This window comes from Cytobacillus citreus (assembly GCF_018343665.1).
GTDB lineage: Bacteria > Bacillota > Bacilli > Bacillales > Cytobacillaceae > Cytobacillus > Cytobacillus citreus.
On sequence record NZ_JAGYPM010000003.1, the window covers coordinates 565,854 to 681,196 of the forward strand.

The 115,343-nt window shown below is 36.7% G+C and carries 116 protein-coding genes, 1 other RNA gene and 3 other annotated features (2 of these 120 cut by a window edge); of the genes, 17 read left to right on the forward strand and 100 right to left on the reverse strand.

Annotated features, from left to right (window positions below; genetic code table 11):
* Together KHA94_RS14415 and KHA94_RS14420 are read right to left on the reverse strand one after the other, a co-directional pair.
* Nucleotides 1-8, reverse strand: the start of a protein-coding gene (locus KHA94_RS14415; protein ID WP_213102824.1) for a M3 family oligoendopeptidase. 1,792 nt of this gene lie to the left of the window's left edge; only the first 8 of its 1,800 coding nucleotides appear in the window; the start codon lies at nt 6-8; its stop codon lies off the left edge, out of view.
* 230 nt (nt 9-238) lie between these two features.
* Nucleotides 239-391 (reverse strand): hypothetical protein, encoded by a 153-nt coding sequence (locus tag KHA94_RS14420; protein WP_213102825.1) that lies wholly within the window; start codon nt 389-391, stop codon nt 239-241.
* 229 nt (nt 392-620) lie between these two features.
* Here KHA94_RS14420 and KHA94_RS14425 point away from each other — a divergent pair, with 229 nt between their 5' ends.
* Nucleotides 621-1,592, forward strand: a complete 972-nt coding sequence (locus KHA94_RS14425; protein ID WP_213102826.1) for a F510_1955 family glycosylhydrolase — start codon at nt 621-623, stop codon at nt 1,590-1,592.
* A 343-nt stretch (nt 1,593-1,935) separates the two neighbouring features.
* On the opposite strand, the gene sigK is transcribed toward KHA94_RS14425, so the two are convergent.
* Nucleotides 1,936-2,658 (reverse strand): RNA polymerase sporulation sigma factor SigK, encoded by a 723-nt coding sequence (gene sigK / locus KHA94_RS14430; RefSeq protein WP_057771648.1) that lies wholly within the window; start codon nt 2,656-2,658, stop codon nt 1,936-1,938.
* A gap of 278 nt (nt 2,659-2,936) precedes the next feature.
* Here sigK and KHA94_RS14435 point away from each other — a divergent pair, with 278 nt between their 5' ends.
* Entirely contained in the window at nt 2,937-3,095 is a 159-nt protein-coding gene (locus tag KHA94_RS14435; protein WP_213102827.1) for a hypothetical protein, read from the forward strand.
* Nucleotides 3,096-3,544: 449 nt separating this feature from the next.
* On the opposite strand, the gene KHA94_RS14440 is transcribed toward KHA94_RS14435, so the two are convergent.
* On the reverse strand, nt 3,545-3,685 hold the full coding sequence (locus tag KHA94_RS14440) for a YrzI family small protein (protein WP_213102828.1): 141 nt from the start codon (nt 3,683-3,685) through the stop codon (nt 3,545-3,547).
* A 414-nt stretch (nt 3,686-4,099) separates the two neighbouring features.
* On the reverse strand, nt 4,100-4,795 hold the full coding sequence (gene mtnN / locus KHA94_RS14445; RefSeq protein ID WP_213102829.1) for a 5'-methylthioadenosine/S-adenosylhomocysteine nucleosidase: 696 nt from the start codon (nt 4,793-4,795) through the stop codon (nt 4,100-4,102).
* A 170-nt stretch (nt 4,796-4,965) separates the two neighbouring features.
* Here mtnN and KHA94_RS14450 point away from each other — a divergent pair, with 170 nt between their 5' ends.
* A complete protein-coding gene (locus KHA94_RS14450) occupies nt 4,966-5,172 on the forward strand; it encodes a DUF2536 family protein (protein WP_213102830.1) in 207 nt (68 codons plus the stop codon).
* Between the two features lie 55 nt (nt 5,173-5,227).
* Here KHA94_RS14450 and KHA94_RS14455 read toward each other — a convergent pair whose 3' ends face one another.
* The 23 genes from KHA94_RS14455 to KHA94_RS14565 all read right to left on the reverse strand — a co-directional run bounded on the left by KHA94_RS14455 (nt 5,228) and on the right by KHA94_RS14565 (nt 27,416).
* Entirely contained in the window at nt 5,228-5,935 is a 708-nt protein-coding gene (locus tag KHA94_RS14455; RefSeq protein ID WP_249365503.1) for a YrrS family protein, read from the reverse strand.
* A gap of 228 nt (nt 5,936-6,163) precedes the next feature.
* Nucleotides 6,164-7,924 (reverse strand): peptidoglycan D,D-transpeptidase FtsI family protein, encoded by a 1,761-nt coding sequence (locus KHA94_RS14460; RefSeq protein WP_213102831.1) that lies wholly within the window; start codon nt 7,922-7,924, stop codon nt 6,164-6,166.
* 56 nt (nt 7,925-7,980) lie between these two features.
* Nucleotides 7,981-8,457 carry a transcription elongation factor GreA gene (greA, locus tag KHA94_RS14465; protein ID WP_213102832.1) on the reverse strand — a complete coding sequence of 159 codons (477 nt, stop codon included), beginning with the start codon at nt 8,455-8,457 and terminating at the stop codon, nt 7,981-7,983.
* Between the two features lie 261 nt (nt 8,458-8,718).
* A complete protein-coding gene (gene udk / locus KHA94_RS14470; protein ID WP_213102833.1) occupies nt 8,719-9,354 on the reverse strand; it encodes a uridine kinase in 636 nt (211 codons plus the stop codon).
* A gap of 5 nt (nt 9,355-9,359) precedes the next feature.
* A complete protein-coding gene (locus KHA94_RS14475; RefSeq protein WP_213102834.1) occupies nt 9,360-10,628 on the reverse strand; it encodes a peptidase U32 family protein in 1,269 nt (422 codons plus the stop codon).
* A 13-nt stretch (nt 10,629-10,641) separates the two neighbouring features.
* Entirely contained in the window at nt 10,642-11,571 is a 930-nt protein-coding gene (locus KHA94_RS14480; protein WP_213102835.1) for a peptidase U32 family protein, read from the reverse strand.
* 5 nt (nt 11,572-11,576) lie between these two features.
* A complete protein-coding gene (locus tag KHA94_RS14485; RefSeq protein WP_213102836.1) occupies nt 11,577-12,215 on the reverse strand; it encodes an O-methyltransferase in 639 nt (212 codons plus the stop codon).
* Nucleotides 12,216-12,447: 232 nt separating this feature from the next.
* Complete coding sequence (gene mltG / locus KHA94_RS14490) at nt 12,448-13,584, reverse strand: endolytic transglycosylase MltG (RefSeq protein WP_213102837.1); 1,137 nt, start codon at nt 13,582-13,584, stop codon at nt 12,448-12,450.
* Between the two features lie 233 nt (nt 13,585-13,817).
* On the reverse strand, nt 13,818-14,105 hold the full coding sequence (locus KHA94_RS14495; RefSeq protein WP_213102838.1) for a DUF1292 domain-containing protein: 288 nt from the start codon (nt 14,103-14,105) through the stop codon (nt 13,818-13,820).
* A 13-nt stretch (nt 14,106-14,118) separates the two neighbouring features.
* Nucleotides 14,119-14,535, reverse strand: coding sequence for a Holliday junction resolvase RuvX (gene ruvX / locus KHA94_RS14500; RefSeq protein ID WP_213102839.1), 417 nt, complete (start codon nt 14,533-14,535; stop codon nt 14,119-14,121).
* 3 nt (nt 14,536-14,538) lie between these two features.
* Nucleotides 14,539-14,805 carry an IreB family regulatory phosphoprotein gene (locus tag KHA94_RS14505; protein ID WP_057771661.1) on the reverse strand — a complete coding sequence of 89 codons (267 nt, stop codon included), beginning with the start codon at nt 14,803-14,805 and terminating at the stop codon, nt 14,539-14,541.
* A gap of 147 nt (nt 14,806-14,952) precedes the next feature.
* Nucleotides 14,953-17,586: an alanine--tRNA ligase gene (gene alaS / locus KHA94_RS14510; protein WP_213102840.1), complete on the reverse strand. Its 2,634-nt coding sequence runs from the start codon at nt 17,584-17,586 to the stop codon at nt 14,953-14,955.
* Nucleotides 17,587-18,177: 591 nt separating this feature from the next.
* Nucleotides 18,178-19,260 carry an AI-2E family transporter gene (locus tag KHA94_RS14515; protein ID WP_213102841.1) on the reverse strand — a complete coding sequence of 361 codons (1,083 nt, stop codon included), beginning with the start codon at nt 19,258-19,260 and terminating at the stop codon, nt 18,178-18,180.
* A 107-nt stretch (nt 19,261-19,367) separates the two neighbouring features.
* The gene (locus KHA94_RS14520) at nt 19,368-19,493 is read right to left on the reverse strand and encodes a YrzQ family protein (protein ID WP_249365541.1); all 126 of its coding nucleotides are present in this window, start codon (nt 19,491-19,493) and stop codon (nt 19,368-19,370) included.
* 82 nt (nt 19,494-19,575) lie between these two features.
* Complete coding sequence (locus KHA94_RS14525) at nt 19,576-19,767, reverse strand: hypothetical protein (RefSeq protein WP_213102843.1); 192 nt, start codon at nt 19,765-19,767, stop codon at nt 19,576-19,578.
* 12 nt (nt 19,768-19,779) lie between these two features.
* Nucleotides 19,780-20,253, reverse strand: coding sequence for a PRC-barrel domain-containing protein (locus KHA94_RS14530; protein ID WP_213102844.1), 474 nt, complete (start codon nt 20,251-20,253; stop codon nt 19,780-19,782).
* 101 nt (nt 20,254-20,354) lie between these two features.
* On the reverse strand, nt 20,355-20,519 hold the full coding sequence (locus tag KHA94_RS14535) for a hypothetical protein (protein ID WP_213103282.1): 165 nt from the start codon (nt 20,517-20,519) through the stop codon (nt 20,355-20,357).
* A 107-nt stretch (nt 20,520-20,626) separates the two neighbouring features.
* Nucleotides 20,627-23,056 (reverse strand): SF1B family DNA helicase RecD2, encoded by a 2,430-nt coding sequence (recD2, locus tag KHA94_RS14540; protein WP_213103259.1) that lies wholly within the window; start codon nt 23,054-23,056, stop codon nt 20,627-20,629.
* Nucleotides 23,057-23,093: 37 nt separating this feature from the next.
* Complete coding sequence (locus tag KHA94_RS14545) at nt 23,094-23,753, reverse strand: tetratricopeptide repeat protein (RefSeq protein WP_213102845.1); 660 nt, start codon at nt 23,751-23,753, stop codon at nt 23,094-23,096.
* Between the two features lie 118 nt (nt 23,754-23,871).
* On the reverse strand, nt 23,872-24,987 hold the full coding sequence (gene mnmA, locus KHA94_RS14550; protein ID WP_213102846.1) for a tRNA 2-thiouridine(34) synthase MnmA: 1,116 nt from the start codon (nt 24,985-24,987) through the stop codon (nt 23,872-23,874).
* A gap of 29 nt (nt 24,988-25,016) precedes the next feature.
* Nucleotides 25,017-26,159, reverse strand: coding sequence for a cysteine desulfurase family protein (locus KHA94_RS14555; RefSeq protein ID WP_213102847.1), 1,143 nt, complete (start codon nt 26,157-26,159; stop codon nt 25,017-25,019).
* A 157-nt stretch (nt 26,160-26,316) separates the two neighbouring features.
* A complete protein-coding gene (gene cymR / locus KHA94_RS14560) occupies nt 26,317-26,736 on the reverse strand; it encodes a cysteine metabolism transcriptional regulator CymR (RefSeq protein ID WP_213102848.1) in 420 nt (139 codons plus the stop codon).
* Nucleotides 26,736-27,416 (reverse strand): YczE/YyaS/YitT family protein, encoded by a 681-nt coding sequence (locus KHA94_RS14565; protein ID WP_213102849.1) that lies wholly within the window; start codon nt 27,414-27,416, stop codon nt 26,736-26,738. Before KHA94_RS14565 ends, cymR begins: the two co-directional genes overlap by 1 nt.
* Nucleotides 27,417-27,578: 162 nt before the next feature.
* Between KHA94_RS14565 and KHA94_RS14570 the strand changes: the two genes are divergently transcribed.
* Nucleotides 27,579-28,844 carry a replication-associated recombination protein A gene (locus KHA94_RS14570; protein ID WP_275950899.1) on the forward strand — a complete coding sequence of 422 codons (1,266 nt, stop codon included), beginning with the start codon at nt 27,579-27,581 and terminating at the stop codon, nt 28,842-28,844.
* A 133-nt stretch (nt 28,845-28,977) separates the two neighbouring features.
* Here KHA94_RS14570 and KHA94_RS14575 read toward each other — a convergent pair whose 3' ends face one another.
* The 10 genes from KHA94_RS14575 to KHA94_RS14620 form a co-directional block, all read right to left on the reverse strand.
* The gene (locus tag KHA94_RS14575) at nt 28,978-29,937 is read right to left on the reverse strand and encodes an ABC transporter permease (protein WP_213102850.1); all 960 of its coding nucleotides are present in this window, start codon (nt 29,935-29,937) and stop codon (nt 28,978-28,980) included.
* Nucleotides 29,930-30,856, reverse strand: coding sequence for an ABC transporter ATP-binding protein (locus tag KHA94_RS14580; protein WP_213102851.1), 927 nt, complete (start codon nt 30,854-30,856; stop codon nt 29,930-29,932). Before KHA94_RS14580 ends, KHA94_RS14575 begins: the two co-directional genes overlap by 8 nt.
* Nucleotides 30,857-30,868: 12 nt before the next feature.
* Nucleotides 30,869-31,561, reverse strand: coding sequence for an ABC transporter ATP-binding protein (locus tag KHA94_RS14585; protein ID WP_213102852.1), 693 nt, complete (start codon nt 31,559-31,561; stop codon nt 30,869-30,871).
* Nucleotides 31,554-31,937: a GntR family transcriptional regulator gene (locus KHA94_RS14590; protein WP_213102853.1), complete on the reverse strand. Its 384-nt coding sequence runs from the start codon at nt 31,935-31,937 to the stop codon at nt 31,554-31,556. The genes KHA94_RS14585 and KHA94_RS14590 overlap by 8 nt, the downstream gene beginning before the upstream one ends.
* Before the next feature lie 4 nt (nt 31,938-31,941).
* Nucleotides 31,942-32,730 (reverse strand): hypothetical protein, encoded by a 789-nt coding sequence (locus tag KHA94_RS14595; RefSeq protein ID WP_213102854.1) that lies wholly within the window; start codon nt 32,728-32,730, stop codon nt 31,942-31,944.
* Nucleotides 32,731-32,885: 155 nt separating this feature from the next.
* Nucleotides 32,886-33,647 carry a tRNA threonylcarbamoyladenosine dehydratase gene (locus KHA94_RS14600; RefSeq protein WP_213102855.1) on the reverse strand — a complete coding sequence of 254 codons (762 nt, stop codon included), beginning with the start codon at nt 33,645-33,647 and terminating at the stop codon, nt 32,886-32,888.
* Nucleotides 33,648-33,988: 341 nt separating this feature from the next.
* A non-coding RNA gene (gene ssrS / locus KHA94_RS14605) (6S RNA) lies at nt 33,989-34,177 on the reverse strand.
* Nucleotides 34,178-34,262: 85 nt separating this feature from the next.
* A complete protein-coding gene (gene aspS, locus KHA94_RS14610) occupies nt 34,263-36,047 on the reverse strand; it encodes an aspartate--tRNA ligase (protein WP_213103261.1) in 1,785 nt (594 codons plus the stop codon).
* A 136-nt stretch (nt 36,048-36,183) separates the two neighbouring features.
* Entirely contained in the window at nt 36,184-37,455 is a 1,272-nt protein-coding gene (hisS, locus tag KHA94_RS14615; RefSeq protein WP_213102856.1) for a histidine--tRNA ligase, read from the reverse strand.
* A 145-nt stretch (nt 37,456-37,600) separates the two neighbouring features.
* Nucleotides 37,601-37,846: a binding site (T-box leader), on the reverse strand.
* A gap of 134 nt (nt 37,847-37,980) precedes the next feature.
* Nucleotides 37,981-38,157: a hypothetical protein gene (locus KHA94_RS14620; RefSeq protein ID WP_057771681.1), complete on the reverse strand. Its 177-nt coding sequence runs from the start codon at nt 38,155-38,157 to the stop codon at nt 37,981-37,983.
* 179 nt (nt 38,158-38,336) lie between these two features.
* Between KHA94_RS14620 and KHA94_RS14625 the strand changes: the two genes are divergently transcribed.
* Nucleotides 38,337-40,115 carry an N-acetylmuramoyl-L-alanine amidase family protein gene (locus KHA94_RS14625; protein ID WP_213102857.1) on the forward strand — a complete coding sequence of 593 codons (1,779 nt, stop codon included), beginning with the start codon at nt 38,337-38,339 and terminating at the stop codon, nt 40,113-40,115.
* 182 nt (nt 40,116-40,297) lie between these two features.
* Here KHA94_RS14625 and dtd read toward each other — a convergent pair whose 3' ends face one another.
* From dtd to recJ, 4 genes are all read right to left on the reverse strand, one after another.
* On the reverse strand, nt 40,298-40,738 hold the full coding sequence (gene dtd / locus KHA94_RS14630) for a D-aminoacyl-tRNA deacylase (protein ID WP_213102858.1): 441 nt from the start codon (nt 40,736-40,738) through the stop codon (nt 40,298-40,300).
* A gap of 12 nt (nt 40,739-40,750) precedes the next feature.
* A complete protein-coding gene (locus KHA94_RS14635; protein WP_213102859.1) occupies nt 40,751-42,937 on the reverse strand; it encodes a RelA/SpoT family protein in 2,187 nt (728 codons plus the stop codon).
* 251 nt (nt 42,938-43,188) lie between these two features.
* Entirely contained in the window at nt 43,189-43,701 is a 513-nt protein-coding gene (locus KHA94_RS14640) for an adenine phosphoribosyltransferase (protein ID WP_213102860.1), read from the reverse strand.
* Complete coding sequence (gene recJ, locus KHA94_RS14645; protein WP_213102861.1) at nt 43,692-46,058, reverse strand: single-stranded-DNA-specific exonuclease RecJ; 2,367 nt, start codon at nt 46,056-46,058, stop codon at nt 43,692-43,694. The genes KHA94_RS14640 and recJ overlap by 10 nt, the downstream gene beginning before the upstream one ends.
* A 155-nt stretch (nt 46,059-46,213) precedes the next feature.
* Between recJ and KHA94_RS14650 the strand changes: the two genes are divergently transcribed.
* Nucleotides 46,214-47,116, forward strand: a complete 903-nt coding sequence (locus KHA94_RS14650) for a cation diffusion facilitator family transporter (protein ID WP_213102862.1) — start codon at nt 46,214-46,216, stop codon at nt 47,114-47,116.
* A gap of 213 nt (nt 47,117-47,329) precedes the next feature.
* Here the strand turns inward: KHA94_RS14650 and secDF are convergent, their stop codons facing one another.
* Together secDF and KHA94_RS14660 are read right to left on the reverse strand one after the other, a co-directional pair.
* Nucleotides 47,330-49,597: a protein translocase subunit SecDF gene (gene secDF, locus KHA94_RS14655; RefSeq protein ID WP_213102863.1), complete on the reverse strand. Its 2,268-nt coding sequence runs from the start codon at nt 49,595-49,597 to the stop codon at nt 47,330-47,332.
* Nucleotides 49,598-49,752: 155 nt separating this feature from the next.
* Nucleotides 49,753-50,049 carry a post-transcriptional regulator gene (locus KHA94_RS14660; protein WP_213102864.1) on the reverse strand — a complete coding sequence of 99 codons (297 nt, stop codon included), beginning with the start codon at nt 50,047-50,049 and terminating at the stop codon, nt 49,753-49,755.
* Between the two features lie 140 nt (nt 50,050-50,189).
* On the opposite strand from KHA94_RS14660, the gene spoVB reads away from it, so the two are divergent.
* Nucleotides 50,190-51,752, forward strand: coding sequence for a stage V sporulation protein B (gene spoVB, locus KHA94_RS14665; RefSeq protein ID WP_213102865.1), 1,563 nt, complete (start codon nt 50,190-50,192; stop codon nt 51,750-51,752).
* Between the two features lie 234 nt (nt 51,753-51,986).
* On the opposite strand, the gene KHA94_RS14670 is transcribed toward spoVB, so the two are convergent.
* Entirely contained in the window at nt 51,987-52,637 is a 651-nt protein-coding gene (locus tag KHA94_RS14670; protein WP_213102866.1) for a DUF421 domain-containing protein, read from the reverse strand.
* Nucleotides 52,638-52,881: 244 nt separating this feature from the next.
* Here KHA94_RS14670 and KHA94_RS14675 point away from each other — a divergent pair, with 244 nt between their 5' ends.
* Nucleotides 52,882-53,241 carry a TIGR04086 family membrane protein gene (locus tag KHA94_RS14675; RefSeq protein WP_338030798.1) on the forward strand — a complete coding sequence of 120 codons (360 nt, stop codon included), beginning with the start codon at nt 52,882-52,884 and terminating at the stop codon, nt 53,239-53,241.
* Between the two features lie 406 nt (nt 53,242-53,647).
* On the opposite strand, the gene yajC is transcribed toward KHA94_RS14675, so the two are convergent.
* From yajC to ruvA, 5 genes are all read right to left on the reverse strand, one after another.
* A complete protein-coding gene (yajC, locus tag KHA94_RS14680) occupies nt 53,648-53,938 on the reverse strand; it encodes a preprotein translocase subunit YajC (protein WP_213102867.1) in 291 nt (96 codons plus the stop codon).
* Nucleotides 53,939-54,013: 75 nt separating this feature from the next.
* A complete protein-coding gene (gene tgt, locus KHA94_RS14685; RefSeq protein WP_213102868.1) occupies nt 54,014-55,153 on the reverse strand; it encodes a tRNA guanosine(34) transglycosylase Tgt in 1,140 nt (379 codons plus the stop codon).
* 457 nt (nt 55,154-55,610) lie between these two features.
* Nucleotides 55,611-56,639, reverse strand: a complete 1,029-nt coding sequence (gene queA, locus KHA94_RS14690; protein WP_213102869.1) for a tRNA preQ1(34) S-adenosylmethionine ribosyltransferase-isomerase QueA — start codon at nt 56,637-56,639, stop codon at nt 55,611-55,613.
* 153 nt (nt 56,640-56,792) lie between these two features.
* Entirely contained in the window at nt 56,793-57,794 is a 1,002-nt protein-coding gene (ruvB, locus tag KHA94_RS14695; protein WP_213102870.1) for a Holliday junction branch migration DNA helicase RuvB, read from the reverse strand.
* A gap of 86 nt (nt 57,795-57,880) precedes the next feature.
* Nucleotides 57,881-58,492 (reverse strand): Holliday junction branch migration protein RuvA, encoded by a 612-nt coding sequence (gene ruvA / locus KHA94_RS14700; RefSeq protein ID WP_213102871.1) that lies wholly within the window; start codon nt 58,490-58,492, stop codon nt 57,881-57,883.
* 133 nt (nt 58,493-58,625) lie between these two features.
* On the opposite strand from ruvA, the gene KHA94_RS14705 reads away from it, so the two are divergent.
* Nucleotides 58,626-59,141, forward strand: coding sequence for an endonuclease (locus tag KHA94_RS14705; protein ID WP_213102872.1), 516 nt, complete (start codon nt 58,626-58,628; stop codon nt 59,139-59,141).
* Between the two features lie 471 nt (nt 59,142-59,612).
* On the opposite strand, the gene KHA94_RS14710 is transcribed toward KHA94_RS14705, so the two are convergent.
* Nucleotides 59,613-60,173, reverse strand: coding sequence for an intercompartmental signaling factor BofC (locus KHA94_RS14710; protein ID WP_249365505.1), 561 nt, complete (start codon nt 60,171-60,173; stop codon nt 59,613-59,615).
* A gap of 178 nt (nt 60,174-60,351) precedes the next feature.
* On the opposite strand from KHA94_RS14710, the gene KHA94_RS14715 reads away from it, so the two are divergent.
* Nucleotides 60,352-60,933, forward strand: coding sequence for a shikimate kinase (locus tag KHA94_RS14715; protein WP_213102873.1), 582 nt, complete (start codon nt 60,352-60,354; stop codon nt 60,931-60,933).
* A gap of 65 nt (nt 60,934-60,998) precedes the next feature.
* Nucleotides 60,999-61,763, forward strand: a complete 765-nt coding sequence (gene aroD / locus KHA94_RS14720) for a type I 3-dehydroquinate dehydratase (RefSeq protein ID WP_213102874.1) — start codon at nt 60,999-61,001, stop codon at nt 61,761-61,763.
* A gap of 39 nt (nt 61,764-61,802) precedes the next feature.
* Here aroD and KHA94_RS14725 read toward each other — a convergent pair whose 3' ends face one another.
* The 6 genes from KHA94_RS14725 to safA form a co-directional block, all read right to left on the reverse strand.
* Nucleotides 61,803-62,432 carry an ABC-2 transporter permease gene (locus tag KHA94_RS14725; protein ID WP_213102875.1) on the reverse strand — a complete coding sequence of 210 codons (630 nt, stop codon included), beginning with the start codon at nt 62,430-62,432 and terminating at the stop codon, nt 61,803-61,805.
* Nucleotides 62,420-63,292: an ABC transporter ATP-binding protein gene (locus KHA94_RS14730; protein WP_213102876.1), complete on the reverse strand. Its 873-nt coding sequence runs from the start codon at nt 63,290-63,292 to the stop codon at nt 62,420-62,422. The genes KHA94_RS14725 and KHA94_RS14730 overlap by 13 nt, the downstream gene beginning before the upstream one ends.
* Nucleotides 63,289-63,669, reverse strand: a complete 381-nt coding sequence (locus KHA94_RS14735) for a GntR family transcriptional regulator (RefSeq protein ID WP_213102877.1) — start codon at nt 63,667-63,669, stop codon at nt 63,289-63,291. The genes KHA94_RS14730 and KHA94_RS14735 overlap by 4 nt, the downstream gene beginning before the upstream one ends.
* A 121-nt stretch (nt 63,670-63,790) precedes the next feature.
* On the reverse strand, nt 63,791-64,450 hold the full coding sequence (locus KHA94_RS14740) for a YhcN/YlaJ family sporulation lipoprotein (RefSeq protein ID WP_213102878.1): 660 nt from the start codon (nt 64,448-64,450) through the stop codon (nt 63,791-63,793).
* Nucleotides 64,451-64,639: 189 nt separating this feature from the next.
* A complete protein-coding gene (locus tag KHA94_RS14745) occupies nt 64,640-65,629 on the reverse strand; it encodes a phosphotransferase (RefSeq protein ID WP_213102879.1) in 990 nt (329 codons plus the stop codon).
* Nucleotides 65,619-67,328, reverse strand: coding sequence for a SafA/ExsA family spore coat assembly protein (gene safA, locus KHA94_RS14750; protein WP_213102880.1), 1,710 nt, complete (start codon nt 67,326-67,328; stop codon nt 65,619-65,621). Before safA ends, KHA94_RS14745 begins: the two co-directional genes overlap by 11 nt.
* A 567-nt stretch (nt 67,329-67,895) precedes the next feature.
* Between safA and KHA94_RS14755 the strand changes: the two genes are divergently transcribed.
* Nucleotides 67,896-68,432 (forward strand): transcription repressor NadR, encoded by a 537-nt coding sequence (locus tag KHA94_RS14755; RefSeq protein ID WP_213102881.1) that lies wholly within the window; start codon nt 67,896-67,898, stop codon nt 68,430-68,432.
* Nucleotides 68,433-68,781: 349 nt separating this feature from the next.
* On the opposite strand, the gene pheA is transcribed toward KHA94_RS14755, so the two are convergent.
* From pheA to KHA94_RS14895, 28 genes are all read right to left on the reverse strand, one after another.
* Nucleotides 68,782-69,654 carry a prephenate dehydratase gene (gene pheA / locus KHA94_RS14760; RefSeq protein WP_213102882.1) on the reverse strand — a complete coding sequence of 291 codons (873 nt, stop codon included), beginning with the start codon at nt 69,652-69,654 and terminating at the stop codon, nt 68,782-68,784.
* Nucleotides 69,655-69,852: 198 nt separating this feature from the next.
* Nucleotides 69,853-70,308 carry an ACT domain-containing protein gene (locus tag KHA94_RS14765; protein WP_213102883.1) on the reverse strand — a complete coding sequence of 152 codons (456 nt, stop codon included), beginning with the start codon at nt 70,306-70,308 and terminating at the stop codon, nt 69,853-69,855.
* Between the two features lie 27 nt (nt 70,309-70,335).
* Nucleotides 70,336-71,622, reverse strand: coding sequence for a GTPase ObgE (gene obgE / locus KHA94_RS14770; RefSeq protein WP_213102884.1), 1,287 nt, complete (start codon nt 71,620-71,622; stop codon nt 70,336-70,338).
* A 75-nt stretch (nt 71,623-71,697) separates the two neighbouring features.
* Nucleotides 71,698-72,255 carry a sporulation initiation phosphotransferase B gene (locus KHA94_RS14775; protein ID WP_213102885.1) on the reverse strand — a complete coding sequence of 186 codons (558 nt, stop codon included), beginning with the start codon at nt 72,253-72,255 and terminating at the stop codon, nt 71,698-71,700.
* 155 nt (nt 72,256-72,410) lie between these two features.
* Entirely contained in the window at nt 72,411-72,704 is a 294-nt protein-coding gene (rpmA, locus tag KHA94_RS14780; protein WP_066292897.1) for a 50S ribosomal protein L27, read from the reverse strand.
* Nucleotides 72,705-73,049: a ribosomal-processing cysteine protease Prp gene (locus KHA94_RS14785; RefSeq protein WP_213102886.1), complete on the reverse strand. Its 345-nt coding sequence runs from the start codon at nt 73,047-73,049 to the stop codon at nt 72,705-72,707.
* Between the two features lie 10 nt (nt 73,050-73,059).
* The gene (gene rplU / locus KHA94_RS14790; RefSeq protein ID WP_213102887.1) at nt 73,060-73,368 is read right to left on the reverse strand and encodes a 50S ribosomal protein L21; all 309 of its coding nucleotides are present in this window, start codon (nt 73,366-73,368) and stop codon (nt 73,060-73,062) included.
* 13 nt (nt 73,369-73,381) lie between these two features.
* Nucleotides 73,382-73,529, reverse strand: a sequence feature (ribosomal protein L21 leader region).
* A gap of 49 nt (nt 73,530-73,578) precedes the next feature.
* Complete coding sequence (locus KHA94_RS14795) at nt 73,579-75,036, reverse strand: Rne/Rng family ribonuclease (RefSeq protein ID WP_213102888.1); 1,458 nt, start codon at nt 75,034-75,036, stop codon at nt 73,579-73,581.
* A gap of 21 nt (nt 75,037-75,057) precedes the next feature.
* Nucleotides 75,058-75,924 carry a M50 family metallopeptidase gene (locus KHA94_RS14800; protein ID WP_213102889.1) on the reverse strand — a complete coding sequence of 289 codons (867 nt, stop codon included), beginning with the start codon at nt 75,922-75,924 and terminating at the stop codon, nt 75,058-75,060.
* Entirely contained in the window at nt 75,917-76,693 is a 777-nt protein-coding gene (locus KHA94_RS14805; RefSeq protein ID WP_213102890.1) for a M23 family metallopeptidase, read from the reverse strand. Before KHA94_RS14805 ends, KHA94_RS14800 begins: the two co-directional genes overlap by 8 nt.
* 94 nt (nt 76,694-76,787) lie before the next feature.
* Entirely contained in the window at nt 76,788-77,591 is an 804-nt protein-coding gene (minD, locus tag KHA94_RS14810; protein WP_213102891.1) for a septum site-determining protein MinD, read from the reverse strand.
* Nucleotides 77,592-77,593: 2 nt separating this feature from the next.
* The gene (minC, locus tag KHA94_RS14815; RefSeq protein ID WP_213102892.1) at nt 77,594-78,271 is read right to left on the reverse strand and encodes a septum site-determining protein MinC; all 678 of its coding nucleotides are present in this window, start codon (nt 78,269-78,271) and stop codon (nt 77,594-77,596) included.
* A gap of 312 nt (nt 78,272-78,583) precedes the next feature.
* Entirely contained in the window at nt 78,584-79,099 is a 516-nt protein-coding gene (mreD, locus tag KHA94_RS14820; protein ID WP_213102893.1) for a rod shape-determining protein MreD, read from the reverse strand.
* The gene (gene mreC / locus KHA94_RS14825; RefSeq protein ID WP_213102894.1) at nt 79,096-79,980 is read right to left on the reverse strand and encodes a rod shape-determining protein MreC; all 885 of its coding nucleotides are present in this window, start codon (nt 79,978-79,980) and stop codon (nt 79,096-79,098) included. The genes mreD and mreC overlap by 4 nt, the downstream gene beginning before the upstream one ends.
* A gap of 199 nt (nt 79,981-80,179) precedes the next feature.
* Complete coding sequence (locus tag KHA94_RS14830) at nt 80,180-81,196, reverse strand: rod shape-determining protein (RefSeq protein WP_213102895.1); 1,017 nt, start codon at nt 81,194-81,196, stop codon at nt 80,180-80,182.
* A 193-nt stretch (nt 81,197-81,389) separates the two neighbouring features.
* On the reverse strand, nt 81,390-82,079 hold the full coding sequence (gene radC, locus KHA94_RS14835; RefSeq protein ID WP_213102896.1) for a RadC family protein: 690 nt from the start codon (nt 82,077-82,079) through the stop codon (nt 81,390-81,392).
* A 57-nt stretch (nt 82,080-82,136) separates the two neighbouring features.
* Nucleotides 82,137-82,715, reverse strand: a complete 579-nt coding sequence (locus tag KHA94_RS14840; protein ID WP_213102897.1) for a Maf family protein — start codon at nt 82,713-82,715, stop codon at nt 82,137-82,139.
* A gap of 254 nt (nt 82,716-82,969) precedes the next feature.
* On the reverse strand, nt 82,970-84,058 hold the full coding sequence (locus KHA94_RS14845) for a hypothetical protein (protein WP_213102898.1): 1,089 nt from the start codon (nt 84,056-84,058) through the stop codon (nt 82,970-82,972).
* An 83-nt stretch (nt 84,059-84,141) separates the two neighbouring features.
* Nucleotides 84,142-84,954 (reverse strand): pilus assembly protein PilO, encoded by an 813-nt coding sequence (locus KHA94_RS14850; RefSeq protein WP_213102899.1) that lies wholly within the window; start codon nt 84,952-84,954, stop codon nt 84,142-84,144.
* Nucleotides 84,951-85,577, reverse strand: coding sequence for a fimbrial protein (locus KHA94_RS14855; protein WP_213102900.1), 627 nt, complete (start codon nt 85,575-85,577; stop codon nt 84,951-84,953). Before KHA94_RS14855 ends, KHA94_RS14850 begins: the two co-directional genes overlap by 4 nt.
* 2 nt (nt 85,578-85,579) lie before the next feature.
* Nucleotides 85,580-86,572, reverse strand: coding sequence for a type IV pilus biogenesis protein PilM (gene pilM, locus KHA94_RS14860; RefSeq protein ID WP_213102901.1), 993 nt, complete (start codon nt 86,570-86,572; stop codon nt 85,580-85,582).
* 30 nt (nt 86,573-86,602) lie between these two features.
* Nucleotides 86,603-87,355, reverse strand: a complete 753-nt coding sequence (locus KHA94_RS14865; protein ID WP_213102902.1) for a prepilin peptidase — start codon at nt 87,353-87,355, stop codon at nt 86,603-86,605.
* A 14-nt stretch (nt 87,356-87,369) separates the two neighbouring features.
* Nucleotides 87,370-87,816, reverse strand: coding sequence for a prepilin-type N-terminal cleavage/methylation domain-containing protein (locus tag KHA94_RS14870; RefSeq protein ID WP_213102903.1), 447 nt, complete (start codon nt 87,814-87,816; stop codon nt 87,370-87,372).
* A gap of 97 nt (nt 87,817-87,913) precedes the next feature.
* Nucleotides 87,914-89,119, reverse strand: coding sequence for a type II secretion system F family protein (locus tag KHA94_RS14875; protein WP_213102904.1), 1,206 nt, complete (start codon nt 89,117-89,119; stop codon nt 87,914-87,916).
* A 1-nt stretch (nt 89,120) separates the two neighbouring features.
* Nucleotides 89,121-90,161, reverse strand: coding sequence for a type IV pilus twitching motility protein PilT (locus KHA94_RS14880; protein WP_213102905.1), 1,041 nt, complete (start codon nt 90,159-90,161; stop codon nt 89,121-89,123).
* Between the two features lie 11 nt (nt 90,162-90,172).
* Entirely contained in the window at nt 90,173-91,834 is a 1,662-nt protein-coding gene (locus KHA94_RS14885) for a GspE/PulE family protein (protein ID WP_213102906.1), read from the reverse strand.
* A 24-nt stretch (nt 91,835-91,858) separates the two neighbouring features.
* Nucleotides 91,859-93,211 (reverse strand): VanW family protein, encoded by a 1,353-nt coding sequence (locus KHA94_RS26535; protein WP_213102907.1) that lies wholly within the window; start codon nt 93,209-93,211, stop codon nt 91,859-91,861.
* Nucleotides 93,212-93,240: 29 nt separating this feature from the next.
* Nucleotides 93,241-94,068 carry a hypothetical protein gene (locus tag KHA94_RS14895; protein WP_213102908.1) on the reverse strand — a complete coding sequence of 276 codons (828 nt, stop codon included), beginning with the start codon at nt 94,066-94,068 and terminating at the stop codon, nt 93,241-93,243.
* A gap of 207 nt (nt 94,069-94,275) precedes the next feature.
* Here KHA94_RS14895 and KHA94_RS14900 point away from each other — a divergent pair, with 207 nt between their 5' ends.
* Genes KHA94_RS14900 through KHA94_RS14910 form a run of 3 tightly spaced genes read left to right on the forward strand, consistent with a single transcriptional unit; the run spans nt 94,276 to nt 96,416 of the window.
* Nucleotides 94,276-94,704, forward strand: a complete 429-nt coding sequence (locus KHA94_RS14900; RefSeq protein WP_213102909.1) for a prepilin-type N-terminal cleavage/methylation domain-containing protein — start codon at nt 94,276-94,278, stop codon at nt 94,702-94,704.
* Between the two features lie 13 nt (nt 94,705-94,717).
* A complete protein-coding gene (locus tag KHA94_RS14905) occupies nt 94,718-95,152 on the forward strand; it encodes a prepilin-type N-terminal cleavage/methylation domain-containing protein (RefSeq protein WP_213102910.1) in 435 nt (144 codons plus the stop codon).
* 1 nt (nt 95,153) lies between these two features.
* Nucleotides 95,154-96,416 carry a type II secretion system GspH family protein gene (locus tag KHA94_RS14910; RefSeq protein WP_213102911.1) on the forward strand — a complete coding sequence of 421 codons (1,263 nt, stop codon included), beginning with the start codon at nt 95,154-95,156 and terminating at the stop codon, nt 96,414-96,416.
* 771 nt (nt 96,417-97,187) lie between these two features.
* Here KHA94_RS14910 and KHA94_RS14915 read toward each other — a convergent pair.
* The 3 genes from KHA94_RS14915 to KHA94_RS14925 all read right to left on the reverse strand — a co-directional run bounded on the left by KHA94_RS14915 (nt 97,188) and on the right by KHA94_RS14925 (nt 101,680).
* The gene (locus KHA94_RS14915) at nt 97,188-97,409 is read right to left on the reverse strand and encodes a hypothetical protein (protein WP_213102912.1); all 222 of its coding nucleotides are present in this window, start codon (nt 97,407-97,409) and stop codon (nt 97,188-97,190) included.
* Between the two features lie 81 nt (nt 97,410-97,490).
* Complete coding sequence (locus KHA94_RS14920) at nt 97,491-98,798, reverse strand: bifunctional folylpolyglutamate synthase/dihydrofolate synthase (protein WP_213102913.1); 1,308 nt, start codon at nt 98,796-98,798, stop codon at nt 97,491-97,493.
* Between the two features lie 236 nt (nt 98,799-99,034).
* A complete protein-coding gene (locus KHA94_RS14925) occupies nt 99,035-101,680 on the reverse strand; it encodes a valine--tRNA ligase (protein WP_213103264.1) in 2,646 nt (881 codons plus the stop codon).
* Between the two features lie 41 nt (nt 101,681-101,721).
* Nucleotides 101,722-101,997, reverse strand: a binding site (T-box leader).
* 234 nt (nt 101,998-102,231) lie between these two features.
* Between KHA94_RS14925 and KHA94_RS14930 the strand changes: the two genes are divergently transcribed.
* Nucleotides 102,232-102,423 (forward strand): hypothetical protein, encoded by a 192-nt coding sequence (locus KHA94_RS14930; RefSeq protein WP_213102914.1) that lies wholly within the window; start codon nt 102,232-102,234, stop codon nt 102,421-102,423.
* Between the two features lie 15 nt (nt 102,424-102,438).
* Here the strand turns inward: KHA94_RS14930 and ysxE are convergent, their stop codons facing one another.
* The 8 genes from ysxE to hemA form a co-directional block, all read right to left on the reverse strand.
* Nucleotides 102,439-103,491: a spore coat protein YsxE gene (ysxE, locus tag KHA94_RS14935; protein WP_213102915.1), complete on the reverse strand. Its 1,053-nt coding sequence runs from the start codon at nt 103,489-103,491 to the stop codon at nt 102,439-102,441.
* Nucleotides 103,492-103,772: 281 nt separating this feature from the next.
* Nucleotides 103,773-105,044, reverse strand: coding sequence for a LysM peptidoglycan-binding domain-containing protein (locus KHA94_RS14940; RefSeq protein WP_213102916.1), 1,272 nt, complete (start codon nt 105,042-105,044; stop codon nt 103,773-103,775).
* Nucleotides 105,045-105,180: 136 nt separating this feature from the next.
* Complete coding sequence (gene hemL, locus KHA94_RS14945) at nt 105,181-106,470, reverse strand: glutamate-1-semialdehyde 2,1-aminomutase (RefSeq protein WP_213102917.1); 1,290 nt, start codon at nt 106,468-106,470, stop codon at nt 105,181-105,183.
* Nucleotides 106,471-106,494: 24 nt separating this feature from the next.
* Complete coding sequence (gene hemB / locus KHA94_RS14950) at nt 106,495-107,469, reverse strand: porphobilinogen synthase (protein ID WP_213102918.1); 975 nt, start codon at nt 107,467-107,469, stop codon at nt 106,495-106,497.
* A gap of 18 nt (nt 107,470-107,487) precedes the next feature.
* Complete coding sequence (locus tag KHA94_RS14955) at nt 107,488-108,273, reverse strand: uroporphyrinogen-III synthase (protein WP_213102919.1); 786 nt, start codon at nt 108,271-108,273, stop codon at nt 107,488-107,490.
* Entirely contained in the window at nt 108,270-109,205 is a 936-nt protein-coding gene (gene hemC, locus KHA94_RS14960; RefSeq protein ID WP_213102920.1) for a hydroxymethylbilane synthase, read from the reverse strand. The genes KHA94_RS14955 and hemC overlap by 4 nt, the downstream gene beginning before the upstream one ends.
* 140 nt (nt 109,206-109,345) lie before the next feature.
* Nucleotides 109,346-110,179, reverse strand: a complete 834-nt coding sequence (locus tag KHA94_RS14965) for a cytochrome c biogenesis protein (RefSeq protein WP_213102921.1) — start codon at nt 110,177-110,179, stop codon at nt 109,346-109,348.
* A 14-nt stretch (nt 110,180-110,193) separates the two neighbouring features.
* Entirely contained in the window at nt 110,194-111,540 is a 1,347-nt protein-coding gene (gene hemA / locus KHA94_RS14970) for a glutamyl-tRNA reductase (protein WP_213102922.1), read from the reverse strand.
* A 238-nt stretch (nt 111,541-111,778) separates the two neighbouring features.
* Between hemA and KHA94_RS14975 the strand changes: the two genes are divergently transcribed.
* Entirely contained in the window at nt 111,779-112,264 is a 486-nt protein-coding gene (locus KHA94_RS14975; protein ID WP_213102923.1) for a LiaI-LiaF-like domain-containing protein, read from the forward strand.
* A 38-nt stretch (nt 112,265-112,302) separates the two neighbouring features.
* On the opposite strand, the gene KHA94_RS14980 is transcribed toward KHA94_RS14975, so the two are convergent.
* From KHA94_RS14980 to yihA, 4 genes are all read right to left on the reverse strand, one after another.
* Nucleotides 112,303-113,040 carry an amino acid ABC transporter ATP-binding protein gene (locus KHA94_RS14980; RefSeq protein ID WP_275950900.1) on the reverse strand — a complete coding sequence of 246 codons (738 nt, stop codon included), beginning with the start codon at nt 113,038-113,040 and terminating at the stop codon, nt 112,303-112,305.
* A gap of 20 nt (nt 113,041-113,060) precedes the next feature.
* A complete protein-coding gene (locus tag KHA94_RS14985; RefSeq protein WP_213102924.1) occupies nt 113,061-113,708 on the reverse strand; it encodes an amino acid ABC transporter permease in 648 nt (215 codons plus the stop codon).
* A 73-nt stretch (nt 113,709-113,781) separates the two neighbouring features.
* Nucleotides 113,782-114,570, reverse strand: a complete 789-nt coding sequence (locus KHA94_RS14990; RefSeq protein WP_213102925.1) for a transporter substrate-binding domain-containing protein — start codon at nt 114,568-114,570, stop codon at nt 113,782-113,784.
* 353 nt (nt 114,571-114,923) lie between these two features.
* Nucleotides 114,924-115,343, reverse strand: partial view of a ribosome biogenesis GTP-binding protein YihA/YsxC gene (gene yihA / locus KHA94_RS14995; RefSeq protein WP_213102926.1) — the 3' portion only. Its footprint extends 162 nt past the window's final position; 420 of the gene's 582 nt are visible here — the last part of the coding sequence; its start codon lies off the right edge, out of view — the gene reads right to left on this strand; the stop codon is at nt 114,924-114,926.

Below are 115,343 nucleotides of genomic sequence, written 5' to 3' on the forward strand. Positions count from 1 at the left end.
GTTGTCATGCATCTTCCTCCTTATTGTCTAGCTCCGGCTCCAACTCCCATGTTAACGAAGGACGCCACTCCCTCCTAAAAGCCATCCTTTTGGTCATGTGTTGTACGGCTGACTAAGCGTTCCTTATCTATAACTACAAAAATATTATAGGTTAATAATTCAAAAAATTCCATTATTAAGGGCAGTCTCATAATTTTGCAAAAAAAACACTTATGAAAGCTAGCATAAGTGTTTGGGCTTAACATCCTGAACAAAAAAACAATCCACCAAATACGATTAACAATATCAATAGTACGATAGCTAACGCTAACCAAAATCCCCCTCCACAATAATATGGGGCTGGAGGTGGAGGATAAGCAAATGTGTATGGAAAACCATAACCATAAGGCATTGATTTCTACCTCCCTGTGTCCTTCTTTTTATAAATTATGATGACTAATGAAGAAGAGTGTAGGCAATTGTTCGTAACTTCAAAAATAAGGATATAACCAGTGTTACTTTTATAAAATAATTATTAAACCGATTTTTTAGGACTAATCCTTTGCTTCCTAATTAAATTTTCCGTTACTATAGGGAAGGGTTTAAACATTAATAAATAAACGCAGTTGGAGTGAGATACATTGAAAATATCTAAAAAATATTTTTTACCATTCATGTTTACTTTAATAGCAGCTGGATGTTCCTCAACAAATGATCAAGATGAAGGTAAACTGACTGATAAAAAGACTGCACCTATTCAGCAGGCTGTTCCTTACAACATCCAAAAAGCAGAGCCCCAGCGTTTAGAACAAATTTATGGATTGGGTTATCCTGGAAACGATGATGGACTTTATCTTTCTTCACAAGAGGGAATAAAAATCAGCACAAATGATGGGTGGCTCGAAGGTTCTTCACAAAAACATGAATATGTAGGATTTCAAGCAACGAAAGACGGTTTTATTTCAAGCGGTCATCCTGAAAAGGACTCCAACATGAAAAATCCATTTGGCATCGTAAAAAGTATTGATAAAGGAGCAACGATTAAGCCTCTCTCATTTTATGGGGAAGAGGATTTTCACTTTTTATCTGCAGGCTATGAAACAAATGTTATTTATATCATTAATGAAAAAGCCATACCTGAATTAGAACCAGGTGTCTTCATTTCGGAAAATGACGGGAAATCATGGGAGCCATTAAAGTTAAATGGATTAGAATCAGATACATTGGGAATGATCGCAGCTCATCCAACGAATAGCAGCATAATGGCAATGTCAACTCGGAGCGGTGTATTTATATCAGAGGATAAGGGGCAGCATCTGAAGCTAGTAACAGCCCCGATAATGGCTACAGCTCTAGCATTTTCCGAAAACGAGCTATACTATTCTTCAGTTGAAAATAATAAAGTACTTTTTCATAAGATAGATCTGCGTACGAATAAAGCAGTTGAAATTGAAATTCCTTATTTAAATTATGATAACCCTATTACCTTTATTTCTGTTAATATGAAGAATCAAAATACACTCTCATTTGCTACTTACTTAAATGATGTGTATGAGACTACAGATGGAGGTAAGAATTGGAATTTGGTATTAAAGAACGGTAAAATAGAATAAAGTGAAACTTCCATCAGTGGAGGTTTTTCGACGCACAGGACGTGCTAGTGCCGACGTTGCCACAGGACGTGGCGTTCTTAGTCGGCTTCTATCCCCCACTGATGGTTAGTTGCGGCCCACAGGAAGTGGGTCACGCAGACGTTGCCACACGATGTGGCGCTTTTAGTCTGTGTTCATTTTTCGGGCTTTTACGGGCAGTTGTCCCCCACCTATCTTCCTCGCTTCTCTCTCAATCTTGAGGTGGGGGTCTTACTGCCCGTTAATGCGGGATAAAAAGAGATGCACAAACACAAGAAATATACTTTTTTCCTTGGTTTGTGCATTTTTTCATGCATATATAATTTTAGTTATTCTTCCGCTTCTCTTTCTCTTTTTCCGCACGGTAAAATTCATGAAACATTTTCATTAAGGCACGCTTCTCAATCCTTGAAACATAGCTTCTTGATATTCCTAGTTCCTTAGCAATTTCCCTTTGTGTTTTTTCTTTTTGCAGATCTAAACCAAATCTGCCGACAATGACTTCCTTTTCTCTTTCATCCAAGACACAAATATATTCCTTCACTTTTTCAAGCTCCATATTCAATTGAATTGTATTAATGACATCTTCTGATTCAGATTTAAGAACATCAATGAGTGATATTTCATTTCCTTCTTTATCCTGACCAATCGGGTCATGAAGGGAAACATCTTTTTTCGTTTTTTTCAATGCCCGTAAATGCATGAGAATTTCGTTTTCAATACATCTTGCTGCATAGGTTGCAAGCTTCGTTCCTTTTCCTTCAGAATAGCTTTCAATTGCTTTTATTAACCCTATAGTTCCAATTGAGATAAGATCCTCTGAATCCTCACCTGTGTTTTCAAATTTCTTTACAATATGAGCTACAAGTCTCAAGTTGTGCTCGATTAACATATTGCGTGCATGTGCGTCACCAGAAGCCATCAACCGCAAATACTTTTTTTCATCAGCAACCGATAGCGGTTGAGGAAAAGCATTGTTTTTTACGTACGATACAAGAAACACAATCTCTTTTACTAAATAGCCAAGTGCTGTTAGAATTCCAGACAATTTTTCCACCCCCGCTTTTAAAAAAACACTTTAGCCTTAACTAATTCCTATGAGTAAAGAGAGTTGTTTTTGTCTGTCCAATTCATTTATTTTGTTCAGGAAATTTTTCCCTCTTAAATAAAGATATTGAAATTGATCCTGGATGACCAGAATCCAGTTAAGTAAAATGATTAGAGCGGGTTGAATAGGAATTTGGCTCTATATTAAGCTTTCATTAAATATGCTTGCACAAAAATATGGTAAAATAATAATACTACTTTATGAAAGTTGGATTTTTCATGACAGCCCAGCGTATTATTCTATTGCTTGTACTATTTATCGTACTAATAGCAACCGGTGCAGAAATAATTTTTGAAGGATTTTCCACAAAACCAATCATCTTATTAATTGCAACAGTAGCAGTCATTGTATTCTTATGGGTTCGTCCAGAGAAATAGCAAAAACGAAAGCATTAAAAAAGGATTAACCATGAAGGTTAATCCTTTTTTTATTCAACACCTACTACGTCGACACTTACTTCAGAAATAATAATGCTGCCAATCGCACAGCAAATAACTAGACCCATCACCATCATAAACATGCTTTTGCACCCCTTTAAACCACCTATTTAATATTAAATTACCATATTCATACCCTGATGATTTCATCTAAATATGAACATTCTGTTAATTAGGTGATTTAATGAATTGCCATATATGATGATGAATTCATTTATTTTTCTTTTTACGGAACCTAAGTGTTAGTAGTAAAACATGTAGTGACATATAGCTGCTCCTCCTACCTTATAGGCTAGGTGGAATCATTCTCCACCCAAAAGATTGCTTGACGTCCTTGCATTAAAAAAATCATTTTCATTACCACCTTTCACTCTTTTTTTAAAATCAAATTAATAAGTGCGATACAGCGTGTATTGACGATCACGATTTTCATCTTGAATTTTTTTTATCATTTGATCATGAAGTATTTCTTCTATCGTTAGCTCGCGTTTTTTAATCGTTATCGTTAAGAAAAAAATATTTAGTGTCATTATTGTTTCACCTCCTCAAATAAACGTAATTGGTCGGTAAGATCATTTCCGAAAATACCCATTTCAAAACCCTTCCTTTCATTAACATAGACACAAAAAAGCTGCAAGGAGACACCCCTGCAGCATAAATAGGCACAAAAAAGCCACAGGGAAACGAATCTCCCTGCGGCATGGATAGGCTATGTTAGATTAAGCAATCCATTCCTGATAGGTCGAATTCGTTACGTATAAAAAAGCATGAAGTTTTGCATTGCCAATTTTCTTCATCATCATTTCATTCGACCTCCTTTTTGGAATTTTTTCACTTACAATGGTAATTATAACCACACACATAGTATTTGTAAACCATTTTATTGCAGAAAATAAAAATTTTTTCAAAATTAAGCAATAAACAGTATTTGCTGTTACTTGAACTTATTTCATAGCACTTACGATTTTCATTACTAAATCAGCTGAATGAAGTGCAGCTTTTTCAAGAAATTGCTCAAATGACACATCTGATTCCTTCCCTGCAATATCTGATAAAGAACGTATTATCACAAAGGGAGTTCCAAATTGATAAGAAACCTGTGCGATTGCAGCTGCTTCCATTTCTACTGCCTGTAGATCGTTAAACTTATCACGGATAAAGTCCACACGAACAGGGTCATTCATAAATGAATCGCCAGTAGCTATTAATCCTCGTACGACTTGGATATCCTTGATTTCTTTTGCACATACTTCTGCTGTACGTACTAATTGGCTATCAGCTTCGAAGGCTGCCGGCAACTGAGGAACTTGTCCATACTCGTAACCAAATGCAGTAACATCAACATCGTGGTGCCTTACTTCTGTGGAAATGACGACATCACCAACATTTAAATCTGGATTAAAGCCTCCTGCAGAACCAGTATTAATGACAAAATCAGGGTTGAATTTTTCTAGTAAGATTGCCGTCGATAAAGCAGCATTCACCTTTCCAATTCCAGAACGCAGCAGGATTACTTCTACTCCATTCATTAGCCCAGTTGTATACTCACAGCCAGCAATAACAATCTGATCCATATCTATTATTTTTTCCCGCAGTAACGTTACTTCTTCTTCCATTGCTCCAATAATAGCTATTTTCATTTGTTTGAACCTCTTTCTTGTTTTTGATTCCAATCATTCATGTTCCCAATTTACCATTCTCATATGAACCAATCAACTGAAAAATTTCAGAAGCTGCCTTGGCTTAGTCCGTTCACATAGGATAAAATACATTATATAGTTATTTGATTAAAAGGAGATTAGTAAGGAATATGAAGTTCAATCTAGAATTAATTGATGATAAAATTGAATTTTTTGAAGCTCATGACTTAAAGACCCTTGAAAAAAATATCAATACACAAATCGAACATAACAAGGCCATTTTACTTTCTGTCCATCACGTCTCGCACCAAATGAGTGTTGACGAAAACGGGAAAAGGTTTTATTCCGCAGTCGTTCATTTTAAATCAAAAAAATGAGGAAGGTCTTGTGCCCTCCTCGTTTGTTACCTACATTCGTCTTCATTTTTTTATTCTATTTATTAATCTCTTCTACTTTCGTAGGTTTCCAGCCCTGTCCATCTACCCAATCAATATAAACGCGATACTTCTGCTTCTGATTTTTTGCCGATACCGTTCCTACGGATTTATTTTGTCCGTTATTGCCTAAAAACCATACAGTCATATTATCTTGATCAATTCCTGTAGCATACGAAATGGCTTGAGTCATTTCTGACCAGTCTACTGAATCTTCCTCATATACAGAAACGTGTTCACCTACTTGAGATGTTCCGATGGGCTGCCAGCTTGAATTCTCAATAGTCTTATTTACATCTTCGCTTTCCCCGCCATTCGTAACAACTGCATCCTCTTCTTTTTCTGAAGCTGGTGCTTGTATAACGGGTTTGCTTTTATTATCATTTTTCTTAGTAGCTTCTTTTGGTTGCTTTTCAGATGTTTCTTTTTCTTTTTCTTTTTCTTTTTCTTCCTGTTCTTCATTATCAGAACGATTTTCGGTTTTATTACCTAATTCAGTGTCTTCATCTTTAGTCTTTACATTTTCCTGTATTTTTTCCTTATCGTCGACTTGTTTTCCTGCTGTTTCCTCATCATTTCCCCCAAAGAAAATAATCGAAGAAACCACAATGATTAACAATATAACAAGTCCGATTAGCATATTTAATATTAAATTTGTTTTTCTTCTTTTTCCCCTAGTTTCAGAACGGGATTCCCGACCTTTCAAATAATTCTCCTCCCTACTAAGCGTCTTTTCATTCCAATTTATATAGAATGAAAAAATAAATTACCATCCTTATTCAAACATGAAATAGTTGATTTGTCTATGAATGAGATGTTTTAAACAAGCCTTATTCCTTTTTTCGCTTCTATATTATAAAGACGAATTTTAAAAAAGGTAAGTTTCATTTTATCGCAGATTGGATACATACAAAAGAGCCAAATTCATCATATTCTAATTGTGATCCATGTTATAGATACCTTTAACAATATCAGCAAATAAAGAATTCACTCCACCGGATTCGCTCGTTACTCCTAAATTTACTGTTACAAGCGCGTATTTAGGATTTTTATATGGAAAATAACCAGCAAACCATTTATTATAAAGCGGCTTCTCACCTTCGACTCTGCCAGTCTCTCCTGTTCCAGACTTACCTGCAACCTCGTATGGAAGGTCTTGAAACCCCCTTCCAGTTCCATTTTCATTCACTACGACCTCATGGAGCAGTTTTTGAAGCTTCATCGCTGTATAGGGTGATATCGTCTCTCCCTCAAGTTTTTCCTTTTTAAATTCAAGTAAAGATGTTCGATTCTTATATTCTATTTTTGAAGCAACGCGAACCATTTCCTTCTCGCCCCCCCTTGCAATTGTTGCCATCATATTGGCTACGGCAAGGGGTGTAGCTCGTACCTCGTGTTGTCCAATACCTGTTAGACCTACAAAGTTAGAATCCTTTTTCTCATCATCCGTAAGAAAAATTCTCCCTTTTTCTTCATCTTGCAATTGTTTGAAATTAGGAAAATGATAAATATCCCCTTTCCATCCAACAGTACCAGTTAATGAAAGTCTTTCTGCATAATCCTCTAAAATATTCGAATCAATTTCCTTTAATTCCTTTGCCAATGTTGCAAATGTATTATTACAGCTTCTTGCAAAGCTATTAGTAAAATCAAGCATACCGTACTGAAATTGTAGGTCTGGCTCACCATTAATTTTCTTACTGCAATCGAATTTTCTTGATGGATCTGTCAGCTCATAATCAATCGCTGCAGCAGCAACGACCGTCTTAAAAACTGAGCCCATTATTTGCTGTTTCACCATTAAATTTTCTATTCCACTCGTTTCTTTATTAAAAGGATCTTTACGATTGATTGATGGCTTGGAAACCATTGCTAAAACAGAATTAGTTTCTATATCGAGGAGAACGGCTCCCCCTCTTTTCATACCGCTTTGTTCTACAAGCTTTTCCAACATTGCCTGCAAGTCTGAATCAATAGTCGTTTTAATATTTACTGGGTAATACGGGTTGGCAGGTTCCACATATTTAACATTTATCCCGAATAGTGGTCCACCAGTTGCATCAACATGATAAACAAGTTTCGATTTTCCATCAGGTAAGAGAAATTCATCAAAGCTTTTCTCCATCCCTGTTAAACCAATCATTGTATTTGTAGTAAGATCCTTTTCTGAATAACGGCTTCGAAGTACTGTTTCGTTTTCTCCTGTAATCCCTATTAAATGTTCTGCTAAATTTTCAGTTAGGTGATATTTTTTTTCAACAGCAAACACTCCAGGAATTTTTAAATTATTTATTTTTTCGATTTGAGATTCTGTTAAAAGAATAGGATCTTGGTCTCCATAAGCGAAGGGTTGCTTTGCATTTTCCACAGCATAGCGAAGGGAATATACAGAAATCCCTGTTATATTAGATACTTTCTCAATATCCCATTCCATTTTTTTTAGAAAAGGAAAGAGGATGAGAACTGGAAGGGTTTTGTGCGTGATTGGACTGCCATCCTTGTAGAGAAAATTTCCTCTGCCAGTATCAAGTACCATCTCTTGAGATCTTTGTCGTACACTTGCATCTAATAAGTTAATTTGCCTTTTGGTAAAATCCTCTGTTGCGACTAATTGAAGTTGAATCAGTCTTCCGATTAAGACAGTGAATATCGCTAAACAAATGCAAAGCCATACAATCGCTCTCTTTTTCCACATAAAAAACACCTCGTCAAAAGTTTTGACGAGGTTTCATATTTTCAAACAAAGAATAATTATTTAATTGTTATAATTCTTACATCCATTTCTCCACCAGGAGTTTGAACTTTTACTTCATCTCCAACTCTATGGCCAAATAGGCTTTTGGCTATTGGAGAATCATTAGAGATCTTGCCTTCGAATGGGTCTGCTTCTGCACTCCCAACAATAGTATATGTTTCTTCTTCTCCATTTGGAAGTTCAATAAATGTTACGGAGCTGCCTAATGATACAGTGTCGGCACTCATTTCAGCTTCTGTAATAATCTTTGCATTGCGGATCATATTCTCAATCGTTGTAATTCGACCTTCAACAAAAGCTTGCTCTTCTTTAGCAGAGTCGTACTCTGAGTTTTCAGATAAGTCTCCGAAGCTGCGTGCAATCTTAATACGCTCTACTACTTCTTTACGCTTAACAGACTTTAAATATTCTAATTCCTGTTCAAGCTTCTCTTTACCAGCTTGCGTCATAGGGAAAACTTTTTCAATTGCCAAAACCTTCACTCCTTCAAAATTTCACAATTGTACTTTCATTGTGTGCTTTCTTTATTTTATGTACTGCTAATTAATATAGGAGCGCGACCTTTATAGGGCGCGCATAAAAGTTTGTCCATATTGGACCTTTTAATAAAAGATAAAAGTATAACTATTTTGTCGAGTTCGGAAATTGTCTAGCTCCGACGTACAATACGTACAAGTGTCGACAATGCAACAGGACAAGGAAAGCTGGTACTTTTCTTATTCTATGCTATTGTGTCATAAAAACGATTTTTGTTCAAGAATTGTTTGAATTTTTGTTACCATTATATCGATTGCCACATGATTATGACCGCCCTCAGGAATGATAATATTCGCATATCGCTTCGTCGGTTCAATAAATTGATTATGCATTGGCCGGACAACATTTACATATTGTTCGATTACAGAATCCATTGTCCGTCCGCGTTCTTTAATATCTCTGAACAAACGGCGAATTATGCGTAGATCTGCATCCGTATCTACAAAAAGTTTAATATCCATTAAGTCTCGTAGGCGCTCATCTTCAAGGATGAGAATTCCTTCTAAAATGATTACATCCTGCGGCTCTACGTAAATGACCTTTTCAGACCTTGTATGCAGCGCATAATCATAAACAGGCTTATGAATAGATTCATAGCGCAATAATTTTTGGATATGTTCAATTAATAAATCATTGTCAAAAGCTAGAGGGTGGTCGTAATTTGTTTTTAATCGGTCTTCAAACGGCAAATGAGTTTGATCTTTGTAGTAATAATCCTGTTCCAGCATCAAAATCGAGTGACCTGCAAAGCGGTCAATAATTGATTTTGTCACACTCGTTTTTCCCGAGCCAGAGCCGCCGGCAACACCGATAACAACGGGTTTGCGGGTCATGGTGATTAAATCTCCTTTCGCATCATGTTGTTAGGGAATACCGGCTTATCGAGCTTAAATTGAATAATTTGAAGCGGATGTCGGGCTGCATCGAGTTCATTCCCTTTTTCATCCCAAATCTTATCTATGATGTGGGTGAAATTTTCGATTTCAGGCCCAAAAAACTCTACTTCCTGACCTGGTTTAAAGTGATTACGCTGCTGTAATGTAACTATTTGTGTATCTGGATTATAATCCAACACTAATCCAACGAAATCGAAATTTGTCTTTTTGCTATGATTTCCAAACATTTGCTCCTTATACCCTGGTACTCCTTCAAAAAACGCAGGAGCAGTTTCGCGGTTTGCACACTTAGCTAATTCCTCTAGCCATTCCTGTTTAATCTTAAATTGCTCAGGATCTGCGCAATAAGCATCTATTACTTTACGGTACACACTAACAACAGTAGCAACATAATGAATGGATTTCATACGACCTTCAATCTTTAGACTATCAATTCCAAGTTCAATCATTTGCGGTATAGATTGAATTAAATTTAAATCTTTTGGACTCATGGCAAAAGGTGAGTCGCCCTCATTAAAGAAGGGAATTTCATTTGTTCCTTCTAATTGATAAAGGTCATAATCCCATCGGCATGATTGACAACATCCACCCCTGTTGGAGTCACGAGCTGTCATATGATTACTTAATGTACAGCGTCCAGAATAAGCAATACACATTGCTCCATGAATAAAGGTTTCAATTTCAATATCAACCTTTTCCTTCATTTCACGAATTTCTTCCGCACTTGTTTCACGGGCAAGAACTACACGCTCTAGTCCTTCTTCTTTCCAAAACTGAACAGCTTTCCAGTTGGATAAAGATTGCTGTGTGCTTAAATGAACTTCTATTTCAGGTGCAACCCGTCTGCAGGTTTCAATTATAAGAGGGTCTGCAACAATGATACCTGCTACACCCGCTTCTTTCAGACCAAGCAGATAGTCTTCAAGACCATCAATATTCTCATTATGAGCATATATATTTGTCGTTACATATATTTTTGCCCCATATTTTTTGGCGAATTGGACGCCTTCTTTCATTTCTTCGAATGTAAAATTATCAGCGTTTGATCGCAGGCCATATTCTTGGCCACCAATAAATACGGCATCGGCTCCATAATGAACGGCAATTTTTAGTTTTTCTAAATTTCCAGCTGGCGCAAGCAATTCAGGCTTTTTAACGATTACCCGTTTGCCGTTCACAATTTGGGAAATATTATCTTTCACCGTTGTCATATAGCTGCCTCCTTTAATATACTGTTTCTTTAAAGAAAAATCCTGTATCTAGCGGGCGATTAGCTGGCTGAATTTCCTCGATTCCCTCTAATAGCTCATCCTTTGCATCTTCATACAAATCCGGATCATCGATACAAAGATCAATTGCTTTTCTATATAGCTTTGTTACTTCAACAATGTATTCACTACTTTTTAATATTCCATCGATCTTAAATGAATCAATGCCTGCATCAATCATGTCTTGAAGCTCGTCAATTATACACATATCGTTAGGACTCATAATATGTGTTCCGTTTTCGTCTTCAAAAATCGGATATTTGTTCTCCCGTTCTTTATCATGTAAAAACATGTTATGTTCCAATTTTCGGTTCTCAACTTCCATCACTTTTCCTTGGTATTCATAATAATTACCAAGAAGAGAACGCTTAGATTGGAACATTGCAGTCATACCATGAACTTGAACTTCGATTTCTACTTCTGCATTTTCCTTTGTCTCGATAATAGCATCCATATTTATTTCACGAGCAAGCACTGCACGTTTTGCTCCTTTTCTTCCCCAATAATTACATGTATACCAATTGGTCCCCGTTGTTTCTGTACTCCAGTGCAATTTCATACTTGGTGCAGCTTCACGTGCTGCCATTAATACAGCGGGATCACCGAATATAATCGCATCAGCATTAAATTCTTGTAAGAAAGAGATATAATCTGTTAGCTCATCAATTTTTTCATTATGAAATAGAGCATTCATTGCTACATACACTTTTTTCCCATTTTTATGCGCTAGCTCTATTGCCTGCTTTACTTCATCACGGGAAAAATCTCCTGCTAGCCGTAATCCATAGCGCTGTTCTCCTATTACGAACGCATCGGCTCCAGCTTCTGCTAGAGGGATAATATCTTCAACACTTTTTGGTGTAACCAATAATTCTGGCTTTTTCATTATTTTCACCTCTTTTTACTAATCGCGATTCCATCACCTACAGGAATAATGACTGTGAAATAATCTGGATGATTCATTAACCATTGGTTAAAATCATTTATTTTTTTCACAAGATTACGAATTCGTTTATTTTCTATATTTGATTCGTAGACTAGTCCTTTAAATAGGACATTATCTGTAATAATCATTCCATTACTGCATAAATACTGAGAATATATTTCAAAGAAGCGCTGATATTGACCTTTAGCTGCATCGATAAATATTACATCAAAGGGAGCATATTTTTTTATATCGGCTTCTGCTTCAAGAGCATCACCCTTTATAATGTGAATTTGTGCTTCCTTTTCTGCCTCTTGTATATATTTTTCAGCTAACAGATAGCGATCGGCATCTCTTTCGATTGTAATTATTTTGCTAGAAGGACAAGCGTAAGCCATTCGTAAAGCCGAATAACCGATTGCTGTACCGATTTCTAATATATTTTTAGGGCTGTGAATTCGCAAAAGCTGGAGCATCGCTTCAATGCCAGCAAGTTCCATAATAGGTACACCATTTTCCTTGGCAAACTGCTCCATTTGTTCTAAAAGCTTGGACCTGCCTGGAATGATGTTCTCAATATATGCTTGCAGCTTCTCATTTTCCAAGCTGCCACCACCTTATCTTCATGACATTTCTTTTAAATGCACTTTTTTGACAAGAAAAAATAGCGTTCACAGAGAGGATTTAAAAAATGCAGGGATTCTGCATTTTTTTCGGTAAAAAGACCGGTCCTAGCTTGTCCGTGGTTTACGCTATAGAAATCTTATTCGACACTTGAACTATTTTATCATAAATAAGAGGGGAATGCTAATTTTGATTCCCCTTTTATCGAAAGAATTAATTATTATTCGTAATATATTTCGCTTTCTTTTGATTATGTTCTTGTAATGTTTTAGAAAAAAGAACTTCCCCAGTAGAGGTAGCCAGAAAATATAAAAAATCCGTTTCAGCAGGAGCTAAAGCTGCTTCAATCGAAGTTGTTCCAGCATTCGCAATGGGACCTGGTGTTATTCCTACATTTTTGTATGTGTTGTATGGCGAATCAATTTCCAAATCTTTATAAAGCACTTTAGACTTATGTTCACCTTGGGCATAAAGAACAGTTGGGTCTGTTTGCAAAGGCATACCTGCTTCTATTCGGTTGAAAAAAACACTAGCTATTTGATCTCGATCTACTTGTTCTGTAGCCTCTTCCTCAATTAATGACGCCATAGTCAATAATTGATGAACCGTCCATCCTTTATCCTCCAACTCTGCCCGATAATCCTTAAGAACTTCAACTGTTTTATCTAACATTACAGTTACAATTTCTTCAACAGTAGGATTTTCTTTATAAAAGGAGTAGGTAGCAGGAAATAAATAGCCTTCTAAAGGATATTTAATATTTTCATTAAGGATTTCTTCTGTTAGCAAATCAGGATATTTCGCCATCATGGATTCAATAAATGCTTTATCATTTAGCATTTTAAAAACGTCTTCACCTTTTTTATTTGTTTTTTCTGCAATAATATCCGCGATTTGCTCAAGCTGCTTTCCTTCTGGAATTGTCATTTTCAAAACGACTTGATCGACTATTTTTCCTGATTTCAGGTTATTAATAATTTCAGGCATGGCCATAGAAGGACTCAATGTATATTCTCCTGCCATAAAGCCTGTTTCATTTTTAAATTTTACATAAAACTTAAATACCCGTGCATCTTTAATAATTCCATTATCCTCTAGAATTTTTCCAATGCTAGACGTAGAGGAACCGATTGGAATTTCTACTTGCTTTTCCTTTTTATTATCCGGATCTTTTGGTTGTACAGCAGATTTTATATAAAAATAACCACCACCAGCAACGGCACCACCAACAATAAATAAAATAATTGCTATGGTAAAAACAATTTTTCTTACTACTCTCGCTTCACTTTGACGCTCAAGCATTTTTTGTCGAATTAACTCTCGTTTTGCTTTTTTATCTTCTATCGACAATGACATCCCCTCCAATCCAAAAACAATTCCTTTAAAGCCATATTATTTTAATTGGCATTAGACACTTTTTATTAATACCTCGGCTTATTATACTATATTTTCTTTTTTGCGTCGTAAAATATTACCTAAAACAAGCTTATCCACAACATGGGTCACTTTTTAATCAGAAGTGACTACCATTAAAATAGTTATCCTGATAATAAAAAAAACTGGTCAAAAGACCAGTTTTTTTATTAATTTTCTTCTTCTTCCTCAAGAAATGTATTGAGCATTTCTTCAATCAAATCCCATTCCTCGTCTGATTCAATCGGCATTAATTCGCCATCTTGATTGTCTTCGCTTGGTGAGAAAGCAGAAGCATGAATTTCGATATCTTCATCATCATTTTCATCTGCACCTACTGGATAGTAAAGAACATATGACTTACCAAATTCCTCAGAATCAAATGTGAAGAGCACTTCACATAATTGCTCATTTCCTTCTTCGTCAACTACTGTAATATTATTTTCTCCGTGATTCATTCTTTTCACCTCATTAAATTTGACTATTTAAATAGCCTTGTAAGATCATAACTGCTGCCATTTTATCGATTACCTTTTTTCGTTTTTGTCGGCTAACATCAGCTTCGAGAAGAACTCTTTCTGCAGCGATCGTAGTTAATCTCTCGTCCCAAAGAATGACAGGCAAACCAAATTGTCTTTCTAATTCTGTAGCGAAATTTTGACTTGCTTCTCCACGCGGCCCGATCGTGCCATTCATATTTTTGGGTAATCCGACAACAATTTTACTTACTTCATTTTCTTTTATTATTTTACCAATTTGCTCGAAACCAAATTCATTTTTTTCCTCATTAATCTTTATGGTTTCTAAGCCTTGCGCTGTCCAGCCAAGTGCATCACTAAGCGCAACGCCGACTGTTTTAGAGCCGACATCCAATCCCATAGTTCGCATACTCTAACCCTTTCGCTGCTGATTTAAATATGATTTAACTAGCTCTTCGATGATTTCATCCCGTTCGAGTTTGCGAATAATATTTCTGGCATCCTTATGGCGGGGAATGTAAGCAGGATCCCCTGATAGCAAATAACCAACAATTTGGTTAATAGGGTTATACCCTTTATCTTGAAGAGCTTCGTACACTTGTAATAGCACCTGATTGACATCATGTTCTATCGGCTCTTCAGGAAAATTGAATCTCATTGTATTATCAAATGAGCTCATATCTTACACCTCGCTTATTTTGGATAAATATATTACATTCATAAATAACAATTTTCCTATTCAATAAAGGTAATGAATCTCTACTATTATCCATTAATTGAACAATTTCGACAGGCTACCTACATTTTACACTAATTTGGTAAGATATCAAACGGATTTAACCCATTCTTCAACAAAATTCAATGCACTTTCCAACTTTTCTGGGTCTTTTCCACCTGCTTGTGCCATGTCTGGACGACCGCCGCCGCCTCCACCACAGCGAGTTGCCACTTCTTTAACTATTTTTCCTGCTTCATAGCCTTTTTCAATTAGATCCTTTGTCACTCCAGCGATTATATTTACTTTTCCATCATTTACACTGCCTAGAACGACGATTCCAGAACCAAGCTTATTCTTTAAGTCATCTGCCATATTACGAAGATTATTCATATCCGTTGCAGCTACCTTAGCTACTAATAGAGTAACACCATCAATTTCCTTAGCTTTTGAAACTAAGCTCCCAGCTTCAATATTGCCCAATTTTGTTGCTAATGATTCATTCTCACGCTGAAGCTGCTTAATCTCACCTAATAACACTTCAATTCTTACAGCCAAATCTTTTGGATTTGTCTTTAATTTACCTGCAGCTTCTTTTAAAATACCGATTTGGTCGTTCAATAGTTGATACGCAGCTTCTCCAGTGACTGCTTCTATTCTTCGAGTACCAGCACCAATTCCACTTTCGGATTGAATTTTGAATAAGCCGATAGCTGATGTATTTGGAACATGGCACCCACCGCAAAGCTCCAAGCTATATTCACCAACTTGGACAACACGGACGATTTTGCCATACTTTTCACCGAAAAGTGCCATTGCTCCCATTGCTTTTGCTTCTTCAATTTCTTTATAAGAAATCTCTAAATCCATGCTGTGCCAAATCTTTTCATTGACAATATTCTCAATCTGCTCGAGCTCCTCAGCTGTAATCTGACCAAAGTGAGAGAAGTCAAATCTCAGGCGATCAGGCTCAACTAATGAACCTGCTTGGTTTACATGGTTACCAAGAACATCCTTTAATGCTTGATGCAGTAAATGGGTTGCCGTATGATTCTTTACAATCTTAGAACGCATTTGTTCATTGACCTTAGCATGTACTCGATCGTTTAGTTTTAGAGTTCCGGCCTCTACAACTGCCTTATGAAGATTTTGACCATTTGGTGCCTTTTGAACATCCTTAATTGATACTTTAAGACCTTCAGCTTCTAAAACGCCCTTATCAGCAATTTGTCCGCCGCTTTCAGCATAAAATGGAGTAATATCCATCATTACCTGAATTTCCTCTCCAATGGATGCCTCTTCAATTAATTGTCCATCTTTCACAATTGCCACGATTTGAGCTTCAGTTTCAAGTGTATCATAGCCAATAAATTCACTCTCAACTTTTATGTCTCCAAGTACTCCCCCTTGAACCTGCATAGAATCAACATCCTGTCTTGCTGCTCGAGCACGTTCACGCTGAAGATTCATTTCAGCTTCAAATCCATCATGATCTACCTTCATGCCTTCCTCTTCTGCATATTCTTCCGTTAATTCAACTGGAAATCCATACGTATCGTAGAGACGGAATACATCTTCACCTTGAATTGTGCTACTTCCTTTTTCTTTTTCTTTTTTAATAATCTCTGATAAAATGGCTAATCCTTCGTGAAGTGTTTCATGGAATCGTTCTTCTTCATTTTTTATTACCTTTTGAATAAATTCCGTTTTTTCCTGAACTTGCGGGTAAAAATCGTGCATGATTTCCCCGACAACAGGTACTAGTTCAAACATAAATGGGCGATTAATATTAATTTGCTTTGCATAACGAACAGCTCTGCGCAGCAAGCGGCGCAACACGTAGCCACGGCCTTCATTTGACGGCAATGCTCCATCACCAACCGCAAATGCGACAGTACGGATGTGGTCTGCAATTACCTTAAATGCTACATCAGTTTCTTTACTTTGACCGTATTTCACTCCAGAAATTTCTTCAGTTCCACGAATAATTGGCATGAAAAGGTCAGTATCGAAGTTGGTAGGAACATTTTGAACTACGGAAACCATCCGTTCAAGGCCCATCCCTGTATCAATATTCTTTTTCGGCAGCGGTGTATACGTTCCATCTGGATTATGATTGAATTCTGAAAAAACAAGATTCCAAACTTCTAAATATCGATCATTTTCTCCACCTGGATATAATTCTGGATCGTTAACATCATCACCATATTCAGGTCCGCGATCATAGAAAATTTCTGTATTTGGTCCACTTGGCCCCTCACCGATATCCCAGAAGTTTCCTTCTAAACGAATGATTCTTTCTTCGGGAACACCGATTTGTTTGCTCCAAATTTCGAATGCTTCATCATCTTCTGGATGGATCGTTACAGATAATTTTTCTTTCTCAAAACCAATCCACTTCTCATCGGTTAAAAATTCCCATGCCCATTCGATAGCCTCCACTTTGAAATAATCCCCGATAGAAAAGTTTCCGAGCATTTCAAAGAAGGTATGGTGACGCGCTGTTTTTCCAACATTCTCAATATCATTTGTACGAATTGATTTTTGAGCATTCGTAATCCTTGGATTTTCAGGGATTACACGTCCATCAAAATATTTCTTCAATGTTGCAACACCACTATTAATCCATAGAAGAGATGGATCATCATGTGGTACAAGTGATGCACTTGGTTCAATTGAATGCCCTTTTTCCTTAAAAAACTCTAAAAACAAACGGCGGATATCAGATCCAGATAATTGTTTCATTCTATATTCCTCCTAAAAAATTGGTTTATCATTTTTAAAAATTACCATCTTAATATTTTTTCTACACAAAAAAGCTCTCATCCCTAGACAGGGACGAGAGCTTACTCGTGGTACCACCCTGATTATGAAAAAATAAAGGAAGCGCCTCACTCCTTACAAGAAGCCACAAAGCCACTAACACTTAAAACTTATCTTTTCATCTCTCAGATCCTTAACGCGGATATACGGCAGGGATTAGCTGCACTCCGGATTAGCGTTCTGTTATCCTTCATCTAGGAATTCTTTCAGCCAAGGAATTCCCTTTCTGATATGAAATGCGGAAGCGCCTCGATCAGCCCCGACAAGCATAAGACAAGCTGGCTGGAAGGTTGTTCTTTAAACCTTCCTGACAGATTGGCTTATGACCTCGAGGGGGCTAGGCGCTGGAGCTAGACATTTCTCAAACTTCAAAAAACTTATTGAAATTTTAAAAATGGACTCCGCCTTTCACGCAGATGGTCTATAACATACTCTTTCCTTCTTCATGTTCACCATTTTTATTCATTATAGTCGCATTATAGCTATTTAAAATCATACTTGTCAATATTTCCTTTACGATCGTGAAAATTTTGGATTCGGACCTTTAATAAAATGCGATCTTGCATGAACAAGACTAACCTTAATAACAGCAAAAATTGGAACCGCTATAATTAGACCAATGACCCCTCCAGCTTCTCCACCTGCTAGTAATGCAAACATGATCACAAGAGGATGCATGTCTAAGCTTTTTCCAACTATTAATGGCGATAGAATATTTCCTTCTAAAAATTGAAGGACAGCGACAATGCAGATAGAGATTATAACCATTTTAATCGAGATTGTAGAAGCGACAATGATAGCTGGAATGGCTCCAAATATCGGTCCGAAATATGGGATCACATTTGTTAATCCAATAATAAAACCAAGCAGCAAAGAATACTTCAAATCAAAAATCCAAAAAAGCAAAGATGAAATGCTCCCAATTACTACACAAACAAGAAGCTGCCCCCTTATATAGCTCCCAAGCGATTTATCAACATCCCGTAAAAACAATATCCCTTCCTGCCTCCATTTTCGTGGTGTTAAATACCATACCGTCCGTCTTATTAAATCATAATCTTTTAGCATATAAAATGAGATAAACGGAATTATTGCAATAATAATCGTATAATTCAATATCTTCAGTAAAATATTTACACTTTTCGTTAGAAGTTTATCTAAAGTAGTTTCCATAGCAAGAATACCATCGTCTATTCTTGTTTGAAGGCCGTCTGGCCAAGTTGCCGTCTTCACCTGAATAAATTCTATCCAACCTCGATATTGATTCGCAAATTGGGGAGCATTTTCAGATAAATCCTTTAATTGGTGAATAAAAGCTGGAATGCCCTTATATAAGGCAAAACCAACTCCTCCGAAGAAAAGAATATATATTCCAAATACAGCAACCCCTTTATGAAGACCGCTATCATTTAGTTTTTCTACTATTGGATGGAGTAAATATGTAATAAAGGCTGAAATGATAAATGGAAGAATGACGACAAAAATAATTTTTATTATTGGTAACCATAGCTGCTGAAGCTTTAAAAAAACAAATAAAACGATGAATAGAAGTAGGAGAAAGCCTAACCGATAAAACCATTTTAATCGAATATCCATAGCTCCTCCTCCTTATTGCTATTATTTTGAGTGTGTTTAGGTAATATTATTCATCGGATTATTAGCTCACAAAAGGGCTAACGTAATGATACGTTAGCCCTTCGTAATTAAAATATTGCCTTTGAAATTCTTTTTTGCAGCTTTTTCATTTGGCGGCCCGACATCAAATTATTTCTCTGAGCTAAATTTAATACGACCATCCCTGCTCCAAAAGCAATTGCTGAGGTATACATTCGATTCAATTGTCTCACCTCGTATTATTATTGTTGAATACGATAATAATCACTCATCATCGATCGCTATTTCAATTTCTATTTACGAAAGGTAACGGCGCTCTTCCTCTCCGAATAGATCATCAAGTGAACTCAAGGTTCCGTCTTCTTCCACCTGATGTGTATTAATAATGCCTTTATTTATGGTAAGTTCAATAAAGCAGCCCCAGCAGTAATATTGGCTAATGCCTATTTTTCCAATATCCTTGCTATTGCAGTTAGGACATTTCAACACGGAAAAGACACCTCACTCATTAATATTTACAATGATGGCGTCCTTTCCAATTGCAGGTGGAACTTCGGTCTTGATTACTCTTTTTCCTTCCAGCATATCTGAAAAGAAGCCATCCGACAGTTCATACCCTACGATTGTCCCCATTTCCTCTTGAAAATATACATCCTCAAGCAAACCTAGTCGTTCTCCTTCTCTGGTCATAATGATTTTCCCAGTCAAACGGTTTTGGCTCTCAAATGTATAATCTTCTGTTTTCTTGATTGGCTGCAGTACGGTTTGATCCTCAACCATAACCCCATCCCATCCAAAGGAAGCGACATCTTTCACATCGAGAAGAAAAGTTTTTTTCAATAGCGCACTTTTCCGAACGAATAAACCTTTGACAACCCCATAACCTGAAATACTTATATCAAATACCTCACCAATTTTTGTACCACTTTTAATTTCAATGACCGGAAGCCCTTTTAGTAATGAAAATGTCCGCAAAAGTCTATCCCACCTTTCCGGAACATTTATAGTTTACGCCCTACTAGAAAAAAAATAATGTGAATCGATTTCCAATCCCACAAGCAAAAGTATTTGTCAAACTACATATATCTCGGTTTCAAAAATCTTTCATTTCTCTCTCCACCATCGGAAAGCTCTTCAGAAAATTCATGCTCGTATTTCTTATTTTTTTGCTTCGCTGCTCTTAATTCCTTTGAAGTCAAATTATTATTTGGTGCAGCCTCCTCATTCCATTTACCCACCATAATTCCTCCTTTAAAATAGCAACTTAAAAAAATTAGATTAACTTGGCGTCCCTCCAAGTTCTTTTCGCTTGTATATAAAAAGAACAGCCTAATTGACTGTTCTATTACTAGTTATTTTCTTTTTCCAAAAAATCATACGGTGTTATGTTTTCCATTCCAATAAGAGGATCGATTTTCATCAACTCATCCTCATACGCCAAAGCTATCACTGTAGGATCAGAAGTGGCAGAAGCGGAATTCATTTCTGCCATCGTTTCTTGAAGCTTTTCAGTTAAAGTGGTCAATCTAGCTTGCTCGTCTGCTCTTTCCACACCTATTCTAAGTGCTTCTGCTTCACCACATAATATTAAAAATTGCTTGCTCCGGGTAATTGCGGTATAAAGTAAATTCCTTCTCAGCATTCGATAATAGCTTTTTACAACCGGAAGAATAACAATGGGAAATTCACTACCCTGTGATTTATGAACAGAGCAGCAGTATGCAAGTGTAATTTGATTCAAATCTTGACGTGTATAAGTTGCTTCTGCTCCATCAAAGGAAACGACAACCATATCCTGTTTTTCTGTGTTTTCCTTAGCATAAAAAATGGAAACGATTTCCCCCATATCACCGTTAAAAACATGATTATCAGGCTGATTTACAAGCTGGAGAACTTTATCCCCTATTCTGTATTTGACATCTCCAAACTCAAGTTCTTTGCGAGTTCCATCTGGATTTGGATTAAATATTTCTTGAAGGATTTCGTTTAGCTTATCGATTCCTGCAGGTCCCCTATACATTGGGGCCAATACTTGAATGTCCTTTGCTGTATAGCCTTTTTTCTTTGCATTCAATACTACTTTCTCCACTACGGTAGAGATTTGACTAGGATGGCATTGAAAAAAGGATCTGTCAGCTTGCAGTGCGGTCACATTCGCAGGCAGCTTTCCCTTCTTCATTTCATGAGCAAGCTCAATAATTGATGATCCTTCTGCTTGTCGGTATATATTTGTTAATCTAACAGTAGGAATTCGTTCAGAGCGAAGCAAATCCTTTAATACCTGACCCGGGCCAACAGATGGAAGCTGATCCTCATCCCCTACAAGAATGACCTGCATATTGTCAGGGAGAGCTTTAAATAGCTGATGAGCTAGCCAAATATCAACCATTGAGGTTTCGTCAACGATTAATATTTTTCCTTCTAATGGACTTTCCTCATGACGATCAAATCCCTCAGTTCCATTCCATCCAAGCAGCCTGTGTATCGTTACAGCAGGTAAACCTGTTGATTCAGCCATCCTCTTTGCCGCTCTTCCCGTTGGTGCAGCTAATAGAAATGGAAAGGGTTCCTCTTTTTTATAATCCTTTGGATTTAACGAGCAGCCATGTAATTCTGCATATAATTCGACAATACCTTTAATAACAGTTGTTTTTCCAGTACCTGGTCCGCCAGTTAAAATGAGCATTGGAGACATTAAGGCTGTTTGAATTGCTTCTTTCTGTGTAGGGGCATATTGCACTTTAAGGCGTTCCTCTAAATTTCCTAATGCGAGGAGAAATTCGGACTCCGGAAATTGTTCATCGTACTGCGTTTGATTTAAAATCCTTTTAATATTTGTTACAAGCCCTTTTTCGGAAAAATAAAGAGAAGGTAAATACAATTTCTGTTCCTCTCCAATAATCTTACCCTCTTCTTCAAGCTTAATGACCTCATTTGAAATGTCATTGAAATCAATACCGTCGCGCTTGTTTTCCTCAAGAAGCTTTTTTGTGCTTTGCAAAAGCTCTCTTGCTTCCATATATACATGTCCTGCTTGCATGCTTTCTACTTCTAAAACATATAAAATAGCTGCCTTTATTCGATCTGGATGATTTCCGGAAATACCAAGCTTGTATCCGAGCTCATCTGCCCTGCCAAATCCTATCCCCTCAATATCCTCTACTAATTTGTAAGGGTTATTTTGAATAATCTCAATTGTTAATTCCTTATAAACTTGGTAAATCTTCATCGACAGCTGCGGCCCAAATCCAAATTGATTCAATGCGATCATTGCCTGCTCTAGCCCTTGATGCTCCATAAGCGTGTCATATAATGATTTTGCTTTTTCTGATGGAAGTTTGGGAATTTTATCAAGCAAGGAAGGCTCATTTAAAATCTTAGTTATTGCATTTTCGCCTATTACCTCAACAATATTTTCAGCAGTTTTTTTTCCAATTCCCTTAAAGAGCTCACTTGATAAATAATTTACTACGCCCTGTTTAGTTTGTGGAATGTCTTTCCGATAATGATTGGCATGAAGCTGGACTCCAAATTTCGGGTGTTCTTTCAATTCGCCATAAAAAATATATGTCTCCTGCTCATGCATTTTTGGAAAATAACCGGTAATAACGGCCTCTTTATCTTCATAATGATGATTTGTTTCTTCAACACGAATACGTAAAACAGTATATAAATTTTGCTCATTATGAAATATCGTAACAAGATGCCTACCTTTTATGTACTTCTTTTCTTGTTCCGGATATAAATCGAGAGAACCCTGCAAGTCCTGCTTCTCCATCATCACTCCTCCTCCTTCCCTCAAAACTAACCGCTTTCTATTGTTCTATTCCTTTTTCAATCAATTTCTTTCCATACCCTGCAAGTAAATGTTCTGGCCTGATCTCTAACGCCTTTTCGAAATAATGAAGCGCTTGATCTTCTACTTCCTTAAATCCGAATGCGACACCTAAATTATAATAGGCATCAGCATGGCTAGGATCGATACTTACACATTTTTCTAATTGTGAAATGGATTCGTCAATAAAATTAAGCTGTGCTAAGCATAGGCCATACTGAAAAAATGCCTCTGCATCATTTTCATTTAATTCCGTGCTCCTCTGGAGATAAGGCAAAGCTAATTTTCCTTGTTCAAGCGCCACTAACGTTAAACCTAGCATAAAATAATTATCACCGGATTCAAGTCCTTTTTTCATTGCCATTTCAAACATTTTTTTTGCTTGTTCAAACTCCTGAAGATCATAATATAAATTCCCTGCACTATAATAAGCTGTTGCAGCACCATCATCTATCTTGATTGCTTTTTCAAAAAACTTTAATGCTTTTTCAGTCTCTCCGACGACAGATAAAACATTGCCGAAATTAATGTAGGAAGACGGATCAGAGGGCTTCTCTTCAATTGCCTCCATGAATGTCTTAGCAGCTTCTTCCCATTTTCCTTCTTGCATATATTGAATACCGATTTGGTTTTTATCCATTTCAATCACTCCATTCAATAAAAAAGTATAGCATAATCCTTTACAGATTTAATATCAAACAAATTTACATCATTTCAAAATAATAGCCTCGACTCTATTTAAAGAACCGAGGCTTAACTTATCCTACATAATCAAGACGTTTACCATCTTTATAAACTTCATCAATTGTTCCGCCACCTAGGCATTCATCACCATTGTAAAATACAACTGCTTGGCCAGGTGTTACTGCTCTAATTGGATCTTGAAAAACAACTCTTACTTTATTATCTTCCATCATTTCAACCGTAACCTTATTATCCGGCTGGCGATATCTAAATTTTGCTGTGCATTCAAATGTCTGTGGTTTTTCCTTGTCTGAAACCCAGCCAACATTTACAGCAACGATAGAATGTGAGTACAGCTTTTCATTGTGGAAGCCTTGGCCAACATAAAGAACATTTTTCTTTAAATCTTTTCCAATCGCAAACCATGGTTCACCTGATCCGCCAATTCCTAAGCCATGACGCTGGCCAATTGTATAATACATGAGACCATCATGCTTTCCCATTACCTTCCCATCGAAGGTTTCCATATTTCCAGGCTGTGCAGGTAAGTAGCTGCCAAGGAATTCCTTGAAATTCCGCTCACCAATAAAACAGATTCCTGTGCTGTCCTTCTTCGTTGCAGTAGCAAGATTTGCCTCTTTCGCTATTTCCCTAACTTTAGATTTTTCAATATTACCAATAGGGAACACGACCTTCTCAAGCTGATCTTGGCCAAGCTGATTTAGAAAATAGGTTTGGTCTTTATTCTCATCGATACCGCGCAGCATTTTATATTCACCATCGCGATAAGCTACTCTGGCATAATGCCCTGTTGCTAAATAATCAGCTCCAAGTTTCATTGCATGCTCTAGAAAGGCCTTAAATTTAATTTCCTTATTGCACATTACATCAGGATTCGGTGTTCGCCCCGCTTTATACTCATCAAGAAAATAAGTAAATACCTTGTCCCAATATTGCTTTTCAAAATTAACAGCATAATAAGGAATACCTATTTGATTACAAACACGAATCACATCATTATAGTCCTCTGTAGCTGTGCAAACACCGTTTTCATCTGTATCATCCCAGTTTTTCATAAAAATGCCGATTACGTCATAGCCTTGTTCTTTTAAAAGAAGTGCTGCGACTGAGGAATCAACTCCACCTGACATTCCAATTACTACGCGGGTATCTTTCGGCTCCTTTTTCATTGGATTCACCACGTTCCTGTTCAAAAATTCTATTTTGTTAATCGCTTAACGATTTTACTTGTTTCTTTCGCTGCCCTTTCGATTTGCTCCAAAGTATTAAATAGCCCGAAGCTAAACCGAATGGAATTTTGGATACGATCATCATCTTTTCCATACATGGCAACTAGTACATGTGACGGATCGATTGAACCTGCTGTACAAGCTGATCCACTAGATGCAGCAATTCCGGATAAATCTAGATTTACAAGCATAGCCTCTACATTCGTTCCCGGAAAGCTTAAGTTTAAAACATGTGGCAAGGAATAATCAAGCGATCCGTTTTGAAAAAATTCCACTTCATTCTCAGAAAGTATTTTTGTAAAAACAGATTTAAATTCAATATATTGCATCGCTTTATTTTCCATCTCTTGCTGAGAGATTCGAACTGCCTCTAATAAACCAGCAATTGATGGGACATTTTCTGTACCAGCGCGCCGCTTTCTTTCCTGTTCCCCGCCAAACAGACGAGAAGAAAGTTTTACATCTTTATTTACATACAAAAATCCAATTCCTTTAGGTCCATTAATTTTATGTGCAGAGACTGACATTAAATCAATTCCACATTTCTGTACATTAATATTTTCAAGGCCAAATGCCTGAACAGCATCTGTATGAAATTTCGCAGAGTGACCTGCTAAAATTTTTCCTATTTCTTCAATAGGCTGAATCGTTCCGACTTCATTATTTCCATACATAATGGTTACAAGAATCGTATCTTCTCTTAATGCCTTCTTAACATCTTCTACTGAAACCCTGCCTTCTTGATCAACAGGCAAATAAGTAACTTCAAACCCTTCCTTCTCCAATTGCTTACATGTATGAAGGACTGCATGATGTTCAATTTGTGTTGTGATAATATGCTTTCCATTTTGTTTGTAAGAATGAACTACACCAAAAATAGCATGATTATCTGCTTCAGTACCACCACTAGTAAAAATAACTTCATTTGCCTCTGCGCCAATGCTTTTAGCAATCACTGCACGAGCTTCATCAATTATATGACGTGCACCACGGCCAAATGAATGTATGCTGGAAGGGTTGCCGAATTCACTATTCATCACTTCCATCATTTTATCAATTACTTTTGGATGCATAGGAGATGTTGCTGCATGATCAACGTATATCCGATCCAATTCCATTCACCTTCTTATCCTTTACAATTAATCCTGCAATGATTGAACTATTAATAATGCTGCTTATCAAATATATCCGTAAGTTTCACCAGTTTATCCGCCAATTTTCGAATATATCGCTTTCACCGTTTTATCCGCCACTGACACAATTTCATGATTAAATATAAAACATATATCCGTCAGCTGCACCATCATCTGTATAATTAGCAAGATCTTCAAGTGTAGTACTATCCAAAACTTCCTTTACAGCATCACGAATCCTCATCCAAAGATGTTTTTTCGCTGGTTCCTCATCTTCAATTCCTTCAACAGGACTGATTGGCCCCTCTAACACCCGAATGATATCTCCCGCTGTTATTTTAGTAGGCTCATCTCCTAATATATATCCTCCATAAGCACCTCGGATACTTTTAACTAAACCTGCATTTCGCAATGGAGCAATTAGCTGTTCAAGATAATGCTCAGAGAGACCATTTGTTTGAGCTATTAATTTTAATGAAGTTGGTCCTTCTCCATTTTTTTTAGCAAGTTCCATCATAATCGTTAAACCATACCGGCCTTTAGTTGAAATTTTCATTAACTGACACCTCTATCCTTTTCTTGTACTACTTGTTTGACATTTTTCTGATTCATTCTAACTAAAAACGCATCCGTTACTCTTTGACATTGCGGCAAGGCTATTCCAGCAATTGGGCCGATCGCTAAACCAATAATGATTGTCCCCAAAAAAACAGGTCCTCCCAGCTGCCACCCAATTAATAATACAACTACCTCCATACAGGCTCTTACAGGACCGACTTTCCATCCAGTTTTTGAGGTTAAAGCAATCATGAGACTATCTCTTGGCCCTGCGCCCAATTGTGCCGAAATATACATACCCATTCCATAGCAATAAATCATAATTCCACATATAAACATGATGATTTTTCCGGCTAGTGAAGATGGTGTTTGCATAAATGGCAGTAATAAATATAAATCAATAAAGACACCGATTAAAACCATATTTAAAAAAGCACCCATTTTTGGGAACTCTTTTGAAATGAGAGAAGCAATCGTTAAAATGACGATCCCAACAATTATCGACCAGCTTCCAATTGTTAAGCCGAGCTGATAATATAAACCAACATGGAGAACATCCCATGGAGTTGCACCTAAATCTGCAATAATGAGCAAAACTATACCTAGACTCATTACAAGTAAACCCGTTAAATATACAAGGAATCTAGGTCCAATTTGACCACTTTTTTTATGATTCATCCTCCGGATTCTCCTCGCCGAATATGCTTATTCTTAGTATTTAGATAGACTTTTGTTATTATAACATATTTTAGGAGAGATAATCATTTTGTCATATCTTTTATTATGGTATGTTAATGAAAGAAACTTTTAAAGGATTGCAAAAGATTTGGAGTGATGAAATTGAACATTAAACCTTTAGCATTCCGAATGCGACCAAGAAACATTGAGGAAATAATTGGACAAGAGCATCTTGTAGCTGAAGGAAAAATCATAAATCGGATGGTAAAGGCAAAACAGCTTTCCTCCATGATATTATATGGCCCGCCTGGAATTGGAAAAACATCGATTGCAAGTGCGATTGCTGGAAGTACTCGTTATGCTTTTCGGAATTTAAATGCCGTTACCAATAACAAAAAAGATATGGAGATAGTTGCTGCTGAAGCCAAAATGTCAGGAAAAGTTATCCTTCTTCTTGATGAGGTGCATAGACTTGATAAAGGAAAGCAAGACTTTCTGCTTCCTTATTTAGAAAATGGAATGATTACCCTAATCGGAGCGACAACGAGTAATCCATATCATGCAATTAACCCAGCAATTAGGAGCCGCTGTCAAATTTTCGAGTTAAAACCTTTATCTGTAGATAATATTAAAGAGGCATTACTGCGAGCGACCAGTGATACTGAACGAGGGCTTGGTGAAAAAAATATTCATTTGAATGAAGAAGCTCTAACACACTTTGCAACAGCTTCAAACGGAGATGTAAGAAGTTCATTAAATGCTCTGGAATTAGCTGTTTTATCAACAGAGCCAGATGAATCGAATACGATTCAAATTGACTTAGCAACAGCAGAGGAATGTATGCAACGTAAAAGTTTAGCTCACGATAAAGATGGTGATGCCCACTATGATGTTCTCTCCGCCTTCCAGAAGTCAATCAGAGGAAGCGATGTAAATGCTTCCCTTCACTATTTAGGAAGATTAATTGAAGCAGGAGATCTGCCTAGCATTAGTAGACGATTATTGGTGATTGCCTATGAAGACATTGGTCTTGCTTCACCTCAAGCTGGTGCAAGGACACTGGCAGCCATCGAAGCAGCAGAACGAGTTGGCTTTCCTGAAGGAAGAATTCCGCTCGCAAATGCAGTTATCGAGCTTTGTCTATCTCCTAAATCAAACTCTGCTATTATGGCGGTTGATGAGGCACTAGCTGATATACGAGCAGGAAAAAGCGGAGAAGTCCCTGATCACTTAAAGGACGCTCATTATAAGGGTGCAACAGAGCTTGGAAGAGGAATTGATTATAAATATCCTCATAATTATGATGGCGGCTGGGTTAGGCAGCAGTATTTACCTGATAAATTAAAGAATAAGAAATACTATCAGCCGAAGAAAACAGGAAAATTTGAACAAGCATTGGCTGTCATCTATTCCAATTTACAAAAATAAATCTATACTATATCCGCAACAAGATGGCAGAAGGGGCGTTTCATAAGTCGAGTTTTCAACTTAGAAATGCCCCTTTAGCTTGAATAAATGCAGTTTTTTAGCGGTATTTAGGATTGCCCCTCTTCATCCATCCCTAAGCCGCTACATCTCTCTTTTTAAATACTCCAAAAGCGATTACTTGGAACAATAAGAAGTACAAGATTAACATTACAGCAGAGAATCCTAATGTCATCCCTTCTACCATTGGAGTTCCTTCAATATATTGCAATAGATCAGTATTAGCGAATAAAGAATATTTTGCCCATTCATATTTCATAGAAATCAATCTAGTTACTTGTTCCCCCATGAATAAGAGGAATAAAGCTAATCCTATTGCAAGCGAGCTATTTCTAAATGCTGCTGAGATCATAAAGGCCATCGTTGCAAGCATTAACATACTAACAGACTTCATACCATAAGTGATGATAAGATGAACAATAATATTTTGTTCTTTAACTTCGCCTGCATAATAGTTTAAATATGAGAGCGGGTTTTCTGGCAGTCCAAAAAGAATGGCGCCAAGTACTGCAGAATAAGCAAATAAAATGAATAGCATAAAAAGTCCAAATAACAGAACAGTTATATATTTCGACAATAATATCTTTTCTCTTTTAATCGGCCGTATCAGTAGTAGTTTGATCGTTCCCCAATTAAATTCACTTGATACAATCCCTGCTGCAATAATAATGACAAATAATCCAACAAAATCAATTAAATCTGATATATTTGATACAAATCCCCAAACCGAATATTCTTCATTAGGAGAAATATCATGTTCAATTCGGTAGTTATTAATCGCTATATTTCTTTCATAATATTCTTTCACATCCTTCGATGCTGAGGAACCCATCTCATTTAAATGTTTATTATATTCTTCGTTTTGAACTTGAAGCCCTTTTTTCCAATCTGAGTTGTCAGGTACTGATCCCTTTGAATCTTGGTATTTAATAAATCCGCCTGCAACAGTTGTTACTAATAACAATATTCCGATCATTACATATGTGCCAGACCGTTTAAATATTTTCATCCATTCATTTTTTATTAAATTAAGCATGGGCGGTTTCCTCCTTATTTGAAGTTACTTCGAGGAATCGATCTTCGAGAGTCTTTGTTACTTCTTTAATGCCGTATATTTGAATTTCATTATGAACAAGCACTTGTACTGTTTCAGGAACATCTTCCTTTATGAGTGGCAATAACACACCAATTTCAGTCTGTTTAATACGGATTAAAGGATAAGTCTTTTGCAGCAATTTCGAAGCTTTATCCTTATTATCCACCTCAATTTCATACATTTTCTCTTTCCCATGTACAAAATCGCTAATTAGTTGAACATCGATGAGTTTCCCATTTTGTATAATACCAATGCGATCACACATCATTTCCATCTCAGAAAGTAAATGGCTTGATACAATGACCGCCATATCCTTTTCTCTTGCAAGCTTCCTAAGATGATCTCTAATCTCTCTTATTCCTGCAGGATCCAGCCCATTTGTCGGCTCATCTAGAATTAATACCTTCGGATCGTGGAGAAGGCATTGTGCTAATCCAAGTCTTTGCCTCATCCCAAGTGAATATGTCTTTACCTTGTCATGGATTCGGTCTGTAAGTCCAACAAGTTCTACCGTTTCATCGATTTTCTTTTTCGATATCCCTTTTGACATTCTCGAATAATGAATTAGGTTTTGGTAGCCGCTCATGAATTTGTACATTTCCGGATTTTCAACAATCGCCCCGATATGAGAGACCGCTTTTTCAAAATCTGTCTTGATGCTAGTCCCTTGGATTTTAATGTCACCAGACGTAATCCCGATTAGACCAACAATCATGCGGATCGTTGTTGTCTTACCAGCTCCATTGGGACCGAGAAAGCCAAAAACCTCCCCTTTATTTACATTAAAACTAAGTGAATCAATGATCGTTCTTCCCTTAATTACCTTTGTTACATTTTGAATTTCTACAATGCTCTTCATTATTATCTCCTCTCATTCTTTGAAGGTTCTTTTCATCCACTCGATAATCGATAGACCTTCCATCTCCCGTAATTCCTCGACATTATGGCGTCCAATTATCTTTCCATCTTGAATAGCTAATACCTCATCTAGCAGTGGCTCTATTTCATCAATTTCATGTGTAGCAATAATAACGATTTGGTTGTCAAAATCTATATATGAAAGCAATCCTTTTACTATCGAATCCCTAACCATTGGGTCAAGGCCTGAAAAAGGTTCATCCAAAAGCAGCACAGATGCTTCCCTTGCCAATGCAAGTACTAGTTTCAATCGTCCTCTGTTTCCTTTTGATAGCTGTTTAATATTTTTTTCTTTGTCTAATTTCATGAATTGAAGTAATTCATTTGCTCGATCAATACGAAAATCCTGAAACTGTGTAGCATAGAAATCAATCATATCTTTTATTTTAAAAGGCTGATAAAACATATCTAGCTCAGTCAAATAGGCTACTTCATTTGCTATTTTTCGATTTGCTAGTTTTCCATTTACTAGTACTTGGCCACTAGTTGGATGAACGAGACCAGCAATCAATTTCAAGGTTGTTGATTTTCCGCTTCCATTTGGTCCAAGCAGCCCATAAATTTTCCCTTTCTCCAACGAATAGGTTACATCGTTAAGGCCATATTCACGTCCATATTTTTTTGTTACATTTTGAAACTCAATCATATCCTTTCTCCCGCTTTCCTTTAATATAAAATTCTAAGCCGGAGAGCATTTCTTCATCAGAAAAACCAAGTTCCTTCATATTGTTGAAAAATCCTTCAATGATTTCCATTTGCAAACGAACTTTTAATTCCTTAATTAGATTGTCATTTTCTGTTACAAATGTCCCCTGCCCACGCCTTGTTTCCACGATTTCCATCCTCTCCAATTCACTATATGTTCGTTGAATCGTATTTGGATTAACACCCGTTTGTATCGCCATTTCACGAACAGAAGGGAGTTTGTTTCCAGGCAATAAATCTCCTCTAATAATTTGCTGATTAATTTTATCAACGATTTGCATATAAATTGGCTTCGATGCTTGGAATTCTTCTCCCATTACACTACACCTCAACTTTCCGCTCTAAAAGCCAAACTGCGATGAAGAAGACTAAGATGACAACTGCTGCGTAAATAATGCCATTCGTCAATGATATTTCTGCTGCTTCTACAACTTTTCCAGTATCTAATGAGTCTCCCACTTCAATCTTAATTGACTTCATAAAATCAAGGGAAATTACACCACTTTGTTTAAGGTTTTTATAAAACGGGAGATTTTGAATATAATTACTAACAACTTCTAAAAGAATCCAAAAACCTATTAAGATTGGCCATCTAAAATTCCTTGCAATAGGCACTCTTTTCAACGAATGATAGAATGACCAGTAAAACAGCACCCAAACTCCAAGGTAGATAGAACTTAAGACAATGGCTACTCCCATCAACATCATATTTGGAAAAGGTTCTTCAATAAATTCGGTGACCCCCCCTCCATGATCTGATAAATTTACTTGCCAATGTACAAAGAACATGGCAAGTAAAAGGGAGATAAGAAAATAGACTGAACCCGCAGCAAGCTTTGCCAAAAATAGCTTAACTCCGCTATTAGGATTGTGAAGCCAAAGCTGTGATTGACCTTCCGTATTTAAAGAAGTGATTAAAAATGCAGGTAGATACAATCCGTGTGCAACTAAAATCATTATAGAAACAATCGGTAAGATCTCAGGCTCATTGAAATATCGTTTTAAAGCAAGTCCCGCAAAAATTGCTAGGATAAACAAAGCCAGCCCAATTAAGAACCAATTTCTCGATAATTTTATTTCTTTTATAAATAAACCTTTAAAAGCCCTCAAATTTTCCTCCTCCTGAGCGATTCAGTGTTCTAGATAAATAGTACACTCATACATATTCAAATGTCAATCCTCATTTACTTTTATGGATAAATTAGGCTGTTGAAGAAAAATAAAAAGGTCTGGCATTAATAGACCAGACCTTAACTATCAATATATTAATCATTTACCCGATTTATTGGTACATCCTTTAGCAGTTGTCTGACAACATAGCTGGCCATAACTAAACCTGCTACAGAGGGAACGAAGGCATTAGAGGAAGGCGGCATTTTTGCTTTTCGTATTTCTGCGTCGTCTTTCCCTACTTCCTTCCTGACATCTTCACGAATGACAATCGGACTTTCATCTGAGAAAACAACAGGAATCCCTTTGCGAATTCCCTCTTTTCTTAGGCGAGTTCGAATAACCTTGGCAATTGGATCTGTATGAGTTTTAGAAATATCAGCAATTTGGAAACGAGTAGGATCCATTTTATTGGCTGCCCCCATACTTGAGATGATGGGGATATTTCTCTTCAAACATTCCTTCATCAAATGGATTTTATAAGAAATTGTATCAGATGCATCGATCACAAAATCAAGACCATGCTCAAAAAACTGCTCGTACGTTTCCTCTGTATAAAACATTTTCAATGCGATTACTTCACACTCTGGATTAATATCTTTAATTCGCTCCTTCATTAAATCAACCTTTGGCTGGCCTACAGTAGAAAGCAAAGCGATGATTTGCCGATTTACATTTGTTATATCTACATCATCTTTATCGACTAACACTAAACGACCAACACCTGACCGTGCTAATGCTTCTGCAGCGAAAGTCCCGACACCGCCAATTCCTAGAACAGCAACAGTGCTGTTTGTCATAATATCTAGCCCTTCCTTGCCAATGGCTAGCTCATTCCTAGAAAATTGATGCAACATATTTATCTCAACTCCATACGTTTCAAATCCAGACCCTTTTTTGGGACATTCCTTTATTTTTTTCCCGATATGACTATATCATACTTATTCAGTGAAATAATAGTTCAAAGAACAAATGCGCAAGCGCCTTACTCACCTCCGACAAGCACAAGACGAGCCTCACGGAAAGGTGTTCTTTACCTTTCTGGGAGGATTGGCTTGTGACCTCGAGGAGGTAGGCGCTGGAGCTGAACGTAGATAAACTATATCTCAAGTTATCAACTGATAGCGAAAATTATAATTTCCTTTACAAATAAAAATCCAAACTTAAAATTAGTTTGGATTACGTTCATATGTATGGAAAGAGTCCCAATCGTGCCGTCGCTTTGATGCCTTCGTTTTGAACCCGCACTTAGCAGGTGGGTGTCCTGTTCCCTGCTTTTTGCAAGTCCTCGTCTAGGAGGCATTTACGCGGCTGGAAAACTCCGGACTCCCGAAGGAAAAATGTTCGGTCAAAATTTCAGGTTACACAACGAACACATCAGGACTCTTCTATTGAATTACTGATATTTTAACATAAAAACGGTGCTATATCAAGGAAGCAGCAATAGGTCTATTTTCATTTTTTTACAGTTTTTATTGTTCTGATTTAGCTTTTTTTAAATTTAATGCTAAATGCAAATCATCTAATTGTGCTTCACTTACTTCACCAGGAGCATCTGTTAACAAGCAGCTTGCACTTGCTGTTTTCGGGAATGCAATCGTGTCACGCAGATTTGATCTGCCAGCTAAAAGCATGACTAATCTGTCAAGACCTAGAGCAATTCCTCCATGTGGAGGAGTCCCATATTCAAATGCTTCCATTAAGAAACCGAATTGCTCATTTGCTTCCTCTTCAGTGAAACCAAGGACCTTAAACATTTTTTCCTGTACAGTTCTTTCAAAAATACGAAGTGAGCCTCCGCCAAGCTCATATCCATTAAGAACTAGGTCATAGGCTTGTGCCCTAACTTGAGATGGATCTGTATCCAGAATTTCTAGATCTTCTCTAAATGGCATTGTGAAAGGATGGTGAGCCGCGAAATACCTGCCTGCCTCTTCATCGTATTCAAGCAATGGCCAGTCAGTGATCCATAAGAAGTTAAACTTGCTTTGGTCAATAAGCTCAAGGTCTTTACCTAGCTTGGAGCGTAAAGCACCTAGTGCATCCGCTACAACATTTTTCTTATCGGCCACGAATAATAATAAATCTCCAGGTTCAACTGATAAGGAAGCAGTAATTGCTTTTTGCTCTTCTTCCGTTACAAATTTAGAAATTGGTCCTTTTAATCCATCTACTTCTGCTTTTAACCAAGCAAGTCCTTTAGCACCATATACGGCCACAAATTCTGTTAAAGCATCAATATCCTTTCTAGAATATTTGTCTGCTCCATCCTTAACATTGATTGCCTTTACTTGTCCTCCTGATGAAACAGCTCCTGCAAATACTTTGAAGCTAGAATCCTTTACGATCTCTGATAAATCTATTAATTCCATTTCAAATCGTGTATCGGGCTTATCAGAACCAAAGCGATCCATTGCATCTTGATACGTCATACGTTGGAACGGTGTTTGAATATCAAGTTCTTTTACTTCTTTCATGATTTTTTTCATCATGTTTTCCATAAGGCCAATGATTTCATCTTGGCTCATAAAGCTCATTTCGATATCGACCTGTGTAAATTCAGGTTGACGGTCAGCACGTAAATCCTCATCTCGGAAGCAGCGGGCAATTTGATAATATCGTTCAAATCCACCAACCATTAACAGCTGTTTAAAAATTTGCGGTGATTGTGGCAAAGCATAGAATTCACCGGGATGAACACGGCTTGGAACTAAATAATCACGAGCTCCTTCAGGCGTGCTCTTTGTCAAAATTGGTGTTTCCACATCAAGAAAACCTTCTCCGTCTAGGAATTCTCTCATCGCTTTTGTCACTTGATGACGCATTTTAAATGTTTCAAATATCATAGGTCTTCTTAAATCTAAATAACGATATTTTAAACGTATATCCTCTGAAACATCTGTCTTATTATCAATCATGAATGGAGGTGTTTTCGCTTCATTTAAGATCGTAATCTTTCCAGCTTGGATCTCCACTCGTCCTGTTTTTATATTGTCATTAATGGTACCTTCCTGACGAGCAATTACTTCTCCTTCAATATCTAGAACAAATTCATTTCTTACTTTTTCAGCTACAGCAAGCGCTTCTTTTGAAACTTCAGGGTTGAAGACAACTTGAACGATTCCAGATCGGTCCCTTAGATCAATAAATATTAATCCGCCTAAATCACGGCGCTTTTGTACCCAGCCTTTTAAGACAACTTTTTCGCCTATTGACGCCTCAGTTATTTCCCCGCAGTAGTAAGATCTCCCAAACATCATTTTTCCTCCTATTGTCTAGCTCCGGCAGCTAGGGGCTCGAGGTCTTAAGTCGGTCCGACCAAAAGGTAAAGGGCAACCTTTCAATCGGTCCGTCTTAAGCTGGTCGCCCCTGGGCAAGCTGCCTACGCTTTTCTTATTTATTTAACTCTGAAAATTTTTCTATAAAAGAATCAAGCGCAATTTCAGACTGCTCTCCAGTTTCCATGGATTTCAGGTTGATTTTATTCTCCTTAAGCTCATCTTCCCCTAAAATTGCAACATATCTTGCATTTAGACGGTCAGCTGCTTTAAATTGTGCTTTTATTTTTCGATCCAAGTAATCTCTTTCAGCAGTAAAGCCTGAAAGACGAAGCTTTTGCAGCAATCCTACCGTATAATCTTTCGCTTCTTCCCCTAGTGAAACGAGATAGCAATCGATTTCTTCCTTGATAGGAAGCGTTATTTGTTCAGCATCTAATGCTGCGATAAATCTTTCAATACTCATTGCAAAACCGATTCCAGGTGCCTCAGGGCCTCCTATTTCTTCAGTAAGACCATTATAGCGACCGCCACCGCAAAGAGTTGTTATGGCGCCAAAACCTTCCGCCTCGCTCATTATTTCAAAAGCAGTATGGTTATAATAATCCAGACCGCGAACTAGATTTGAATCTACCTCGAATGCGATATCAAGATCAGTTAAATACTGTTGCACTTTTTCAAAGTATTTTTTTGAATCCTCGTTTAAGTAATCAATAATTGATGGAGCTGTTTTCATAAGCTCATGCTCTCGGTCCTGCTTGCAGTCTAGGATACGCATGGGATTTTTCTCTAATCTATTTTGACAATCAGAGCAAAAATCGAAAATAGCCGGCTTAAAGTGATTCACTAAAGCTTCTCGGTGTGCTGCTCTGCTTTCCCTATCTCCCAAGCTATTAATGATTAACTTTAGCTTTCTTAATCCTAATTCCTTATAAAGAGACATCGCTACCGCAATCACTTCTGCATCAATGGCCGGATCATTACTTCCTATCGCTTCAACGCCAAACTGGACAAACTGGCGGTATCTTCCTGACTGTGGACGTTCATAGCGGAACATCGGCCCCATATAATAAAGCTTTACAGGCTGATTCGGATCTCCATACATTTTATTTTCGACATAGGAGCGAACAACTGCAGCTGTTCCTTCAGGCCTTAATGTTAAGCTTCTCTCTCCACGATCTTCAAATGTATACATTTCTTTTTGCACAATATCAGTCGTATCTCCAACACTTCTTAAAAATAACTCCGTATGTTCAAAAATCGGTGTTCTAATTTCGCGATAGTGGAATTTTTCACATATCTCTCTTGCCTTTTCTTCTATAAAATGCCATTTTTCAATTTCTCCAGGGAGTATGTCTTGTGTTCCCCGTGGTATTCGAATTGACATATTCTATTTCCTCCTAAATTCGAATTAATATAGTATGCAAAAAATCATTCGACCTACTTCCTTCACAAGTCATTCAGGATTGTTTAAGTAAATCGACCAACTATTTTTTTACATATAAAAAAGCCCCCGCCTCCTTGTATAAAATACAAGGGACGAGAGCTTTATAGTTTCCCGTGGTGCCACCCTAATTGAAGATGTAAAAATACGTTCTTCCTCTTTTACAGTTAACGCCTGTGAACGTTCAACTCCTACTAAAAGCAGATGCTTCTTTCAGAGAGAAACCTACGAAGTGTTCTTTCATTAAATCATCATGCAGAAATGTTTTCAGCCTATGACATTTCTTCTCTTTTCATGTGGGGTTTAATTACTCTTCTTCATCAATCGGTATTAGAAAAGCAGTGAGTGCCTGTGTATCGGCTTAATTCATAAACCTATGGCCCTCGAAGCTAGACATCTATTTATTTTTAAACTTCTCTTAATGTTTATATAATAATACGGATCATCATGGCCATTGTCAATAGTGTTTTAAGATCTCTCCAAATGTTTTTTCAACTTCCTAACATCTTTAACGGTTAATCCAAATTCAGAAGCTAATTCTACCATATTAGAGCTTTGCTCTTTTTGAATAAAATCATGAAAATCCACTCCAAAAAGTTGATTTTCTCCCTTCTGTATAGAAAATCCTTTCTCCCCAAATCTCATATATATCACCTTTCATGCAATTAATAGTAATAAACTGGTTGCACTACCATAATATTTACGGAAAATACTTGACTAGCCGCATCATTTTTGTTTTCCTTTAAGAGAACGAATCTATCAATTATCATTCCCAAACTACATAATATTTATTAGTTTTTTTGAAAAAGGTAAGGAGGAGACTAATGTTTAGAAAGAAACAAATCCTCTTGTTCTTATGTTGCATCCTTCTTATTGGAATTGTTACTCCCTTGTCGACAACTAAAGCAGCAAGTTCAACTGTTAAGATTAGTTCAGATCAATTAAACATCCGTAAAGGACCAGGTTTAAGCTATCCAATTGTTGGAAAGGCGAAAAGAGGAGAAAGCTATCCATTACGATCAGAAAAAGAGGATTGGATTGAAATTGAGCTAGGAAATGGAAGTACAGGCTGGGTTGCAAATTGGCTTGTTTCGAAAGTAAATTCCAGTCAAAATGATTCATCTTCAGTTAATAACAATGAAAACAGCATTGCAATCATTTCATCAGATGGATTACGTGTAAGAAAAGGACCTGACACAAGTTATCAGGTAATCGGAACTGTTCAACAAGGGGACACCTTTGCTATTAAGAACATAAAGAGTAATTGGATACAGCTTAAAACACCATTTGGTGATGGCTGGGTCTCAAGTGATTTTGTCAAAATCCAAAACAATAAAGTTAATAATTCATCTTCAGCAGGTTTTAATGGAAGAATAGCTGCAGATTCCCTAAATGTCAGAAGCTCGCCTTCATTAAACAGTCAGATTATCGGAAAACTACATTCTGGGGATACGGTGAAGATACTCTCTCAAAATAGTGAATGGACAGAAATATCTTTTTCTGGGAAGAAGGCATGGATTAGCAGTCAATATGTCGAAGCCATTAATGCTTCCAAAAGCGGATCTACTAGTCAAAAAATTCCTAATAAATCAGCTACTTTAAATAAAAATGGTATAGTAACAGCTACCACATTAACAGTTCGTGATACTGGCTCCTTAAATGGAAATGTAGTCAGTTCGGTGTCAAAAGGACAAAGCTTTGAAATTCTTGAGGAATTAAATAATTGGGCAAAGATAGAATACAAAAAAGGATCTTTTGGGTGGGTAGCAAGCTGGTATTTAGATATTTCTGAGGACAAGCATTCCGCTTCTTCTGGGCAAAAAATAAAGGACAGCTCAGTCCAAATCAATCATAATGGTACTAACATAAGAAAAAGCCCAAATACTAACGCTCAAGTAGTTCAAAGAGCTAATCAAGGTGAAACATTTGATATTATTAGCATTCAAGATGATTGGTATGAAGTCCGGCTCGCAAATGGAGATATCGGATTTATTGCAGGATGGATTGTTTCGGTAAATGGCTCCGCCCCAATCGTTGAAAAGCCTGGATCAGAGCAGCATTTACAAAACAAAAAAATTGTCATTGATCCTGGACATGGTGGAAGAGACAATGGGACAACAGGCGCTAGCGGAACTTTAGAAAAAACATTAACACTTAAAACCGCACAGCTACTTTACGATAAATTAAAAGCTGCAGGAGCAAATGTAATCTTGACACGTAATAATGATTCATATATCCCATTATCATCAAGAGTCTATGCCTCACATTATCATAATGCCGATGCTTTTATTAGTATCCATTACGATAGTTTGATGGATCGCAGTGTGAATGGGATAACAACCTATTACTATCATTCCTATCAAAAAAATCTTGCTACAAATGTTCATTCATCTATAACATCCAATACAAATTTGAAGGATCGCAGCTATCGATTTGGCGATTATTATGTTTTAAGAGAAAATAAACAAAATGCCATTCTTTTGGAACTTGGTTATTTAAGCAATCCAACAGAAGAAAAAGTTGTTTCTTCTGCGCAATTCCAAGATTCCGTTACTTCAGGAATCTATCAGGGTATTGCTAGATACTTTAAAGAAAATAATTAAACTAAATAAAAAAACTAAGCATTCACCAGAAGGACATAGCGAATGCTTAGTTTTTCTTTTTCGACCTTCTTAGCAGATACTTAGTCGAAATATAAATTTTAGTACGTTCAATAATAATAAATTCCTTTTAGGCAGGGCCAGATTTACATTCTTATTAGCCTAAGAATAATCTGCTCATAATTTTATTTACTCTCAAGAATTAATGTAACTGGTCCATCATTTACTAACTGAACATCCATCATGGCACCAAATTTTCCTGTTTCCACTTTTAATCCTTTCTCCTCAAGAAAAGCATTAAAGGCTTCATAAATTTTCAGGGCATGATCCGGCTTAGCTGCTTCCATAAAATTTGGTCTGCGACCCTTCCGACAATCTCCATATAAAGTAAATTGCGAGACAGATAATATTTCCCCGCCTTTATCCAAAATCGATAGGTTCATTTTCCCGTTATCATCTTCAAAAACACGGAGATTAGCAATTTTATCTGCCAAAAACGCCGCATCCTTGTCTTTATCATCATGGGTGACACCAACCAAAAGGACAAAGCCCTTTGTAATGCTCCCTACTATATCACCATTCACCTTAACTTTAGCTTCCTTGCTTCTTTGTACAACAACTCGCATGAAAAATACTCCCTAATTCATTATCCTGCGGACCGCATAAACATCTGGGATTTGTTTAATACGTTCTACTACTTTTTGCAAATGGTTTACATTGTGTATAGCAATCGTCATATTGATCGTCGCCGCTTTATTTCGATCAGATCTACCCGATACCGCAGATATATTTGTTTTTGATTCATTGACTGCTTGCAATACTTCATTCAATAATCCCCGTCTATCATACCCGGTAATTTCAATCTCAACGCTATATTCTTTCCTGTCATTTAAGTCAGTTTCCCATTCAACAGGTATTAATCTTTCTTTAGCTTCATCATTAACAATATTTGTGCAATCAGCCCTGTGAACGGAAACCCCGCGTCCTTTCGTTATAAAGCCAACTATTTCATCTCCCGGCACTGGGTTACAGCAACGGGAAAGTCGGATAAGCAAATTATCTATACCAGAAACTCGAACCCCAGATTCACGCTTTTTAGTAGATGGGAATGACCGAAGCCCGGAAACAGCATTGGTAATATCGGTTACTTGCTCCATGTCGCGCTTTCTACGTAATTTTTCCGTTAAGCGATTAGCAACCTGTAGAGCAGTTACGCCGTTGTAGCCCACAGCCGCATACATGTCTTCCTCATTCATGAAATTAAATTTTTCTGCAACTCTTTTTATATTTTCATTCGTCAAAATTTCTTTTAAGTCGAAATCCATATTACGAATTTCTTTTTCAATTTGCTCTCTTCCCTTTTCGATATTCTCATCTCTTCTTTGTTTTTTGAAGAATTGACGAATTTTATTTTTGGCTTGGGAGGTTTGAGCAAGCTTTAACCAATCTTTACTTGGACCATATGAATGCTTTGAAGTTAATATTTCAATTATGTCGCCAGTTTTAAGCTTATAATCAAGTGTAACCATTTTTCCATTCACTTTAGCTCCGATGGTTTTATTGCCAATTTCAGAATGAATTCGGTAGGCAAAATCAATTGGTACTGATCCTGATGCCAATTCAATAACATCACCTTTAGGTGTAAAAACAAAAACCATGTCAGAGAATAAATCTATCTTTAGTGATTCCATAAATTCTTCAGCATTTACTGAGTTATCTTGAAACTCTAAGATTTCACGAAACCATGTCAGTTTATCTCCTATTTCGTTAAGCTTTTTTCCTTCCTTATAAGCCCAATGGGCAGCAATCCCGAATTCTGAAATCCTGTGCATTTCAAATGTACGAATTTGCACCTCAAGCGGGTCACCTTTAGGCCCGATTACTGTTGTATGAAGGGATTGATACATATTTTGCTTAGGCATTGCAATATAGTCTTTAAAGCGCCCTGGCATCGGCTTCCAGCATGTATGAATAATACCTAGCACTGCATAACAATCTTTTATATTGTTAACAACAATTCTCACAGCTAGGAGATCATAAATTTCATTAAATTGTTTATTTTGCAGTGCCATTTTACGATAAATACTATAAATATGCTTCGGACGGCCTGAAATTTCGGATTTAATTGAAACCTCATTCATACGATTACGCATTTCGCCGATTACATCTTCAAGATATTGCTCCCGTTCAGCTCTTTTCTTTTTCATTAAATTTACAATTCGATAATATTGCTGTGGATTTAAATATCTTAAAGCAGTATCCTCTAGCTCCCATTTAATTTTTGATATTCCTAATCGATGGGCAAGAGGAGCGAAAATTTCAAGTGTTTCATTTGATATACGCCGTTGCTTTTCCGCAGGCAAATGCTTTAACGTACGCATATTATGAAGTCTGTCTGCAAGCTTGATTAAGATCACACGGATATCCTGTGCCATTGCAACAAACATTTTCCTGTGGTTTTCTGCTTGCTGCTCTTCTTGTGATTTATATTTTATTTTCCCAAGCTTTGTTACTCCGTCAACAAGCATTGACACTTCTTGATTAAACGCCTCTTTAATATCAGTTAACGTGACGTCAGTATCCTCTACAACGTCATGAAGAAAACCGGCTGCGACCGTAGATGGATCCATTTCTAAATCAGCTAAAATACTTGCAACCTGAATAGGATGGATGATATAAGGCTCACCCGATTTTCTATATTGTTCACGATGGGCATGTCTCGCAAATTCATATGCTTTCTGAACAAGTGCCACATGCTCATCATTTAAATATACTTTTGTCCTGTCGATGACTTGTTCAGCGGTCAGAACATGATCGTTCGCCATGGGATCACCTTTTATCTAATAATTTTCATATATATTATAAGAAATGCGAAAAAAACGCTATTGCCTTCTTATAGAAAAAGTTTCCGTTTTAACAACTCAAAAAATTTGAATGATTAGCTACTATTATCGAAAAAAAAAATGAATATGTAAAGGGATAGAGAAAATTTTTAAGAAAAAATAAGAAGTTTGTCGAATAATTAAATTCCTAACCATCGAAAAAAGAGCGCCAATCGTTAGCGCTCTTCCACAATTTAATAATTCATCAATGTCAGAATATCATATTTTTCAAGCTTATCACGACCATTTAAATATGATAATTCGATAAGGAAGGCAATCCCTGCGACAATGCCGCCCAGCTGTTCAACTAACTTAATAGTTGCTTCAATCGTTCCTCCAGTAGCAAGCAAATCATCAGTAATTAACACTCTTTGTCCTTGCTTAATCGCATCCTTATGTATCGTTAGGACATCTTTGCCATATTCTAATCCATAATCTACTTTAACCGTTTCACGAGGAAGCTTTCCTTCCTTCCTTACAGGTGCAAAACCAACTCCTAGAGAATATGCAACTGGACAACCTATGATAAAGCCACGTGCCTCTGGACCAACAACTAAATCAATTTGCTTCTCACGGGCATACTCTACTATTTTGTCAGTGGCATATCTATATGCATCACCATTATCCATTAATGTGGTAATATCCTTAAATTTAATACCTGGCTTTGGCCAGTCTTGGACGATTGTAACATATTGTTTTAAGTCCATTCTATTATTGCCTCCTCAAATTTCACAGAACCTTGGATTACTGAATCAAACCAACTTTTTAATTGATGATAGTTTGAATACAATAAATCGCTTTCAAGAGAATACTGTGCACGTCTTTGCTCAAAAACAACCGATTCTGTTAAATCACGTTTTTGTGAAGTCTTATTTATAGAAATAATTCCATTGTTTATTTTAACAAAATCTAGTTCAAAAAACACCTGTGACATAAAGTCAATTGTTTCCCTGCTCCATCCTTTATATTTAGCTATTTCCATTCCGTATCTATCAATATCAAGAGGTCCTCTCTTCAATAAAAAAGCATAAAACCATTTGAAATGTTCACGTGTCGGAATTGTACTAAAGTAAGCACTATCTTCTTTATAAAAATGTGCATATATTCTAGCTGGATTTTTCCCTGAAAATATTTTAGCAAGAAGTTCCTTTGATGGAGGCATATCCAATAAAATGACATTTTCCATTTCTATATTTAATGCAGCTGCTTCTTCAATAGAACTTACAGTTACTACTTTTTCATTTATATATGATTGAAATTTATTTGCATTGTCATGATTAAAAACAATCCACTTGGAATGTTCCTTTGGGATTAGTTCTTCTAGTTGCCCAAGACGTTTTATACCTCTAATATCAAAAAGCTGCCAGTCATCAATCGCTAAATCTTGAAGAAAGATTTGTGGCTTTCGAATATTATTCCATTCGTTAATCGAAAGTTCACCGATTACGGATATTTTTGAATGTGGTGAAATATGATCATGTAAAGATCCTAACCCGAAGCCAACACCATCAAGTGTATTGCCATCATGTTCAATAGTCATTTTCAAATGGTTTTGATCAGAACCGATCTTTTTCATTCCAGAAATATTAGCATCTTTAATTAATATTTTTGGTTTCGGGTTATCCATGCCATAAGGAGACAGCATCTGTATTTCCTCTAAAGAAGCTAGATGAATATCATGTAAAGTGATGCTTCCATCCAGAGTCGTTACTGGAATAAAGTCCTCATCGGTTAGTTGGGTTTTCGCTGCTTGGTTTAATCTCATTCGCAGTTCGTCAACATTCTCAAGCTGTAAAGTCATACCTGCAGCCATTGGGTGACCGCCGAAATGAGGCAAAATTTCTCTACAATCGGAAAGATTTTTAAATAAATCAAAGCCCATAATACTGCGAGCTGAACCCTTTGCCAGACCTTTTTCTTTATCATAGCTTAATACGATTGCAGGACGATAAAATTTTTCAACAAGCTTTGAAGCAACAATTCCAATTACGCCTGCATTCCAGCCCTCATTTCCAATGACAAGAACGGAATGTTCGTGTATTGGATACTTTTCCTCCACTTCACGAATAGCTTGCTCTGCTATTTCACTTACGAGTGCCTGCCTATCCTTATTCATCTGTTCAATTTCTGCTGCAATTGTCTCTGCTTCATCAATATCCTCTGTTAAAAGCAAATCAACAGCAGGATCAGCGCTGTCTAATCTTCCTGCAGCATTTAAGCGCGGTGCAATAAGAAAACCAACCGTTTCTTCGTTAATTGAACTTCCCTCTACTTTATTTAATTTCAGTAATGCTTTTAAACCAACATTATTCGTAGACTGTAATTTTTTTATTCCACGTTTTACAATTAAGCGATTTTCTCCTTTTAACGATACTAAATCAGCAATTGTACCAATGGCCGCAATTTCAAGTAAATGTTCAGGTAATTCGCCGTATAAAGCATGAGCTAATTTAAATGCTACACCCACTCCAGCCAATTCTCGAAAAGGATAACTGCTATTCGTGAGCTTAGGATGAATAATTGAAAGTGCCTCAGGCAATTCAGGTCCTGGTTCGTGGTGATCCGTAATAATTAAATCAAGACCAAGCTCTTTAGCTGCCTTTGCTTCATTTACAGCGGCAATGCCTGTATCAACCGTAATAATCAATTTTATTCCAATTTCTGCTGCATATTGAAAAGCAGGAATATTCGGTCCATATCCTTCTGTAAAACGGTTGGGTATGTAAAACTGAACATTAGCCCCAAGTTCTCGAAGAGTTTTCATTACGACAGTGGTGCTTGTAACACCATCTGCATCATAATCTCCAAATACTAATATTGCTTCTTGCTTTTCTATCGCCGCTTTTATCCGTGAAACTGCTATATCCATGCCATTTAATAAATATGGATCATGAAATTCTTGATTATGATCAAATAAAAAATACCTTGCTGATTCGGGCATATCTAATCCCCGGTTAACAAGTAAAGAAGCCAGGAGAGGAGTAATATTTAATTCTTGTACTAATTGATTTTCCTTTTCTTCATCAGAATTCCGAACAATCCATCTTGTTTTTGAATGTAGCATATGTTCACCCCTCAGCCTATTAATTATACAAGAGGCATTCATGTGTTTCAATGATTGAAAATGAAGATAGGAAATAATCTATTGCCCAAAAGTTCTTAAACATTATAAATAGGTTACACTAAAAATAAGTTCATTTGGAGGAAGGAAGTTTTGTCTTGAGTAATAATGATCGTTTTAAAAAGGCTGAGTTTGCTGCAATGCTGGGCATTATCATAAATATACTCCTTGCTGTTATAAAATGGTGGTTAGGGATCTATGCAGGAAGTAAGGCATTAATTGCCGATGCTGTCCACTCCGCATCAGATGTCGCAGGATCCTTTGCTGTTTATTTAGGACTTAAAGCTGCTAAACAGCCACCAGATGAAGACCACCCATATGGACATGGAAAGGCTGAGTCAATAGCAGCCATTATCGTAGCCGTGCTATTATTAATAGTTGGAATTGAAATCGGGAAATCATCATTTGCTGCCTTTTTTGAACCAATATCAGCACCTAAAACAATTGCTATTGTAGCAGTATTTATATCCATTATTGTGAAGGAGGCTCTTTTTCGCTATAAGTATAAATTAGGGAAAGAGCTTAATAGTGATGCATTAATCGTTAATGCCTATGAACACCGCTCTGACGTCTATTCATCTATTGCTGCATTAGTGGGAATTGGCGTTGCGATCATTGGTGGTAAGCTAGGCATTGGATGGTTGGAATATGCGGATCCAGTTGCTGGTGCTATCGTGTCATTAATGGTTATTAAAATGGCCTGGTCCTTAGGAAAAGAGTCTATTCACAATACACTTGATCATGTACTGCATGAAGAGGATTCTATGGAATTAAGAAAAACTGTTGAATCGGTAAAGGAAGTAAAAAAAGTAGATCAGCTGCATGCTAGAGAGCATGGACATTATGTCATAATTGACTTAAAAATATCGGTTGATCCAAAAATGACCGTAGAAGAAGGACATCGGGTTGGAAAAAAGGTAAAGAATAGATTATTAGAAACTGACAATGTACATAATGTTTTTGTCCATATTAACCCCTATTACGATGACAAGGAAGAGTAAGCAAAGGATGAAAACAAGGTTAGAAAAACTTGGCGTTCGCCAAGTCCTTTTTGGTGAATGCCTTAGTTTTTTGTATGCGATCTTATTAGCAGATATTTAATTGAAAACACACTTTACTTTAGTACGTTAATAAACTTAAACTTTCATATTAGCTAAAAAATGAGCCTGGAGAATTCTCCAAGCTCATTTTTAATATAGAAGTATAAGTAATTTTTAAACTTGTGGTTCGTCACTCGATTTTCGCTTTTCTTTAACAGTCTTAATTACGCCTTTTTCCTTTAATTCTTTTGCTTTCCAATCACCCCATAACTGAGCTGCTAAGAAAATGGAAGAATAAACTCCTGCAATTGTCCCCACAAGCAATGCAATGGAGAAGTTACGGATTGACTCACTGCCAAAGATGAGCAAGCCAAGTATAGCAATAATAACTGTTAATACCGTATTAATAGATCTTGTCATTACTTGACGAAGGGCTGTATTGATAACATCGTGAATATCTTCAACTGTTTTCAGACGTTTTTTCTTTTTCATATTTTCACGCATCCGGTCAAACGTAACAATTGTGTCATTAATGGAATAACCCACAACCGTTAATACAGCCGCGATAAAGGTAATATCAACTTCTAATCGGGTAATACTAAAGACTGCGACAATTAAAAATGCATCATGCAACAAGGAAACAATGGCTGGTACAGCCATTTTTATCTCAAAACGAATTGTTACATAAATGACGATGCCAATCGAAGCAATAACCAACGCAATCAATGCATTTTTCGCCAATTCCTTACCTACAGTCGGCGACACTGTACTTACCTTTGTTTCAGCGTCAAATTCTTTTTGAATATGAGCTTTTAAATTTGCTATTTCTTCCATAGTAAGCACTTCTTTTATTCTAGCTACTCCGATTTCTTTATTCCCACCAGAAATCACAATATCATCTGTTTCAATATTAAGCTTAGACAATTCTGACTGAACTTCAGCTTTTGTCAAGGAATCATTTGAATGAATTTCAATTCGCGTACCTTCAGAAAAATCGATTCCTAAATTTAATCCAAAAACACTAATTGCAATGATCCCTGCTGCCATTAATATTGCAGAAAAGACGTAGAATTTTTTACGCATTTTCACAAAATCAAATTTATCAAATTTTGTTTTTAAATCATGTGCATCGCAATTTTCGGCAATATCATGAATATCACTTTTCTTAACACCAAACCAGCCCGGTTTTTTATTAAACAAATTACTATTTACCCATAAGCCAAGCAATAATCTAGAGCCATAGACTGCCGTCAAGAAGCTGACTAGAATACTAATAATCAGCATCGTTGCAAACCCTTTTACTGAGCTTGTCCCGTAGGCAAATAAAACACCTGCTGCTAAAAGCGTTGTAATATTAGCATCAAAAATGGATACGAATGCATTTTTGCTGCCAACATTGAAAGCAGATTTTACTGTTCTGCCGACTTTTATTTCTTCTTTAATTCTTTCATAAGTAAGAATGTTGGCATCTACCGCCATCCCTACTCCGAGTATAAGTGCTGCAATACCAGGAAGTGTGAGAACTCCATTCATCCAGTCAAATATTAAAAGAACTAAGTAAATGTAAATGGACAATGTCACTGTTGCAATTAAACCTGGGAAACGATAGTAAACAATCATAAACAAGAAAATGACTGATATACCGACTATTCCCCCAAGAATGGTTTTTTCCAATGCTTTCTCACCGAATTGTGCTCCAACAGAGGTTGAATAAACCTCAGTTAGTTTGACTGGCAATGAGCCTGCATTCAATAAATCAGCTAATGTTGATGCTTCTTCCACTGTAAAGCTGCCTACAATCGAAACAGTGTCTTGGTTAAATACTTGACTTACTGCAGGTGCAGATAAATACTTTGGATTTTCCTTCGCAGCTTCTGCACGGAAAGAGTCTTTTCCTTCTTCAAAATCAAGCCAAATGACTAATAAATTATTAGGAGCACCCATATCAACAATTTTTTGAGTTACTTCTTTAAATTTACTTGCGCTTTTCAACGTTAAGGAAACACTTGGCCTTCCATTTTCATCAAAGGTTTGCTTTGCCCCATTTTCAGCCAGATCCGCCCCGTCCATTAACAGATTATCATTCACGTCACGAAATGATAAATTCGCTTCAGTCGATAACATTTCACGAGCTTTATCTTGGTCAGTAACTCCAGCAAGCTGAACACGAATTCGATTTTCTCCTTCTATTTGAATATTAGGCTCGTTTACACCTAATACGTTTACCCGCTTATCCAATGCTTTTGCGGTACTAGCTAATACATCTTTATCGACCTTTTGACCTTTTTCAATTGGAGACACTTCATAAAGAACTTCGAATCCACCTTGAAGGTCCAAACCTAGCTTAATATTGTTTAAAATATTATTTGTTGTTGTACCCATCAAACTTCCTAACAATAATACGATCAGGAAGAATGCTACTATGCGACCGCGCTTAACCATTATGTAATTGTCCTCCTTAAATACAACGAGAAATACCATTTCTCATTATGAAACAGTTTGTAAAAGCTGTCAATTTTTCTGAAGCTTAATATTACTCTTAAAAAGCAACACTCAACCTGATTCCTACATGTTTCAATCTACTTAAAACGGACTTACTATTTCAAAAGCTCTCGTAGTTCATCTTCATCATCAAAAGCAAATTCCGCCGACTTAAGAGACTCAACGGTAGCATAGTTAAAATATTCGCCAACCTTAATGGATAGAATATCCTGAACAATTTCAGATATTTTCTTATTTTCAACTGCATTTCTCCATTTTTTTCTAACCAAAAAATTCCACAAGTCCTGTTCTGCTACTTCACCGTACTCTAATAACGAAAATTCCTCCAATTTACTTTGCAATACTGGCTGTAATTCAATTCGAAGATGATCATATGTATGGCTGATATTCATAACAGCCGCCTCCCCAATAGAATTCAAGTTATAAAATAATTTATCATGGATTTTCTTGTTTGCTTGTCATGCTTCGTCCACATGATTGCATATAGTTAATTGTATATGATAACACCTATTTTGAGAAGGCAGGGAGCTTAATGTCGAAGTTTTTAAAAGGAACAATGATTTTATTAGCAGCCGGACTTGTCACTAGGGTGCTTGGATTTATAAATCGTATTGTCATTGCCCGATTTATAGGAGAAGAAGGCGTCGGTTTATTCATGATGGCTTTTCCAACATTAATTCTTGCTGTTACAATCACACAATTCGGATTACCAGTAGCAATCTCAAAAAATGTTGCTGAAGCGGAGGCAAAAAGGGATACTGCTAAAACGAAAAAAATATTAGTTGTTTCTTTAGCGACAACGATATCTCTATCAGCCATATTTACTCCAGCACTAATTATTCTTGCTCCATATCTATCGGATACCCTTTTTACTGATTCCAGAACATATCTTCCTTTACTGGCAATAGCGCCTATTGTTCCTATTATCGCCATTTCTTCAGTCATAAGAGGCTATTTCCAAGGAAAGCAAAACATGAAGCCAGCAGCAATTTCACAAATGCTTGAACAGATTGTAAGAATTTCATTAATCGCTGCAATGACGAAAGCGTTTCTTCCATATGGGATCGAATATGCTGCAGCTGGGGCGATGTTAGCTTCTGTTATTGGTGAATTAAGTTCATTATTATATTTATTGGCAACCTTTAAAATAAAAAAGAAGTTCAGAGTTAGAAAGCATTTCTTTAAATATGTAAAATCAGGAAAAAGTACTTTTAATGAACTTATGAGCATTGCTCTTCCTACGACTGGAAGCAGAATGATCGGATCGCTAGCTTGGTTTTTTGAACCGATTGTTGTTTCTCATAGCCTAGCAATTGCTGGTGTTGCTGCAGTCGCAGCTACGAAGCAATACGGTGCACTTACAGGATTTGCACTACCTTTATTAATGCTGCCATCATTTATTACTTATTCACTTTCAACCGCCCTAGTTCCTGCAATAAGTGAAGCTAATTCTCGCAATGAAAAGCAGCTAATTGAGTATAGACTGCAGCAAGCGCTCCGTCTTACTTTTTTAACAGGGGGCCTAGCTGCTGTCGTTTTATATGTCCTATCTGAAGAATTGATGAATGTAATGTATGGCTCGAATAGTGGGGCTCAATTTATTAAGATCATGGCTCCATTCATTATTTTTTATTATTATCAAGGCCCACTTCAGGCGACACTTCAGGGATTAAATTTAGCAAGAGCGGCAATGATCAATAGTTTAATCGGTGCTGTTGTAAAGACAGCAGTCATTTTCATACTTGCCAGTCAGGCTTCATTTGGGATCAATGGTGTTGCAATGGGAATACTTGTTGGATTTGTTCTCGTCACTTTGCTCCATTTCGCAACTGTACTAAAAGCAATTTCATTCACTTTCTATATCCGTGATTATGTTAAAACTTTTTTTGTTATGGCAGCTTCTGGTTGGGGGGGCTTTTGCCTCCTTCAAAATATAGACGTAAATATTCCCCTCGTCATTCAAGTGATGATTATTACTATTACGATAACCGTTATATATGCTCTTCTTACTCTGCTTCTAGGGCTTGTAAGCAAGGATGAAATTAGCCGTATTCCATGGATAGGAAAGACTCTATCAAAGTTATCTTTTAGATAAGCTATGATAAACTTCCCTGTTGATTTCCGCTGCAGGCACTAAAGCGATCGCAGGCGGTCCAGAAGCTCCTCGTCGAAGAGCGCTCCTGCGGGGTCCCTTTTTCTTGCTTCTCCCGCAGGACGTTGAATAATCTCCCCCGAATAAACACCGCACGAAGGAAATGCGAATGCATTTTCGAGGATCATGCGCCTTTCGCTCCAATCAATAACAAAATAGCATTATCAACCCTGCGATCTATTTTTTTTCATTCTTTAAATCAATATAAAACTGTCCATTTTCAAAACTGCAAAAAGCAATTTTTTGAATATCTGTATATCCACGTTTTCTTAGCTGCTGACGAAGCCAAAGGTTTGTTTCGTTTATTTTTTCTAAGCCAGATTCCTGTATTACTCCATCTAAAATAAGTGGAATTGTTATATTCCCAGTCTTCTTTTTATCTTTTTTAATTACAGATAATTCACCTGTCGTTTCTAATATAGCAAACTCAACATCCGTTATATTTCGAATATCCTTCCCTCGCAGTTGAAGAAGCAAATCATCAAAATTATAACGGTGCCTTTTCATAGCTTCTTCATCGATTTTCCCTTTACTAATAATAATTGTCGGTTTTCCGTCTACAAGATCTCGGAATTTCTTACTCTTTAGTGTAGCAAAGGCAAGTATGATTTGAATCGCCATAAGTAATAACATTGGGAGAACATTTGTAAATAAAGGAGTATTTGGGTTTTCAATTGCTAATACGGCCATTTCTGCAATCATTATCGAAACGACAAAATCAATCATGCTTAGTTGACCGAGTTCCTTCTTTCCCATAACTCTAAAAATGATCAAAATTAGTATATACAGGAAAATTGTCCGAAGTATGATGATAGAAAAATCCGCCATATGCCATTTCCCCCTCTGTGACATTCTTTTTTATTATTTACAACAGCTAAGTATTCATGTTGTAAATTTTTTTAAAAATTTACAAATGATTCTTTATCGCAATTAAGATTTCGATTCTATTTTTGCTCTGTGTGAATATGCTTGTACTAAGGAAACATGCTGATTGGATCATTCCAATTTGCTATATCCGTAGGACCGAAGGGAGAGGGACAATATAGAAGAATCAAAAAATTTTAGTGGTGCAATCCTTTATGGGATCATTGCAGTCTTTTTACTTGCCATATTTAGCAGTCTAATTTTTTCTATGTTATTAAGATTTACATCTCTTCAGGAATCATCTTTACAATTTATCATTACAGCGATTTCCTTTGTTTCTCTGTTTATTGGAGGATTTATCTCAGGAGGAAAAGGGAAACAAAAGGGATGGCTTCTTGGAGGGTTAACAGGGATTATCTACTCCATTATCATCTTCCTATTTCATTACCTAGGATATGATAAGCTATTTAATTTTCAGCAAATGATTTACCATATTTGTTTTATCCTTACTGCAATGATGGGTGGTATTCTTGGTGTGAACTTGTCCAATAAATCAAGAAATGCTTAAAAATAGAAAGAGCATGTTTTGAAAGAAGCTTACTTAAAACATGCACTTAACTATTCTTACGCTCTCTTTATGCAATTTAAGAAGGATTGCTATGCTTCTATCCTTTCCATAAAGAAAACTCGCCGATTGGCGAGCCTTGGAAAGGCGAAGACAGAGGCATAGTTGCACTTATCGCGCTCATACATGCCACGTCCTGTGGCATTCGCCCGACTAGGACATCCTCGTAAAAGCTATCGCTTTTCCTTCGTGCGATGATAATCGCTATCGAAGCATTCCTTGTCCTGTCCGTCGTACTTAATTCCTAAAATTGGCAACTACGTCGAATCATCTTCTGCGCTGTCAATTTATGCTTTCTTAACGTGCAAAAAAAAGTGAGATCTATTTTACATGATCTCACTTCTTTTTATTAAGATTTTGCAAGCATATCACCGGTAGCAGATTCTGTTACTTCGCGGATAGCTGCTCGATCGTATGTAAGACGGCTTCCGTCACCACATTTAATGACTACTTTACCCTCATCTATTGCATCGACTAAGCCATGTAGACCTCCAATTGTTACGATCTTATCTCCCTTTTTCAAGTCATTCTGCATTTGCACAACCGCCTTTTGACGCTTCTGCTGCGGACGAATAAGCAAGAAATAAAAAAGTACAAACATTAACAATAGTGGTCCTAGTGTAGCTATCATATTCTCCATTCACTTTCACCCCTTTCAAGATTAAGAATTTTTTCAAAAAGTTCGGTTTATTAATCCATCTTTTTGATATTACAATTAGAAATTTTTCGCATTAGGCTTGTTAAAGCCGTATTTTTCGAAAAACTCTTCTCTAAAGTCACCAAGACGATCTTCTCTGATTGCTTGTCTGACCCCTTCCATCAATTTTAGCAGAAAATAAAGATTATGGTAAGTTGTAAGTCTTATTCCGAATGTTTCATCACATCGAATCAAATGACGAATATAAGCACGGCTATAATTTCGACATGTGTAACAATCGCAATGCTCATCAATCGGACCAAAATCTCTTGCAAATTTAGCATTTTTTACAACTAAACGACCTTCACTCGTCATTAAGGTTCCATTACGTGCAATTCTTGTTGGAAGTACGCAATCAAACATATCGATTCCACGGATAGCTCCATCAATTAACGAGTCTGGAGATCCAACCCCCATTAAATACCTCGGTTTATTAGAAGGCAATAAAGGAGTCGTAAATTCTAGAACACGATTCATAATATCTTTAGGCTCACCTACAGATAGTCCGCCAACAGCGTATCCAGGAAAATCCATCGATACTAAGTCCTTTGCACTTTGTGTTCTTAATTCTTCATACTCTCCACCTTGGACGATTCCGAATAAGCCTTGATCATTCGGACGTTTATGCGCCTTTAAACACCGTTCCGCCCACCGAGAAGTCCTCTCTACGGACTTTTTCATATATTCGAATGATGCAGGATATGGAGGACATTCATCGAAAGCCATCATAATATCCGATCCAAGTGAGTTTTGAATGTCCATCGCCTTTTCGGGTGATAAAAAGAGCTTATCACCATTTAAATGATTGCGAAAATGAACTCCTTCTTCTTCAATTTTTCGGAACTCACTTAAGCTGAATACTTGAAAGCCACCAGAGTCAGTCAATATAGCCCGATCCCAGTTCATAAATTTATGAAGGCCGCCAGCTTCTTCAACAATATCTTGCCCAGGACGCAGCCAAAGATGATACGTATTGCTCAAAATAATGCCAGCACCCATTTGCTTCAATTCTTCAGGTGACATGGTCTTTACAGTTGCAAGAGTACCTACAGGCATAAATACTGGTGTATCAAATGAACCATGTGGTGTATGGACACGTCCAAGACGGGCGCCTGTTTGTTTGCAGGTTTTTATTAATTCATAACGAATTGCTGTCAATTTTATTTTTCTCCTTCCATGAAGTCAATCTAGTTAAGAAAAGCGGAAGCGCCTTCGGAACAATCAAAGGGCAATTGTTCCTGCGATGCCTATTCGCAGAAGCTTTCCTTTGTGCTCACCCCCGACAAGCATAAGACTGGCCGACAGGAAGGTTGTTCTTTAACCTTCTTGGCGGACTGACCGAAATGTGGAGGCGACTGCTTAGGGACGACAGCATAAGACGAGCCCTGCAAGAAGACGTTCTTTGTCTTCTGAAAGGGATTGGCTTATGATTCGAGTCCCTAGGAGCCGCAACTAGACAAGCTTATGACCTAGAGGTCGACAAAAACGCGACGTCCTTGTCGCATTGTCGACACTAGTACCTCCTGTACGTCGGGGGTAGGCGCTGAAACTAGACATTTCTCTAACTCTAAAAGTTATGCTTTCTTATTCATTAATAAGTAAATCTGTCTTCCGACTATAAAATAAGCATTGCATCTCCAAAACTAAAGAAACGATATTTTTCTTCAACGGCTTCATGATATGCCTTCAATACACTTTCCCTGCCTGCTAAGGCACTAACTAGCATAATAAGAGTTGATTTTGGCAAATGAAAATTCGTAATCATGCCATCAATTTCCTTGAATTCATATCCTGGATAAATAAATATATCTGTCCAGCCACTCCCTTCTTCAAAACGCCCATTATGCACAGTTGCTATTGTTTCAAGCGTTCTTGTCGAAGTGGTACCAACAGTGATGATTCTGCCTCCATGATCACGGACCTCGTTAAGAAGTCTTGCTGTTCCCTCGGTTACTTGGTAGAACTCAGAATGCATATCATGCTCGTTAATGTCCTCTACACTAACAGGCCGGAAGGTTCCAAGTCCAACGTGTAGAGTGATGAAGGCAATATGCACACCCATATCTTTAATTTCTTCTAATAATTCTTCTGTAAAATGAAGTCCAGCTGTAGGTGCTGCTGCAGATCCACGTTCACGTGCAAAAACTGTCTGGTATCGTTCGCGATCATCTAATTGCTCTTTTATGTATGGAGGTAGCGGCATCTCACCTAGCTGATCCAAGACCTCATAGAAAATCCCCTCATACTGGAATTCAAGAATTCTTCCACCGTGTTCAGAAGTCCCAACACAAATAGCAGTCAATATACCATTTCCAAAATCAATTCTTGTTCCCTCTTTTATTCGCTTTGCAGGTTTGACTAACGTTTCCCAAATATCTCCATCCTGCTGCTTTAACAACAGGACTTCTATTTTTGCGCCAGTACCTTCTTTTTCACCTAATAGTCTTGCAGGCAAAACCCTTGTATCGTTTAAGACCAGACAGTCACCAGCTCTTAAATAATCTTTTAGATTTTTAAATGTGTCATGCTTAATATCTCCAGTTGCTTTATCAAGCATCATCAATCTGCTTCCTGTTCTCTCAAGCAAAGGAGTCTGTGCAATTAATTCCTCTGGTAAATGAAAATCAAATAATTCTACTTTCATGCGACACCAACTTTTACAATATTCTACTCTATTTTTTGGTACAAATTAAAAATTATCCATTAGAAAAGTTCAAGCCTCTTAGGAAAAGTAAAAGAACAGATTGTTCCTTCGAAGATTATTCAAAGAAATATCCATCCTACTTCTATTGCACATTTATTGAGATGGCAGCTCTATTTGAAAATGCCGATACACAAGGTCTGTTACAATTCTTCCTCTCGGTGTCCGTTGAAGAAATCCAATTTGTAATAAATATGGTTCGTAAACATCTTCAATTGTATGTGCTTCCTCACCAATCGTTGCGGCGATTGTTTCTAAACCAACAGGGCCTCCACGGAATTTCTCAATGATCCCTCTTAATAATTTATGGTCAATATGGTCAAGGCCTAAACGGTCTACTTGAAGAAGTTCCAATGCTTCTTGTGCTTGCCCTTCATCAACTACCCCATTTCCCTTCACCTGAGCGAAATCTCTTACCCTTCTAAGCAGCCTATTCGCTATTCGGGGCGTCCCTCTCGATCTTCTGGCAATTTCTTTTGCTGCTTTGGCTTCAATTTTTGTATCTAATACATCTGAAGTCCTTGTCACTATTTCTTTCAGCTGAGACTCGTTATAATACTCAAGTCTGCTAAGAACCCCAAACCGATCTCTTAATGGAGCAGACAAAGAACCAGCTCTTGTTGTTGCACCTACTAATGTAAAAGGAGGCAGATCAAGCCGTACTGATCTTGCGCTCGGGCCCTTTCCTATGACAATATCAAGACAGAAATCTTCCATCGCTGGGTATAAAACCTCTTCAATTGTTCTTGGCAGACGGTGGATTTCATCAATAAATAATACATCTCCAGGCTCTAGAGCTGTAAGAATTGCAGCAAGATCTCCTGGCCGTTCAATGGCTGGGCCAGCTGTGGTACGGATGTTTACACCCATTTCATTAGCAATTATTGTAGCGAGGGTCGTTTTCCCTAATCCTGGAGGACCATATAGCAAAACATGATCAAGTGTTTCCTGCCTAAGCCTGGCAGCTTTAATGAAAACTTCAAGATTTTCTTTTACTTTATCCTGCCCGATATATTGATTTAAGTTCTGAGGACGAAGGCTTTGCTCTAATGATATTTCATTCATGTCAGCCTCACTCGATATTAACCGCTCATCCATCGCTCGATCACCACAATTTCACAATATTAAATGAATCCGCCTGCATTATCCTTCAGGCAAATTCAATATTTTACATTAACAGAGTTTTATTTTAAAAGACTTTGTAAAGCTTTCTTTATGTATTGGTCGGTTGTAAGCTTTTCGTTCTTGAGCTCAGGTGAAATCTTCTTAATTTCCTTCTCTGAATATCCAAGTGCTTTCAATGCTAGAATAGCCTCCTCAAATTCTGGAGCATTTTTGCTGGCTAGAGACTGTAGCTTATCCTGAGAAAATAGATCTGGAAAGTAATCCGGCACGATTGTTTCTAATTTCCCTTTTAAATCAAGAATCATTTGCCTAGCTGTTTTCTTGCCAACACCAGGGAATTTAACAAGAAAAGCTTCGTCCTCATTTTCGATTGCTTGGACTACTTGTTCAGGTTCGCCTGAAGCTAGAATCGCCAAAGCTCCTTTTGGACCAATTCCCGTTACATCTAACAGTTTAATAAACAATGTTTTCTCTTCCCGAGAATGAAATCCGTATAATGCTATCACATCTTGCCTAACATGATGGTAAGTAAAAACTTTTACTTCTTGTCCATATTCCTTTGTAAAACTAAATGGATTAGGAGTAGATATTTGATAACCGATTCCATTATTTTCGATTACAATAAACTCCGGCCCAATATAGTCAACTTGGCCTTTAATAAATTCATACAAAACACTCGCTCCTCTAATTTGCTGTACATCATTGTATCATATTTTAATTCATTTCGTTTTATAAAAGGTTGCAAAAATCACTTAACCTTCACTATAATGGAAAAGCTTGTTAAATTGACTGGAGGATTCAGACATGAAAAAACTTTTAGTATTTTTAACTATTTTTTCTCTATTATTAGCTGTTGCAGGCTGCTCATCTACGAAAGATAAAGAAACAAAAACAGATACTGATCAAAAAGAAACGAAAGAACTTACAGATACAGTTAAATCCAAAATGTATAATTCCGTTAGGGTAGCAGAATTGAAGGTTAATGAGATATTCCATAAAGAAACAGCAGCAGACGGAACAACACCTATTATTAATAGTAGTTTCTCTGATGAAAATAAAGCAGTGGAATTTCTTTCAAAGTATTATAGTGAGGATGTAGCAAAAAGCATCTATACTCATTATGCAACAGACAAAAAAACACCTGAAGGGCAATTAATTGTCAATGCAGAACCATATTTCACTCCTTCTTTTTTGGATACAACCCAAGATGATGTAACAATCGAAGGGGATAATAATAAAGCGACAATCAACACAGCGGAAAATAAAATTTATTCTATTGAATTAGTGGATGAGCAATATATTGTTACAAGTGTAGAATAATAGAAGCGGAAGCACCTTTACCTGGCGCTTCCGCTTTTCTATTTGTCTGGCTTCAGGCGCCATCGGCTCGAGGTCATAAGCCAATCCGTCACAAAGGTTAAAGAACAACCTTTATGCCGGCTCGTCTTATGCTTGTCGCCGATATGCGGGCGCCTTCCGCTTTTCTTTCTGTCTAGCTACAGCCGCCTAGCCCCGACGTACAGGATGTACTAGTGTCGACAATGCGACAGGACAAGGAAAGCATCGTCAGCGATACATCGCACGACCAAAAGGGATCTTTTGGGAGGACGTCCCGTTTTTGTCGACCTCGAGGTCATAAGTCATGACGGCAAGAAGGTTAAAGAACAACCTTCTCACCGTCATGCCTTATGCTTGTCGGACTTGCACAGGACGTGCTGACATCGACGTTCGCCACAGGACGTGGCGGTATTTAGTCGATGTTCCCCATCCGATGCGCTTCCGCTTTTCTGGTTACTTTGCCTGTTTTTCAACTTTTGAATATGATTTAAAGGTTTCTAGCACTTCGACATATTGTTCCTTCGATTTTATCGGAATGCCTTTTTTTAGTTCCTCACATTTTTTGCTTTCTAGCCGCCCTAAATCAATCTGAAAGAAAGACTGAATGATATTCGACTTATGAGGTCTCCCGTTAAAAATCGTCAAAACTCCATCATCTGTAATGCCAAAATAGCCATTTGTTTTTAATAATGGTGAAATATCATCCATATACCTGCGGAAGATAATTTTATCTTTTTCCATTTCTATAAGCTCCCAATTGTCATATTTGGCCCAAAACTCTTCCATAGACCAAATTGTTTCTTTTACTACTTCCTGACTGACTTCTCCATCCATATACATTTGTTCTAAAATAACACTTATTTGAAGTGGATCCTCAATTGACCTTTTATTCTCTATATTTTCTTTAGCTAATGCAATATTTGCATTTACAAAAAAGCCATCAAAAGGAATTAAGTGCAAATGAAAAAATAGAACAGCGGTTACAATAATGACAGAAACCGATTTGGTTCTCAAAATGGATCACCTCGTTTTAATGGCGGTGCTTAAAAGCTTGTCTCTTTATTCTCTATTGTGACCATTTTTATCTAGCTTATCCGGATATTTTTAACAATTTACAAACCTACTTACTTACTGATTGGAATGAAATTCGAAAAGAATGAACTGTTTTTCCCATCAAAGAAGAACTATAATTATGTCAAGTTATTCATTCATTTACATAGGGGGATACAGAGTTTTGTCAAATCATAAAATTCCTTTAAAAGGAAAAAGTATTGTATTTATAGGGTTTATGGGAGTTGGAAAAACGACTATTGGAGAACTAGTAGCCAATAAACTTAACCGTGATTTTATTGATACGGATGTAGAAATAGAAAAGGAATATCAAATGCCCATTACTCAGATTTTTACTACTTTAGGAGAAGAACATTTTAGGAAAAAAGAAAAAGATTTTATAACAAAATTATGTCAAGAACCATTCCTTGTAATTTCACTAGGCGGTGGAGCATTCTTACAAGAAGAAATTAGAAATATCTGCATAGACAATTTTATTGTTATTTACTTACACCTACCTTGGGATAGCTGGAAAAATAGAATTCCATTAATCATTGAAAGCAGGCCTGTTTTACAAGGGAAATCCTTAGGAGAAATCGAAGAGATTTTTAATAAAAGACAGGAAGTATATTCGAAGCATCATTTTAAAATAGAATGCGAAAATTTAAGTGCTGAAGAAATATCCGCTGAAATTTTAGAATCCTTAAAAAATATAAAGGGTTAGCAAGACTTAGAATTCGTTTGTCTTACTAGTTAAGAAAAAAATAGAATTTGTTTTTGGAGTGAAAAATGATGAAAACAGTAAAAGTAAAGGATATCGTGATTGGAGAAGGGGTACCAAAGATCTGTGTCCCACTAATCGGGAGTTCTTTAAAACAATTAATAGAGGAAGCACTATTCCTCCAAACCCTTCACATGGATGTGATCGAATGGAGAGCAGATTATTTCGAACACGTTGACGAAATTGAGGAAGTGATAACAGCAATTAAAGAGATACATTCTATCCTCCCTTCCAAGCCGCTTATATTTACCTTCCGCAGTTTGAAAGAGGGCGGCGAAAAGGAAATTCACAATGATTATTATGTAGCTTTAAATAAAGCCATTATAGAAACTGGATTAGTAGATATTATTGATGTTGAGTTATTTAATGATGAAGATATCGTGAAAGAACTTGTCGATTTTGCCCATTCTCATAAAGTCTATGTCATTCTTTCTAATCATGATTTCAAGAAAACTCCATCAAAAGAAGAAATTATTTCTCGATTAGTTCGCGCCCAAGATTTTGGAGGCGATCTACCCAAAATTGCTGTCATGCCAACATGTGCCGCAGATGTGTTAACCTTGCTTGATGCAACCTGCACAATGAAGGAGCAATTTGCCGATAGACCGATTATTACGATGTCAATGAGCGGGCAAGGCGTTATCAGCCGGTTAGCAGGAGAGTTATTCGGTTCAGCACTGACATTTGGGGCTGCAAAAAAAGCTTCTGCACCTGGTCAAATTGCTGTTACTGAATTGAAGAATATGATAAACATTTTGCACCAAAACCTTTAGGGACAGAGTCTTTTGGCTCTGCCCCTTGTTTTATACCATTTAAAAATCTTTTGCTTCATAAATTTTTATCGTACAAAACCAAGATACTAAATAAATGATTGCTATAATTAAGCCACCAGCAAATATTAATTGATTCACAGTAAACTGGCTTAAAAATTGCTGAATTTCATACACTTGATCTTTCAATACATACATCATTATTTGTCCAAACGCAATAACAGCAATGACTAAAAACATCGTAACAATTCTTGTATATTTCTCCCCAAATTTATATAAAATCGGGAAATAGATTGAGGTAAATAAAAGGATACAAAGCATACCGATGAATAAATGTTTAACCTCTGGAAATGGATGATCGTAAATATGAAAAACAAAGTAAAACACTGCTTGAAATATAACGGACATTATAACTGCGAATACTCCAAAAATTAGAGCCCCTACATATTTTGATGAGATAATATTTTTTCGATTTAATGGCAAACTATTTAACATAATATGAGAATTGCTGCGATCTTCAAAGCTGCCAATACTTGAGATGAAAAAAATGCCTGCCATTGAAATGGCTAAAGTTGGGGGATTCTGCAAAATATGAAAAAAAGCAATAATTACAACTATTAGCAGAAGCATCCTTTTTAACATAAGATAATCCTTTAAAATCAATGAGTACATGTCAACTCCCCCTTATTTGTATAATACATGATGTCATCTAATGTTGGCTTTTCAATCAATACTTCATGACCAAAAATCTCTTTTGATTTCTTCACATCGCTAGTTAAAGCCTCAAATCCAACATTTGTCTTTCGAATACTGACAAATTCCTTTTCTATATCACTGTCTAATAAATCAGTACTTCCCTTAACAATTCCGTATTCAGAAAGAAGTTCATCTCTTTCCTTTGAAAACAAGATCCTACCTCCATGAATATATGTTATATAATCTGCTATTCGATCTAAATCTGTCGTAATATGAGTTGAAAAAAAGATTGTTTTTTGTTCATCTAACATAATATCATGCAATAGTTCTAATATTTCTCTTCTAAAAACGGGATCTAGTCCTGATGTCGGTTCATCCATAATAATGAATTCTGGGTCATGGCTGATTGCAAAGGAAATTGCCATTTTCATTTTCATTCCTTTAGAAAAGCTTTTAATTACCTGCTTCTCGGGTAATTGAAATTGATCAATATACTTATAAAAGATATCGTCATTCCAGTTCTGGTACATTGGTGCAATTATTTTTCGCAGCTCACGAATAGATAACGTTTCATAAAAGCAATTCTCGTCATAAACAAAACCAATACGTTCTTTGATTGCTTGATTATGCTTATCTTGATCAAGACCAAAAATGGTTATTTCTCCGCTTTCCTTTCTTAATAAATTCATTAATAATTTTATCGTTGTACTTTTACCAGCACCATTAGCACCGATAAAACCTGTAACATATCCCTTTTTAATTGAAAAAGAAACGTCCTTTAATGAAAAATTTTTAAATGATTTTGTAACCCTTTTAAATTCAACTACATTTGTCATATCACATCATCCCCATACAAAATTAGTACCATTTCAATTAACTCATCCTTTGAAAGATCGATGATTTTGCTTTCTTCAATTATTTCGATTAACTTTTCCTCAATTATTTTTAATCTGCGCTCTTTTAATAACTCTTTATTTTGACTTGCAATAAACGACCCCTTGCCGACTACAGAGACAATAAATCCATCTTTCTCCAATTCTTCATAAGCCCTCTTTGTCGTAATGACACTAATTTGCAAATCTTTCGCAAGCTGGCGAATGGAAGGCAGTGAATCACCTTCTTGCAGCTCTCCTTTTAAAACAAGCTCCTTAATTTGTTTAATGATTTGCTCATAAATAGGTTCTTTTGAGGTATTTGAAATTATTATTTTCATTTATCCACCTGCACTTTATATAGTGTATATATATAATATATACACTATATACATCGTAGTCAATGTTTTTGTAAAAAAGCAAGAGAGTAAAGCGACGATGCTTTACTCTCTTCATAATTCATTATTTATTTGCATTCGTACTGAACAAATTATCAATATCTAAATTAATTTGATCTCTCGGACCGCCATCTCTTAGATCATTATCAATTACTTTTATACGATTATAAGTAGATGGATTTGTTACAATTGTACTTTTCTTCCCATTTAAATACGGTTGAACTGCTTGACGAATATTTGCTATCGTTTCCTTTTCGCGATCATTGTCTACAAGAAGCACTGCAATGAGGACATCATTTCCTTTAACAACTGATTGGACATCTTTAACATTGCTTACATGAGCGGCCTTATTAATCTTTTCAACTAACTTCCCATCATATGCTTCATAATAAGAGCTTTTTGCTTGGCGTACATTATAGCCTAAATGTCCGTGGTAATTTTCATCATTTCGGCTGAACGTATTATTTCCGTTATTACGATATGCTTGCCCTTCTTCACCCATTGTATGATCCATCATTTCGGTTACTGGACCGTCATTATCTGCACCATCAAGAATTTGGGCATTGCCTCCACGATTATCATGGTTCTCATTTGAATAGTAGCCTACTGGCTGCATGGAATCATTATAGCGATCCTGAACTGCTGCTTCATCGTTCATCCCACAGCCAGCAATACCTAGTGACATGATCGCTGCAACTGGAAAAACATATAGCTTCTTATTCAAGCGAAAAGCCCCCCTCGCTAATATAACAAGCATGAGCAATATGCCTGAAAAGGTAACAAATTACACTTTGTCTACACTCTTGCATTAGCAATATGCTCATTAATATGGTGGCAGGATCGGGGGACTTTCATTCTGACAGTTACGTCCAATTAGAGATTGCTGTACTTTTTTCAAGGGCATAAATATAAATTAGCCGATTTCTATAATTTTCTCTTGTAATGCCTTAAAAAATTCCTTCCTTTCTTTAAATTGTCCGATCGTTATTTCAAATAATTGCTTCTTTCTTTCTGGCTGAAAATATGATTTTTCTCTAATTGCGCGATTCCATTCCCTAAAAATATCTGTCGGATATGCTAGTGCATATAAAAATCCCTTTTTCTTCAAAGCTGGATGAAAGCGTTTATATTTAGATAACTCAGGAATTGACCAATTTAAATAGGGCAATATCCGATTCGCATATTGTAGTAAATCAGAAATTGGGTTTCCAATGCTGATCAAATCGAAATCAATCAGATATACTATTTCATTTTTCGAGCGTAAAAAATTATGATGAGCCACATCACCGTGAAGAATAGCTGCTTTCTCAGCTTTGAAAAAACTTGACTCCGCCTGTATTCCTTCTAATGACCAGTCAGCCCAATAAAGTAACTCATCCAATATTTCCTTTTGTACATAATATTTAATAACGGGAAGATTATATAAAAACGTGGCAGATCTTTCCTTCCATTTTTCCAATTGCTTAAAAGAAGGAATAATTCCTTCAAATCGATTTATTAAATTTCCTGTTATTTCATGGAATTGAGATAATACTTCGAGCCCTTCTTCCTGATCTTCACGAAAATGATACGTAAACTTCTTTTCAGATGGATGGATGAATTCAAGACAACCATAGAATGTGTTTCTGAATTGGAGCGGTGGATTTTTAGCTAATTGGTGGAAAGAATAAGTCTTCTCAAATCCTTCTTGTTTTAATGCTGATAAAAAATCATTTTGTACTAATAAACGATTATACGAAGAATAGCCTTTTAAAATAAAATTTGTTTCTTTAGATTTTACAAAATATACATGTTTTCTAATTGGAATTATTTTATCTATTTGGATTGTGAGTTGCTTTTGTAAATAGGAGAAGAGACGACTAAGAAATAAATCGTCTCCTCCATGATTTTTTTTAATCGCCATATTCACTGCTTTCTTCAAAGCTTCGTGGCATTTCGAACGCATGGTCATCCATCGGGTGATAACCATAAGGACTTCCATATGGATTCATGTATGGCTCTTGCGGCTGTCCATATTGTGCTCCATACAGAGGTGTTAAATTCGTATCGTACATGCCTTCTGTGCGATAATCTGGACTATATGCACCAGGATACATTTGTGGAATACCGCCATCACAGCCGCAATCAGCTTCTGCACCCTTTACTGGCATTAGAGGCTTTTGTGCTCCTGTCGGCATAATCGGCATCTGGGTTTGAGTTGGCATAATCGGCATTTGGCTTTGAGATGGCATGATTGGCATTTGACTATACGATGGCATGATTGGCATTTGCGCCATTCCTGGAGATTCTTCCATTACCCCCTGAACTAGTGGCATTTCTCCCATTTGTGGATAACCATAGGGCATGTGTCTATAAGGCATTGGTCCACAAAAACCAGAGCCAGGCATGACTGGAGTAACTGGGATTATATGAGTTGGATAAGGAGGGCATGGATACCCATATGCAGGCTGCACTGCAGGTGCCGTGTAAGTTGGTTGAAGAGGCAATTGTTGCTCTGCAACACCCATTACTGGTGCTGGTGCTTGCATTCCTGCTTCTGCTGGTAATGTCTGAACATGATGCGGCAACTGATGATGATGATGATGATGCATTGGCATGTACGAAGAAGATTCCATATATATTGGACTTTCAACTCCTGCTACACCATAGCTAGGCATTAAAGGCATTTGGTGCATTGGCATTGTTGCTGCGCCATGAACTTGTGGATACGGCATGTGCTGGCTTGGGTATCCCCCATGAAATCCAGAGCCAGGCATGACTGGAGAAACAGGATAATAACAACTCGGATGATATGGATACATTGGCTGATAAAACCCTCCTTGGTGTGTATGATAAATTGATACACTTTCAATTGATTCTGGACTTTCCATAGCAATTGGTTTAGCTTGTGGAAGGATATTTACTGGTTTTGGTGGTAGTTGTGGCTGCAAATGTGGCATTTCTTTCGGCAATTGCTTTGGCAGCTGTTTTGGTGGTTGCATCGAAACTGGTTGTTGCATTGGAATTTCCTTTGGCTGTTGTTTTGGTAATTGTTTTGGTAGTTGTTTTGGTAGTTGTTTTGGTAGTTGTTTTGGTAGTTGTTTTGGAGCAGGCTGCTGAACAGGGAAATAATATTTATTTATTTCTATTTCCGGCATAATTGGTTTAGGCATTTTTGGAATATAAGGTTTAACTGGCACTTCCTTTGGAATTTCAACCTGTGGTGCCATTACTTTTGGTAACTCCGGTGCTAGTGCTTTAGGTAATTCCTTTTTCGGGGGTGCAACGATTGGAGCTTCTTTTTTCGGCGCTTCCTTAACAGGAACTCCTTTTGGTGCTTCCGTCACTGGTAATGTAATCGGTTTTTCTTTCGCAAAAGGGTGTTCTGTTATAGGCATTTCCTTTTTGGCACCCATCTTGATTTTTGCATCCGGCACGCCCATAATCGGGGCTTCTTTTTTTATGGATCCTCCTGGTCCAGGAACCTTTATTTTCATACCGGGCATGATCATATCAGGATTGCTGAGCTGTGTATTTAACTTTTTCAGCTCTTCAAAATTCACGCCGTACTTTTTGGCGATCTTCCATAGAGTATCCCCTTTTTGTACGATATGGATCTTCACTCTGATTTCCCTCCTAGTCAAATGTCCATATAGTGTATGACAAAATGGGCAAATTGCTAATAATCTACACAAAAACTTATGCAATTATTATTAAAAATATGATTAGAGTCAGAATTCCCACTGGAATAATAAAACATAAAACATAAAAGCCTTCTAAAAGGTGACATTGCTTCTGCAACACTCCCTATTGTTAGAAAAAAGAAATCTTTCGCTTTTTTCAAGGTTTTCAAAGATAATAAGAATATGGAATATAATGCTGAGCTGGTAACATATGAAATATTTTGATTATGCAGCAACGTGGCAATTGATGAAATAGGCAGCTGAAGTTTGTATAAAAGCTTCAACTGAGTTTTTCTGAAACTCACGAACCTTTCATAATACGGGCAGTGGATACTCGCAGCTTATTAGAATCCTGCAAGAGTGAATCTACACGAACCATTAGGTTTATAAACTATTTGGCCTGAATTGGATTAGCTATCCACATAGTCTGCTTTTCCAAATGGATTTTTTATTAGCCTGTCAATTGTGATAAAATGGAACATTATTGGTAAAGAGGGAGATTAAAAAATGAAGGAACAGAAAAAAGTGCTCGGTGAGGAAAGAAGAGAGCTTCTGCTCCAGCTATTGAAAGAAAAAGAGGAACCCATAACTGGAAGCGATCTCGCTACGAGAACAAATGTGAGCAGACAAGTTATTGTTGGTGATATTACTTTGTTAAAAGCAAAAGGGGAGCCTATAATAGCAACAAGCCAAGGGTATATGTATTTATTGCAGGGATCCCTTGCAAATACGATTGAACGAACAATAGCTAGTTCCCATCCTCCAGACAGAACAGAAGATGAGCTTAATTTACTAGTAGACCACGGAGTTACAGTCAAGGATGTAAGGATCGAACACCCAGTATATGGAGACTTAACAGCTTCTGTCATGGTTTCAAACCGGAAAGAGGTAAGAGAATTCATCGAAAAAATAAAAACGACGAACGCCTCTTACTTATCCGAGCTTACTGAAGGAATTCACCTTCACACCATTTCAGCATCCTCTGAACAGAAACTGGAAGAAGCAATTAAAGCATTAAAGAGAGCCTATTTTTTAGTTGAATAAAGAAAGGCAGAAGCTCCTTCGAAACAATTTAAGGTCAGATTGTTCCTGGGATGAATTATTCAAAGAAACTTTCCTTGGCTCTAAGCCTCTGGCATTGCAATAGACGAGCCCTTTCAGAAAACATTCTTAGCCTTCTGAAGGGGCTTGGCAAGACTTTCGACCCTAAAAGAGTCACTACTAGTCAAGCTTGTGACCTCGAGGTTAACAAACACGCGACGTCCTTCCAAAAGCTTCACGATTGGCTCATGCCATGTATTTGCTACCGATGCATTCCTTGTAGAGCTAGATAGTTCTCAAACTCGAAAAAACTTCCTCTTTTTAATATTGAATCCTCTTGTTTGCCTTCTGTTTATCTAACCTTGCATTTTTCCATTCCAAGTTGATAATAAGGATAGCTTCCTAAAATTTTTACTTTACAATCTAATGCCTCTAATTCTGATACGACACCAGGTATTAAAACATCGTCCTGCTTCATGTCAACATCAATGATAAAAAAATAATTACCGAGTCCTGTTTTCATTGGCCTTGATTCAATTTTTGAAAGGTTTAACTTTCTCCATGCAAAAGCAGAAAGGACTTGATGCAGAGCGCCTGCACGATCTGAAGGCAATGTAATCATGACAGTTGTTTTGTAACCCTTAAAAGAGTCTTTCTCTTCACGAAAAGGAAATGGCTTCTTTGATAGTACAATAAACCGAGTATGATTATAGCTTACATCGTGAATATCCTCACGTACAATCTCAAGTCCATATTCTTTAGCCGCAAGCTCGTTTGCAATAGCTCCCGCTTTAATGTCCGGATTTTCCTTAACAAATTGAGCTGCCGCAGCTGTAGAAGTCGTTTTTTCACAAGGGGTTCCCTTTAATTCTTTATGTAAAAACTTATGACATTGTGCAAGTGCGTGTGAATGGCTATAAACGACTCCAGTTTCCTTCCATTTTTTCGAATTTGCTGGATGCACCATGAAATGCTGGCGAATTGGACAAGTAATTTCTCCAATAATCGGATAATCCACTTCATGAACTAAATAATCGAGAGTTATATTAACGGATCCCTCAAGTGCATTCTCAAGTGGAACAACCGCCATTTCTATTTCATCCCCCATTAAAGCATCGAAGCAATCGGGAATGGTTGAAAATGGAACTGCTTTTTCTTTAGGAAACATTTCACGAACAGCAATATCCGTAAATGTTGCTTTCGGACCTAAATACCCTACTTTCACGATTATCTCTCCCTTGAATCACTTCTTTATACATTACTAATACTTTATCACTTTAAACAGAGGATGTGTGTAAAAATTAAAAAAATTCACTCGATCCCTATACAGATTATTTACATAAGATCCTTATATTGAAAAAAATTTCGTTTACTAAGTCCTTTTAGTTAAAAAAACAGTGCTTGAACAGGCACACATATAAAATTATGCACCTGAACCAAGCACTTCAACTTTTTCTACAAATTCTAATCTTCTTAACTTTGTTAGCAATTCTTCAATTTCAATTTCCATTTTCGTTACATTAAGGGATAGTGTAATATTGGCTCTACCCTGTAAAGGTATTGTCTGATGAATTGTAAGGATATTACATCCTGCTGAAGCAACAACGCTCAATAGTTGGGACAAGGTACCTGAGCGATCCTCTAAATAAAAAAACAATGTTATTATTTTTTCTTTGACAACAGTATGAAAAGGAAAAACTGTATCTCGATATTTATAAAAAGCACTTCTACTTAAATCAACCTTTTGAACAGCATCCCATACAGACTCAGCTCTTCCTCTTTCTATCATTTCTTTTGCATCTAACGTTTTCTTCATTGCTTCTGGAAGAACATCTTCTCGAACTAAGAAAAATTTCTTATCGAATTTATCATGTCTCATATATACACTCCATTTAAACTTTAGAGATTATTCAATAAACTCGAATTCATAATCAAGCAGCTTTACCGTATCCCCATCCTTCGCACCTTTTTCACGAAGGGCATCATCGACACCCATTCCGCGAAGCTGTCTAGAAAAACGTCGGACAGATTCATCTCTTGTGAAGTCAGTCATTTTAAATAGCTTCTCAATCGCATCACCAGATACAATAAATGTGCCAGCAGAATCTCTTGTGATAACAAATTCGGTTAGTTCAGCTTCATGCTTATAAACTACACGATGAATACCTGTTTCTTCTTCTTGATGTAATGGGAATTCTGGTGTTTCTTCAATTTTATCAGCAATAGCAAATAATAATTCTCTTAACCCCTGTCTAGTGATGGCAGAGATTGGGAAGATTGGATAATCCTCTTTCATTTGCTCTTTAAACGTTTGAAGATTTTCTTCTGCACCAGGCATTTCCATTTTATTTGCCACAATGATTTGTGGCCTTTCGGTTAAGCGTAAATTGTACTCTTTCAATTCTTTATTAATGGTTAAATAATCTTCATAAGGATCTCTACCCTCGATTGCCGCCATATCAATGACATGGACGATAACCCGAGTGCGCTCAATATGTCTCAAGAACTGATGGCCAAGCCCTACTCCAGAGTGTGCACCTTCAATTAAACCCGGAAGATCGGCTAAAACAAAGCTGCGGTTATCCTCTGTTTCAACCATCCCTAAATTTGGCGCAATTGTAGTAAAATGATATTCTGCAATTTTCGGTCTTGCAGAAGAAACAACAGATAAAAGAGTTGATTTCCCTACACTTGGGAAGCCTACAAGTCCTGCATCTGCTAGAAGTTTTAATTCAAGAACGACATCCCTCTCAATTCCAGGCTCACCATGCTCAGATAATTCCGGAGCAGGATTTGATGGGGTTGCAAATCGTGTGTTTCCTCTGCCGCCCCTTCCGCCTCTTGCAATTACCGTCCTCTGCCCATGTTCAGTTAGGTCAGCTATTACTTCATTTGTTTCAGCATCTGTTACAACAGTACCAGGTGGAACCTTCACGATCATGTCCTTCGCATTTCGGCCATGTTGATTTTTGGACATACCGTGTTCACCACGAGGAGCCTTGAAATGACGTTGATAACGGAAATCCATTAGAGTACGCAAGCCTTCATTGACCTCGAATACTACATCTGCGCCTTTCCCACCGTCTCCTCCAGCAGGTCCGCCCTTTGGTACATATTTTTCGCGGCGAAAAGCGACCATCCCATTGCCGCCATCTCCACCTTTTACATAAATTTTTACCTGATCGACAAACATATTATTCCTCCTGTCTTAGCTGTCCTTACATTCTGACAGCAAGAACCGTTAGTTTTACCTATGTAGATATGAAAATCATTTTGGCTTTGGATTATTACTTGAAGGGATTAAAAATTCCAGGGAAAGCTCTTTTTCTGTGAAAGCATGAACATCTATTTCGGGAAAAGAAGTACTCTTTTTTTTCAAAAATAACTCAATTTGTTTCTTATCTGTTATTATTCCTCTAAAATCAAAAAAGAAACGGGTTCCCTCTATCTGAGGATCAATTGTGACTGATAAATGATTCTCGTAAAAACGCTTTATAGATGAGTTCAGGCAGAGAAAAAAAGTTTCGGTCCAATTTGTAAGCAAATCATCGTCCAAGTGATCGATTTTCGAGCATTCCAATATATCATATTCTACTTGAAACAAATGATTTTCCCAATTATATGTAAGAAGCAATGAGGCGAATTGAGGAATATTCAAATTAGAAAGCTTAGCTTCCTGCTGGGCCTCTACAACAATTTCATCGATAATTTCCTTTGCCCGGTCTATTTTATTTAGTGCTAGATTGCCTTTTATTAGTTGGATTTTATTTAGCCAGTCGTGGCGTGCATAGCGCAGCACCTCGATCATATTCCAATCTGTTCTCATAAATGCACTCCTACACAGTAAATTAAGTGTCAGAAGACTGCTTGCTGTTAGTATATCAAAAAACGAAGCAGCCGTAAGCAATTATTACTAAATAATCAACACATATAACCAAAAAGAAAACTCTAACCTTAATGGTTAGAGTTTCCACCAGAAGCCTAAGCTTCTTGAGCTACAGGATATACGCTAACTTGCTTACGATCACGGCCAAGGCGCTCGAATTTAACTACACCGTCCACTTTCGCGAAAAGTGTATCATCTCCACCTTTACCAACATTCACTCCAGGATAGATTCTTGTTCCGCGTTGACGGTATAGGATAGAACCGCCAGTTACGAATTGACCGTCTGCACGCTTAGCACCAAGGCGCTTAGCGATTGAGTCACGACCGTTCTTAGTCGAACCTACTCCCTTTTTAGATGCGAATAACTGAAGATCTAATTTTAGTAACATTTACTCCACCTCCTGCTTTTTGAAGGTCATTTTTATATGCTGTCCGTATTCCTCTTCAATCGTCTGCAATGAGACAACCATTCCTTCTAAAAGAAGTTGAATTTTCTCATTTGTAGATTCCGGTAAATCAGCCGGAATTACACAGTGGAGAAAGCCATCCTTGTTTTGTTCAATTTCGGGCGTAATGCCGGTTAGGGCATGTACCGCATTAATTGCACCAACAGATACAGCAGATACGCCTGCACAGACGATATCATTTCCTCTTTTAGCAAAGAAGGCATGGCCGCTAATTGTAAATGATTGAATCATACCAGAGCTTTTACGATTAATCGTAATATTAATCATTTTTTTCGCCTTAAGCGTTGATCTTTTCAATCACAACTTTAGTGTATGGTTGACGATGACCTTGCTTTTTGCGATAGTTTTTCTTTGACTTGTACTTGAAAACAATGATCTTTTTTGCACGACCTTGCTTTTCAACTTTAGCTGTAACAGTAGCACCTTCAACTACAGGGCTTCCTACTTTTACACTATCTCCGCCTACGAAAAGAACTTTGTCAAAAGTAACTGTTTCGCCAGCTTCAGTATTTAGCTTTTCGATGTAGATAGCTTGACCTTCTTCTACTCGTACTTGCTTACCACCAGTTTCAATAATCGCGTACATGAACTGCACCTCCTCTTAGACTAAGACTCGCCATCATCAGGCGTTTCACTCAAAAAGCTGAAAGTGCTTAGCATTCGGTTTAGGACCTCGAGCAAATGGCACTAGAGCTAGTCATAAATGAGCAAAAGCTTAAAACCTGTTCTGAGCGGTTGTAGCACGGGTGCGCTACAAACATAACATTAAAATCCTATCATAAATAGGTTTGAAGTGTCAATATACTTTTCCTTTTAACTCTTCCGCTTTTCCGAATTGACGAATTTCATAAAAGGGTTTTTCTGACTGTTTTTCAACAAAAATGATTTTGAGTCCAAGCATTTCCTCGATTCTCTTTTTATAGCTTTTCTCCTCACCAGAAAAGACCGTTTTCACTTCTTCAGAAGTATCGATTAAGACGGCCTCATGATCTGCTCCCGTATACCCCAATAGCTCACGCTCCAGGCGAAAAGCAACCGTTTCTGGACTTAATATTCGCCCAGTACCATCACAGGATGGGCACTTAACTGTAAGAGACTCTGAAATAGCTGGCTTTGTTTTTTTTCGCGTTAATTGAAGAATTCCCAGCGGAGTAAAGCCAACAAGATTTGTTCGTCTCTCATCCTTTTCTAATTCAGCTTTCATTATTTCTAAAATACAAAGCTTATCCTTTTCCTCTTTCATATCAATAAAGTCAATCAAAATCATGCCCCCGATATCACGAAGGCGGATTTGTCTTGCTGCCTCAACTGCAGCCCATTTATTTGTTTTCAAAATCGTTTCTCGGCGGTCATTTCTTCCGGAAAATTTCCCAGTATTTACATCAATGACGGCTAATGCCTCAGCTTCATCAAAAATTAGGTACGCTCCATTTTCTAACCATACAATTCGTTTTAACGCTTTTTCAATTTCATGTTCAAATCGAAAGGCTGAAAAAATATTTTCTTTCCCATTGTAAAGCTGGACATTAAGATGACTATTATTTTGAATTTCATGCTTGATAACTTGGTCATCGACAATAATTTCAGCAATATCCATTCTTGTTATTTCCTTCATGACCTCTTCTAAAAAAGAATTCTTTTCAAGCACGATTCTTGGCTTCTTAAAAGTGTTTGCTTTCGTAAGGAGTTCATTATACTCTTGCCGCAGCTCCTCTATTTCTGCTATTAATTTTTCTTGTTCCACATAACTGCTGGATGTCCGAAATATAAATCCCTCTTCTTGCTCTTTTAAATCGTACCCTAGTGTGCGCAAATCCGTTCTTGAACGGACATCTTCAATTTTTTTTGAAATGGCAACATATTTTCCATGTGGCATATATATTATGTTGTTACTTTGGAACTCTATAATGCCCGTAAGCCGAGGCCCCTTTGTTCCTGCTGCATCTTTTTCTACTTGAACTAGCAGTCTCTCTCCCTGGTGGACATAGGAAGAAATACTTAGAGACACTTTATCGTCATCCGCTTGGACAAATGAAGCTAGTTTGTCTCTATGCAAATATCCTTTTTTTCCTTCCCCGAGATCGACGAAAGCAGCATTCATTCCTGGAAGCACTTTTTCAACAATCCCCAAATAAATATTACCTACGGACGATTGATGACTCGGCTGATTAATTACAAGCTTTTCAACTTCATTATTCTTTAGTAATACATAGCGTTTTTCCCTTGTTAAATGGTTGATAATTAATGTATACAAACTAATTCCTCACTTAAATTACTAGTATGCGAATATTAGATCGCCGATCCGAGTAGTAATGTTCTTTTCCGAAAAATAGGCATGTAATAGCTCGTTTTCATCCATAGAACCTTTTTCTTTTCCATCCTTTTCAATAATAATTGGGTGCTTATAGCCACGTTGAAACTTCTCAAGCACGTGAATAACCAGTTCATTATCGTTTACGACAAGCGGTTTTAATTTAAGTACTTCACTGTCTTTCCCGTAATACCGTTCCAGAAGAAAACGAATAAAAATGTATCTGCTTTGCTTCCATTCATGGTAAAGCGAAAATAGCAAAAATGCAATTACGACCCAAATATTTAAATTTAACGGTGAAAATAATAAAATCATCACAGCAAAAATAGCCATACAGCAAGCAGATATTCGTAACGCTTGCCGATGTGCATTTGGAAATGCTTGCTTGAGTGAAAAAAAGAGAAAAACTAATTTTCCTCCATCCAAAGGCCAAATAGGCAACAGATTAAATAGCAAAACCATCAAATTATACTGAATAAATACATGATATAGTCCTTCGGAAAGGTAAGAAAATTGATATAGGATAAATGCCAGCCCCATCATCCAAAGATGCTGTAGAGGACCTGAAAGGATGACAATTACCTCTTCCTTTAATGGCCTATTCCCATGCTCATCCATTTCTGCTACTCCACCAAATGGCAAGAGAGATATCCTTTTTATCCGCCACGAAAAAAAAGACGCTGCTGCCGCATGCCCCATTTCATGTACAAAAATGATCAGCAAAAGTAATGACAATTCTAAAAAATGAGCGGTTAAAACTGCTAATCCAATTACTATCCAAAGTAGAGGGTGAATATGAATATATTTTATCAATCCTATCAATTTATTCAAATGGAATCACCTGTATAGGGTCAATAAAATCATCACCCTTTTTTATGGCGAAATAAAAAGAACCATTTATCCCATCTTCCTGTGCAGTTGCCGATCCTAGCTCTGTTCCTTTTTCTATATAATCCATAAATTTAACATTGATATTATCTAAATTTCCATACCATGATTCACTTTTATCCGCATGTTTGATAACGATAGTTTTACCAAATCCTTCTTTTTTTCCAGCGAATGTGACAAGCCCCTCACTCATTGCCACGACTGCGGCATCTTTGCTCGTTTCAATTGTAATCCTTTGTCCGTTCTCTTGAAAATCTTCCACAATTTTAGCTGATGCGGGCAATGCATATTCTGAGTTTGGTGATGAATCCTTCACGCCTTCTTTCTCATCTTTGAATGGCAATAATGCAAGTGGTTTCCCGAAACGATCTTCATACCAATTGGCAACAGTAACAAATTGAAAATCTTCCTCCATCGATTTTTTGACAAAATCTCTTGCAGGTTCAAATGTTTCTGCATTATTTTTAAACATAATTGCCACGATCAGAAATAAGCAAGCGGACAGTAGAATTTTAAACAAAAAATATTCTTTTCTAAATAGAGGATGATTTCTCTCACCTGTGCTCCCTTCATATGAATGTATTTTATCAAAGCCGTATCTTTCTTCATCTTCAGGCCACTTAATTTGTTTATTCGGATTCTTAGTCGTTCTTTCGCGTTCTCTTTTTCTATTCGCCACTCGTTTCCGTAGTTCATCTGCTCGTGATCTCATACTTCCCCACCATTCCCTTACAATCTTTTGTACAAGTCTATGAGTTGTCCATAGGGAGTATGACAGGAAAAAGCCAGGGATCAACTCCCTGGCTTTACTTAACACCAAAAAACTTTTTAATTTTCGAGAAGACGCCTAATGTTTCGGCCTCAAGTGGCTGAAGTGGGATAGATTCTCCCAAAATACGACGGGCAATATTGCGATAAGCAATGGATGCTTTACTGTTTGGATTTAATGCAATCGGTTCCCCGTGATTAGAAGCTTTAATGACCTCATCATCATCTGCAACGATTCCAATCAATTCAATAGAAAGATGGGTTGCAATTTCATCAACATCTAACATATCTCCATTTTTCATCAATTGATTACGAATACGGTTTATCACTAATTTTGGCGACTCTACATTTTCTTCTTTTTCAAGTAAGCCAATAATTCGATCAGCATCTCTTACAGCTGACACTTCTGGTGTTGTAACAACGATTGCCTTGTCAGCTCCAGCAACAGCATTTCTATATCCGTGCTCAATTCCAGCAGGACAATCGATGATAACATAATCATAATCTTGTTTCAATTCATTTATGAGCTCTTTCATTTGCTCTGGAGTTACTGCCGTCTTGTCGCTCGTTTGGGCAGCAGGCAGTAAATAAAGCAAATCCTCAAAACGCTTATCTTTTACTAGTGCTTGATGAATTTTACAACGCCCTTCCAATACATCAACTAAATCATAGATAATACGATTTTCAAGTCCCATCACAACGTCTAAATTTCGGAGGCCAATGTCTGTATCGACGAGGCAAACCCTTTTCCCTTGCAGAGCCAAAGATGTACCAATGTTCGCTGAGGTCGTTGTCTTTCCAACTCCACCTTTACCTGATGTAATGACAATTGCTACTCCCATACCTATTGTCCTCCTTCCAATCTAGTAATATTCGGTCTTAAATGCATTAACACTTGCAATCTATCAACCGTTATTTGATTTTTATCATTTATGTAAGCACATTCCATTTCTCTTTTTTCATCTTCTTGATAATTGTCAGGAGCTCTCGTAATGCAATCACCTATACGTATTTGTGAAGGCTTCATGACCGATGCTGCTACAATGGCTTTTTTATTTCCATAAAAGCCTGCATGAGCAATTCCTTTCAAAGCCCCCATAATAAAAATATTTCCACCTGCAATGACTGTTCCACCTGGATTAACATCACCGACGAGAAGCAAATCACCTGCAACATGCAAAACCTGGCCAGACCGAATAATTCTAGCAATTGAAACAATCTCTGTTTCTTCCTTTAATTTTGCTGCCTCTTCTTTTGTTATTACATTAGAGCTTATAGAATCAATAACAAGATTCTTCTTTTGTCTAATTAATTCTTTTAGCTCCTCCTCTTGTTCATTCGTTAAATATCTATTACCGACCTGAATTTTCACTGTAATTAAATGATCTTCACGGGATCTAGAGCTCTCCGAAAGCTTATAATCAAGCTCCCTTTTCAATTCTTCATAGGAACAAGAATCATCAAGTTGAAAGATTAACCCATCCTTTGTTCCTTTAATCATTACATTTTGAATTTTCTTCATGTCAAGATGTTCACCTCGTAAGAAAAGCGCAAAGAGCTTTTCTATTCCAAACCTAAGTTCAAAATAATATGTATTATGAATATTTTCAGCATTCCTATACGTAAATAAACGCAAGTTATCCCTAAAACAAGCATACCTTCTTTTATTAAAAATCAAAAGAGGAAATGCTAAGTTGAAGGGTATCAAAAATAAAATCTATTAGAATAATTCGACAGAAACAATGTAATATCCTTTTTTAGCTCAATATTATTCATTTAATAGACATGTGAAGCAAATGAAAAAGGACATCCCTCTAACGTCCTCTTTCATATACTATACATCTAGGCTTGCTGCTAAGTTTTCAAAATGCTTTTTGAGAGGATAAGCGACTATACACGTAATGACTAGATTAAAAATGACTGTTGGTATTAGTCGAAGTGAAACAAATGATGAAAAATCCATGCTTGTCTGGTGTATTAAGAAGTTCATCTCGTATACTCCCATTTCTAATAGGATAACCCCAATGATAGTCACTAATGATACCATAACAATATTTGTTTGAAGAATTTTCATAAGTTTTGATACGATATAGGATACTAAAGGGAAGATAAACAAATAGATCCCTATGATTTCCGTGTAAACAACATCGAATAGAAGACCAAAAATGAAGCTATAAATAATTCCATACTTTTTCGGACCATAAATTGTCAGAAATAATAAAGTTATCATTAAAAATCTTGGGACGATAATTCGAGCCTCATCAAGTAAACCTTTAGGAAAGAGTTCAATAAATATACTTTCCGAAATGAAGAGGAGTAATAATAAAAGAGGAAGAAGGAATTTTCTCACAGTTCCTCCTCCTCATCATCTATCATATCTTCTGGTTCTGGCTTTACCATACTTCTTTTTACAACCATGACATGTTCAATATCATAAAAATTCGCACCTGGTTTGACGAATGCGGTTTGTGTAAGGCCATACTCTGCTGGTGTAACATCTACGACCTTTCCAATTGGAAGGTTTTTCGGGAACACCCCACCCATTCCAGAACTGACAACATTTTGTCCTTTCTTAATCTTCGCATCATATGGAATTCCCTTTAATAATAAAAGTCCCTTATCTTTATCGTATCCTTCAATTAAGCCAAAATAACTTTCTCCATCTGCTTGAATTTCAGCTGAAATTCGATTTGTCGGGTCCATTGAACTCAATAGCTGTACTGTAGAAGTTAATTGTGAAGTGCTTTTCACTTTTCCAATTAAGCCATTTGCCGTTAAAACAGGCATATCTTGTTCGATTCCATCCTTTGTGCCCTTATTTATTGTAAGAAGCTCATTCCACCTATCTGGATTTCTTCCCACTACTGTTGCTTGTATAGGTTCAAAATCACTTAATGATTCTTTTTTATCAAGAATTTCACGGAGCTCAGCATTTTCCTTTTCCAGCATTTGTACATCCGATTCGAGACGAGCAAGTTCATCTAATCTTTTTTTCAACTCTTTATTTTCAGTATATGTATTTTGCAAGTCTTTCAGATTGTCAAAAAAACCAGCAACATAATGGGTTGGCCTTGAAACTGCCGTTTGCACCAAGCCAATCGTATCTTTAACAAATTGTTCTGGCCAGGTTAACTTTTCTCGTTCCTTTAAAGAAAACCCAATCAATGCCACGAGAATAATGATACTAACAAGCAAAATAATCAGGCGTTTATTCAGAAAAAACTGTGGCATTCCTTACACCTCATTTCTAGAGATTAGAGGTGAGAAGTTTGATTACGAGGTAACGGCGAATATGCCATTATCATTCATAATAACCTCATTCCCAAAACATAACCTCTAATTAAAAAAGTAAATACATAGGTGGAGCCCACTCACATTTTTATTTTGTGTGTGGGCTTAAATCACATAAAAGATTTTGTTCAGATTAATATTAACGAAAATCTTTCGATTTATTTTTAAATAAATCGATATGATCCAGCGCTTTTCCTGTACCGATCGCAACACAATCTAGAGGATTTTCAGCAATTAGAACTGGCATTTTCGTTTCTTCACTAATAACCTTGTCCAAATTCCGAAGTAAAGCGCCTCCACCCGTTAACACAATTCCACGATCCATAATATCTGCCGCAAGCTCAGGTGGTGTTTTTTCAAGCGTTACCTTTACAGCATCAACAATGGCATAAACTGTATCATGCAATGCTTTACAAATTTCCTCAGCAGTAATTTCAATTGTCTTCGGAAGTCCTGTCAAAAGATCCCTTCCACGAATTTCAAAGTTTTCAATTCCCTCAGGATCACCAGCTGAGCCTATTTCAACCTTAATTGTTTCAGATGTACGATCCCCTATTAAAAGATTATACCTTTTACGAATATAATTGATAATGGCGTCATCCATGTCATTTCCTGCAACTCGTACTGATTGGCTTGTAACAATTCCTCCCAGTGAAATAATCGCTACTTCTGTTGTTCCGCCGCCAATGTCAACGACCATACTTCCCGTTGGCTCCCATACAGGCAGATTTGCTCCAATAGCAGCTGCAAATGGCTCTTCAATCGGGTATGCATCTCTCGCTCCTGCTTGGCGAGTAGCATCAATAACTGCACGTTGTTCCACAGCAGTAATTCCTGAAGGAACACATACCATCACATAAGGTTTTCCGGAGAATAGACCTTTATTCTTAATCGCTTGCTTAATATAATATTTCATCATAACAGCTGTTGTCTCATAATCAGCAATAACCCCATCCTTCATAGGACGCAGGGCAACAATATTTCCCGGTGTTCGGCCGATCATATTTTTTGCATCATTCCCAACAGCGACAATATTTTTTGTGTCCGTTTGCAATGCAACAACTGAAGGCTCTCTTACAACAATTCCTTTTCCTTTTACATAGACAAGTGTATTAGCAGTACCTAAATCAATTCCAAGATCCTTTGTTCCAAACATGGTTGTATCTCCCTTTCTGATACGAAATGCAAAAAATAATTGGAGCTAAAACATTCATTAGCTTCAAAAAATTTATACAAATTTCAAATGCTTTGTTTTTTTAAAAAAACTGTGGTCAAATTGTGATAAATTTCATATTGACGTAAAAAAGCATAAATAATATTATAGCTTATCGTCAAATAAAAACATAGTGTTATAAATACCCTTTTTCCTTTAAACTCACAAATTTATTTTCCCCAATAATAAGATGATCGAGCACGTCAATTCCAATTATTTTTCCACATTCAGATAGACGCTTTGTCACCTCGATATCCTCTCTACTCGGAGTTGGATCACCACTCGGATGATTATGTGCACAAATGATGGAAGCCGCGGAACGCCTGAAAGCTTCTTTAAACACCTCTCTTGGGTGCACAATTGAGGCATTTAAGCTGCCGATAAAGATAGTCTGCTTGTGCAGAACTTGATTTTTTGTATTAAGATAAAGGCAAACAAAATGCTCCTGCGACAGGAATCTCATATCATTCATCACATATTTCGCACCATCCTCAGGAGAGCGAATCGTATAGCGATCGTCAAATGATAGATTTGATATTCTTCTGCCAATTTCTACAGCAGCTAACAGCTGAATTGCTTTTGCGGCTCCAATGCCTTTTATGGATGTAATTTCATCTAATGAGGCATCCTTTAATAATCTTAAACCTTCAAAATGCGTTAGAAGCCGATTAGACAGTTGTAGAACAGATTCATCCTTTGTCCCAGTTCGAAGTAGAATGGCTACTAGTTCATGAGTAGATAAACTTTGTGGTCCATTTTGGATAAACCGTTCCCTTGGACGTTCATCCTGTGGAAAATCCTTAATCAATAAGGATTGAGTTTGCATGTATTAATTCCTCCCTTATTATCACAGATGATAGGGAGTTTAAAGATGAACAAATAATTATTTAGAAAATGGCATCACATATCCTGCATTCCTTAATTCTCGAACTGTTTTTGAAATAGGGAGGCCCATGACAGAGAAATAGTCACCGTCTATCTTTTTGACTAGCATACTGCCGAAGCCTTGGATCCCGTATGCCCCCGCTTTATCAAACGGTTCACCGGTGTCAATGTAAGCATTTATTTCTTCATCCGAAAGCTCCCAAAACACCACGTCAGTTTTTACATAGAATTTAATTTCATTTTCAGGAGCAACAATCGAAACCCCCGTGTAAACAGAATGCTCTTTCCCAGACAATTTTTTTATCATCGAATACGCATCTGCCCTGTCCTTTGGTTTTCCTAAAACGATCTCGTCTAAAACAACGATTGTATCAGCACCAATTACAAATGAATTTTGGTGCTTCATACTTACCGCTCTTGCTTTTCTGCTGCTAAGCTCCATGACAATTTCTCCAGGGGTTAATGCGGGATCAAAGTTTTCATCAACATCACTGCTGGATACTTCAAATGTTATATGAAGATTTTCAAGAAGTTCTTTTCGTCGTGGAGAAGAAGAGGCTAAAATGAGGTTTTGCATATTATCACCTGACCTTATATTCGTATCAATTTGGGAGATACATTATAATCGTACCAAAATTTGATAGGACAAACAATTTTTAACCCGATAAAAAACGTAAATTTTGTTTTTTCTTCTGAAAAAGTTTTAAGAATGAATGCAGATAAAGGAGCCTGTAGAAAAATATTGCAACAGACTCCAATAATTATGCGTTATTTCCTAGAAAATATTCGATTTTGAGCGGATGATGTAAAAAGTTAGAGTGTTATGCAGATTTATGAAACAGAATGGAAGGTGGAAAGAAATCCTAATAAATGCTGTTGGAGTTTTGTCAACACATTAGAGTCGTTTGACTCACTATAAGATTTTAGCTGTGCATAAGCAAGGTCCAACTCACTTTTTAATAAGATGATTCCTTCATGCTTGAATTGATCCGTTTTACTAGCTTTTAAAATCGCAGCTTGCTTTTCGATATTTTTTAAAGTTTCTTCAGATATACTATTATCGACTGCAGCTTCTGTCGCACCTGCTGTCATTACTTCAAAAATTAACGGAACAGCTTCCATAAATTTTTTTTCTTCAGGAAGAAGACCAGCTATAGACTTCTCTTCGAATGAAATTGGTTTAGCAAAAACCTCAATGTCCTTTCCCTTTAATTGTTGACTCATCTCTTTAGCGTTCTCAATACTATCTGCCACACTTAAATAAAGAACGGCTTGCTCATTCATCTCAATGACTTGAGAAGGAATTCCTTTCTGAATATTATCCTCTTGAACTTGTTTTGCCGATTCTACAGTAGAGAACACTCCCCCTTGAATGACGAATGTCGAAAGTGATTTAACTATTACGGTCTCCGAGCCTGCCCCTTCTTTTTCTTCTGGGACTGGTTCAGTAATAGCTGGAAGTTCGGTTTCTGCCGTATTTTCAGTTATGACTAATTTCAACATAATAAAGCCGAAGCTTGTACCTAACAGAATGGCAAAAAAAACTGTAATAAAAACAGAAGAAAGCAGACCATTGCGATTATTCTTTTTCAAACTACTTCCGAAAGCAGCTAAACCTTTCTTGTTTATCTTTTTCGATTTAGTTGCTATTTTATATTCCGCTAAGTCCGATTGTTCAATAGTATCTTCAGGAAGGATCCAATCAAAGTTGTCATCGTCTGTTGTTTCTTGAGTTGCTGCTGCTTCATTTGAAGAAAAATAATCGAAATTAACCTTTTGATCTTCGTCTACTATCAATCTATCATTCTCTAAATCCTCTTGATTTAATTTATTCTCCGGAATCTTATTTTCTTCATATGAACGCTGATTTCCATTAATTTTTATCGTAATTGTTCTCCCTTTATCCGGCCTGTCCACCATTCGTCCTCCCTCCATGTCAATGGCTAATTTTGTTTCATCCTACCATATCAACAAAAAAAAATAACAAGACTTTTGTCGTCTTGTTACCTTGGATTTTCGTCAAATTTTTCAAGAGAATCATCTTTTTCTTTCTCAAATTCATTTGAAATATCTTCCGAAATACTAAACGGATTTTTTTTGCCGCTTGGCTTTGGAACTTCCATTTTTGGAAGTTGATCAATTAAATCAGTTAGATTTGGCATATAAAATGTTGCAATCGTGATTTGAGAAGTAATCAATTCTTTCTCTTGATCCGTAGAAATAACCTCTTCAAGTCCGTTAATTTCTAATTTTTCGACTAGAATGATACGCTCCTGAGATTCTAGTGTTTCAATAAATTTCTCCAGTTCAAAATAGCTCGGAGATTGAACAAATAGTACAGCAGTTGTTTTCTTCATTCCCGAAGGCATTGGAATATTTGATTTTTTATCGTCTACTTGTTCAGCCTCTGTATTATCAGTATTTATTTCTTCATTAGCTGTATTTGTATTTTCTGATTCATTCATGGGAGTTTCAATAATATCTCCATCAGTAAACTCCATCTCAAGTACTAAACTATCTGAAATGATCTCTGCTTTTTCTATATCAAGTAATAATTGTTCGACTAAAGGCTTAACTGGAATCTGTTTTTGCAGTGATTCTGTGCTTGTAAAAGTATCTGACTGTGGATCATCAGGTCTATGGCTTTCAACAGCTTCAAACAGCTTCTCCGCAGAACGCAATTCACTTTCTTTCGTAGATAAAGCTGATTTCAATGGCTGTAAATAGAAAAAGTAGAGTCCAGTAATAAACAAGATTAATATAATTACTCCCAAGATACCAATTTGCTTCTCTTTTTTAGAAAACTGAAGGGTCATGATTCATTCCCTCCTTGATTTTCCACTTGCAAATCTGCTTTTATTACTGATCGATTTAGAATTATTTCATAATTCGCAAGATAACGTGGAATATATTGGTTCTCATGTTCCATTTTCGACGTTTGTTCTGTCTCTTCTTCAGTTGGTTCATTCGCAGTTAAAGTAATTAGCCTTACATCCTCGATCCAATCTGCATCAAGCATAGATTTTAAATAGTAGGATGCTTCACGTTTTGTGTCAAATTGAACAAGCAACTGAATATTTCCTGTTTCCTCATATTGAAAGGATTGAATAAAACCTCGTTCAGGCAGCAACGCTGTAAATTTTCTTAATAAAGGAACTGTCTTAATTGGGTATTCCTTAGCCCATTCCACTGCTTTTTCTAATTCTTTCTGTGAATTTGCTGATTCCGCATCAGTTATCTTTTTCTCATCAATCTCAATTAATTGCTGTGTTGTTGAAATTTGCTGTTCAACTGTTTTTAATTTAGCTTTATAAGACTGGCCTACCCACATTGTAATGAATATGCCTACTAACAATAATAAGAAGAAGACTCCGACTAGCACAAAAAGAGCTGTATTTCTCGATTCCTTTTTCGGTAATAGGTTAATCTCAACGAGCATAATTACACCTCTTTTAATGCAAGTCCCAGAGCTAGATAATGCGTCCTCGGAAGACTATCTTCTGTTGCTGAAGTTATTGAATTAATATTTAAAGTTTGAAGGGGGACATCAAATCTCTTCTCCATTTCTTTTTTTATTAGGTCAAGAAACGGATGATCCCCATTTAGTAATATTTTTGACACTTGCTGCTTTCCTTGATTAATTGAATATCGATAGAAATCCATGAATTTACTTATTTCCTTATAAATATCCTCCAGTTGTAATAGCAGATCATTTGTTTCCCCGCTATACTGAAGCGCCTGCTTTCCATCCTTATTCATATGGATACTCCACTTATCTTCATCAAAATCTATTAATAAATGATGCATAAAAAATGGAAGGTGATTTTCAAAGATGCAGATGTTTACTACATTCGTATCAAACTGAACCATTAGCAGGCTTTCTGCCTTCCCTTGAAAACCCAATTGATGGTAAAGCCGATAAAGTGCAAGCGGAGAAATATCCGCCGCATCAGGTAGGAGTTTTACACCCGACAGTAAATTGGAGTATTCTAAAACATTTTCTTCATTACTGGCAAATACGAGAACTTCACTCTTTTCTTTCCCTTTCGAAACTATATATGTATCAAAGACAGGCTCATCGAATGGAAGATGGATTCTTGTACCAAGTTCTAAATATAAATAGCCATTGATTTCGTCATCCTTCACATCTGCTGGAATCTCGACTTTTCGAATGATGACAAAAGAGTCTGGCACAATAAAACGAACAAAACGCTTTTGAATCTTCCACTCTTCAATACATTCTTCTAGAATCATTGCCAAAGTACCATACTCAATAATCTTCCCATCTCTAATGATGCCAAACGGAATGAACCGCTCACCCCATCGTAGAATAATAGGCGGTTTCGTTTGCTTCAATTCAACAAATCGAATGGAATAATCATTGATAATAATATTAACCGTACGGTTTTTACGCGAAAAGACGGAAAGAGCCATATGAAAAACTCCTTAGTTAAAATCCTGTTGCTAATAAAGCACTAAATAATAATGGATGATCAAATCACCGTAAAAATAAGCTGTCAGTGTTCCAGCAGCAATAAAAGGACCAAAGGGAATCGGTTTTTTTCTTTTTAGTTTTCCTAGTATTAATCCAATAACACCAAAAAGAGCACCATATAAGGTTGCGATAAAAAAAGATAGCAGGACTAGTTTAATCCCTAGGACAAATCCAAGAACGGCAAACAGCTTAATATCTCCGCCCCCCATTCCTCCTTTGCTGATGACCGCAATAAGCAGAAGAAGAATAAATCCAACAGCTGCTCCTAATAAGGAATCCCACCATGGTTCAAGCGGAATGAAGATTCGTTCCAACAAAAAAATCCCCATGAAAAAAACAAGCACTTTATCAGGGATAATCATATAAGTGACATCAGAAACAAAAATAATTACAAGTAATGAGATTAGCGTCCATGCGACAAAAAGCTCACTTGTCCAGCCAAGAATGAGCGGGGCTCCAGCGAATAATACACCTGTTATGAGCTCAACAAGTGGATAAAGAGGAGAAATGCGCGCCTTGCATTGGCGACATTTCCCTCCTTGAATCACATATGAAAATACAGGAATCAGCTCGAATGCTGTAAGCTGATGCTGGCAATTAGGACAGGCTGAGCGTGGTGCGACGATTGATTTCTTTTGTGGCAGGCGCAGACCGACGACGTTGAAGAAGGAACCGAGTATTAGACCTAATATAAAAATAATAAATATTAATAAGATAGACATTTTATAACCATCCACTATTTTAGTTCAACATCAGAACGTTGTAATTCACTCGCTTTTTTAGAACCTTTAATGTAAGTGGTAGATTTACCTTTTATAGTGACCTTATATTCTTTTTCCTTAGTAGTAGTATTTTCTGATACTGCTACTGTTGTAGCACTTTTATCATAAATTTCTTTCGTATCACTAGGATCTTGGATTGTTTCTACAAACCCAGCTTTTATCAAATCATCTAATGTAACAGGTGATGTAGCAGAGGGGTTTTCAACAAAATACAATTTAGATGCATTTTGTAATTGTAGAGCGTTAGCAATATGAGCATCTTTCTTTGAATTCTCGATAATATTTCCAATTGCTGGAACTGCAATCGCCGCAATAATCCCCAAAATAACTACAACCGCTAGTAATTCAACAAGCGTCAACCCTCTTTGATCTTTTAATCTTTGTCCAATTTTCTTTAACATACTAACCTTCCTCTCATTTTTGTGATAAAAGCACTATTACTATTATACTGCTAGACTAGTATATTAAAAGTAAATTTTGTTAATATTTTGCAAACAATTAACCTATTTGATTAAATATTTCAAACATCGGGACCATAATCGATATGACGATTGTTCCAACTATGCCTGCAAGTAAGACAATCATGAGTGGTTCGATTAGAGATTTGATTCTATCTGTACTGTTTTCAACTTCTTTTTCATAGAAATCTGCTACTTTACCGAGCATAGCGTCGAGTACGCCTGTCTCTTCCCCGATCGCAATCATTTGTGTCAGCAGGGGCGGAAAGGCCCAATGCTTTTTCATTGGTTCTGTCAATGATTGGCCTTTTTCAAGTGAATTTCTTGATTGGCGAATAACTCGTGCCATTACTTCATTTTCTACGACTTTTTCAACGATGGACATAGCTTGTAAAATAGGGACTGAGCTTGTAAATAATGAGCTCATGGTCCTTGTCATCCTTGCTAATACAGCCTTTTGCAGCATCTTTCCAAACACAGGGATGCGTAGAATGAGTAAATCCAAATAGTATTTCGTATGTTGGTTCTTTCTTAGGATAGCAATTGTAATTCCAAAGGCAAGAATCAGCAATAGAATTAACCACCAATAAACCTGCATAAATTCGCTTGAGCTTAAAACAAAACGGGTAATAGCAGGCAGTTCACCGCCAAAGTCTTCAAACATGGCCACAAATGTTGGAACAACAGATACTAATAAGAAAATAACAACTGCGATTGCAATGATACCAACAACAACTGGATAAGCAAGTGCTGAAATAATTTTTTGCTTCGTGTTATGCTGCTTTTCAAAATGATCAGCAAGCCTTTCTAGTGTTTCATCCATATTCCCACCCGCTTCACCTGCTCTAACCATGTTGATAAATATAGGTGTGAATATTTTATTATTTTTTGCGGCAGAATCTGATAACGGAATCCCCTCACGCAGGTCTTGTTCGATATCGAGCAGAACTTTCCTTAATGGTTTACTCTCCGTTTGTGCAGCAAGTATTCTCGTAGAATCAACTACAGTTACACCCGCTTTTAATAAAGTTGAAAACTGTCTTAGGAAAATAACAAAATACTGAAGTTTAACAGGATTGCCAATGGAAATATCTTTTGTCAAGAAAGATTCAGGAATTTGGGCAATTTCAAGTACCCGAATATCTTCCTCCTTCAGCTTAAGCATTGCCTCTCTTTTGGAATTAGCTTGTATGACTCCCTCTTTTTTTCCTTTACGGTCTCTTCCTGAGTATTTAAATCGTGCCATACTAAATTAAAATCTCCTGTAAGTAGGGTTCTGCAGCTTCTTTTGAAATAATACCTGCATGAACGAGATCCTTAATGCTGTTCTCAAGTGTATGCATTCCTTGAGCACGCGACGTTTGCATAATGTTTATGATTTGATGGATCTTTTCATTGCGAATAAGATTGCCAACCGCCGCATTATTCATTAATATTTCTGTTGCTGCTTTCCGCCCTTCCCTATCTTCTCGCCGGAAAAGCCGCTGGGAAATGACCGCTACTAAAACAGACGCCAGTTGAATTCTAATTTGAGGCTGCTGGGAAGGTGGAAAGACATCAATTATTCGATTAATCGTTGCTGGAGCACTTGATGTATGCAGGGTTCCTAACACTAAATGCCCTGTCTCAGCTGCCGTAATCGCTGTTTGTATCGTTTCCAAGTCTCGCATTTCCCCGACAAGGATTATGTCAGGGTCCTGCCGAAGTGCTGCCCTTAGACCATTGGCAAAATTCATCGTATCAAAGCCAACTTCTCGCTGGTCAATAATCGAATTCCCATGCTTATGGAGATACTCAATTGGATCTTCAAGGGTAATAATATGTTTTCGCATCGTATTATTCATATACTGAATCATTGAAGCAAGGGTCGTTGATTTGCCGCTTCCAGTTGGACCGGTAACAAGGACTAGGCCCTGTGGAATTTCTGATATCTTCCGCAATATATTTGGCAATTCCAACTCATCAATGGATGGAATTTTCGTAGGAACCACCCTTATCGCCATAGAAATACAAGAACGTTGATGATATGTATTTACACGAAACCGAGAAACACCTGGAATGCCATATGAAAAATCTAATTCTCCCTTTTCCTTAAACTGCTCCCACATATGGTTCGGAATTATCGCTCTTGCCATACCTTCAGTCTCATTAGGCTTCAAAATCTCTTTCCCATATTTTTTTAATTCGCCATTAATCCGCATAATAGGTTGAACACCTACTGTTAAATGAAGATCTGAAGCTTTTAATTCAAACGCGGCGCGCAATAAATATTCTATTTTTTCCTTCACTATTTGCACCCCTATTCGAGAGTTGCTACTCTCAATACTTCTTCCGTCGTTGTTAAACCTTGTTTTACTTTTAATAAGCCGTCGTCAACAAGAAAAATCGTTTTATGTTTTATAGCTAATTCTCTTAATCTTGCAATAGATTCTCCATTCATAATCGTACGTCTTATGTCATCATTAATCACAAGTACTTCATGTATAGCAATTCGTCCTTTATAGCCTGTCATACTACAAGAGGAACATCCCCGTCCACGAATTACTTTTTCTATATTCATACCTCTTCTTGCAAAAATTTCAATTTCCCGTTTAGATGGAACCTGCTCCTCTGCACAATCACGGCATACCCTTCTTACAAGCCGCTGTGCAACAATTCCGCTTAGTGATGAGGCCACTAGAAATGGCTCTACCCCCATATCCATTAATCTAGTAATCGTCCCAATCGAATCATTTGTATGCAAAGTACTAAGAACAAGATGTCCTGTTAACGAAGCACGAATCGCGACTTCAACTGTTTCCTTATCCCTAATTTCTCCAACCATAATAATATTCGGATCTTGGCGGAGATTGGAGCGAAGCCCTGTAGCGAAAGTCATGCCAATATTCGTGTTCACTTGAATTTGATTGATTCCTTCCAATTGGTACTCAACAGGGTCTTCAATTGTAATAATATTAACCTCTTCACTGTTCAATTTATTTAATGCAGCATATAAAGTAGAGGATTTTCCCGATCCAGTAGGACCTGTTAGGAGTACAATTCCAGTTGGCTTTTCAATTATTTCTATGAACCGTTTTAAATTTAATTTATTAAAGCCAAGTTTATTTATATCATTCAATGAACTGCCTAAATCAAGGATCCGCATAACTATTTTTTCACCAAAAACGGTCGGCAAAGTAGATACACGTAAATCTACTGGATGAAAATCGAGATTAACCTTTATTCTGCCATCCTGAGGAATACGGTGTTCTGTAATATCTAAATTGGCCATTATTTTTATTCTTGCCGTTAAAACACCCTGCATATGCTTTGGAAGAACTCGTTCAACTCTTAAAACTCCATCAATCCGATATCGAACAATTACCTTCGTTTCTTGATGGTCGATATGAATATCACTTGCTTTCATCGAAACTGCATTTGAAATTATTTGATTTACTAATCGTACAATAGGAGAGTCTTGATCAGTAATTTTTTCCTCTTGGTGACTTTCTGTTTTAGGATTATAACTTATTAATTCTTCAAAGCCCTCATCAATGTCATAATATTTATTAATTGCTCTTAAAATATCATCTTTAGTTGCAATCGCCGTCTCTATTTGGAATCCTGTAGATAAACGCAAATCATCGATAGAAAAGAAGTCCATCGGGTCTGCCATAGCGACAAAAAGCTTGTCCCCCTCTTTTTTTAGAGGAATTAAGAGCTGCCGTTTTGCTGTTTCCTTTGAAATAATACTAAATAGGTTTGTGTCAAATGGATACCGATATAAACTAATATGAGGAATCCCAAGCTGAAATTCAAGCACTTCAATAAGCTGTTGCTCTGTAATATATCCCCTTTGCAGTAAAGCATCACCGAGTCTTTGCCCTTCACTTTTTTCCTTTAATGTCGTTTGTAGCTGATCTTCAGTTAATAGACCAGCATCAATTAGTAGATCCCCAAGCCGTTTTCGGATTTGTTTCATACATCATCCCTGCTTTATTGGTGATTATTTCATTTGTTCCTTTGGTTTCCCCCAAAGCTCATTTGTATTTTCGATGGTTCCAGATGAATTATCGACTATTCCAGATGAATCATCAGTGTTTTCTGGAAATGAAGATTTTTCATCATCATTTTGACTCTCGATAGTGTAAACATTTTCTCCCGAAGGAGACTCTTCTTGTAATTCATTATTATTTTTTTCTTTGTTAATTAGCCCGTACACTTCTATACGATGATTGGGAGGATAATAATCCTCTGAGATTTCTTCTCTTCTTAAAAACGCACCTTTTTCATCATAAACTTCACGGAAAACTTTAATTATAAACCCCTCTTTTCCTTCAGTTTTAACTGTTTTTTCACTCGGGTTCAACAGTGGGCTATAATGCTTGATTGTTTTCGGTTTAAAGGTCTTTTCATCCTGTGTCGTAATAACATATTTATTCAAAAAGGTTGTCCCTTTTAGGGATAAAGTTAATGTATTCTCACTCCACAAAAAGTCAATTACATACCCATTGTCATTCGGATTAGCAAAAATCAAATCCATGCTTTTGTCGGCATCAACTTTTGCTTCAAATCCTAATTGTGCATATTCAGGCATTTCATTGCTAATATATCTTTCAATTATTTGAAAATTAGTTGGTAAAATTAATTGATAAATCGCCGTAGCTAATATATTGATAGCAGTAGGAGATTCCTTTTCCAATCCATTCTCTTCTAGTAATTTTAAAAGAGAAAACTGAGAATTTGGTTGAATTTTGATGGTTGAAAGCTTTTCTATTATCTGCCTCATGTCAGCATCTGAATCCTTGATTTCTATACTAGATTCCTTAATGACAACATTTTGATTTTTGTTTGCTCCAACTAAATAGTTTTCTAGACGAAACTCTAATTCCCCAGGCTCTAATAACTTGGCACTGTTTAATAAGTCGGACTGAAGCTTATCAGAGTCTATCATCTCACTATTTAATGATGAGAAAGAATCCAGGATATCATTCTCTACTGAATTATTTTCAAAATCAACAAGCAGCAAATTTTTCTGTCCATTATTCACAGACTTTACTGAATCAACAATGTTAAAACGAAAATGCGAATTATTTAGTAATATTTTTTTCTCTTTATATCCAATATGTACAATCATTTCATCTAACCAACGGGTCAGTTGTTCGTCAACTAATTGCATTGCTTCTGTTTCAGTTTTCCCTGCAACATTTACAATACCAACCGTCGTTCCTTCGGCAAAGCTGTTTGTATTATTCAAAATCGAATGAAATGCTGAGGCACCAAAATGTGAGAAGCCAAAGATAAAAAAAGTGCATAGAAAAAGAATGATAAATAGTTTAACTCCTAGCTTATTTCTCACATGCGGACTCTCCTTTATTAGACTGCTTATTACTTTTGTACAAAGACTAACTCCTCTATTTCAATCTCATCGCTAAAAACATTTTCTTTTTCATCTATTTCCGATTCTTGATAAACTAAAGATACCTCTATTTCTGACAATTCTTCCATTTCTATCTTATTACAATGTGAATCTATTTCAATATTATCGATATAATTCAAATCATTTTTTTTCATTAACTTTTCAATTTCTGACATATAGCCGATTTCAAAATCATTCCCTTCTTTTTCATGCTTTTCCTCCACTAAATTATCATTATTCAGGAGATTCGAACGATTATTCAAGAAAGAAATGTCTTCATCTATAGCAAACGAATCAGCAAACTCATTTGATAGATTCGGATTTATGGCTATTTTCTCTAGTGACGTAAACTGTGCCGTATCGGATTCTTCTGTTTTGTCTTCTAAGTTTAAAAGAACTCCTTCTTCCTCTGAGTAGTTATCTGCAGGTGATTGTATAATTTCATCAGCTTGTATGTTTATTTGGTTTAAGGGGGATGCTTCCATTTGTACATTATGTAAATTTTCATCATCTTGGGAGTTTGACGTCTTTTCTATTAAAAATGCACTATCTTGTAATGCAGTACCCCTCTTATATCTTGAATTTAAAATAATGGATGCTAAAAGTATCAGCAAAAGAAGAATTTGTACTGTATTCCATAAGTGAAATAAAGTACTGACAATTAGTCCTACATTTGCAATTAGAAAAGCCATTCCAACTAAAACCCATTTCCTCTTAAACGATATTCCGATCGGCAGAAAAGCTACAATCGGTATAAGAATTAGTAAGGAAGCTATTGAGAAAATAAATACTACCACTTCATCACCCCAATAAAAATTATAAACCTAAATTAATATAAAATAAGTTAAGAAATTGTTACAACTTTCCAAAAAGTACGTAAAAAGACCTAAAAATAACTTAAATTGTTTGATAGATATTGTATAATAACAATAAGCATTTTGAAAGAAAATGATTAATATCCTAGTGCTTTGTAATCAATATTAAAACGCGAGGGCAGATGCTCTATGAAATTAATAACATTTAATCAAAAAGGGATTACACTCCTTGAAGTATTATTATCGATTCTCATCTTATCTATCATTCTAGTCACTATAATGAAGTTCTTCCCTCAAATGGGACTAATGAATCAAAAAAACGTTGACAAGACTGAGGCAATAAATATAGCAAAAGAAGAATTAATTGCTTGGCAAAAAAATAAAGAAATCAATTCTCTTTTGAAATTAAATTCAGTTGAGTTGCCAAGCAATATTACGGAAGATGCCGATTACTATTATTCGGAAAAGAGGAAAAAAAAATTTAATATTCATATAAAAATTAATAAAAAATCTGATTTAATAACAGGACCAATAAAAGCCAATCAAATTCATATTCAACTCCTTAATGATAACAATTCTGTAGTTACTGAGATTTATGGTTATATAATCGTGGAATGAAGGGGAAGAAATCGTGAAGCAAAATGAAAATGGAATTACACTTATCGAAGTCCTAATAACATTGGGTATTCTCTCCTTTATAGGTATCATCATTTGGAATAGTTTTTTTCAAGGCTTTCAATTTTCTCAAAAATCGATCATAAAAAATCAAATTCAGCAAGAAACGAATATTATTTTAAGCACATTAACAAAGGTTCATCAAACTGCAAATTTATATACAATTAAATCCGAAGGACCATCAGACTGTAAAAGTATTGCCATTTCAACTTCACTAGAATCATTCATTTTTGATAATAGTAAATTATGCTATAACACTGACTTTAATGGTACTGTTACACCTAATACTGAAAATGAAAAAAAAATAGTGGTTACTGTTTCTGACAAAAATGATCCTGGGAATTATATTACGATAGAGCCACGACTATATCGGTTAAAGAATGGTGATTAGAATGGAAGAAATAAAGAAATTACTAGTTAATAAACGAGGTTATGCCCTATTAACTGTATTACTCACCATAACAATTTTTATGATAATTAGTTTATCCTTTATGGGGCAATCCGCTAACAGTATGAAACAAAATAAAGAGGTGGAAAAAAAATCTCAATCTGTTGCCCTATCAGAAATGGGAATATTGTATTTTGAAAGTGCAATTAAAAATGCCTATTATTCAAACTATAACATCGTATTGCAGGAAATTAAAAATGAACGAGAAAATCATATAAAAAATAAGGAGCTAAAGGATAATCAATATTATATTCAAAAGGCAAGAGATAAAATGAAAGAAATAATAAAAATAAAAATTATAACGGAATTGGAGAATAAACCGCCTGTTCCTTTTGAAATAGATTATCAAGTAGATCCAGATGGCTCAAAAAGTAATGAGATTAGTATAGTTTTTATAAGTACGGGTAATGAAAGTGGTAAAAAAACAAAAATTAAAGCTTCCATGACAATCGATTTTACCGATTTTCTAACCATGGAAGACAAAGATAGTGGTAATCCCGGAGAATCGGAAAGTCTTCTTAGCGGCAACGAGATACTTGATCCTGGAAATTTAACAGCTTGCAGAAATGAACAGACCGATTTTACTAACAGTAGATGTCAAATAAATGGAAGCGCTTCTTATCATAATAATCAAAAATTGGTTTTCGACAACTCTGTTTTCAGAGTTAATGGGACACTAAGCTTCCAAAATTTGAATAATAAGGATATGAATGATTCAATCATTTATGTTCTCGGAAGTATGACAACAGAAAATTTGAATAGTCTAAAACAATCAAAAATACATGTTAACGGAGCTGCAAATTTTGGTCACTTTAACGGAAGTGGGCTTACTGATTCAATCATTGAAGTTGCCGGAAGTGCAACATTTGATAATATGAAAATGGATAACTCAAAAATTTTTGTTGGATCCCCTGCTAGATTTAATCAAATAAATAATATGAATAATTCTATTATTTTTATTAATTCTTCCGCATCCATTCAAGGAATAAACCTTGAAAGTAATTCAACAGTTTGTGTAAATGGCAACCTAAGCATAAATAATATTAATGATAACAGCAAGGGAAGCAGTAAAATCTATGCGGAAAGCAGCAGCCATTCGAAGGTCATTACAAATCCGACCTCTTTTGAAAATGCTTGTAAAAGAAATTCTACGATAAAATGGGGCGATCCAACTATTTCTATCAAATATGATTACAATTATAATTAAAATTTGAAAAAATTTAAGAGGATTAACTTTCCATTTTTAGATCTTTTTTAAAATTATGTATAAGCTACTACATGTCATTTCTTAAAACGAAAACCCCTTAATCAAGGGGTTTTTGTCATTGTATAGGAAATTATAATTTTCGCTATCTGTTGATAACTTGAGATATAGTTTATCTACTTTCAGCTCCAGCTCCTACCTCCGACGTACAGGACGTACTAGTGTCGACAATGCGACAGGACAAGGAAAGCATCGTCAGCGATACATCGCACGACCAAAAGGGATCTTTTGGGAGGACGTCGCGTTTTTGTCGACCTCGAGGTGAGCACTAAGGAAAGCTTCTTTGAATATTCATCGCAGGAACAATTTGTTCTTTAATTGTTCCGAAGGCGCTTGCGTGAGATAAAGCTCTTCATTATCAATCGGTAATGATATAAATGTTGTGATTGTCTCCCAAACGAAGTCTATCCCAAAAACTTCTCTTTTTCCTTTGTATAAAATATAGTTAATTATCGCTATGAATAAATGATTAAAAAAATAAAAGAGAACGGGATAAATGGCATATAGCCATAGAGATAGCCCATCTTCGTAATAACTAGCACCGGTATACCCTACAATATAATAAAAGATCCCTCCGCTCAGTAAAGATACGAGAAAAAACATGATGGAGTTAAGAGGAATCCTATAACATTGTTCCTTTGATAGTCGTATTCTTATGAAGAGCACAGCTAACGTCAATTGAGCAATTACAAGCTCTATAAACAAACCAAAAGTTTAAAAAACGGCCAATGAAATCCATTGTAACAAAAAAATCGGGGCACCATTTATGAGCATCGGAGTTGCCGCTACAAAGAAGGCTAGACATAAAAATAATAAAATGTCTACTAAATCAACAGAGATTTGAGGAGGATACATTCGATATGTTAGCCATAAGCCAACTGGAAAAACTAATAGCCATAAAGCCCAAATTAATTTTTTCTTACTAGTGCTAACCATATATACCTCTCCTCTCCAATGAAATTTCTAGGTCATTAGCACCATTAACATCTTATCAAATTTTCTATTTATTGTCACATATCATTTTTCTGAATATTTAGATATAAAAGGTTTAATTTCAGATAAAAAGTATAGTGATCCAGTTACGATTAGCATTTCATCAGCCTTTATGTTACGAATGTTTTCTTCAAGTGTAATTGCCCAATTTTTATTAAAATGCTTATTTTTATTCGTACTCAGATCAAATAGATTCTCAGCTCGTGCTGCTCTCGGGTAATTAAATTCAACAAAAGTTATTTTATCGGCTATGGCATCTAATTTCTTGATCATATTATCTAATTTTTTGTCAGATAGAGCTGTAAAAATAATGTTCTTATTTTTATCAGGATAGCGTTTTTCAAGTTCACTGACTAATGACGCCGTTCCTTCCTCATTATGTGCTCCGTCCATGATGATTAAAGGATTCTTTGACACGACTTCAAATCTGCCTGGCCAATATGCCTTTTTAAGACCTAAATATACATGCTCGTCCTCTATTAAAAATGAATAGTACTTGTTTAAAATCTCAATAGCCATAACTGCTATTGATGCGTTTTCAGTTTGATGCTTTCCGAACATCGAAATTTCAAGATTCTCCCATTGCCTAAAAGGGGTTTGTTGCGTAAATCCCTCACCCGTTTTTGTTGATATATGCTCATTAATCAAGAATTGGCTGCCGAGTGTATAGATAGTCGCTTTCTTTTCACTTGCTTTATTTTTAATGACCTGAAGAGCATCCTCTTGATTAACTCCTGTAATGATGCTAACACCTGGCTTTATGATCCCGGCTTTTTCATAAGCAATGTCAGTATGGGTTTCTCCTAGGATGCCTGTATGGTCTAGGCCAATGCTTGTAATGATAGAAAGTATCGGTAATATAATATTAGTTGAATCAAATCTGCCGCCAAGTCCCACTTCAAAAAGGGCAATATCAACAGGATTGACGTGCCCAAAATATTGGAGAGCCATTGCCGTTATAATTTCAAATTCGGTCGGACCTCCGAATTCGCTTTCTTCCAATTCTAAAGAAAGTGGATAGATATCGTTAGCTAATCGAACAATCTCCTCGTTGCTAATGGGCATTCCATTAAAGGATATTCTTTCATTAAACTGTTCAAAATATGGGGATGTGAATGTCCCAACTACGTACCCAGCCTCTTGAAGAATCGAGTGGAGATATGTAACTGTTGAGCCCTTCCCATTTGTACCGCCAATATGAATGGATTTAATCCTTCTTTCTGGATGATCTAGCTTTTCCATCATCCATTCCATCCTTTTTAGTCCTGGTTTTACTCCGAGCCTTAACCTTGAATGAATCCATGAAATAGCCTCTTCATATGTAGTAAACACAATAACTGCCCCCTATCGAAAAAACATGTATATGTGATTTTTTTACTTTTAATACTGAGGAAAGCTAATATAATGTCGGTATTATCGTCATTTCGCTCAGTCTTCAATTATATCAGTCACCTTTTTACAAAATATCGGTCAGTTTACTCCATTTATCCGCTACTAATAATAATTCTTTAAAGCATGAGGAAGACGAATCCATAGAACTGGATTCGTCTTCTAACTTTTTAAAGAACTTATTCGCCTTTTAATTCTTTAATTCGTGCTTCAACAGCGGCTCTTTTCTCGGTGTAATCTTTTTCTTTTTCCTTCTCTTCCTCGATCACTTTTTCAGGAGCTTTCTTAATAAAGCCTTCATTACTCAGCTTCTTTTGAACCCTTTCAACTTCATTATTAAGCTTTTCCCATTCCTTCTGCAGACGGGCAACCTCTTCTTCTATATTGATCAGCCCTTCTAGTGGAAGGATAATCTCCACACCTGTAACAATAGATGTCATTGCTTTTTCAGGTGTTTCTGGATCCATTGCAACCGTTAATTCTTCTGGGTTACAGAAGCGTTCAATAAACTTAAGATTTTTCTCTAATGTTGATAATACATCCTGATCTTTTGCTTTCAAGATCATCTTTATTTTCTTGCTCATCGGAGTGTTTACTTCTGCTCGGCTATTACGTACAGAGCGAATGATTTCAACTAAGAGCTTCATCTCATTGGCAGCTTGCAGATCAGTGAATTCTGCTTGTGCTTTCGGCCATTCGGCAATTGTAATCGACTCGCCAGAATGAGGAAGGTTTTGCCAAATTTCCTCCGTAATAAATGGCATGAATGGATGCAATAAGCGCATCGTATTATCTAATACATAAGCCAGAATAGAACGAGTTGTTTTCTTAGCTGCTTCGTCGTCCCCATATAACGGAAGCTTGGCCATTTCGATATACCAGTCACAGAAATCATCCCAGATAAAGTTATAAAGTACACGGCCAACTTCTCCGAATTCGTAACGGTCAGATAATCTCGTAACTGTTTCAATGGTTTCATTTAAGCGAGTTAAGATCCATTTATCTGCAACTGATTTTTCACCAGTCAAGTCGATTTCTTCGAATGTTAATCCATCCATATTCATTAATGCGAAACGAGAAGCATTCCAAATTTTGTTCGCAAAGTTCCATGTTGCCTCAACTTTGTCGATGCTAAAACGCAAGTCATGCCCTGGTGAGCTTCCTGTTGATAGGAAGTAGCGGAGTGCGTCTGCACCGTACTTATCGATTACATCCATTGGATCAACACCATTGCCAAGGGATTTACTCATCTTCCTGCCCTCAGCATCACGTACAAGACCGTGAATTAATACATCTTTAAATGGTCTTTGATCCGTAAATTCTAATCCTTGGAAAATCATTCGAGATACCCAGAAGAAAATGATATCATATCCTGTTACGAGGCAATCTGTTGGGTAATATCGTTTATAGTCCCCAGATTCAGTATCAGGCCAGCCCATTGTTGAAAACGGCCATAACGCAGAACTAAACCATGTATCAAGAACATCTTTGTCCTGTTCCCAGTTCTCGATATCTTCTGGTGCTTCATGAGCCACATATACTTCTCCAGTCTCTTTATGATACCAAGCTGGAATACGATGTCCCCACCAAAGCTGACGTGAAATACACCAGTCACGAATATTTTCCATCCAACGCATGTAAGTATTTTCAAATCTTTCAGGAACAAAGTTTACTTTTTCTTCTTTTGATTGGAGCTCAATCGCTTTATCAGCAAGCGGCTGCATTTTAACGAACCATTGTGTAGAAAGATACGGCTCTACTACTGCTCCGCTTCTCTCAGAATGTCCAACTGAATGCATATGCTCTTCAATTTTGAATAATACACCTTGATCCTGTAGATCCTTAACGATTTGCTTTCGACATTCGAAGCGATCTAACCCAGTGTATTTACCAGCTTTATCATTCATTGTACCGTCTTCGTTCATGACAAGAACACGTTCAAGATTATGACGATTACCAATTTCAAAGTCATTCGGATCATGAGCCGGCGTAATTTTTACCGCACCTGAACCGAATTCCATATCAACATAATCATCGCCTACAATTGGAATCTCGCGGCCTACAATTGGAAGTGTAACTGTCTTTCCAATTAAGTGCTTATAACGGTCATCTTCTGGATGAACAGCTACAGCAGTATCTCCTAGCATTGTTTCTGGGCGAGTTGTTGCAATTTCAATATGCCCAGAGCCGTCTGTAAGCGGATATTTCATATGATAAAACGCACCCTGTACATCTTTATGAATAACCTCAATATCAGAAAGAGCTGTCTTCGTAGACGGATCCCAGTTAATAATATATTCACCCCGGTAAATTAGCCCCTTATGGTATAGAGAAACAAATACTTCACGAACCGCCTTTGATAATCCTTCATCAAGCGTAAAGCGCTCACGACTATAGTCAAGACCAAGTCCAAGCTTAGACCATTGCTGGCGAATATGACTTGCATATTCCTCTTTCCACTTCCAAGTTTCCTCAACAAACTTCTCACGGCCTAAATCATAGCGCGACTTTCCTTCACTGCGAAGTTTTTCCTCTACTTTTGCTTGGGTAGCAATTCCAGCATGGTCCATTCCTGGCAGCCATAGTACATCATAGCCTTGCATCCGTTTCATACGCGTTAAAATATCCTGTAGGGTTGTATCCCATGCATGACCAAGATGAAGCCTTCCAGTAACATTCGGCGGCGGAATAACGATTGTATAAGGATGTTTATTTTGATCATCCTTCACCTCAAAAAACTTACCATTTAGCCACCATTCATAGCGTCCCTGTTCAATTGATTGTGGATCATACTTTGTAGGCATTGTTATTTCCTTCGTTTCCATCACATATCATCCCCTTTACAAATAAAAAACTCCATTCGCCATAAAAGGACGAATGGAGTATGCTTCGCGGTACCACCTTTTTTTCAAACAGAAAGATGAGCGGTAGCTAGACTGTTGTCTAACTCTAAAACCGACATCCCTGTTTGACTCTTAAATTGATAACGGATTTCCCGTCCTTCACTACACGATTTTGCAATCTTTCGCGAAAGAAGCTCAAGGGCGACCTTCCAACGGTTCTACTTAGAAAACCTTTCAGCTAATGGTTTTCCTCTCTAAAAGCAAATAGCCATTGTACTCTTCCCTATCTTTGCTGTTTATTTTTATTATCAATATATTACCTATAAAATAGGATTGTCGTCAATCATTATTCCTATTTTATTTTTATTTTATACAACGATAATTAGCAGTGTTCCATATTTTATTTAATTTTATTAAAAGAGCTATCAGTAAACTTACAATGTAATTTGGATTATATAACGTATGGTAGGCACTAATAAAGGATGTCCTACATAGAATAATTTGAGAAAAATTTCGAAAGGGGGCATGTTCCAATGAGAAGAAAGTATAATCCTTATGGTTTGCCACCGTGGCTAAGAACAATTAGGGGGGCCTGCTCGCAATTTATTATTCCATTTTGCTGTTTTCAAGGAATAAGAGTGATCATTTTTCCAACAACATTTGATGTTTTGTTTCTTGCCATTCTGATATTAATTGCGGTAGCCCTTCGTTTTGAATGGCTATAAAAGCCCAAAATCCTATTAATTTTGGGCTTCTTCTTGTGGTTGCGCAGCCGTTTTTGCTTCCGCTTTTTGCCGCTCAATTTCTTCCATTCTCATCAAAACGTATTCAGTATTTTTAAGGAGCCAAAATTGCTTCTGAAAATGTAACGTCGATTTCCTTTCTCCATTCCCATAGCGGTTTTTAAAATACCTTTCTGCAGAACGCATAACAGCTCCTGGATGAGCAAAATAGCTTTGAAATAGAAGGAATTCATCCTCTTTAAACGGGGAATATTTTAGATACGTATAGATCCATTCTATACATTCTTCTGATTTTTTTGGATAGGTTTTCAATGTTCGTGAAAGGAATGGTAATATATCATGAATCGGCGAGCCTTTTTTGGCTCGTTCAAAATTTGAGAAATAACCATAACCCTTTTCATCATATAAAAAGTGTTCAGTTGAGACTTTTCCGTGAACAGTTACAGTACGTGCCTTATCACTGTCCTTCGTCTTCTCATACCAATCTTTTAATTTTCTTATCGAAAAATTTAATGCCTGATAGATATCATGATAAGAAAGTACATACGATAATTCAAAGGGAGACATATATTCCCTTTGCTCACAGGTCTCCAAAAATCCTTCTAAAAATTCCAGTTCCTTTTCCCATTCCTGCAATGTTTTTTCATAATGCTCCGTTCTCTCTTCTTTATTGATTGTTATTTCCTTTGAAGATAATGAATGGAGTCTGGCTAACTCACGAAAGAGCTGATGGTGGCGCTCGTATCGGTTCTCTTTTTCTTCATTTCCTAGCCATGGCATGAGGTAATACATTTCATTTTCATGCAAAACAGCATATCGGCCATCAACAGATGGGAAAATCGGCACTATACGGTTATAGCCTTTTTGATATAAATCTTGAACATGCCGAATAAAATCAGCGCCCTGCTTTGGGTTGATTTTTTTCAAGGCAAATACACCTTTATTTGTATAAATTTTTTGTACTAGGCCATATTCTTCAACAAAATGTGGTTCAAGGGCATATTGTTTTAAGATCGGATATGCCCTAGTTAATCGATTCTTTTCATACATAAGAATCACTCACTTTCATAGAAAAGCGGAAGCACCTTGGTCAGGCTAGACATTTCAAAAAGCAGAAACAAAATGGCTGGACAGGTTAATGTTTCCCTGCCCAGCCTGTTTTTATCGCAGATTAACGAGCAGTAAGACCCCCACTACAAGGTTGCGAGAGAATCAAAGAAACCTAAGTCTAAGTGGGGGATGAACGCAGACTAAAGACACGACGTCCTGTCGTAACGTCTGCACTAGCACATCCTGTGCTTCGGAACCCCCACACTGATGGAAGTTTCACTTTATCTTTTTTGATAGGCTACTACGGTAACTGGAATATAGAGAACTTGCCCTTCATATATATCTTGATTTATTTCTATATGGTTTACACTAAGTAGTCTTTGAACAGTAATATCGTATCTTTCGGCAATTGTATCGACTGTATCTCCATTCTGAACGATACATACTTTTAACTTTGCAACATTATCTTCAGTCTTCCGCGCAAAAAACTCCGTTAATGTCATGCTTTTCTTTTTGGAAATCTTTTTCTTTTTTTTCGGAGCTGCTTCTTCTTTTCCCGCTGCTGGCTTTTGTTCCTCTAGTTCAAAAATTTCGTCTTCTAGCCATTCTCCATCTTGTTCAGCTGTATCCTCTAATACCTCCACTTCCTGTTCAAGACTTTCCTCAATTTCTGTCATTTTATAAATTTCTTCCGCAGTTGGTGGTGATTCTTCATTTCTTTGAGCAGAGAAGGAAAATTCTGGCGTTACTCTAACTTTTTCTTCTTCTACTTTTACCTCTTCTATTATCTCTTCTAGTATCTCTTCTTCTTCTCGCATCTCATCCAATTTCTCTACTTTTATCTCTTCATTTACTCGCATTTCATCTAAGATCTCTACTTTTATCTCGCTTATTTCTCTTTTCTCTTTCTCGACTAATTCTGGTTGCTTTCTTGCCTCAGCTTCAAATGGAATATAAATCTCTTCTTTTTCTTCTAATTCTTCTTTTGCTACAGGCTTTTCCTCTTCTATTGTTTCTTTAGAAGGTCTTTCTACAGTTCCTAGATCTATTTCTGATACTGCAGCAGAAGATCGATTTATCGTCTCGAATTCTTCTTCCTTTGCAAATGACGGAGAACGCTGCTGATCACCATAAAGGCCAGAAATAGTTAAATTGGCTGTTAATTTCATGCAGCTTCGCTCAGGAAATACATAATCAAATGATTCAACAATAACATCAATATCTTGAATGTTTTCGATCCTATTATTCGGAATTGTTATATCCACTGGGAAGTAATGTGTAAATTCGCAAACTCCCTCTTCTCTTTCTTCAACGTATTGAATAAATTTGGGGGCTTTAAATGTTTCCTCATTTTCAATTGCCCCTGTGTCATACCGGTTATACTCTCCTGACAGCTCGAGAGCACCTTGGATCGTTACATATTGATCATTTTCCTGTATGAGAATATCTGGGTCTAGGGAAATCGTAATTAAATCATCTACTTCCTGTCCTTTTTGAAACCATACGGACTCTTCTAAAGAAAATCGTAAACACGATTGGTTTCCTTGAGACAAAGCGACTCCTCCTTTCGTAACCTTCACGTTAAATCACTATGTCATTTACACTTTATGAGAAGGATTATTTTTTTATGATTGAAAAAGCAAGCACGCCATAAAAAAACACCCATCTAAAAAGATGAGTGTTCGAGTTTTATCCTTTAAGCTTTGAAAAAGCAATATCTACTGCTTGTAGTGTTTTTTCAATATCCTCATCACTATGAGCAGTTGATAGGAATAGGCCTTCAAATTGAGAAGGTGGAAGGAATACACCTTGATTTGCCATTTCACGATAATAAGCAGCAAAATAATCTAAGTTTGACGTCTTAGCTTTTTCAAAATTAATAACATCTTCATTTGTGAAGAAGAATCCAATCATAGACCCAGCACGATTAAATGTAAGAGGAATATCATATTTTTTGGCAGCTGCAGTTATACCTGCCTCTAGCATATCTCCTTTACGCTGGAATTCCTTATATGAATCTGGTGATAGCTGACTTAATGTTTCATATCCTGCAGTCATCGCCAGCGGATTCCCTGATAATGTTCCTGCCTGGTAAATCGGCCCGCTTGGAGCAATTTGTTCCATAATTTCCGCTTTACCGCCGTATGCTCCAACTGGAAGTCCACCGCCTATTACTTTTCCTAAACAAGTAAGGTCCGGTGTGACATTGAAATACCCTTGTGCACAATGATATCCAACACGGAAGCCTGTCATTACTTCATCAAAAATTAACAGAGCTCCATATTGAGTTGTAATCTCTCTCAAACCTTCTAAGAAACCTGGCTGTGGTGGGACAACGCCCATGTTACCAGCAACCGGCTCTGCAATAATACATGCAATATCTTCCCCAAAGTGCTCAAAGGCATATCTAACACTTTCAAGATCATTATATGGTACTGTAATCGTATTTTTCGCTACGCTCTCAGGCACTCCTGGGCTATCAGGAAGTCCTAGAGTTGCAACACCTGATCCTGCCTTAATAAGCAGAGAATCGCCATGACCGTGATAACAGCCTTCAAATTTCAAAATTTTATTCCTTCCAGTGTAACCGCGAGCAAGTCGTAATGCACTCATCGTTGCTTCTGTTCCAGATGACACCATACGAACGATTTCAATGGATGGGACTCTTTCTTTTACAAGTTTAGCCAGCTCATTCTCTGTTACAGTTGGAGCGCCGAAGCTTGTCCCCATTTCAGCAACCTTCTTAATGGCTTCCACAACACGATCATTGGAATGTCCCAAGATTAATGGGCCCCATGATAAAACATAGTCAATATATTCATTTCCATCAATATCGTAAATTTTCGAGCCTTTTCCTCTTTCCATAAAAATTGGATTCATCTTTACCGATTTAAATGCTCGAACTGGTGAGTTCACTCCTCCAGGCATTAAAGTTCCAGCTTCTTTAAAAGCTTGAATAGATTTTTCATAAGAGCGCATCTTTATCCCTCTTTTCTTTTTATTTTACTTTTTTATCCATCTAGCAGCATCTTTCGCATGATATGTAATGATTAAGTCACAGCCTGCTCGTTTCATTCCAGTCAACATTTCCATTACAATTCTTTCTTCATCGATCCAACCGTTCTCTGCAGCTGCTTTTACCATAGAATATTCTCCACTCACATTATAAATAACAAGCGGCAGATTTATATTATTTTTCACATCGCGAACGATATCAAGATAAGGCATTCCAGGCTTAACAATGATAAAGTCTGCACCTTCTATTAAATCAGACTCTGCTTCCCGTAATGCTTCCATTCGATTTGCAGGATCCATTTGATAAGCTTTTCTGTCCCCAAATTGTGGAGTACTATCAGCAGCATCCCGGAATGGACCATAGAAGGCTGAAGAATATTTCACCGCATAGGACATGATCGGTACATTTTCAAAGCCCGCCTGATCAAGTCCTGCACGAATGGCGGCAACGAATCCATCCATCATATTAGAAGGAGCAATAATATCTGCACCTGCTTTTGCTTGGCTAACAGCAGTCTGTACCAATAATTCAAGGGAAGGATCATTTAACACCTGTCCATTTTCGATTAAACCACAATGGCCATGATTTGTGTATTCACAGAGACAAGTATCAGCAATGACAATAATTCCAGGATACTTGTCTTTAATAAGGCGCGTAGCTTCCTGAACAATTCCATGGTCATGATAGGCTTGTTGTCCACATTCATCCTTTTCAATTGGAATTCCGAAAAGAAGCACAGATTTAATGCCTAATGAAACTACTTCATCCATTTCCTCTTCAAGATGATCCAATGATAGATTAAAGATTCCAGGCATAGAGGATATTTCTTTTTTAATATTATGGCCCTCAGCTACAAAAATTGGATAGATGAAATCATCCGTGCTTAATTGATTTTCACGGACTAATGCTCTCATGTTCTCACTTTGACGAAGTCTTCTATGACGCGTAAATTGGATATTCATATTGGATTCACTCCTTGATTATTTATCTTCCATATTTAAATACTCAATAATGCTTTTTATCATATGATCGACCGTATAAATTCGTGGTTCACAATGAATTTTTAACCCATACGATTCAATTCTTGCTTTTGTTACTGGGCCAATACAGCTAATAATACATTCATCAAGCTTTTGCACTAGATTATTTTCCCTAACAATCTTCATGAAATGATCAACTGTTGATGGACTTGTAAATGGCAAAATATCCAGTTTATTAGCTGAAATTCCTTCAATTAATTGCTCTCTGCTTTCCTCAGGAAAAAAAGTCTCATAAATGATTATTTCATCCACAAAAGCGCCTTTTTCCGTTAAAGCAGTACAAATATAATCACGTGCTAGGCTCCCTTTAGGGATAAAAATCTTTATTCCTGGTTCAATAAGTGACAAAAACTCTTCAACAAAGCCTTCAGCAACATATTCCTTTGGAATAAAATCTACTTTAAAACCTGCTTGCGTTAAGCAGCTTGCCGTCTTACTGCCAATCGCTGCAATTCTCGGCAGCTTGCTTTTTCGAATATGATCACTAAACGCAAGGAATGTTTCTACAGTCACATCACTCGTAAAAATAATCCAATCATACAAATGCACCTGGTTTAATTTCTCAACAATTTCCTTTGTTTCCTTTACAGGTTTAAAGGCGATGAGTGGGATTTCGACTGGAATTCCGCCATAGCTATTTACAAGATCAGAAAAGGATTTTGCCTGTTCCTTCCCTCTCGGAACTAATACTGTTTTTCCTTGTAGAGGGAGGGTAGAAGCGGTCATTCTCCATCAAGCTCCTTTTTTACTTGATCAATTAATTTTTTTGCACCTTGCTGAATTAACAAACTAGCTGCTTCTTTTCCAAGCTCTTCAGGATTGCTTCCTTTTACTTGTTCTGAATAAATAATTTTGCCATCAGGAGATCCGACTAAGCATGTTAAAACAATTTCATCTTGCTTATTAATCTCTGCAAATCCGGCAATAGGTACTTGGCAGCCTCCTTCCATTTCATGGAGGAATGACCGTTCAGCCCTTACAGTAGCATCTGTTTGTTTACATGAGAATTTATTTAATAATTCAAGAAGTTCTTCGTCATTTCCACGACACTCGATTGATAGTGCACCTTGACCAATTGCAGGTAAGCAAATATCTGGATCTAAAAACTCTGTTACGACATCTGTGGCCCAGCCTAACCTTTTTAAACCAGCAGCAGCTAAAATGATCGCATCATATTCATCGGTTTCTAATTTCGCTAGCCTCGTATCAATATTTCCTCTAATCCATTTAATCTCTAAGTCTGGACGGCGTGCTAATATTTGAGCAGCTCTTCGTAAGCTGCTTGTTCCAATAACAGATCCAGGCTTAAGCTCTGAAAAACGAATATGCCCTTTAGAAATGAGTGCATCTCTATAGTCTTCTCTTTCAGGAATACAGCCGATTACCAGTCCTTCTGGAAGAACAGCCGGCATGTCCTTCATACTATGAATAGCCATATCAATTTCTTTATCAAGCATTGCCTGTTCGATTTCCTTTACAAACAATCCCTTTCCACCAACCTTAGATAGCGTAACATCCAATATCTGATCACCTTTTGTCACGATTTCCTTTACCTCGAAATCAAAGGTAGGATCTATAGCTTTTAATTGATCAATAACCCAATTTGTTTGTGTTAATGCAAGTTTACTTCTGCGCGAACCAACAATAATTTTTCTCATGATAGCCTCCTAATTTTTCACGTAAGCCACGAATTTGGGCAACAGTGACAGATATCATAAATCAACAATCAGTGGGATTCATCTCCCATTCTTCAACAATCAAATTCAACTTTTCTAACTCTTAATATAAAATTTCTACTTTAAGAATACCAAAAGTGGAAAGATGATAGTTTTCCAAAAAGAAAGAAATTAATTAAGACAATTAGAAAGGATGCAATATTCCATAAAGCTAATTGTTTACCTGCTAAACCTTTTCCTACTTTTAAATAGAGGAAAATGCCGTAAACAGCAAGAACAACGAAAGAGCCTAAAACCTTTGAATCGTACCAAATCATATTTGGTACCTTTAAATAAGCCCATTGTGTACCAAGGATTAAGCTAATGATTAGCATAGGTACACCTATTACATTTAGAACATAGGACATATTTTCCAGCTTAGATAGATCGGAAAGACGCAATAGGCGAGTTCCCCATTTTTTCCTTTTTAATAAGTCATACTGGATTAAATATAATACTGAAAATACAAATGATAGAGAAAAAGCCCCGTAAGACAGAATGGCTACTGTAATATGTATGAGCAGCAGTTCTGAAATGAGCTTTTCTGCCATAACATGGGATTCATACTGGATAGGTGCGAAAGTATGGATCGCCATAATAATAAAGCCAAGCACATTTGTAAAAAAGACAATAAAATCTACTCGAAGGACACGGTTTATCACTAATGATAAAGTAATAAGCACCCATGCATAAAAATATAACCCTTCAAATATAGTAAGTACAGGAAATCTCCCCGTTTTTACCATATAAAGAACAAGAAACATTGTTTGTAAAACCCATACAAATGCAAGTAACCAGAAGGCAATTCGGTTTGCCTTCCGGTTAGACGTTAGAAAATCAATAAAATATAATAGGACACTTAAGGCATACAGAACAACGGTAACTTCGTGCAGTCGTGTCAAATAGATGTCAAACATAGTCAGAACTCCTCTTATGGTTGAAGGGAAGCCTGTGACATTTGAGCGGCAATTTGCTGTGATTCAGCAGCTACAGTGTTCTTTCGCTCAGAAACAAGTTCTTCTATATTAAAGATTTTTATAAATAATTCTAATGCCTCATCAGCATCTTTTCCTCCGGCCATTTCTTTAGCCTGTAAAATGGGATCCTTTAACAGCTGATTAATAATACTTTTTGTGTGCTTATTAAGCACTTTTTTATCACGTTCCGTTAAATTGGGAAGTTTTCTTTCTATACTTGTCATCGTTTCAGTCTGAATGGCAAGTGCTTTTTCACGTAAAGCAGATATTACTGGAACGACACCAAGCATATTCAACCATTGTTTAAAATCAACAATTTCCTTTTCAATCATAAGCTCAATCACTTCTGCAGCCTTTTTGCGTTCCTGCAAGTTTGCTTCAACAATACCTTCTAAATCATCAATATCATATAGGAAAACACTATCTAAATCCGCGAGCATCGGATCTAAATCCCGCGGTACAGCGATGTCTACCATGAATAGCGGCTTTCCTTTTCTCATTTTTTCAACATTAACCATCATATCTTTAGTAACAACAAATTCTTTAGCTCCTGTTGAACTAATAAGAATGTCAGCCTCGATAAGAGAGCATTGTAGCTCTTGAAGAGTCTTTGCCTTACCTGCATAACGCTCTGCTAAATCATGTGCTTTTTCAAAAGTACGATTAATGACGGTTACTTTGCTAGCACCATTCGCATGAAGATTTTGAATAGCAAGCTCTCCCATTTTTCCAGCACCCAAAATAAGAACATGTTTATTCTCTAAGGAACCAAATATCTTTTTGGCTAACTCTACTGCTGCATAACTTACAGAAACAGCATTAGCACCTATTTCAGTTTCTGAATGGGCTCTTTTAGCTAGGGTAATGGCTTGCTTAAATAAATGATTGAAAACGGTTCCAGTTGTTTGTTCATCCTGTGCTTGCAGAAAGCTTGAACGAACTTGTCCTAAAATTTGGGTTTCACCAAGTATCATGGAATTTAACCCACAAACAACATTAAATAAATGATCAATTGCCCCATCTTGCTCATAAATAAACAAATAAGGGGAAAATTCATCTTTTTCTATTTGAAACCACTCTGACAAAAATTCTTTTATATAGTAACGGCCTGTATGAAGCTGATCAACAACCGCATAAATTTCAGTCCGATTACATGTAGACAGAATAACATTCTCTAAAATGCTTTTTTTATTCTTTAATGTATTTAAAGCATCTGTTAGTTGAGAAGGGTTAAACGTCAAGCGCTCTCGAATTTCAACAGGGGCTGTTTTATAATTTAGACCGACAACCAATATATGCATTTAAAATTGATACCCCCCCAAATTAATTGCACAATCCTAATATAATTGTAACATTTTTATCTTTCTATTTTATGAGAAAATGTGAACAGAAATCGAACTCATATGATAAAATATTCATTGTGTTCAATTGCTATAAGTTTTGAATCACTTTTTTATTTTCGACAAAATACTCCCTTATGTACAGTACCAAAAATAACTAATAGATTCAAGTGAACCTTATTGGAAGCGGTGTGTAAATATGAAAAATCAGCGAATTTTTGCAGGAATTATCCTTATTGGCTTTGGAGCATATTTCTTTCTTCAACAGTCAAATATTACTGTTTTGCAGCCTTATTTCACTTGGCCAAGCCTTTTAATCATTATTGGTATTGCCTTTTTATTTCAAGGCTATGGCGCAAAGGATTATCATGCCATTCTTCCTGGGGTCATCTTAACCGGCTTTGGTTTGCATTTTCATATCGTTAATCGACTGGAAATATGGCCTGATCATATAGGTATCTTTATTTTAATCATCGCTCTTGCCTTTTTACTTCAGTATCAAAAGACAAGAACAGGATTATTTCAAGGCATTCTTTTTTTGATTCTTGCATCCTTACTATTGTTTTACGATCGTATCGCGATCTGGTTAGGCTTATTAGAAAACGGCGTTTCAAACCCTTGGAAGTTTTGGCCTGCAATATTCATACTTGCTGGAGCCTATTTTCTCTTTATTAAAAAGAAATAGAAATGACAGGGATTATTATCTTTCCCTGTCTTTTCTATTCATAATACTGAATCTAAAAAGTTTTTCGTTCGCTTCTCTTTTGGATTAGAGAATAATTCCTTTGGATGTCCCACCTCAACAATACGCCCTTCATGCATATAGACCGCCCAATCAGCTACCTCTCTAGCGAAGCCCATTTCATGAGTAACGACAATCATAGTCATCCCTTCCTCAGCTAGCTCCTTCATTGTAGCTAATACCTCTCCTACAAGTTCGGGATCTAATGCAGAGGTTGGCTCATCAAACAGCATAATTTCTGGCTTCATTGCAAGTGCTCTTGCGATGGCTACTCGCTGTTTCTGTCCCCCTGAAAGCTTTGAAGGGTACACATTTTCTTTATCTGATAGACCTACTTTTTTCAATAATGCTTTTGCTTCTATTATTGCTTTCTCTTTTGAAATCTTTTTAACATATATAGGAGCCTCTATTACATTTTCAATAACCGTTTTATGCGGAAATAAATTAAAATGCTGAAATACCATACCTACCCTAGCCCTAACCTTATTAAGGTCATGCGTTTCTTTTTCAATCTGTTCTCCTCCGATTATGACAAGCCCGCTGTCTTTAAACTCTAAATAGTTCAAACAGCGAAGAAGCGTGCTTTTCCCTGAACCACTTGCACCAATTAGACATACCACTTCGCTATCCTTCACTGTCATATCTATATCCTTTAAAACGTGTAGGTTTCCAAATGATTTATTCAGCTTTTCTACTTTTATCATAATGAAATCACTCATATTGATTAAATCCCCTTTCCTTAATCACTGCTGGCCATTCTTTTTTCGATCATTCTAACGATAATGGAAAAGAAAAAGACTAATACTAAATAGTAAACAGCTACAATAAGTAAGTAGCTCATATAGTCAAATTCCACAGATCCATATGTAGTCGCTACGTTAAATAGCTCATACATACCAATAAAGGAGGCAAGCGAGGAATCCTTTAATGCGATAATAAACTGGTTGCCTAGTGGCGGCAGCGCTCTTCGAATCGCTTGTGGCAGAATAATTCTACTCATAGCTAATCCCATTGTCATACCTAGAGAACGGCCAGCCTCCAGCTGTCCATTATCAATGGACTGAATGGCACCGCGGAAAATTTCAGCAATATATGCGCCATTGTGGAAGGCTAATCCAAGAACAACAGCCCAGAAATCTGGCATATTAATAGACGTTAAACCAAAATAGAATATGAAAATTTGTACAACTAATGGGGTTCCACGCACTAGAAAAATGTAAATATCTGCTATCCGTTCCAGCGCTTTCACTTTAGATATTTTTAAAAAGGCAAAAAAGAGGCCGATAAAGATAGCAATAAAAATTGATACAATCGATAATTGAAAAGTAAGCAGCATTCCTTTTAGAAATACGGGGTAAGTGTCAATAAACTTAGTAAATAAATCCATAGGCTTTCTCCTTTACAAAACAGCATTTTTAATAGATAGAGCGAATGTATTTCTCTACATTCGCTCCGCATGCTTATTCCTTTTCAGGATCTTTCGTAATATCCTCACCAATATACTTTTTACTGATTTCTGTTAATGTCCCATCTTCATGTAGTTTTTCAATCGCTTTATTTATTTTTTCTAGCAGTTCTTCATTTTCTTTTGCTACTGCAATGGCTTGTTCACTTTTTCCAAGTAGTTCTTTCCCGACTATTTGCATACCAGCACCAATTGCTTCCTTGCCAGTAATAAAATCAGTAATAACAGCATCATGCTTTCCCTTGCTCAATGCTTCAAGAGCTACAACATCGCTATCGTAGAACTTAATATTGTCTGTTACAGGCTGTGCAACTTCTGCATAAGTTGTTCCCTTGGCAACTGCAACTTCCAAGTCTTTTAAGTCATCAATCGTTTCGACTGTACTATCAGGACGCACATAGATCTGCGGCCCAGAATAATAATATGGAATAGAAAAATTTGCCGCCTTTAATCGTTCTTTCGTGATGGAATGACTTGCAACAGCCGCATCAAAACGTCCTGATTTTACTCCTTCAACGATTCCTCCGAACTTGAACTTTTTCTGAATAGGTTCAAGTCCAAGTTCCTTTGCTATAGCCTCTCCTACTTCAATATCGAAACCACTCATTGTTCCATCGTTATTTGTAACACTAAATGGTTTAAATTCACCCGAAGATGCGTATATAAACTTACCTTCCTCAACAAGATTCATGCCCGCTTTAGATGCTTCCTTTGATCCGCATGCAGCAAGAATAAGAATTGATATAACCAAAAACAATCCCTTTCCGAAATGTTTCACTAGCATAAATGCCCCCTTCTTTTTCTCTCAAGTATATGTCCTTATTACCATAACATATGATTAGAATCTTCCCAAAATTCATATTTTATGATAATTAGTATTCTCACTTCATGTCCATGCCCCTCGCCTGCTGACCTGCCAGATGCTGAATAATAACCAAAAATCCTGCAATCCTCTCTAGATTCCCTATTTTCCGACAAGTTTTGTAGCATTTAGAAGTTTGGCTTTGTTAGATTAATAGAGTATAGAATTAAATTTTATAGAAATAATAAATATATAAGATATGATAGCAGTAGATTATTCTAAGCCAGGAAATGAAAAAACCCGCTACATTTTAATCATGTAACAGGTTTTATTCCTTACATATAGCTTTCCATAACAGACCATGCTTCATCCTTCCCTTGACCAGTTTCAGATGAAAAGAGAATGAGATGATCATTTGGATCAAGATCCAGTGTTTCCTTTGTAATTTTTATATGCTTTTGCCACTTCGACTTAGGAATTTTATCAGCCTTCGTCGCGATGATGATGCATGGAATTTCATAATGCTTTAAAAAATCATACATCATCGTATCATCCTGTGTTGGGGGATGCCGTAAATCAACGATTAAAACGACAGCCTTTAGCTGCTCTCTCGTCGTTAAATACGTTTCGATCATTTTGCCCCATGCTTCGCGTTCCTTTTTTGAAACTTTTGCATAGCCATAGCCGGGAACATCGACAAAATGTAAAATTTCATTAATGATGAAAAAGTTCAATGTTTGCGTTTTTCCTGGTTT

Coding starts and splice junctions, on each gene's coding strand:
- KHA94_RS14440 (WP_213102828.1), bottom strand. CDS start 3,685: ATGACACTAAATATTTTTTTCTTAACGATAACGATTAAAAAACGCGAG.
- KHA94_RS14730 (WP_213102876.1), bottom strand. CDS start 63,292: ATGACAAATGTAGTTGAATTTAAAAGGGTTACAAAATCATTTAAAAAT.
- KHA94_RS14435 (WP_213102827.1), top strand. CDS start 2,937: ATGACAGCCCAGCGTATTATTCTATTGCTTGTACTATTTATCGTACTA.
- KHA94_RS14735 (WP_213102877.1), bottom strand. CDS start 63,669: ATGAAAATAATAATTTCAAATACCTCAAAAGAACCTATTTATGAGCAA.
- pilM (WP_213102901.1), bottom strand. CDS start 86,572: ATGGCTCTTTCCGTCTTTTCGCGTAAAAACCGTACGGTTAATATTATT.
- KHA94_RS14900 (WP_213102909.1), top strand. CDS start 94,276: ATGAAATTAATAACATTTAATCAAAAAGGGATTACACTCCTTGAAGTA.
- KHA94_RS14885 (WP_213102906.1), bottom strand. CDS start 91,834: ATGAAACAAATCCGAAAACGGCTTGGGGATCTACTAATTGATGCTGGT.
- yajC (WP_213102867.1), bottom strand. CDS start 53,938: ATGGAGAATATGATAGCTACACTAGGACCACTATTGTTAATGTTTGTA.
- hemL (WP_213102917.1), bottom strand. CDS start 106,470: ATGCGCTCTTATGAAAAATCTATTCAAGCTTTTAAAGAAGCTGGAACT.
- KHA94_RS14625 (WP_213102857.1), top strand. CDS start 38,337: ATGTTTAGAAAGAAACAAATCCTCTTGTTCTTATGTTGCATCCTTCTT.
- KHA94_RS14910 (WP_213102911.1), top strand. CDS start 95,154: ATGGAAGAAATAAAGAAATTACTAGTTAATAAACGAGGTTATGCCCTA.
- KHA94_RS14870 (WP_213102903.1), bottom strand. CDS start 87,816: ATGTTAAAGAAAATTGGACAAAGATTAAAAGATCAAAGAGGGTTGACG.
- KHA94_RS14670 (WP_213102866.1), bottom strand. CDS start 52,637: ATGGCGGATTTTTCTATCATCATACTTCGGACAATTTTCCTGTATATA.
- minD (WP_213102891.1), bottom strand. CDS start 77,591: ATGGGAGTAGCAATTGTCATTACATCAGGTAAAGGTGGAGTTGGAAAG.
- KHA94_RS14535 (WP_213103282.1), bottom strand. CDS start 20,519: ATGGTGGGTAAATGGAATGAGGAGGCTGCACCAAATAATAATTTGACT.
- udk (WP_213102833.1), bottom strand. CDS start 9,354: ATGACCCGCAAACCCGTTGTTATCGGTGTTGCCGGCGGCTCTGGCTCG.
- KHA94_RS14705 (WP_213102872.1), top strand. CDS start 58,626: ATGAAAAAACTTTTAGTATTTTTAACTATTTTTTCTCTATTATTAGCT.
- KHA94_RS14775 (WP_213102885.1), bottom strand. CDS start 72,255: ATGAGAACAGATTGGAATATGATCGAGGTGCTGCGCTATGCACGCCAC.
- KHA94_RS14765 (WP_213102883.1), bottom strand. CDS start 70,308: ATGAGACATGATAAATTCGATAAGAAATTTTTCTTAGTTCGAGAAGAT.
- KHA94_RS14620 (WP_057771681.1), bottom strand. CDS start 38,157: ATGAGATTTGGGGAGAAAGGATTTTCTATACAGAAGGGAGAAAATCAA.
- rpmA (WP_066292897.1), bottom strand. CDS start 72,704: ATGTTACTAAAATTAGATCTTCAGTTATTCGCATCTAAAAAGGGAGTA.
- ysxE (WP_213102915.1), bottom strand. CDS start 103,491: ATGTATGAAAAGAATCGATTAACTAGGGCATATCCGATCTTAAAACAA.
- recJ (WP_213102861.1), bottom strand. CDS start 46,058: ATGCTACATTCAAAAACAAGATGGATTGTTCGGAATTCTGATGAAGAA.
- KHA94_RS14585 (WP_213102852.1), bottom strand. CDS start 31,561: ATGATTGAGTTTCAAAATGTAACAAAAAAATATGGACGTGAATATGGC.
- KHA94_RS14990 (WP_213102925.1), bottom strand. CDS start 114,570: ATGCTAGTGAAACATTTCGGAAAGGGATTGTTTTTGGTTATATCAATT.
- recD2 (WP_213103259.1), bottom strand. CDS start 23,056: ATGGAGAAGCAGGACTTGCAGGGTTCTCTCGATTTATATCCGGAACAA.
- rplU (WP_213102887.1), bottom strand. CDS start 73,368: ATGTACGCGATTATTGAAACTGGTGGTAAGCAAGTACGAGTAGAAGAA.
- KHA94_RS14495 (WP_213102838.1), bottom strand. CDS start 14,105: ATGAATCACGGAGAAAATAATATTACAGTAGTTGACGAAGAAGGAAAT.
- ruvB (WP_213102870.1), bottom strand. CDS start 57,794: ATGGATGAGCGGTTAATATCGAGTGAGGCTGACATGAATGAAATATCA.
- spoVB (WP_213102865.1), top strand. CDS start 50,190: ATGTCGAAGTTTTTAAAAGGAACAATGATTTTATTAGCAGCCGGACTT.
- KHA94_RS14785 (WP_213102886.1), bottom strand. CDS start 73,049: ATGATTAATATTACGATTAATCGTAAAAGCTCTGGTATGATTCAATCA.
- KHA94_RS14420 (WP_213102825.1), bottom strand. CDS start 391: ATGCCTTATGGTTATGGTTTTCCATACACATTTGCTTATCCTCCACCT.
- KHA94_RS14875 (WP_213102904.1), bottom strand. CDS start 89,119: ATGGCACGATTTAAATACTCAGGAAGAGACCGTAAAGGAAAAAAAGAG.
- KHA94_RS14805 (WP_213102890.1), bottom strand. CDS start 76,693: ATGAGATCACGAGCAGATGAACTACGGAAACGAGTGGCGAATAGAAAA.
- radC (WP_213102896.1), bottom strand. CDS start 82,079: ATGCAAACTCAATCCTTATTGATTAAGGATTTTCCACAGGATGAACGT.
- hemC (WP_213102920.1), bottom strand. CDS start 109,205: ATGAGAAAAATTATTGTTGGTTCGCGCAGAAGTAAACTTGCATTAACA.
- KHA94_RS14755 (WP_213102881.1), top strand. CDS start 67,896: ATGAAGGAACAGAAAAAAGTGCTCGGTGAGGAAAGAAGAGAGCTTCTG.
- KHA94_RS14480 (WP_213102835.1), bottom strand. CDS start 11,571: ATGAAAAAGCCAGAATTATTGGTTACACCAAAAAGTGTTGAAGATATT.
- KHA94_RS14925 (WP_213103264.1), bottom strand. CDS start 101,680: ATGGAAACGAAGGAAATAACAATGCCTACAAAGTATGATCCACAATCA.
- KHA94_RS14580 (WP_213102851.1), bottom strand. CDS start 30,856: ATGAAGAGCATTGTAGAAATTCAAAATGTAACAAAGGTAATTAAGGGA.
- KHA94_RS14985 (WP_213102924.1), bottom strand. CDS start 113,708: ATGGATTTATTTACTAAGTTTATTGACACTTACCCCGTATTTCTAAAA.
- KHA94_RS14865 (WP_213102902.1), bottom strand. CDS start 87,355: ATGTCTATCTTATTAATATTTATTATTTTTATATTAGGTCTAATACTC.
- KHA94_RS14840 (WP_213102897.1), bottom strand. CDS start 82,715: ATGCAAAACCTCATTTTAGCCTCTTCTTCTCCACGACGAAAAGAACTT.
- KHA94_RS14450 (WP_213102830.1), top strand. CDS start 4,966: ATGAAGTTCAATCTAGAATTAATTGATGATAAAATTGAATTTTTTGAA.
- KHA94_RS14660 (WP_213102864.1), bottom strand. CDS start 50,049: ATGAATATCAGCCATACATATGATCATCTTCGAATTGAATTACAGCCA.
- KHA94_RS14980 (WP_275950900.1), bottom strand. CDS start 113,040: ATGAGTGATTTCATTATGATAAAAGTAGAAAAGCTGAATAAATCATTT.
- KHA94_RS14590 (WP_213102853.1), bottom strand. CDS start 31,937: ATGGGAGAAGAATTCCAAGCATCGAAGCCAATTTATATGCAAATCGTT.
- KHA94_RS14850 (WP_213102899.1), bottom strand. CDS start 84,954: ATGACCCTTCAGTTTTCTAAAAAAGAGAAGCAAATTGGTATCTTGGGA.
- aroD (WP_213102874.1), top strand. CDS start 60,999: ATGATGAAAACAGTAAAAGTAAAGGATATCGTGATTGGAGAAGGGGTA.
- mreC (WP_213102894.1), bottom strand. CDS start 79,980: ATGCCACAGTTTTTTCTGAATAAACGCCTGATTATTTTGCTTGTTAGT.
- KHA94_RS14640 (WP_213102860.1), bottom strand. CDS start 43,701: ATGGACTTAAAACAATATGTTACAATCGTCCAAGACTGGCCAAAGCCA.
- KHA94_RS14575 (WP_213102850.1), bottom strand. CDS start 29,937: ATGCTTAATTTAATAAAAAATGAATGGATGAAAATATTTAAACGGTCT.
- KHA94_RS14745 (WP_213102879.1), bottom strand. CDS start 65,629: ATGGCGATTAAAAAAAATCATGGAGGAGACGATTTATTTCTTAGTCGT.
- KHA94_RS14930 (WP_213102914.1), top strand. CDS start 102,232: ATGAGAAGAAAGTATAATCCTTATGGTTTGCCACCGTGGCTAAGAACA.
- KHA94_RS14460 (WP_213102831.1), bottom strand. CDS start 7,924: ATGTGGAAAAAGAGAGCGATTGTATGGCTTTGCATTTGTTTAGCGATA.
- KHA94_RS14505 (WP_057771661.1), bottom strand. CDS start 14,805: ATGAGCTCATTTGATAATACAATGAGATTCAATTTTCCTGAAGAGCCG.
- KHA94_RS14520 (WP_249365541.1), bottom strand. CDS start 19,493: ATGTATACCTCAGCAATTGCTTTTGGAGCAGGGATGGTCGTATTAAAT.
- KHA94_RS14600 (WP_213102855.1), bottom strand. CDS start 33,647: ATGTTGCATCAATTTTCTAGGAATGAGCTAGCCATTGGCAAGGAAGGG.
- KHA94_RS14855 (WP_213102900.1), bottom strand. CDS start 85,577: ATGCTCGTTGAGATTAACCTATTACCGAAAAAGGAATCGAGAAATACA.
- obgE (WP_213102884.1), bottom strand. CDS start 71,622: ATGTTTGTCGATCAGGTAAAAATTTATGTAAAAGGTGGAGATGGCGGC.
- KHA94_RS14955 (WP_213102919.1), bottom strand. CDS start 108,273: ATGACCGCTTCTACCCTCCCTCTACAAGGAAAAACAGTATTAGTTCCG.
- cymR (WP_213102848.1), bottom strand. CDS start 26,736: ATGAAAATTTCAACTAAAGGCCGGTATGGTTTAACGATTATGATGGAA.
- KHA94_RS14565 (WP_213102849.1), bottom strand. CDS start 27,416: ATGAATCATAAAAAAAGTGGTCAAATTGGACCTAGATTCCTTGTATAT.
- KHA94_RS14635 (WP_213102859.1), bottom strand. CDS start 42,937: ATGGCGAACGATCATGTTCTGACCGCTGAACAAGTCATCGACAGGACA.
- KHA94_RS14545 (WP_213102845.1), bottom strand. CDS start 23,753: ATGGATAAAAACCAAATCGGTATTCAATATATGCAAGAAGGAAAATGG.
- ruvX (WP_213102839.1), bottom strand. CDS start 14,535: ATGCGAACTATGGGATTGGATGTCGGCTCTAAAACAGTCGGCGTTGCG.
- KHA94_RS14830 (WP_213102895.1), bottom strand. CDS start 81,196: ATGTTTGGAACAAAGGATCTTGGAATTGATTTAGGTACTGCTAATACA.
- KHA94_RS14975 (WP_213102923.1), top strand. CDS start 111,779: ATGAAAAATCAGCGAATTTTTGCAGGAATTATCCTTATTGGCTTTGGA.
- mnmA (WP_213102846.1), bottom strand. CDS start 24,987: ATGAAAAAGGAGCCGAAAGATACCCGCGTAGTAATTGGAATGTCAGGT.
- hemB (WP_213102918.1), bottom strand. CDS start 107,469: ATGAATATCCAATTTACGCGTCATAGAAGACTTCGTCAAAGTGAGAAC.
- dtd (WP_213102858.1), bottom strand. CDS start 40,738: ATGCGAGTTGTTGTACAAAGAAGCAAGGAAGCTAAAGTTAAGGTGAAT.
- minC (WP_213102892.1), bottom strand. CDS start 78,271: ATGAAGAAAATTCAAAATGTAATGATTAAAGGAACAAAGGATGGGTTA.
- KHA94_RS14965 (WP_213102921.1), bottom strand. CDS start 110,179: ATGTTTGACATCTATTTGACACGACTGCACGAAGTTACCGTTGTTCTG.
- KHA94_RS14845 (WP_213102898.1), bottom strand. CDS start 84,058: ATGGTGGACAGGCCGGATAAAGGGAGAACAATTACGATAAAAATTAAT.
- KHA94_RS14915 (WP_213102912.1), bottom strand. CDS start 97,409: ATGGTTAGCACTAGTAAGAAAAAATTAATTTGGGCTTTATGGCTATTA.
- hemA (WP_213102922.1), bottom strand. CDS start 111,540: ATGCATATATTGGTTGTCGGTCTAAATTATAAAACAGCCCCTGTTGAA.
- KHA94_RS14725 (WP_213102875.1), bottom strand. CDS start 62,432: ATGTACTCATTGATTTTAAAGGATTATCTTATGTTAAAAAGGATGCTT.
- hisS (WP_213102856.1), bottom strand. CDS start 37,455: ATGTCAATTCGAATACCACGGGGAACACAAGACATACTCCCTGGAGAA.
- secDF (WP_213102863.1), bottom strand. CDS start 49,597: ATGGTTAAGCGCGGTCGCATAGTAGCATTCTTCCTGATCGTATTATTG.
- aspS (WP_213103261.1), bottom strand. CDS start 36,047: ATGTTTGGGAGATCTTACTACTGCGGGGAAATAACTGAGGCGTCAATA.
- KHA94_RS14515 (WP_213102841.1), bottom strand. CDS start 19,260: ATGGATATTCGATTAAAATGGTTTTATCGGTTAGGCTTTCTCCTACTT.
- queA (WP_213102869.1), bottom strand. CDS start 56,639: ATGAAAGTAGAATTATTTGATTTTCATTTACCAGAGGAATTAATTGCA.
- KHA94_RS14715 (WP_213102873.1), top strand. CDS start 60,352: ATGTCAAGTTATTCATTCATTTACATAGGGGGATACAGAGTTTTGTCA.
- alaS (WP_213102840.1), bottom strand. CDS start 17,586: ATGAAACAATTATCTGGATCTGATATCCGCCGTTTGTTTTTAGAGTTT.
- KHA94_RS14475 (WP_213102834.1), bottom strand. CDS start 10,628: ATGACAACGGTGAAAGATAATATTTCCCAAATTGTGAACGGCAAACGG.
- mtnN (WP_213102829.1), bottom strand. CDS start 4,795: ATGAAAATAGCTATTATTGGAGCAATGGAAGAAGAAGTAACGTTACTG.